Source organism: Streptomyces sp. NPDC040589 (assembly GCF_055594445.1).
This window is the reverse complement of record NZ_JBVIWP010000001.1, coordinates 1,292,415-1,406,538: the sequence shown is the minus strand read 5'-3', so window position 1 is coordinate 1,406,538 and position 114,124 is coordinate 1,292,415. Positions and strand designations below refer to the sequence as shown.

Genomic DNA, 114,124 nt, shown 5'->3' with positions numbered 1-114,124 from the left:
GACCGGCGCCTTGAACGCCGCGCGTACATGGCAGGAGTCCGGTGCGCCGTGGGCGGCGAGGCAGCGGGCGAGGGTCCACATGCCGTGGGCGATGGCGCGGGGGAAGCCGAAGAGGCGGGCGGTGAGGGGGTGGAGGTGGATCGGGTTGCGGTCGCCGGAGGCGGCGGCGTAGCGGCGCCCGACGTCCTCGGCGAGCCGCCACTCGGCGACGGCGGGCAGCGGCTTCCGCGCCTCCTCCACGGGAGCCCCGGCGGGCCGTGACGTGCGGTGCCGGGCGAGGTAGGTGCTGTTCGACTCCCAGACGACGTCCCCGCCTTCGCGCACCTCGGTGACGACCGTGGCCTCCGTGCCGCGCCGGTGCGGTGCCAGCCCGTCGACCCGCACCGCGAGTTCGTACGAGCCGGTGGCCGGCATTCCCCGGTGCCGGGTGACCGTGATCGACGTGTGGACCAGGCCCAGCAGCGGCAGCGGGAAGTCCCGGCCGCTCATCAGCCGCATGGCCAGGGGGAATCCGAGCACCTGCGGATACGTCAGCGGCAGCGCGTCCTCCCCGGTCGGGAACCCGCAGACCCGCTCGTACGTCGCCAGCCGCGCGAGGTCGACGCGCAGACCGGGCAGGACGAGCCGGGTGCGGGGGAACTCCGCGTGGGGGGCGGGCCGTTTGAAGGGGGACAGCAGGGCGCCGCGGGCCAGGAGCGGCGCGAGGGAGGGGGACCCGGTGAGGACGAGAGCGGCGTCGGCCATCACGCCCCCAGCAGGCTCTGGCCGCAGACGCGCACGACCTGGCCGTTGACCGCGCCCGAGCCCGGGTGCGCGAGCCAGGCGGTGGTCTCGGCGACGTCGACCGGAAGACCGCCCTGGGCGAGGGAGTTCATCCGGCGGCCCGCCTCGCGGATGAACAGCGGGACGGCGGCCGTCATCCTCGTCTCGATGAAGCCCGGCGCGACCGCGTTGACCGTCACCCCGTGCTCCGCGAGCGCGCGCGGCGCGAGGGAGCGGACCAGGCCGACGATGCCCGCCTTGCTCGCCCCGTAGTTGGTCTGCCCCGCGTTGCCGGCGAGGCCCGCGATCGAGGCCGTCGCCACGATCCGGCCGCCCCGCTTCAGCGCCCCGGCCTTCAGCAGCGCGTCCGTCGTGCGCAGCACGCTCGCCAGGTTCACCTCCAGCACCGGGATCCAGCGCTCGGCCGGCATGTTCACCAGCCGCCGGTCGCGGGTGATGCCCGCGTTGTGGACCAGCAGGTCGAGGCCGTCCGGCAGCGCTTCGACGATCCGCGCGCCCGCGTCGGCGGCCGTGATGTCGAGGAGCAGGGCACTGCCGCCGAGCCGGTCCGCGACCCGCCGGGCGTCCTGTTCGGCCCCCGGCACATCGAGGACGACGACCCGGGCGCCGTCCCGGGCGAGTGTCTCGGCGACCGCCTCACCGATACCGCGCGCGCCACCGGTGACCAGGGCGGTCCGGCCGGTCAGGGGGCGGTCCCCGTCCAGCGCCCCCTCCGGCTCGTGGGGCTCCTGGGGCGTGCCCACCTCGATCACCTGCCCGCTGACGTACGCCGACTTGGGCGACAGCAGGAATCGGAGCGTGGACTCCGCGGCGGACGCGTCCGTGAGCCGGACCAGGTTCACGGTCCTGCCCCGCCCGATCTCCTTGCCGAGGGAGCGCGTGAAGCCCTCCAGGGCCTGCTGGGCGGCGGCCTGGTGATGGTCGGCGGGGTCGAGCGGCGCGCCGAGCACGACCACGCGCCCGCTCGTGGTGAGTGACCGTATGCCGGGATGCAGAGCCGCGTGCACCTCGGCCAGCCCCTCGACGTCCCGCACCCCGCTCGCGTCCAGGACGACGGCGGCGGCCCGGTCGGAGCCGGCCGGGGCGATTCCCGTACGGGCGAGGACCGGCGCGAGGTCGAGGCCGGACCGGCAGGCGGTGAGGTGACGCAGGCCGCCGTCCAGGGCCGGGCGCTCGGCGGACCAGCGGGTCAGCGCCGCGGGCTGGGGCAGGCCGAGGCGGCGGGTGAGGAGACGGCCGGGCGCGGTACCGGTGAAGCGCAGATAGCGGTCGGCCATTCCAACTCCCAGCTGCCGGAGGATGCTCGCTGTTCCTTACTCTGGAGTAAGGTTACCGGAGGTAATGCTACGTCACAGGCGAGGAGCAGGTCGAGATGAGCCCTCAGCGGACGGCGCCGTCGGTACGGCGCGTGGCGGTCATCGGCGGAGCGCGCATCCCGTTCGCCCGCTCCGACGGCCCCTACGCCACCGCCTCCAACCAGCAGATGCTCACCGCCGCCCTCGACGGCCTCGTCGAGCGGTACGGACTCCAGGAGTCCGGCGCGGTGGGCGAGTTCGTCGCCGGCGCGGTCCTCAAGCACAGCCGCGACTTCAACCTCGCCCGCGAGACGGTCCTCGGCTCGACGCTGCACCCGCGCACCCCGGCCTACGACATCCAGCAGGCCTGCGGCACCGGACTCCAGGCCGTCATCGCCGCCGCCAACAAGATCGCCCTCGGCCAGACGGAGTCGGCGGTCGCGGGCGGCGCCGACACGGCCAGCGACGCGCCCCTCGGCGTCAACGACACCCTGCGCCGCATCCTGCTGGAGACCCGGCGCGCGAAGTCGGCGGGGGCCCGCCTGAAGGCCCTGGCGAAGGTGCGCCCGTCCCACCTCGTCCCCGACATCCCGCGCAACGCCGAGCCGCGCACCGGCCTGTCCATGGGCGAACACGCCGCCGTCACCGCCCGGTCCTGGGGCATCGGCCGCGAGGCCCAGGACGAACTGGCCGCGGCGAGCCACCGACGGCTGGCGGCGGCGTACGAACGCGGCTTCTTCCAAGACCTGGTGATCCCCTTCCGGGGGCTCGCCCGCGACCAGAACCTGCGCCCCGGCTCGACCGCGGAGAAACTCGCCTCCCTGAAGCCGGTGTTCGGCCTAGGTCACCCCGACCCGACCATGACCGCCGGGAACTCGACCCCGCTGACGGACGGGGCCGCCACCGTCCTGCTGGCGAGCGAGGAGTGGGCCCGGGAGCGGGGCCTGACACCGCTGGCGTACCTGACCGTGTACGAGACGGCCGCCGTGGACTTCGTGGACGGCGATGTGGCGGGCGGCGAGGACGGCCTGCTCATGGCACCGGCGTACGCGGTCCCGCGCATGCTGGAGCGGGCCGGGCTGAATCTGGCCGATTTCGAACTGATCGAGATCCACGAGGCGTTCGCCTCCCAGGTGCTGGCGACGCTCGCCGCCTGGGAGAAGCGGGGGCTCGGCACGGTCGACCGCGACCGGCTGAACGTCGCCGGCTCGTCCCTCGCGACCGGGCACCCCTTCGCCGCCACCGGCGCCCGGATCGTGGCCACGCTGGCCAAGCTCCTCGCCGAACGGGACGCGCCCGCACGCGGACTCATCTCGGTGTGCGCGGCGGGCGGGCAGGGGGTGACGGCGATTCTGGAGCGGGCGTGAAGGCGGAGAGAGCACCAAAACTGAAGGTCCCTCACGTAACCCCCGAGATTGCACAGGCCCGACTCCGGACCATCCCCGAACCCGCACAAACCCGCCACGTGAGGGCCGTACGATCCCGTTCCTACCGGCAGTAACCCCTTTCTGCGGGTTCAGCCGGTTGAGCGCCTCGGCGTGCGAGGCACGTACGTCATGCAGCAAGCAGTTTCCAGCTGCACGCCCCAGGAGCCGCCCGTGTCCACTGCGTATCCCTCCTCCGCCTACGGCGACGACGTGTACGGAGGGCCGGTCCTGGTCGAGCCCGAGACACGGCGGCTGGACGGGGTGGTGCGGGAGGCGGCCGTACCGCCGCTGGCGCCGCCGTGGACGCACGGGTCGCTCGCCGACCTGCCGTTCGACAACGCGAGCGCGGAGCCGGATGCCGTGGCGCTCAGCCGCAAGGACGCCGAGGGATGCTGGAGCGACGTCACGGCCGCCGAGTTCGCCGCCCAGGTACTCGCCGTGGCGAAGGGACTGATCGCCGAGGGCCTGATGCCGGGCGACCGGGTCGCCGTGATGGCCCGCACGATCTACGAGTGGACGGTCCTGGACTTCGCGGCCTGGTCGGCCGGCCTGGTCACCGTCCCCGTCTACCCCACGTCCTCCGTCTTCCAGGCGCGCTGGATCCTCCAGGACTCGGGCGCGGTCGCCCTGTTCACCGAGACCGCCGGACAGGCCGCCGCCCTCGGCCCGGAGCGCGAACGCCTGCCGGACCTCCAGCACATGTGGGTCGTCGAGAAGGGCCACGTGGACCGGCTCGCGGAAGCCGGGGCGCACCTCTCCGACCAGGAGGTGGAGGTGCGGCGCGGCATGTCGGGCCCCGACACGCTCGCCACCCTCATCTACACCTCGGGCACCACGGGCCGCCCCAAGGGCTGCGCCCTCACCCACGGCAACTTCTTCGCCGAGGTCGACAACGCGATCGAGCTCCTCTACCCCGTCTTCAGGACGAAGACCAGCGAAGAGGCCTCGGTCCTGCTGTTCCTGCCCATGTCCCACGCCTTCGGCCGCATGGTCGCGATCGCCTGCATCCGCGCCCGGGTACGGCTGGGCCACGCGCCGAGCATCAAGGCGGACCACCTGCTGCCGGACCTGGCGAGCTTCCGGCCGACCTGTCTGCTGGCCATCCCGTACATGCTGGAGAAGGTCTTCAACTCGGCCCGCGCCAAGGCCGAGGCAGGCGGCCGGGTGACCTCGTTCGACCGCGCGGTGTCCGTGGCACAGCGCTACGGCGAGGCGATGGAGGCCCAGCAGACCGGCACCGGCCCGGGCCCCTCCCGCGCCCTGAGGACCGCCCGGGCCTTCTACGACCCGCTGGTCTTCCGCCGTATCCGCAACGCCATGGGCGGCCGGGTCCGCTACGCGATCTGCGGCGGCTCACCGCTCGGCCGCCGCCTCGCCGCGTTCTACGCCGGAGCCGGCATCGAGATCTTCGAGGGCTACGGCCTGACGGAGACCACCGGCGCCTCGACCGTCACCCCGCCCCTCAAGCCCCGCCTGGGCACGGTCGGCTGGCCGCTGCCCGGCACCCGCGTCCGTATCGCCGCCGACGGCGAGATCCTCCTCGCCGGCGACCACGTGCTGCGCGGCTACTGGGACCCCCAGGCCGGCGGTGTCGTCCCCGCCGCCCCCGACGGCTGGCTCGCCACCGGCGACCTCGGCGAACTGGACGACGAGGGCTATCTGACGATCACCGGACGCAAGAAGGAACTGCTCATCACCGCGGGCGGCAAGAGCGTCGCCCCGGCCCCGCTGGAGAACTGGCTGCGGTCCCACCCGCTGATCTCCCAGTGCCTCGTCCTGGGCGACGGCCGCCCCTTCGTCTCGGCCCTGATCACCCTCGACCCGGACGGCATCACCCACTGGCGCCAGATGAACGGCAAACACCCCGTACCGGCCAAACTCCTCGTCGACGACGAGGATCTGCGCGCCGTCCTCCAACGCGCCATCGACGAGGCCAACAAGATGGTCTCCCGCCCGGAATCCATCCGCGCCTTCGCCATCCTCCCCGAGGACTTCACCGAGGAGGCAGGCCATCTGACCCCCTCGATGAAGCTCCGCCGCCAGGCGGTACTGCGCGCGTTCACCGAGGAGGTCGAGGGGCTGTACGCCCGGTGAGCCGGCCGGGTGTGAGGCGGCCTTTGCGATGTCTTCACACGATTTTCTTGACGCCGCACGCCGTCTCCCCTTTGGCTTTCGAGCAATCCCGTCGCGATGCTCCCCCCACGGAAGGCACCACCAGTGAAAGCGCGTAACACCCGTCGGACCGCTGTGCGCCCTGTCGTCATAGCCCTGACGGTCTCCGTATCGGCCCTGTCCCTCACCGCGTGCGGCGACGACGGGAGTGACGACACCGCCGTGCAGAAGGGCAACGACATCACCGTGGGCCTGCTGCTGCCCGACCGGGACACGGCTCGCTTCGAGAAGTTCGACTACCCCCTGATCAGGGACGAGGTCGCGTCCCTCACGGAGAACAAGGGCAAGGTCCGCTACGCCAACGCCGAGGCGAGCGTGTCCAGACAGAGTGCGCAGTTCCAGAAGATGATCGACGACAAGGTCGACGTCATCCTGGTGGACGCCCTGAACTCCAAGAAGATCGCCACGGACGTACAAAAGGCCAAGGACGCCGGCATCCCGGTCATCGCCTACGACCGGCTCGCCGAGGGCCCGATCGACGCCTACGTCTCCCACGACAACGAACTCGTCGGGCAGGTGCAGGGCCGCGCCATCATGGGCGAACTCGGCGAGAAGTCCGAGAAGAGCAAGGTCGTCATGATGAACGGCGACCCCGGCGACCCGAACACGGCCCGGTTCAAGGACGGCGCGCTGAGCGAGCTCCAGGGCCAGGTGGACATCGTCGAGCAGTACGACACCAAGGAGTGGAAGCCCTCCATCGCCAAGGCGAACATGGAGAAGGCGATCCGGACCGTCGGGCTGAACAACATCGCCGCCGTCTACTCGGCCAACGACGGCATGGCGGGCGCCGTCATCGAGGCGCTGAAGGAGGCCGGCGCCACCAAGATGCCGCCGGTGACGGGGCAGGACGCCAACCTGGACGCGGTGCAGCGGGTCGTGTCGGGGGAGCAGTACATGACCGTCTACAAGTCCTTCCTGCTGGAGGCGACCAACGCCGCGAAGATCGCGGTGGCCAAGGTCCAGGGCCGGGCGATCGAGTTCGCCGCGCTGACCCGGGAGACGGTCGACAGTCCGACGGCGAAGAACGTCCCGGCGATGCTGGTGCCGGTGGTCGCCCTCACCAAGGACAACATCAAGGAGACCGTGATCACGGACGGCGTCTACACGGTGAAGGACATCTGCACCTCGGAGTACAAGGCGGACTGCGCGGCGATCGGCCTCGAGTAGCCCTTGACTTCGCGGGGTGCCCGCGCGACATTCCCCACCCCCATCTGTCGCGCTGGAGCCGTCATGACCACTGACACGAACTCCGCACCACCCGCTGGTTCCCCCTCCCGGGCTCCTTCGCGGGCTCCTTCCCGAAGACGAGTGCTGGCCGGTGCCGCGGGCGCGGGGCTCGCGGTCGCCGCCGGAGTGCAACAGGGCGCCCAGGCAGCCGACTTACCCCCGCTCGGCACCTACGACGTCGTCGTCATCGGCTCCGGCGCGGCGGGCATGACCGCCGCGCTGACCGCCGCCGGGCAGGGGCTGAGCTGCGTCGTCCTGGAGAAGGCCCCGACCTTCGGCGGCTCGGCCGCCCGCTCCGGCGCCGGGATCTGGATCCCCAACAACCCGGTGCTCCTGGCGGCCGGCGTCCCGGACACCCCCGCGAAGGCCGCCGCCTACCTCGCCGCCGTCGTCGGACCGGACATCCCCGTCGACCGGCAGCGCGCCTTCCTCACCCACGGCCCGGCCACGATCTCCTACGTCATGGCCCACAGCCCCCTGCGCTTCCGCTGGATGGAGGGCTACAGCGACTACTACCCGGAGCTGCCCGGCGGCCTGCCGAACGGCCGCTCCATCGAGCCCGACCAGCTCGACGGCCGGATCCTGGGCCCCGAGCTGGCCCGGCTGAACCCGCCGTACATGGACGTGCCCGCCGGAATGGTCGTCTTCAGCGCCGACTACAAGTGGGTCACCCTGGCCGCGGTGAACGCCAAGGGCGCGGCCGTGGCGGCCCAGTGCCTGGCCCGGGGTACGGCGGCGGCGCTGCGGGGCGAGAAGCCGCTCACCATGGGCCAGTCGCTGGCGGCCGGGCTGCGTGCGGGACTGCGGTCGGCCGGGGTGCCGGTGTGGCTCGACACGCCGCTCACCGACCTGTACGTCGAGGGCGGCACCGTCAGGGGAGCGGTCGTCACCCGGAACGGCGGCCCCGGCCTGGTCCGCGCCCGCCGGGGCGTGATCGTCGGCTCCGGCGGCTTCGAGCACAACGCGGCGATGCGCGCACGCTTCCAGCGCCAGCCCATCGGCACGGACTGGACCGTCGGCGCCAAGGAGAACACCGGCGACGGCATCCTGGCGGGGGAGCGGCTCGGGGCGGCCCTCGACCTGATGGACGACGCCTGGTGGGGCCCGGCGATCCCCGTCCCGGGCCAGCCGTACTTCTGCCTCGCCGAACGCACCCTCCCCGGCGGCCTCCTGGTCGACGGGTCCGGCCGGCGCTTCGTCAACGAGGCCGCCCCCTACAGCGACGTCGTCCACACCATGTACGACGCACGCGAGGCCATCCCGGCCTGGCTGATCACCGACCAGAACTACCGCAACCGGTACCTCTTCAAGGACGTCCTGCCGGCCCTGCCCCTCCCCGACGCCTGGTACGACTCGGGCGCCGCCCACAAGGCCTGGTCCCTGGACGCCCTCGCGGCCTCGATCGGCGTCCCGGCGGCGGCCCTGCGCACGAGCGTCGACCGCTTCAACTCCCAGGCACGGCGGGGCGAGGACCCCGACTTCCACCGCGGCGACAGCGCCTACGACCACTACTACACGGACCCGTCCGTCCTCCCGAACTCCTGCCTGGCCCCCCTGTGGCTGCCCCCGTACCACGCCTTCCGCATCGTCCCCGGCGACCTCGGTACGAAGGGCGGCCTGCTGACGGACGCCCGGGCCCGCGTCCTGCGGGAGGACGGCTCGGTCATCCCGGGCCTCTACGCCGCCGGCAACGCGAGCGCGGCGGTCATGGGCCACAGCTACGCGGGCGCGGGCTCGACCATCGGCCCGGCGATGACGTTCGGGTACATCGCGGCGAGGGATGTCGCGGGGGTGCTCTGAGGACCTCTAAGAGGTGGGCCGCGGGGGCTTGCGGGCCACGAGGCACGCCTGGGCGGTCGGCTCCCCGAGCTCCTCGTCGGCCTCTCGTACGGTCCGTGAGCGCAGGGCGAATCCGGCGGCTTCGAGCAGGGGGATGATCTGCTCCGGCCGGCGCCGCCGGAAGTCCACGGCCACCTGGTGTCCGAAGGCCTCCTCGTAGCGGCGCGGCTCGTCCCCGGCCTGGAAGCCGAGCAGCAGGTGCCCGCCGGGCCGCAGCACGCGGTGGAAACCGGCGAAGACCCCGGGCAGGTGGTCCAGGGGGGTGTGGATGATCGAGTACCAGGACACGACCCCGTCGAGCGAGCTGTCGGGCAGGTCCAGCTCCAGGATCGAGCCCTGCTCGAACCGCAGGGCGGGGTTCTCGCGGCGGGCGATCGCGAGCATCGACTCCGACAGGTCGAGACCGAAGACCGAAAGCCCTCGCTCCGCCAGAAACGCCGTCACCCGCCCGGGCCCGCACCCCAGATCGGCGACCTCGCCCCCCTCCCCCACCAGCTCCGCGAAACCGGCCAGCAGCCCCCGGTCCAGGGGCGTGGTCCCGTGCATCCCAGGGAAGTGGACGGCGTAGTCCTCGGCCACGGTGTCGTAGAAGGTACGGGTCTCGATCACGAAGTCGGCGTCGGTCATGGCCCGAGACCCTACTGCGGGGGCCGGTCGGCCTGCCCGCTGTTTGTCTGTCGGTCCCGGTGGCTTTGGCGTGTCTGCGGGGGGTGGTGCGGCTCGCCTGCCGCCTGGTTCCCTGCGGCTCGTCCCACTACCGCTGGCCTGAGTGCTCGACCCTGTGGCCTTCGCCGTCTGCTCGGCCCCCTGCCCCTCGCTCGCTTGCTCGCCCCTGGCTTCGGGTGCCCTCGGGTACCCCGGCGCCCAGGCCGTCTGCCCGTGCCCTTGGCTTTCTCGTGCCTACGTCGCCCCCGTGGCCCTGGCCTGCCCGCTCACCACCCCCGGGCCCGGGCCGGCACTGGCCTGCCCACTCCCGGGCCGGGATGCCTAGCTGGTCGGCTCGCGGCCCTCGTCTTCGGCCGGCCGGCCGTCCCCGTGCCCCTCGGCTGCCCTCGTGGCTCCGGCCCCCGCCGCCGCTCCGATCGCCGTGCCCAGGCCCAGGCCCAGGGCCAGGCCCAGCCCGATGTTGTCGAAGACGGTCATGCCGAGGGCCAGCCCCAGGGCCGTGCCGAGTGACAGGCCGAGTGACACGCCGGTCGCCAGATGGTTGGGCCCGGGAGTTCCGCTTTCTTCCTGCTTGCCGTTCTCTTCATGTCCCTGCACCAGGACATCTTCTCCCGGCAGGTGCCCGAGCCGGCCGGACCCCCGGGTCGGCCCCACCTCAGCGGAGCGCCCCGCAGAATTCGCCGGAAATTCATCGGCCTCTCCGGGAACGGGAGAACCGGAAGAGGAGGGGAAAAGGCAGGAGCCCCGACGCCTGACGGCGCGGGGCTCCTTGGGTACTACTGATCAGACCGGCGTGACGTTCTCAGCCTGCGGACCCTTCGGGCCCTGCGTGACGTCGAAAGACACCTGCTGGTTCTCCTCGAGGGAGCGGAAGCCGCTCGCGTTGATCGCGGAGTAGTGGACGAAGACGTCGGGGCCGCCGCCCTCCTGGGCGATGAAACCAAAGCCCTTTTCGGCGTTGAACCACTTCACGGTTCCGGTAGCCATAAGCCCTCCTTGGGCCCAAAAGGGTTGCCCTGCTCCAGAACCAGCAAGTGTGAAGATGAATTCTGCACAACTGCATACGTCTGAGAATGACGAGAGCCCGCGGTCACATGCTCCGCAGGCTCTGTACTGCAAGGGAAACCAAACTGCAACTTGCGATGAGCCTAGCACGCAGGCCCCGGAATGCAATAGGGGTCAAGATCACGTCACCCGAATGTTTGAACATCCCGCCGCCGACTGGCGGAGAGGGCCTCTGCCGCCGATCACGAACCCACGGCGGGGCCGGACGCGGACCACTGGGCCGAGAGGGCTAGCCTCACGATGTGGACAATCCTCGCACCCGGCCGCGCGTCGGCCACATCCAGTTCCTGAACTGCCTGCCCCTGTACTGGGGGCTCGCCAGAACGGGCACGCTCCTCGACTTCGAGCTGACGAAGGACACCCCGGAGAAGCTCAGCGAGAAGCTGGTGCAGGGCGAACTCGACATCGCACCGATCACCCTGGTCGAGTTCCTCAAGCACGCGGACCAACTGGTCGCCTTCCCCGACATCGCCGTCGGCTGCGACGGCCCGGTGATGTCGTGCGTGATCGTCTCGCAGGTCCCCCTGGACCGGCTGGACGGCGCCCGCGTCGCCCTCGGCTCGACCTCCCGCACCTCCGTCCGCCTCGCCCAGCTGCTCCTCGGCGAGCGCTTCGGCGTACGGCCGGACTACTACACGTGCCCGCCCGACCTCAGCCTGATGATGCAGGAGGCCGACGCGGCCGTCCTCATCGGCGACGCGGCGCTGCGCGCGAACATGCTCGACGGGCCGCGCTTCGGCCTGGACGTGCACGACCTGGGCGCCCTGTGGAAGGAGTGGACGGGCCTGCCGTTCGTCTTCGCGGTCTGGGCGGCGCGCCGCGACTACCTGGAGCGTGAGCCGGTCCTCACGCGCAGGGTGCACGAGGCCTTCCTCGAATCCCGCAACCTCTCCCTGGAGGAGGTCGGCAAGGTCGCCGAGCAGGCCGCCCGCTGGGAGGACTTCGACGAGGAGACCCTCGCCCAGTACTTCACGACGCTCGACTTCCGCTTCGGCGGCCCGCAGCTGGAGGCGGTCGCCGAGTTCGCCCGGCGCGTCGGCCCGACGACCGGGTTCCCGGCGGACGTGAAGGTGGACCTGCTGCAGCCGTGAGCGGGCGCTCCTCGCGCACTACTCTGCTGGGAGTGCAGGCGGACGGGGGCCCACCCGGGCTTCCGGACGCCTACGGGGGAGGGGTGACGCCATGCGGCCGCTCGAAGTCGACGAACCCACGGTCGTGGGGCCCTACCGGCTGCTCGGCCGGCTGGGCTCCGGCGGGATGGGCCGGGTCTATCTGGGCCGCAGCGCCGGAGGCCGTACGGTCGCCGTGAAGATCGTGCACCCGCACTTCGCGCTGGACGAGGAGTTCCGGGCGCGCTTCCGGCGCGAGGTCGAGGCCGCGCGCCGGGTGGGCGGTGCGTGGACGGCGCCGGTCCTGGACGCGGACCCGCAGGCGCGGGTGCCGTGGGTGGCGACGGCGTACGCGGCGGGCCCGTCGCTGTCCGCCGCGGTGGCGGACTTCGGCCCCTTGCCGGCCCACACCGTACGCGTCCTGGGAGCGGGACTCGCCGAGGCGCTGGCGGCGGTGCACGAGCTGGGCCTGGTGCACCGGGACGTGAAGCCGTCGAACGTCCTGCTCACGCTCGACGGCCCCCTGCTGATCGACTTCGGGATCGCCCGGGCCACGGACGGCACGGCGTCCCTGACCTCCACGGGCGTCTCGATCGGCTCGCCCGGCTACATGTCGCCCGAGCAGATCCTGGGCAAGGGCGTCACCGGCGCGGCGGACGTCTTCTCCCTGGGCGCGGTCCTGGCATACGCCGCCACCGGCCAACCGCCCTTCCCCGGCGACTCCTCGGCGGCCCTGCTCTACAAGGTCGTCCACGAGGAGCCGGAACTCGGCCTGCTCGACGGGGAGCTGCGGTCCCTCACGGCCGCCTGCCTGACGAAGGACCCGGGCGCACGACCCGCCCCGGCGGAGCTGGCCCGACGGCTGGCTCCCGAGGGAGCGGCTCGGCTGGTGACGGGTGGGTGGCTGCCCGGGGCCCTGGTGGAGCAGGTGAGCCGGAGCGCCGTGCAGCTGCTGAACCTGGAGGCGGCGGGGCCGGGGGGAGGGCCTTCGGGGCCGGTGGGGTTCAGTAGTCCTTCTGTGGGGGCGAGGGAGACAGGGGAGCCGGCTGAGTCGGCTGAGTCGATTGGGGCGGTTGGGACTGCCGGGGCTGTGGAGGCTGCCGGGGCTGCGGGGGCTGCGGGGGCTGCCGAGCCCGGGGTGTTCGGGCCGCCGCCGGTCATGCCCACGCCTGCCGGGGCGCCGCCCTTCGCCGCCGTACCCGCACCCCGTGACGCCGGACCGCAGGACACGGCCCCGTCGTCCACCGGGCGCCGCCCCGGCAAGGTCACCGTCTCCGTGGCCGCGACGTCCACGCCGGAGGGCGGCGGGCGGGTGCGGAGGCTGAGCTGCTCGGTCGCCCTGGCCGTCGCCGGGGCGATGGCGGCCGTGACGATCGGGTCGGTGTTCGTGTTCGACCTGCTGCCGGGCGGCCACAAGGCCCAGGACGACAGGGACGGGTCCGCCCCGGGCGCCGACCACTCCGCACCGTCGGCGAGCAGCAGCGCCCCCGGCGCCGTGCCCGCCGCCTACCTCGGCACCTGGGAGGGCCAGGGCACCGCCCTGGACGGCAAGCTGCCCCTCGGCACGTTCCGGATCACGGTCGAACGGGCCGCCGTCGGCCAGGAGCTGGGCCGACTCCGCCAGACCGACCAGATCGGCGGCGTCTGTATCGACGTACTGACCCTGAAGCAGGTGACGAAGAAGGAGCTCGTCGCGACGTCCGTGGGCGCGAAGACCAACCACAGCGGCTGCAACCCGGCCGCCACGACCGTCCGTCTCAGCCCGGTGGGCGACGATCTCCAGTACCGGTCGGAGAGCGAGGAGTCGGGCCGGCCTCAGGCACGGATGTCGAAGGTGCGGTAGGGGCTGCCCCGCGGCCGAGCCTGACCAGCAAGGTGATCAGCAGCGCGGCCGCAGCGAGGGTGGCGACCAGGCCGACGGCCCACAGCCACGGGTAGTGCACATGCACCCAGCAGGGCCCGCCCTCGCCGTAGCAGTCGGAGTCCCAGTCGCGGCGCCGCTTGGGCCGTACGGTCGTGAAGATCACCCCGACGACCAGGTACCCCGCGGCCAGCCCGGGCAGGGACGCGGCCACCCAGGCCAGCGAGCGCGCCTTGCTCTTCTGCCAGCTCATCCGGGTCAGCGGCGCCGCCCAGGCCAGGAGAACCAGGGGCACCAGGGCCCCGACCGTGGCGGCGAAGGCGTACCCACCACCGGGCCATGCGGGAGCGACATCGCCCCAGAGCCCATGGCCCCAGTACATGTCGAAGAAGACCAGCGGCATCAGCAGGACGACGAAGCCGGGGAGCACCACGCAGGCCCAGAGACAGCCCCAGCCCCGCTTCTCCGGCTGGCCGGCGTTCGGCCGGCCGGGCCGATGCTGGTACCGCAGCGCCGACCCCGCCGCCTTTCTCCGCCTCGGCTTCGCCGACCCCCCGTTCAACGCCTTACCCCGGGATGACGACGGTCCGCAGCTCCCCGTCCCCGAGGTGCAGCATGCCCTTGCCCGGGGCGACCTGGCCGCCGACCATGCTGCGGTTCAGGCGTACGCCGACGAGGTCACCGCTGGAGGACTCCTGCGGGGAGAGCAGGATGCCGCGGCGGGCCTTCTTCGCGTCGACCTGCCAGCCGGAGAAGCCGCTGCACACGTCCTCCTCGTCACCGGCGATGACCATGGCGAGGCCGCGTTCGGCGCCGCGGGAGACCAGCTTCTTCATCTGGCTCTCGGCGTCGCAGTCCTCCAGGATCTCGCCGTCGTCGATGAGAACCGCGATCGGCTCCTCCAGCGACGCCTGGTCGATGAGCTCCTCGAACTCGTCCTCGTCGATGTCGTCGCCGGTGAAGACCTTCAGTACGCCTTCCGCGCCGTCGAGTTGGCGGAGAGGAGACTGGCGCGGGGCCGCGATCACCAGGCGCGTGCCCTGCGCCAGGAAGGACTGCGCGAAGTTCCACAGCACCGTCGAACGGCCCGACTTGGCCGGACCCGCGACGACGAACGCCGGCACCCCCTCCGCCAGGTCCGGGCCGAAGCCGACGATCTCGTCGCCGCCGATACCGACCAGGCCCCACAGGCGCGAGCGGGACGCGTCCGGGTCGCGCATCTCCCAGGCCTCCGGGAAGGAGATACGGCTGGGCAGGCTGTCCACACGGAACGGGCGGCGCGAGCGCGGCACGTCGGCGTCGCGGGCCGCGGCCGCCTCGCCGATCGCCGCCAGCGCGGCCGCCTGCCCCTGACCGGTCGTGTCCTCGGCGAGCAGCGCGAACTGCGTCTCCGTACCGAACTCGTTGCGGAAGGCACGCCCCGGCGGGATCTCCTCGGGCACCTTGCGGGCCGGAATGCCGAGCGAGGAGAAGTCGCTGCGGTCGGCCAGCCGCAGGCCGTACTTGTCCTCGGTGAGGGTCGCGATACGGCCGACCAGCAGGGTCCGGTCACCGGTCAGGACCAGGTGGATGCCGACGCTCGCGCCCTCGCGCATCATCGTCTGCAGCTCGTCCGTGAGCGAGCCGTGGTCGATCTCGCCGAGCGTGGGCACCCAGCCCTCCCAGCGGTCCAGCAGCACGACGATGTGCGGCAGCCGCTCGTCGTCGGCGACCGAGGACCGCTGCTCACCGATGTCCGCGAAGCCCTTGTCCGCCAGCAGATCCTGGCGGCGGCCCATCTCGCCCTTGAGCCGGTTGACGAGCCGTACGACCCGCTCGGTCTGGTTACGGCCGACGACCGCGCCGCAGTGCGGCAGCCGCGTCAGGGCGTTGAGCGCGCCGTTGCCGCAGTCGATGCCGTAGAGGTGCACGTCGGCGATCGAGTGCGTACGGGCGATCGAGCCCGCGAGGGTGCGCAGCACCTGGGAACGGCCGCTGCGCGGGGCACCGCCGATCATCAGATGGCCGAAGGAGGAGAAGTCCACGGCGACCGGGCGCCGGGCCTGGCTGGCGGGCAGGTCCTCGATGCCGTACGGGGCCGGCGGCAGCTTGCCCGGGCCGCCCGCGAACGCGGGGAGCTCGACGTCGTCCAGCAGCAGCGTCTCGTCGAGCGCGGGCAGCCACGGGCTGTGCTGCGGCGGGATGCCGAGCGAGCTGTTGGCTTCGCGGATCGTGTCGACGAGGACCTTCAGGTCGGTGATCTCCTCTTCCTCACGGGCCTCCGCCTTGGGCTTGACCAGCGCCGCCCGGCCCAGGTCCTCCCAGGTCAGCGGGCCCACCCAGGGCATGAGCACGGCCGGGTCGGCCGCACCGGGCCGACGGCCACCCACGCGCCCGGACTGGAAGGGGACCAGAGAGGCGTGACCGAGCCGGGCGTAGGCGCGGCCCGGGGTGTTCTTGGAGATGTGCCCGGCCTCGGGCGAGTCGATGACGTCCGACGACTCACCGCCGTCCGTCACGCGCAGCGCGATACGGAGGTTGGTGTTGGCGCGGATCTCGGGCGACACGACACCGCTCGGCCGCTGGGTGGCCAGCAGCAGATGGATACCGAGCGAACGGCCTCGCTGGGCGATGTTCACAAGCCCGGTCACGAAGTCGGGCAGGTCACGCACCATGGACGCGAACTCGTCGATGACGATGAGCAGCCGGGGCACCGGCTGGTGCGACGGATCCCGGCGCACCAGGTCCTGGTAGTCCTCGATGTCCTTGGTGTCGGCCGAAGCCAGGATGTGCTCGCGCCGGTGCAGCTCCGCACCCAGCGACTCCAGGGCCCGCTCCACCAGGTGGGCGTCGAGGTCGGTCACCATACCGACGGTGTGCGGCAGATGCACACAGTCCTTGAAGGCCGCGCCACCCTTGTAGTCGACCAGCACGAAGGTCATGTTCTCGGGTGTGTTCGCCACGGCCAGCGCCGCCACGATGGTCTGCAGCAACTCCGACTTACCGGAACCCGTCGTACCGGCGATGAGACCGTGCGGACCGTCCTTGCGGATGTCGATCCCGAACGCCCCGTCGTACGACTCACCGATGACGGCCAGCGTCGACTGCCCGCCCATCCGCCACCGCGCCGTGATCGCGTCACTCGTCGGCGGCTCCAACTGCAGCACGTCCAGCAGCCGGCTCGAACCCGGCAGCGCCGAGTCCTCGGTCTCACCGCTGATGTCCCGCAGCGCCGACAGCGACCGGGCCAGCCGCAGACACCAGGCCGCGGAGACGAAGTCGGGCCGTACGTCCTTCAGCCGCTCCGCACCGGCCTCCTCGACGCGCAGCCTCAACTGCTCGGTGCGGTTGGTCTGTTCGGGCTGCTGTGCGGTGTTGTGCCAGGCCTGGAAGGAGGGGAAACCACCGGCGGCCTGCTGCTGGGACTGCTGCTGGACCTGCTGGGCGGGCTCGTGCTCCCGCGCCTTCGGCTCGGCGACGACGTACGCCTGGCACTCACCCGGCAGGAACCGCTCCTCCGTGTCCAGGCAGATGGCGAACATGGACACGGCGGGCCCCTCGCGCAGCAACCGCACGACGCCGGGGAGCGAGCGCAGGCGCCGGGACCCGTCCCACACCACCACGATGTCGGGATCACTGAAGCTCGAACCGGCCTGCGACTTGTTCTGCTCGGCGGCCTTCTTGCGCGCGTCGAGGATCTGCGTCAACTCGCCGATCCGGGCACCGACGGTCTCGGCGTCGGTGCCGATGAGCGCGTTGACGTCCTGCCCGCCGGACGGCCGGGAGTGCGGCAGCCACCGCGTCCAGTCCCAGGACTCCTGCGCCGCGTTCTCGCTCAGCACGTAGAACTGCACGTCCATCGGGCTGTGCAGCGCAGCGGTCTGCGCGACCGCCCAACGCCCGAGAGCACGGGCTGAGTCCCCGGGCCCGGCCATGCCGATCACCCCGAGGGTGCGCAGGTGCAGCGCGACCGGGGCGTCCTCGATCTTCCAGGTCACCTGGCGGCGGTGGTCGTCCTGCTCGGGGTCGTCGAGCACGACGGCGGAGGGCAGCTGCCCGGTCCCGAAACGGACGAGAAGGTGATCGCGATCGGTCCGACGCCGCTCCCACAGGCGGGTCCGCGGCCCGGTTCCGAGGGCGAGGATCGTGGCGGGGTCGGGAATGGCATGTCGCCGATCGTTCCGTTCGGCGACCAGGGCGTCCTGCGCGTCCTTCTCGATCCGCTCCTTCTGCTCCTCGTACTCCTCGACCTGTTTGGCGTGGGACTTACGCCCGTGCTTCTTGTCGTTGTGGTAGTTCGCGAAGAGCAGGACCGGGCTCAGCAGCGCCATGATCAGGTAGTACCAGCGCTGGAAGATCATCACGGAGACGAGGGCGCCCACGAGCGGCGTGAACGCCATCAGCCAGGGCAGCGGCCGGGCCTCGTACTCACGGGGCGGCGACGGCAGCCGGAAGTTGGTCTGCCGCTCGGGCGGGCGCAGCCGCGGGGGCCGGTTGTAGTCGAGGCCGACGCCGTCGTCCGACCACTTGAGGGCGGCGTTCGGGGGTGTGTACCGGGTGAGTTCGAGCAGGGTGTTCCCGAGCGCGATCTGTCCCCCGAGGGGCCACTCGCCGGGCCCGCCCTTCTTCTTCTCGCCGCTGTCGCCCTTCTCCTTCTGCTTCTCTTTCTGCTTTTGCTTCTTTTTTTCGCTCTTCTTGTCGCTGGGCTCCTCCTTCTCGCTCTCGGCGAGGGAGGTGCCGTCGAGCGTGACGTGCTCCTTGTCCATGTGCACGGCGACCTGGCAGGTGCCGTCGGTGGAGACGGAGAGGGTGAGAGCCCGGGCGTCGACCTCGGGATCGTCGATACGGATGTACGAGGCGGCCCCGCTGCCGATGTCGTAGCGCCCGACCCCGAGCCGGTGCACGAACCCGGCGGCCGGCCCGCCGACGACGCGCAGCTCGACGAGCCCGGTGGGCTCACCCGGCAGACATCCGGACGGGTCCTGAAGGCTGACGACGGCACCCTCGCGCAGGGGCGACCCGACGACGGTGGCGCTGGGATCGACGGGGTATCCGTCCACATACACGAGGGGCGCGTTGTTGACCGGCGCATGCCGATGCTGCCCGAGCGGGATGACCTGAGCCCCGCTGAGCCCGACCTGCTTGGCCAGCTCCTGGGCGATGTCCCCCACGGTGGACTCAGGATCGGCATCGAGCACGACGTCGGCGGTACCACCGCCGTACGGGTCGACGACGGTCAGAGTCAGGCGCACGACTAGTCCTCCCCGTGCCACTGGGCCGGTGTGGCCGCGGTGGTCCATGTCGCTGCGTCCGCTGTCTGTTCGCTTCAGTCACGCGGGCCACAGTCGTAAGGGACGATATCCGTTCGGTACGACAGTGAGGCAACGGGGAGGCGCCGAGATGTTCCCTTTGGCAACGTCGTGCACGACTTCATGACGTCTCGTTCACAAGCCGGGGATGTGGCACCACTGGTCACACCCGTAAGCTGCAACCGCAAGAGCGGACGATCACACCGGTTGCCACGTGCGATCAGTAACTCGGCCTGTGGGCCGATGAGTCCGCAAACAGGGAGCCACGGGGGTTGGCCCTGCGGCGTTGTGAGAGGGAGCGGCTTCATGGCCAAGGACCTTGATGTCACTTATCAGGACATGCGGGATGCTGCCAAGCATGTCGTGAAGGAGAAGGAAAAGCTCCACGAGAAGCTCGAGGGCCTCAAGAAGTACATCAACAACCTCGTACAGGGCGGCTACGTCACGAAGAGCTCGTCCAAGGCGTTCGACGAGAACTTCGAGGAGTTCGTGAACGGCGCGAAGACCACGCTGGACGGTCTGGACGGCATGGGCGACTACCTGACCATGGCTGCGGACAAGTTCGAGCAGATCGATGACGAGCTGGCGAAGCAGGCTCGCAAGTAGGCATACGACGCCTGGCCCGGTGCGGCAGCGAAAGCTGAACGCACCGGGCATGCGCTCGGTCGGCGGAGGCCCGTCAGCTCTCGGGGAGCGGCTGCCGGAGTAGGTGCATGTGAAGGTCGCTGCGGAGTTCTTCTGTGTCGACGCGCAGCCAGGATCCGTCACGGAAACGTATGAGCAGCATCCTCGTCTCGAACTCGCCGGAGAACGGGTCGACGAGGGTTGCCTCGGAGGCGGGAACGCGGGCGACGATCTGCATGCGCTTTTCCCGCCCCACGCTGACGCGCCGCGGCGGAGCCGCCAGGACGATTTCCTCCCGGGTAGCCAGCAGCATGCGCTGGGGGTGGGTGGAGTGGCTGTACCAACGCAGCAGGAACTGCCCGGCGTTACCGTGCCAGTCTCCGTCGAAGACCTTGTCGAGACCTTGTCGGGCGATGGTGGTGTCTCGGCGCCTGCCCTCCTCCTTCTTGGCGCGCCGCTGCTCCTTTTCTTCCTTCGTGTCGAGGGCTCGCTTCACGGCTTCTTCCGCCTCGGCCAGAAGGCTCAACAGCATGATGAGGGGCACGAACGGCGCACCGAGCACCACGCCGATCATGCCCAGCGGGGGCATCACGGCAGGGCGGATCCGGGGGGTGCCCGCGGCCTGCAGTACGTCCGCGGGGGGTTGAGGGATCTTGTCGATGAAGCACCAGGCGCCGGCTTCGGGGTGGATGCCGAGGTGGCTCGCCTTCAGGTGCTGCGTGCTCCTACGTGGCATGTCTGCATCTTCCAGGTGACGAGGGCTGCGCGAGGAAGGACCGGAATGGGGAAACAGGCCGGAGAAAGAGAAAGAAACACCGGGAATCGATTCCGGGCGCGGGACGGCTTCGGCCTTGCCGGGGTGATTCTCTTCCTGGTCGCCGCCATGGCCGTGCTCCTCCTGGTCATGGGCCTCTGGAAGCGCTTCGCACGCGAGACCGTACCCGCATTGGTGAGTCTGCCAGGTGGCTCCTGGACAGTGGGGGGAGCCCTCGGGCTGATCTCTGTCCTGGGGGTGTTCGGCGCACTGAGGGGCTCGGCCGCATCGCCGTCTGGTACACGGCTGACCCGTGTACTGCGGGCCGCTGGCACGGCAGCATGCTGCGCGGTGGCATTCGGTCCGTTCTTCTACCTCCTCGGCGCGTTCCCCGGCAAGAACTGCCGCTCGTATGAAACGAGTTGTTCCTACCTGCCAGGAACGGGCAGCGCATTCCTGGCATACGTCGTCAGCGCCGGCGCGGTGGGATGGTTCCTCTACCGCTGGGGCGGCGCGAGGGGCGAGGCGCGAGCGGCGCGGGAGCGGGAACGGCTGCGGAAGCTTCGGAAGAAGGGCAAGGGGAAGAGCCGGGCGGCGCGTGGGCGTTAGGAGGGCGGGGCGGTCTGATTCGAACGGACTTCCTCCGAGTTGAGGTCGCGCGCACTGCCTCTGTGCTGCGCCCCACCTTGGTGGCGAGGCCTAGTTCACTCTGGCACCTCTACCGTGCGGCGCATCACCCACGTCCTCACCGTCGCAAGACCCTGTGTGCAGGCCATTCGCGCCCTCCAACACGCATCAAGACACCTGGATCACGAGGAAACCCAGGTATCCGCTTCCTCATCCGGGCTAATCCGGATGGTGCGGGCGAATTCGTCGATGTCGTCGAGAGCCCGGAGGATCCTGCCGGCGTCGGGATCGGCCAGGATGATCAGGACGTCCGCGGCTTCCGTGCCCTTCTCGTAGCGCCAGGCGTATCGGAGGCCGACGTGCACTTCGTTGCTGTCCAAGTCCTGGTAGTAGCGCAGAACCCGCAAGCCGGTTCCAAGATGCGGAGAGTCGAAGTCATCGACGATGGGGGGCTCGACGGCGTAGCTCGCATCGGCGTGGGTCAGCTCACGCAGTGCCGTTTTCCGGTCTTCGCCCTCCTCGATCTCTACCAGGTCGACATACGCAGGAAGCGGGATCTCTCGCGGGTGCGGGAGATGGAGGAAGACCTCGAAGTCCGGAAAGGCTGCCGGGGCCCTGATGGCGTACATCAACAGAATGTTGGCCAGCAGGTCGACTTCGCCTGGTTCTGGCTTCTCTGAAGCGAAATCCTCCCAGAGACCCTCGGCGAAGTAGTGTGCCCACGCCTCCGGTGTTTGTGCCTCCTTGACGTTCTCAAGGCCCGGTTCCGGCCACATGAGCGGAATGCGGATCCAAGCGGACAGATCCATGGCGTGCTTAACGTTGAGCCAGCTCACTCATAACTCCATCTGAACGTGCCGACCACCGCGTCGAACAACTCGACCAGCACGCCGGTGAACTCACTGTCGACATCGCCGTTACCCGGTGTGGAGAAGTTGATGCTGATCCAGCGACCGGGATCGTCCGCCACGGGGAGCACATACTCGACCCGCCGCGTCGGCAGGGCAGTTTGCTGTACGGCTTCAGGGGCGGAACTCAGCTTTTTCTCGTCGGGGGTGGAGCGGTAGGCGCGGCGGAGCGCGGGTGCCCCTGCCACGTCAACCTTTGTCGCCGTTCCGCCGCGGACGTCCTCGTTGGCCAATTGATCGATCACTGCTTGTGGAGGAACCGCATGGCCCTGTCCGATCGGCATCTCCGCAACGATGAACGAGGCCATGAGGAAGATTCCGCCGCGCGGGAGCGCTGGAAGATAGAGGTCAAGTCCGCCGTTTCTCTTGGCTGCACGGGCCTGCTTCTCCAACTGGCGACGCATGTCCAGCCGGAAGCGCATCGCCTCGTCCCGGGGAATGCCCTCCGGGACTTGCCCCATGTGTGAGAAGAGGATCTTCTCTAGTGCTTCCTTAGTGCCCTCGCGCAGGGGAATGCGGACCCAGCCGGGTGGCAGGATGAGCTCGTAGCCGCGGGGAGCGGTCACCTCGACGGGGGGCGGCTGTTGCTCTAGATCGGACATGCTCATGCGCGGGCCTGCTTCTTGAGCTGTCGGTCGGCCACCAGGATCGTCAGGGAGGAGAGCACCGAAATCACGGCCAGCCAGCTGTAGCCGATGGCCGCGAATACGTTCGGGATCAAGAACAGGCAGGAAACGATCTTGATTGTTTGGGAGAAATTGGCACCCCTCCGCGGGTCGCGGATCAGCTCTCGATTCTTGATGAACAGGAGCAGCATCAAAACAGGTGCAGTCATCATCGGCCAAGCTGCGTAACCTTTGGTGAGCCAGTCCATCCCCCCGTACTCGCTTCCGAGGTCTTGGAAGGCGAAACAGAGGATCGGTGCCAAAGTAAACGCGGCAAGGAATTTCATGGCCCGGGATTCTTCCGGGCTTTTCGCCGGGACTGTTGCCACTATCTCCCACTCCAGAAAAGTCAGCTTCGAATCTTGCTGTGCCTTATTATCGCAGGTCGAACCTTACGTGCAATTTTTCACCAGCGACTCCCGACTTCGCGCGTCAGAACATCCTTGGCGTCTCCGTACGCGTCCCCGCCAAGCTTTTCCCCGGCCTTGTCTCCGAGGTCTACGAAGGTGGCTGCTCCATAGTTCAAGCGGAAATTTCTCACGGCCTTGTCGGTTGCGTCGGCCGCCTCCCGCACGCCGGCATTACCACTGAATTCGGCCCGCATCGCCTTGGCGAACTTGGATGCGCTAGCGACCTCCCCTTCGCCGCTCAGCAGGCGGTCCAGTCGGTTCGTCCCGGGCCGTGTTTCCTTGGCCCCGATCTGCCGCAGCGCATCCTTCGCGCGCACTGCTTTCGCGCCGCGGGCCGAGTCGGTGCCGTATCGCATGATGTTCTTGTTTAGCAGCTTGCGCAGATTCGCGTACCGCTGGAACCGTCCCGCCCTACTGGCGTTTTTCAGCGTCGTCGCTGCGGCCTTCACGCCCTTCATCGCGATGCTGCCGAATCCCAGCGTCGCCAGCGCGAAGACGTCCATGGCGACGTCCGTCCAGCTCCCGTCGCCGGAGAGGGCCAAGAGCGTGTGCCCGACACCGACGAGCGCTGTAAGACTGAGGGTGGTCACCGTGATAAGGGTCGCCACCCATCCGACCGGCGTGAAAAGGAGGGCAATAACCCCGATAATGGTCGCTGCCCAACTCAGGATTTCAACGACAGTTTTGATCGTATCGGCATGCTCGTGCACCCAGTCCTTGAAGTCCTCCCATTCACTGTCTTTGATGATGTCCGAAATGTCTTTGTCAATGTTCTCGGCGTAGTGCTGGGCGCGGGAGTCGCGCTCTGAGATGACCTGGTTGAGCTGCTTGTGGTAAGGCGCCAAGTGGCTGTTGGGATCGGACTCCTCCGAAGCCTTTTTGTCGCCGTCCTTGCCGTCCTTCTTGGCCTCGGCTTCCTTCTTCTTCACCTCGGCGGCGTGTTCCTCGTCGGCCTTCTTCGCGGCTCGGAGGACGCCGTCCGCCCGCTCCTGGAAACCCTCCAGGTCGTTGGCCCATTTACCGAGGTCGCCGACCACGCGTTCGTAGCGGCCCGCTGTCTCGCGGAAGCGTTTTTCGAGGTCGCCGGACTTTTCGCGAATCTTGTCGGCGTACTTACCCTGCAGCGCGTCGCCATCGGCGGCCTTACGCAGGATGCTAGCCTGGTCGCGGAGGGTCGAGGCAAGATCCTTCATTCTGCGGACCTCGTCACGGATGTCCTCCGGATCACCGGGGATCGGGTCCTTCTCCACCAGCGGATGCCAGTCGACCGGTCGGCGTCTTCCCTTACCCGTACCCATCGGTCAATTTCCCCCTTTCTGGCCGCGCTTCTTCTCGTTCGCTTTCTTGAGGTCGATGTCCAGCTTCTCGAAGCTCGTGAGCGCGGTCTCTACTTGCTTGCTCAAGTCCTTGACGTTTTCGAGGAGTTCACGCCGATAGTTGTCCCAGTTGCTGACGAATTGGTCCATCTTATCGGCGATACTCCGATGGCCCCAAATGTCATGGATGTCGGCGCGGTGCTTATCAATGCCATTGAGGGCTTTGTTGATATCCCGCAGATTTGTCTTCGAAGACTCCAGAAGCTGGTAGTCGACTACTAGGCGGTCGTGCTCCCCCATGGATCCCTCCGTTTGCACATCGTGGACAACGCACTCCCGTTGGGCTCAGCCCACCGGCACAGTCACCGCAAACGCCTCCCTGCTCCTCAGGGGCAGCAGCCCTCTGGGCCTTCCCTCGTGAAAGTGGAACATCTTTTCGTATGGTTATGCGGCAGACGTGATGGTAGCTGATGCGTATTCGTAGCCGGGCGGCCCTGCGGGTCGCCCGGTCGCCGCATCCGGGGGACAGTCGGTCGTGTTCTGGGTTTCGCGACCGCAGCGGGGGAGAGCCCGAGAGTCATGCCGTTCCGGGCAGGTCCTCCGTGGGCTCCTCATCCAGTGCCTCCACAGGGTCGACGAAGGAAACCGTCTCCAGGACGGCCGACATCAGACGGTAGATCTCAGACCAGTGGTCCATCGAGGCTGTGTAGAGCGTGAAGACCGCTGTGCACGGCCCTGTAGGGAAGGGCACATGAACCTGGATCTGACCCGTGAGGAGCTTCGTCGCCTCGCCGCTGGCGGACACTTCGGGGCCGAGGTCGTACTCGCGCAGGGTGATGCAGGACACCGCAGGGCCGCACGGCAGGTCGAGCCAGATCGCGTTGTTGAACGGGTCGCTGGAGAGAGTAGCGAGGATGCCCTGGGCGACGACGTCCGTGTCGGTGCCGGCCTGGTCCGTGGGTGCGATGGCGACGGTGAGCGCGCATTGGGCGATGCCCTCGGCAGGCTCGTGCCTGATCACCTGCCCCTCTGGGGCGTCGCTCTCCTCCACTGTGGAGAACAATCCCATCGCCGCGTAGGAGACGCCGGTATCCCCCATGAGTTCGGCTATGGCCGCGTAGTAGGGGGCAGCAGGCTCCCATATGTCCTCGTCGCCGCGGGAGTACAGCTCTCGTACGAAGGAGAGGGCTCGCTCGCTGCGTTCCTCCGGGGTGGCGGCCAGGGGCAGGGCGAAGAAGCCCTCGGGGGCGAGGAACCAGAGGGGTGGAACGTTCCCGTCAGCAGCACTGACGTGCTGGGCGTTCGTGGAGTCAGCTGCGGGGATCATGTGGTGTAGTGCGCCGTTCCAGGTGAGTGCGGAGCCAGGCTCAGGTCAGGAAGTCTTCTTGGTGATATTCCGTCAGGGGAAGTTCGGTTCCGTTCGCATCCATCACCGTGTTCAGCCCGGAGTGACCGAAGGAAGCGTGAACGGTGCTTGGAGCCAGGACTTCGATACGAAAGCAGCCGCACGGGTTCCGCTTGACCAGCGGCGTTCGGGCATCTGACGCCTGGGCCGCGGCGAACTTCTCGGCTGTGGTTCGCTGTGCCGGTGTGAGGGATGTCAGGGGGATGAATTCGGGAGGTTCGATCAGGTACCGAGTGAGCCTCTCCCGTTTGATGCTGCTCACTCTGATCCATGAACCGTCAGTGAATGCGATCTTCGCATCATTGCCGATCTTGAAGTCCCGCAGTTCGACCCTTTCGATGCTGGACCGCGGGGTTTCCCAGAGAAGCTCATCAGTGATGCGCTTCTCGTCCCCCCTGACGTAGGGGAAGCCGACGATCACGAGACGTCGGTCGGTGATGACGGCGTGCGTGCGGTACTGGTCCTGGGAGGAGCGGGCGGGGTCCAACTGCCAGGGCAGGGTGCGGGCGACGGTGCCCGGGGCAGCCCACATGACGGGGAAATCCTCTACCTCGTCGGCCCTGTCGAGAGAAGTGTCCGCGCCCTTGCCCGAACGGCCAGGGCCCACGCTGCCCGCCTGGGACGACAGGAGGCCCATCACAGCGACACCTACGGCCATGGCCGCGCCTTTCACGGTGTTTCGGCCGACGGTACTGCCTGCGGAGCGGGGTGTATAAGCGGGGGCTTTGGGCCAGCCCTCGAGTTCGTTCTGGATGTCGCGGCGCTCGGTGTCGCGAAACCATCGCATTCCCTTGACTTGCGTGGCTGCGCCCGTGGCGAAAGTCAGCGGAGCACGGGCGATGAGGGTCTCACCCGGTTCAGGCCACCAAACGCTCATATCCTCACAATTCCTTTCCCGGTCACCTGGGATGCGATGAAGACATCTCAGGTCAGTCGCCCGCTACGTGGCCGTATACCTTAGGAGCGATCTTGAGGCCGGCGTCGAGGGCTATTCCGCCTGCGCCGAACGGGTTGATGTTCACCCCCGGAATCAGGTTGGCTCCCTTGGAGCCGATCAGCTGACCTTGATGGTAGCCCGCGTAGGAGAGGCCTCCCATGCGAGACATCAGGCCGCTGCCGCCATGTGCGACCTCGAAGACCTCGTCGGACATGCCGCCGATCTTCACCAAGCCGGCCTTGCCGAATCCTCCGACAATGTCCGCGGACTCCTTGCCGAAGGACATCAGAACTCGCGAACTGCCGATTTTGGTGGCACTGAAGCCCTTGCCGAGCCTCTCCGCCGTCAAGGCGGCCTTGCCCGCGCCGACCACCTTGATTCCCTTGCCGAACATTCCGATGCCGGGCAGCAGCCCTACTGCGTCGAGGCCGATCTGAGCCCAACTCACGTCTGCGCCGGCCGCTTTGGCCACACCATGGGTTGCCAGGGTGAGGCCTGCGCCGATGAGCGCGGCGGTGCCGAAGATGGCCGCGAGGGGCGGGAAGGGGAGCGTGACGATGGCCAGCATGCCCAGCACGGCGGTGATGTCGCCGAGCACGTCGCCGATCGCCTTGATCAGGTCGGCGTGCTCCTTGAGCCAGTCGCCGGTGGCGTCCCAGGCGTCCGCGATGCCCGTACCCAGCTTTTCCCAGAAGCCCGGCTCGTCGGGGGCGATGTCCGCGGCCTTGTCCAGCTCCTTGCTGATCTTCGCGGCGGCCTGCTTGTAGCGGTCCTCGAGCTCGTGGACCTTCTGGATGAGGCCGGTGACGTCGCCGGAGGCCTTGCCGTACTCGTCGGTGCCCTCCTTGGCCTCGGCCTTGGCGTCGAGCTTCTCCCCGGCCTTCTTTTCCAGGCGGTCCGTCTCGTCCTGGAAGTCCTGGAGCTCGTTGGACCAGCGGTGCAGTGCGCGCGATGCCTTGTCGAAGGACTCGTGGCTCTTGCGGATCAGCGGCGTGACGTCCTGGCCGATGTACTCGGTGAAGGCGATGGCGGTCTTGCCCTTCCAGGCGCCGCACTCGATGCGCTCCAACTCGCGTACCGCGGTTCCCAGTTCGCCTGCAAGCTTGCCCAGCCGTTTGGCGAGTTCCCGGGTGTCTTCCACGCTTCCGGGGGTGGGGTCCCAGCCGATGTTGGGCGGGACGGTGCGCTGACCAGCCACGCTACTTGCCCTTCTTCTTGGCCTTGAGTGACTGAGCCAGCTCCAGGTCAAGGCCGTCGAACGTCTCGCCGATCTTGTTGATCATCTTCACCGCGCCGTGGGTGTGCTTGCCGAGCTGCTTGATGCCATAGCCCCAGTCGTCGGCGAAGTCCTGCACGTCCTCGACGAGTTGGCTCTCGCCGACGGCTGAGGAGTCCGCGCCTCGCAGGTCGCGGCGGGCGTCTTCCATGCGGTCGCTGATGGAGGAGAAGGTCTTCTTCAAGTGCTCGAATATGGTGTCTTCGAGACGCAGATCGCTCATCTTGAATTTCAGTCTCTGTGAGTTTGTGGCGGCCTGCGGAGGGGCGGGCCGCGCCTGTGCCGGATCAGCGGCCGGCGGCCGTGACGTCCTGGGTGATGAGGCCGGCGTCGCGACCGTGGGTGCCGTGGGGGCCGGGGTGTGGGCCGTCACGGACTACGCGAGGTGGACACGGCAGCGTGCACAGCGGAAGGCGGCGCTTCAAGTGACTCCCCCGAGACGCGAGAATGGTCTGCCAGCTATGTCGACGGTATCTGCTGGGTTCCGCGATTCGCCAGCGCGAACTTCTCGGTGCGGGTGGGGGATTCCTGTGCGTGAGGGCGGTATTGCGGGGGTCCGTCTATCGGCGCGGTCTTCCCGATAGGCAGAGCCAGTGAAGGTTCGCCGCATCAGGTAGCCGCTATCGCGACCAGGTCTTCACCAAGTTTGCACGATCGCAATACGTTTGCTCGGTGTCTGGGGTGGTGAATGCCCCGCGCGGACGACCTGGACGGTCCGGCGTAGGCCGTAGGAGGGCGTGGCCGGTGACGATTGCGCCTGAGGTGGCCTCATGGAGGGGCAGGTGGCGAGCTTCGGTTCGGTACGCCCTCGGCAGGGTCGCCGGCCCGACCGCCGGCGAGGAGACCGGCCGGCTCGAAGGCCAGTCTCCAGGGATGCGCGGACTCCCGTCACCGGTTGACGGACTGGATCTCCTGGACGGTGATGTCCTGGTCGTTGCCGAAGGTGCCGTTCGGGAGGTCGTCGCCGGCGCCGCCGGTGCCGGTCCAGGTGATCTCCCAGGTGATGGTGGCCTGGAGCTTGTACGTGCCGTTGCCGGAGGAGCGGAGGTACTTGATTCCGCACGGCGGTGTCTCGTTGGCCTTGCCCTTGGCGTAGGGCTCGCCGATGGAGTCGTCGGCGTTGATGGTGCACTCGCCGGAGGTCGGGTAGGTCTCGGCGTCCTCGGTGCCGGGTTCCAGCTTGAGGGAGACCGGTTTGGCGGTGGTGGTGGCCTGGATGTTGAAGCCGGGGGCGTTGAGGGCCGCCGTGGCCTGGACCTCGTCGAAGACTGCCTTGTCGAGCCAGGCCCAGGTCGGCAGGTTCACCTTGGTGTTGGCCTGGGGGGCGAGGGTGACCTCGGTGTCGGGAAGCTCCATGTGCTGGTAGGCGAGGGCGGCGAGGATCTCCGGGGTGATGGCCTCTTCGTACTGGGGCGGCGGGGCATCGCCGTTCTCGACCCAGAACGGGAGGTCCGTGCACGAGGTCCGCTTGAGGTAGTCCGGCTCGTTGGGGTTCTCGACGCCGGCCCAGAACATTCCCTTGCCGTCGTTCTCGACGTTGTAGTCCTTGTAGCCGGGTTTCCCGGGGATGTCGAACCCGTCCTCGTAGTGGCGCTTGGTCTCGCCGAGCGCCGCGCCCGCGGTCCCGCCCATTCCAGGCGTGTTCAGCTGGCCCTCGATGTGCTTGGACATCTCCTTCTTGAAGTCCTTGGCGCCGAGGTAGGGGGCGTACCAGCAGGGAGGGGGTGTCCAGTTGACGTCCGTGGACGTCACGTTTCCGGTGCCGCCGCCCTTCGCGACGGATCCGGAGTACTGGATTCGGGCGGCGGCGTAGACGCCAGTTTCGTCCGTACCGCCCTCCTGCGCCTCGCGTCCCTTGTCGTAATCCACCGGTTCCGCCACGGCGTTCGGTGCGGTGATGACGAGCGTACTGACAGCAAGGGCCAGTGCGGCAGTGGTGGTGCCAAAGCCTGTAGGCCGTGACCTGTTCACTGGCACTTCTCCGCAGCTGTCTCGACGAACACCTTGGATGCCTGCCACAGGCCGTTGCCCGTAGGGAACTTGACCATGACGATCCTGTAGTAGCCGAAGTCCTTGGGGCTCGGGTCAGTCTTCAAGACCTTCCCCGTCTTGACCTCTTTGCCGTAGAACTTGCTGGTGTCGGCGCAGAACGCGACCTCTACGGATTTGCCGTTCGGGGCAGACCGTGTGGTGGCATCGAAGTGGCGGCGGGTTCCGTAAGCCGTCCAGCCACCCTTGATCCATTCGTTGATCTGCACCTGCGCGTAGTGCAAGCCGCCGCCGGTGCTGTAGGCCGTCACCGCCGCGTCCTTCGTGGTGCGCTTGTCGACGCCGCGATAGATGGCGCGGAGGAAGTTCGCGGCGTCATCCATCGCGGCCGCCTCGTTCTTGTCCTTCGGCTTGTCCCAGTCGAAGACCAGGTTCATGTCCTTAGGGACAGACACGTCCACGCCGTCCGGGTTGTTCCCCGTCGACGCTGAGGGCGATGCCGACTCTTTCGGCGTCTCCGCTGCCTGGTCGGCGCCGGCGATCTTGTCGTTGTCGCTGGGCTTGTCGTCCCCGCTACCGCAGGCTGTCAACAGCAGTGCTGCCGTTGCGGCCAGCGCGGCAGCAACGGGCAAAGGGCGGCGCTTCACAGTGACTCCCCGTGAGAAAGAAGTTCAGTCAAGGGCACCGACGGTATCGGTGAGGTTCCCGGTATCACCAGAGCGAACTTCCGCGAGAACAGGGGCAATCCGGGGTGTATGGGGACCAGGGGAGGCTGGTTGTGTCCTGATCGTGCCCAAACAGAAGGTGACCCCGGAGGGCGCTGCGTGCGACGTCCGGGGTCATCGTGCTCGGGCGTCTCGATTCGCTAGTGCGGTGTCTTGCACCTCAAGCAAGCGCATGGAGGGAACGCCGACATGACAGGAACCGGGTCGGTGTGTTCGCCAGCCAGGATCTCGACCTCGCCCCGATCGTCGGTCACTGTGCCCGCTACGTCGATCTTGTAGACGCGGAGGGTGAGACGAGAGCGGCGATGGGTCGGGGGCGGGATTTCGAGGGGGTCTGTTGGGGGTGGGTAGTGGGTGGCGCAGTCCGGGCAGGCGTACACGTTGAAGCCGGGGCCTGTCGGGGTGTGCACCTGATGGACAAGTACGGGTGCGTCCGTATCGCGATCACAGCGGGCGCACATGCGGAGGGCCGGGCGGGTCATCGGGTGACCGCAGGGACGCGCACGCCGTGGTTCGCCCCCACGTCGATGCCGACGGTGGCCAGGCGGAAGGCTCGGCGGCGTTCGCGTTGGCGGCGGTGTTCGGTGGGGTCCAGGACGTAGGGGCGTACGAGTCGGGAGGCGTTGCCGTCGAGGAGTTCGGTGAAGCGGGGAGGTGGCGGTGGGGTGGGGTTGAACCGAAGGGGTGGCATGGTGCCGAGGCGGTGACGACCTCGGGGGTGTGGGGTGCACAGGCTCAGTGCCCAGGTGAGGGTGTGGACGATAAGGTCCAGCATGTCGACGCTCCTTGTCAGCGTTGGCCACGCCCCGGGACGGTCACCATCCGTCGCCGGGGCTTGTCATGAGAAACCGTAGGGCTGCATGTATGTACCTGTCTACCCATATGGGCTCAGAGGAGCTTCTATGACTCCATGGAGGGTCGTACGTACAGTTCGCTGATGTTCGAATTTGACCCCACCAGGCCAAAGTGGCAGCAGATCGCCGAGGTGGTTCGGCAGCGCATCGCCAGTGGCGAGTACCCGGTACGAGGCTTGATCTCCGAGGTGAAACTGGAGCAGGAGTTCGGAGTTGCTCGCGAGACTGTTCGTAAGGCCACAGCGGCTTTGCGTGAAGAAGGGCTGATCGTCACCACTCGCGGCATGGGCTCTTTCGTTGCGGAGCGCTGAGCGAGTCAGCTGATGCCCTGGGGGTTGCAGCCGTGAGCCTCGCCTTGGCGCACATGCGTGCAACGAGTGCCCATGAAGAGTGGGCGGCAGATGGCGTGCGGACGCATCAGCCCCTAGGGGCGCTTGGAGTGCCGTCCGCCTCACATGGGATCATCCGGTGTCACGCCGACCATCTACCTCTGAGGGACGAGCGCCATGCTGACCACGCGTCGGAGGGTGGCTGCGGCCTGCCTCCTTGCTGCTGTCACCTTCTCTGCGGCTGGTTGCAGCAGCGATTCGGACGACGGATCGAGCAGCGACAAGATCGTGGGAGCCGGTGAGGGGGATTCGGGGTCGCCGACGCCGTCCGTCTCCGCGTCGGCTGAGAAGGACGCACCGAGCTTCGACTTTCCGTCGGACATCAAGGCGACTGTCGAGAACAACCCGACCGGGGATGCCACGAAGGACGCAATCCTGCGTGACGTGGCGTACTCGGCTCAGGCACGCCTTGAGGCTTTCGGCAAGGGGAACGGCCAGACGGCGAACATGAATCGCTACTTTTCGGCGTCCGCCCTCACCTATTGGGCTGACCGGGTCGCGACGGTCAAGAAGGACGGGCTCACAGTCAGCGGTGACTACCGGTACTTCGGCTTCGAGGTCACGGACGTGGCGAACGGCAAGACCGCAGCGGTCCGTTACTGCGAGGACCAGAGCAAGGGGTACAGCAAGGAGATCAGCACGGACAAGGTGCTCCGTACCCAACCGAGCGAAAAGGACTTCATCCTGTACACGCTCCAGGCCGCGCAGGACTCGCGTGGTGACTGGCAGGTGCAGAAGCAGAGCTGGAAGAAGGGCGACGCGTCGTGCGTCCAGAGGTGAAGGGTCGATCTGCTCTTCCGGGCCGTCGTTCGGCCGCCGCTGTTGCGGGTCTGCTCGTTGTTCTGAGCGTCGGCTGTCCGGCGTACGCAGGCGATATACAGGTTGGCAGTGACGAAAGCAGCACTGAGACCAACCAGCCGGATGCCGGTTCCGGCACGGAAGCGGGTGCCGAATCAGGCAGCGGCTCCATCGGAGCCCACATCCGCATCAATCAGAGCACCCCCGCCTCCGACAGCTCCACCGCATCTGCTACCTCCTCGGACGCCAACTGGAAACCCCCGGTGTGCTGGTACGAGCCCATGTACACGCCGGAGGAGTACGAGAAGTTCATCAAGGGCGCGTACGGCGGGGCTCCGAAAGGCAGCCCGGCGGAGGATTACGAGAAGAAGCGGGACAAGGAGAAGTACCACAAGGGTGACAAGGGCCTGTGGTGGCAGGTGCAGTTCCGGGATGACACGTACAGCGAGGCCTGTCCCGTCACCACGGACAACTGGGAGATCTGGGTTCCTCCTGCCGACCCGCAGCCGGACCCCAACAAGGTGACTCCCGAGGTTCTCTCCGAACTGGCCTTCAATGCGACCAAGTTGCCCGCACCGCCCGTGGAGCTGAAGCCCCGCGCGGACCGCCTGCTCGTGAACCTCGGTACCCGGGTCGCGTTCAAGGGCGATCTCGACCGCGTCTGGACGACCGCCAGCATCAACTACAAGGGAGTGCAGCTCGCCGCGACGACCGTCGCCACTCCTGTTGCGCTGAAGGTCGACGCCGGTACCGCTGATGCCGATCCGCAGAGCTGTACCTATGACCTGGTCAAGGGCAAGGGCGGATACACCGCCGACAGTGAGGAAGGTGCCGACTGCAATGTCACGTACCTCCGTTCGTCAGGCAGTGGCACCTACCCCTTCAAGGCGTCCATCACCTGGAAGGTGACGTGGACCGACTCGGCCGACCCGGATGGTCCGCCGCAGCAGCCGGGGCTGCCGGACGGGTTGTCGACGTTCGAGCAGGACGTGACCGTCAAGGAGGCCCAGGCCGTGAACCGCACGAGTGGCGGAGAATGACTGAGGCCGGGAGCGGCAGTCCAGAAGCCTGGTGGCGAACCGACCTGGCCCGGTGGTCGGCGTTCAGCCTCCTGTGTGCCGGCGGCTCGCTGGGGCTCGCCTGGCTCGGGCCTGTCGTGCCGTTGTGGAGGCCCGTTCGTGGGGTGGCCCTGCTCCTCTCCTGGATCGTGCTGCCGCTTGCAACGGTTCTCGTGCCGCTGCTGATGTTGCGGAGGGTTCCGCGCAAGCAGCGGAAAATGGCCTGGCAGCTCGTCGTTCCCGTCGTAGCGGGGGTGGCACTGGGTGTGTTCGGGAACGGGTCCGGTGATCAGGTTGCCCTGGCTGTGCGGGGCGAGTGGGCGGACGTCGTGGTCGTGAGTAAGGACAGCGCCAAGACCAACCACTGTGACCTGCGCACGGTCGGCGGCCGTGAGATCTCTCCCTCGCTCTCGGAAGGCGAAGGGTGCAGGGACTGGGTGGAAGCGGGCGGCAAACTGCGTGTCCGGTACGACCCCGCGGGCGTTGCCAGTCCGACCAGCGATGTGGAGCAGAGCTCGAACGCCGGGTTCCTCGCGGCGCTCTTCGTCCTGGCCGTCGTGATGGGCACCTGGGGTGGTGTGCGGCAGAGCCGGTGGGACAAGGAGTACGGCCCGGTGTGAGTGAACGCACGAACTCAGTACAGTGCGCCCTTCGGCACCTCGATCTGCCGGTACTCCACCCACCGCCCCAGCCGCTCGTCACGACCCGCCAGAACGAACAGGACGAACGGCGCCGGAAGGCCGACCAGCGCCACCGCCCACGCCGGTAGGAACCAGCCCAGCTGCGACAGGCACAGGCAGCACGCGAGCAGGCTCGCGGATGTACGGGCGAACGACCTCGCGTGGTCGGTCATCGTGCGGCGGCTCTCCGCGGGGCGCGGCAGCAGTGCGCCGAGCAGGTTGCCGACGGCGGCACCCGCCAGGAGGCCCCAGAGCGCGCCTCCCGGGAGGAAAACCGCCGGGAAGCCGTCGCGGGGGAAGTCGAAGGCGTAGCCGCTGGCCAGGCCTGCCACCAGGCCGATGAAGGTGCAGCAGAGGACGGTGACCGCTGTGAGCTGGTCTCGGACCTGGGTGGAAAGGGTGTCCTCGCCGTCGCCCCGTGTCTCGCGGCTGTCGCCCCGTGTCTCGCGGAACACCCCTCCCGCGCCGACGACGAACAGCGGCACGCCGATCACCATCAAAATCGCCGCGCCGAACAGGCCGCCGTTCTTGCCCGGGGCGTCCGAAGCCGGGAAGAGGCCCTGCACCTGCCACGCCAGCACCGCCATCAGCGCGACGTACAGCCAGTAGCCGGCGATCAGCGCCCAGCCAGTGCCGATCCGGGCGCGTCGGGCCAGTGCCGGGGGAGTGTGGAGCAGGCCTGCCACGGGGATTGCGATCAGGGACCAGGCGAAGATGAAAGCGTCCGAGGCGCGGTTCTCGGCCCGGATCGCCTCGAGGAGCTCCGGCGGTGTGGGCAGCAGCAGTGCCAGGACCAGGGAGGCGACCGCCGCTGTCGTGCCTGCCGTGATCCGTGTGAGCTTGGCTCGCTGCGTCCCTCGGGGTCTGCCCGTGCGCGTCGTCGAGTTCATCCTGGCCATCTCCTGTGAAGCTCGCCGTTCCGCCCATACGGCCACCTCTCCGAAACTACACTCGCGCCCCATGCGTAACTCCCGCAGCATGCAAGCGAAGTCGGTGCCCCATTCGTGCGGAAGGCTCCCCGGCGAGAGGTGCGGGAGAAGACGGTTCGCGGGGGGGTGGGGTGTGGTCCGCGGCCGGGGGCGGTGACGCCCCCTGAGCTCCGCCAAAGCCAAGGCCCCTTCCAAACCCCGCGCCCGCCACAAACAGTCCCGCGACCCCCGAGCCCACTGGCTCCTCCTCGCCCTCACCCTCCCCGTCGTCTTCGCCTTCCTGATCTTCGAAGGCTGGACCCAGCACGAGGTAGACGCCGCGAAGACGCGGACGCCTTGTGCCTCGCCCGTGCCCGATGCCGTGGCGAAGGGCGGGCCCGTGATCGGGATCAACCGGGACGGGATTCGGACCGGGGGGATGCCCGCCCGGACCGTGGCGCTCACCTTCGACGGTGGGCCGGACCCCGTGTGGACCCCGCGGCTGCTGGATCTGCTCCGCAGGAACAACGCGCGGGCCACGTTCTTCGTGCACGGGGCCCAGGCCGCCCGGCATCCCGAGCTGGTACGGCGGATCCGGGCCGAGGGGCATGAGATCGGGTCCAACACCTACACAGGGGCCGTGCTGGGGGAGTCCTCCGGGCCCCGTTTCGAGGCCGAACTCGAGTTGACCCAAAGTGCGTTGGCCGGGACCACCGGGCAGCGGACCAACCTGCTGCGGATGCCGCGGACCACCACCCCCGACACACTCTGCGGTCGGGAGTGGGACGCGGCGCGGCGGGCCACCGGGTACGGGTACGTGCTCGTCGCCGCCGACAAGGGCGCGCGGAAGCCGGCGCAGGGGATCGTCCGGCAGTTGAGCCAGACGGAGAGTGCCTATGCGGAGGCGCGCAGGCTGCTGAAGAACCGGACGGTCGACCGGTTCACCACCGTCTCCGACGGGCTCGGGCTCGTTCCGTACAAGTCCGCCTCCTTCGTCGAGCGGTGGTCGGGGGAGGCGCTGATCTGGACCACGCGGATCGGGCAGGTCTTCTCCACCGCCATGATCTGGATCCTCGGCGTCGCCGGTGGGCTGGGCGTACTGCGGCTGTTGCTGCTCGCCTTGTTCGCGCGGGCGCATGTGCGCCGGCTGGAGCGGTTCCGGACCGGGGCGCCCTGGATGGGGGAGGGGTCCGGGCCGGTGACCGTGCTGGTCCCGGCGTACAACGAGGAGGCCGGGATCGGGTCGACCCTGCGGTCGCTGCTCGACTCCAGCCATCGGGAGCTGCAGGTCGTGGTGATCGACGACGGGTCGAGCGACCGGACCGCCGACATCGCCGAGAACATGGGCGACCCGAGGGTGGAGGTGGTGCGGCAGGCCAACTCCGGCAAGGCCGCCGCCCTCAACACCGGGCTCGCGCACGCCCGGTACGACATCGTCGTGATGGTCGACGCCGACACCGTCTTCGAGCCCGACGCCATCGAGCGGATCGTCCAGCCGCTCGCGCATCCGGCCGTGGGGGCCGTCAGCGGCAACACCAAGGTCGGCAACCGGCGCACCCTGCTGGGCAGATGGCAGCACCTCGAGTACGTCTTCGGCTTCAACCTCGACCGGCGCATGTTCGAGGTGCTGGAGTGCATGCCGACCGTGCCGGGCGCCATCGGGGCGTTCCGCCGGGACGCGGTGATCGGCGTCGGCGGGGTCAGCGAGGACACCCTCGCCGAGGACACCGACCTGACGATGGCCCTGTGGCGGGCCGGCTGGCGGGTGCTGTACGAGGAGTCCGCCGTCGCCTGGACCGAAGTGCCCACCAGCGTCAGGCAGTTGTGGCGGCAGCGGTACCGGTGGTGCTACGGCACCCTCCAGGCGATGTGGAAGCACCGCGGGGCGCTCTTCGGCAGGGGCACTGCCGGGCGGTTCGGGCGGCGCGGGCTGACCTATCTCGCGCTCTTCCAGGTCGCCCTGCCGCTGCTCGCGCCCGTCATCGACGTCTACGCCCTGTACGGCGTGCTGTTCCGCGATCCGGTGGAGTCGGCCGGGGTGTGGTTCGCCTTCTTCGGCGTGCAGGTCGTCTGCTCGGGATACGCGCTCAGACTCGACGGGGAGCCGGTGCGGGCGCTGTGGTCGATGCCGTTCCAGATCGTCGTCTACCGGCAGTTGATGTATCTCGTCGTCATCCAGTCGCTGGTCGCGCTGCTGGTCGGGAGCCGGCTGCGGTGGCAGCGGATGCAGCGCTCCGGTACGGCCGCTGAACAGATCGGTGGGCCCGTTCCGTATAGGAGCGTGCCGATGCGCTGACACCCACAGCACCTTCGAGGGGCCGATGAGCGACTGGACCGATCATCCGGGAGACCACCGGGCGGGGCAGGACCCGAGAAGGGTCCCGCCCTCGTCCCCACTGGTGCCCCCGCCCTCGATCCGTACCGCCCCCCTGCCCGGCATGTCCTCGTCGGCCGCGCCCGGCCGTTACGACAGCAACGTCGAGGAGCGTGGCCGAAGGAGCGAGCGTGGCCGAAGAGACGGCAGCAGGAACCCGGGTGGCGGCAGCCGAGGCAGCAGGACCCCGCGCCGCCGGGCCGGACGCAGCCGCCGCTTCGTGCGTACGGCCGCCGTCCTGTCGACCGTCCTGACGCTCGCCGGCGCCGGTACCTACGTCTGGGCCGACACCCGGCTCAACCAGCAGGTCGACCTCGGCACGCTCAGCAGCAGGGTGCCGCCCGGCGAGGGCACCAACTACCTGGTCGTGGGCTCCGACAGCCGCGACGGCCTGTCGGAGAAGGACAGGAAGGACCTCAACACCGGCTCGACCGACGGCCGCCGTACCGACTCGGTGATCCTGCTGCACACCGGGGCGAACGGCACCACGATGCTCAGCCTGCCGCGCGACTCCTGGGTGACCCTCCCGCCCTACGTCGATCCCGACACCGGCAGGAGCTACCGGGCCACACCGAACAAACTGAACGCCGCGTTCTCGCTGGGCGGTCCCGACCTGCTCGTGCAGACCGTGGAACGCAACACCGGCGTGCACATCGACCACTACGCGGAGATCGGCTTCGCCGGTTTCGTGGGGGTGGTGGACGCGGTCGGCGGCGTCGACATGTGTCTGGACAAGGCCGTACGGGACAAGGACTCCGGCGCCGATCTGCAGGCCGGCTGCCAGACCCTGGACGGCTCCGAGGCGCTGGCCTTCGTACGCCAGCGCAAGCAGGAGGCCCAGGGCGACCTGGGGCGTACCCGCAACCAGCAGAAGTTCCTCGCCGCCCTCGCCGACAAGGCGGCCACCCCGTCCACCCTCGCCGACCCGTCCAAGTCCTTCCCGACCCTGAACGCCGGCCTCGAGACGCTCATCGTGGACGAGGGCACGGAACTGCCCGACCTCATGAAGCTGTTCGAGGCCATGAAGAAGGCCACGGCCGGCGGAGGCAGCCAGCTCAACGTGCCCGTGGCCGACCCGGACCTGCGGACCTCCAAGGGCAGCGCGGTGAAGTGGGACGACCGGCGGGCCCGCGCCCTGTTCGCTGCGATACGGGAGGACCGGCCGCCCGGCACCTGAGACAGGGCGGCTAGACGAAGGGCGTGCCCGGCTCCAGCCCCGCCAGCACCCTGCCGTACAGCTCCAGGTTGGTCGCCGGATGGACGAAGGCGTGCAGGTTCAGGGCCCGCAGATCGCGCACGGTCCGCTGGATCGGCACCTCCTCGTGGAGGGAGGAGGCGCCCGAGGCCGAGCCGAGCAGGTCGGCGGCCTCCAGGCAGAGCCGTGCCACATAGCCGCTGCGTGCCCGGACCCCGGCCCGTTCCTCGGTCGTGTACGGCTCCCCGCTCGCCGCCCGCTCCCCGAGCAGCGTGACGATCTCGTCGGTCAGATGCTCGGCGCAGGAGATCTTCAACGCCGCCTCGGCCGTCTGCAGATGCGTGACGGGAGCTTCGTTCTGCCGCTCGTAGAAGGTGTACGTGATGCCCCGCCGGTGGATCCGCTCGCGGAACTCCGCCAGTGCCGAGCGGGCGAGGCCGAGGGCGTTCGGGGTCGCCCAGACGCAGAACATCAGCAGTACCGGCACCCGGTAGAACGGGTCGTCGGCGTTGGCCTTCGACGCGAACTCGCCGCCGAGCAGCGGGGCGACCGGCAGCACGCGATGAGCCGGTACGACGACATCGCGCGCGACGACGCTGTTGCTGCCGCTGCCCGCGAGACCCGACACCCGCCAGTCGTCGAGGATCTCCAGGTCGGCCACGGGCATGGCCGTCCACACCGTCTCGGGCCGCCCCTCGATCCGGGCCGTCAGCAGATGCCAGTCGGCGTCCCGGCAGCCGGTGGCGAAGGGCGAGGTCCCGTTGACCACATAGCCGCCGTCGCCCGTCGGGACCGCCGTCGCGCTCGGGATCAGGCTGCCGCCGACGCGCACGTCGGGGCTGGTGAAGATCTCGTCCTGCGCCTCGTCCGGGAAGAGCGCGGCGACGTACGCGCAACCGGCCTGGATCAGCGTCATGAAACCGGCCGAACCGCACGCGGCGGACAGCTCCGCCAGCGCGTCGACCTGGGTCCGCAGGCCGCTCTGGTAACCGCCGTACCGCCGGGGCACGTTCATCCGCTGGATCCCGGTCCCGGTCAGCGCCTCCACGACCTCCCGCGTCACCCGCCGCTCCCGCTCGGTCCGCAGGGCGTGCCTGCGGATGAGAGGGGTGAGCTCGCGGACGCGCTCGACCAGGCCGGTGTCGGTGGGAGGTACAGGCAGAACGGTGTCTCGCGTGCCCGGAGTCATGGCTGCACCGTGACCTGCCCCGGGCCCGGTGTCAACGGGCCCTGATCCTCCGGGAGTTGATCCCGGCCAGCGGTTCCTTCAGCGAGCCGTACCCCGTCGCGGCCCACACGCTCCGCTCGGCCGGCAGCTCGAAGTAGGGGACGGTACGGCCGTCCTCGTCCGTGTCGGTGAGCACCTCCGGGGCGCGGCGGTCCCGCAGTGCGTCCGCGCACTCCTGGCACACCGCCACGTCCAGCCGGTCCCGGCGGCCGAGCGGACGCCAGCCGGTGCGGAGGGCGGCGCGGCCGTGCAGGGGGTGGAAGAAGCAGCGGGGGAGGGCCGCGTCCGTGCCGGTCAGGGCGTCCTGGCCTTCTTGGACCAGGGCGAGGACGCCCGCCAGGTCCGGCAGGCCCCGGGCCTCGTCGAGGACCGTGCCGGCGGCGGCGTAGGCGTCGAGGGCGTGCTGGAGACCCGGCGTCGTGGAGAGGTCGGCGGCCTGGGTGGCCTCGCCGAGCGCCAGGACCTCCGCCTCCGCCCGGCGCCGCAGCTCCGCCTCGTCGGCCGCGCGGGCCGTCGCGAACACCAGCTGCGGCACGGCCGGGGCGGCCGGAGCGGGCTTGCGGGAACGGATCGCGGCGCGGGTCGCGAGGGCGGTCAGGGTCAGCACCGGCACGCCGATGAGCAGCCACCAGACGGGGCCGCCCGAAGCGGACTCTGCCCGTTCCTCTGCCCGTTCCTCGGCCTGCTCATCCCGTCGTTGGGTGTCGTCGCCCAGGTCCTTCATCGCCTCCTCGTACCGCTGCGTGCCCTTCCCCTCCGCCACCAGCTCCACGGCCTTGGCGGTGAGGTCGGCGAGCCCCGCGTCCTTTGTCTCGTCCAGGAAGCCGACGGCGGACACGGCGTCCCGGGTCTGGTGGGTGTCGGCGGGCCACTCGTCGCCCGTCAGGGAGTCGGGGAAGTCGCCGTCCGTCGTGATGAGGATGAGCTCGCGCTGGTCCGGGAGCCGGTCGCGGACCGTCCCGGCCAGGACGTCGGAGTCGCCGTCGAAGTCGTCGCCCTTGGTGAGAGGCATGAGTACGACTTTGATCGGCAGGCCCGTCCGGCGGATCTGCTGCGCCAACTCCCGCTGCCGGGAGGGTGGTACGGCAGCCGCGTACGCCTCGTCGACGTAGACGGGAGAGGTGCGCAACGCGCTCGCGATGCGCTGCCCGGCGCTCGGGGCTTCGCCGTCCGCTGCCCGGGCGGCGGTGGCGGTGGTGAGCGCGGTCAGCAGCAGGACCGCGAGGACGGTGGTCAGGCGCTTGACGTCAGTGGACACCTGCGGTCTCCCTCACCTTCTCGATAAGCCGGGTGATTCCCTTGGGTACGGCGGTCAGCGGGCCGTCGGTCGCGTCGTAGTACGGCAGGCGGGTGTTGCCCGTGGACGGGTCGGGCAGCTTCAGCAAGCTGCCTGGAATGCCGCTCGGCTGGGCGATGGCGGTGTTGCGGCAGAAGTCGCAGACGGGGAGCAGGCGGCGGGCGGCACCCTCCGCGGAGACGCGGACGTGGTGGCGGCTGACGCCCGGGCCGTGCAGGGGATTCACGCCGCAGCACAGGTCCGTCGTGTCGCCGGTGAGCGCGGCGCGGCCGGCTCGGGCGAGAACGATGACGGCGACCAGGGTCGCGGGGTCGCTGCCCGCGTCCTTGACGCGGTTCAGGTCGCCGTCGACGAGGAGCAGCGCCGCATCGAGGCGGTCCCAGGCGCGGCCGCGCTCGTCATGGTTGGTGAACTCCCGTGTCAGTGTGGTGAGTTCCGCGTACGCGGTACGTCGGAGGTAGGACGCCGACGGCTCGGTCGGGGCTGTGAGGGGCAGGTGGTGGGTCGGCTCGGGCGCGGGAGAGCGCCACCGCAACAGGCCGCCGACACCCCACGTCAGTCCGGCCACCACACCGGACAGCAGGAGTGCCGCGAAAGCGCCCACGAACAGGCCGGGCCAGAAGTCGGTGGCGAACAGGGGCGGGAGGGTGTACTCGTCGGCCGCGCCGGGGGCGGCGGCCGGGGCGGGTTCGTGTTCCGGCCGGTCGGTGCGCGGGGTCTTGTCGAGGAAGGTCATCAGCGCGTCGAGGCGCTCGCCCAGGAGGTGGTCGCCCGCTTCGTCCGCCTTGCTGTCGCCGTACGTGATGGAGTCCGGCAGGTCGAGGAACAGGTGGTTGGTGTCCAGGCGCAGCCCGTGGTTGAAGACGTCGATCGTGCCGCCGTCCGGATCGGCTACGACGTACACCCCGTCCACGCCCACCTTGGCGTGCACCGCGGCGGCGAACAGGTCCGAGTCGCCCGCCGACTCGCTCTCGGGTGTCTGCGGCACGAGGGAGACGTACACCGGGCCGCCGCCGTCGGAGCGCCGGAAGTCCCGGATCCGCTCGTGCAGCCGGTCCAGTCGGCGGGAGTCGAGTACGCGAGGACTCTCCGGGTCGGCGTAGATGGCGTCCTGCTTCAGGCCTGCCGCGACGCGTTCGACACGGGCGGACAGTTCGGCGGGGGTGGGTGGCCGGGCCGCGCTCGACCTGGTCTGGTCGAAGACGACGGGAGCGGCGAGGGCGATCGTCGCGGCGGTGAGGGCGGCCGCGCCGGGCACGACCCACCGAGGGACGCGCCGCTCGGCTCCGGAACGCCGGCGGTGGCGCCGCGCGTACCAGCCCGTCAGCACGATCATCAGCGGTACGCCGGTCAGCAGGATGCCCGTGAGGAACGACTGGTTGTTGCGGTCGGAGGGGCCGATGTACATGTCGGCGGGCTCGTCGTCCTGGTACGTCTCGCGAGCCGCTTCGGCACGGGCGCCGGCCTTGTCGCCGCCCAGGGCGATGACATCGGCGAACCGCTCGAAGCTACGCAACGGGCCCGCGTCGTAGGGGAGTTCGTACCGTGTGACAGTGATGGCGGCATCGGCGGGCACGCGGACGCCGTAGGCCGTGGCCTCCGCGAGGTCCGCCCCCTCGAACAGGACGTACAGCCCGTCGCGTCCGAGCCGGTCGTGCACCGCGCCGAGCAGCTGCTTGCCGTCCGTGCTGGTCTGCATGGGCAGGACCAGGACGTACGTCGGCACGCCGGTCTTCTTCGCGAGCCTGGCGAAGCCGGGGGCGGTGGAGCGCGGGACCTCGCGGGGGAGTTGGTCGGTGACGTGGACCGGGTTCTCGCGGAGGCGGTCGGCGAGGTAGGCGGCCTGGGTGACGGGCGCGGCCTCCGCCGCTCGGGCCGGGGTGGCGGTTGCGAAGAAAGCCGTTACGGCGCAGAGCGCGAGCAGCACCCGGAGGAGACCGAGCCGGTCACTGCTCCACACCGGCATATGCACTGCGTATGCCCTGTTTGTCGCGACTGCTCTCACCGGTATGCCCCCCGCGTTCCGATCGCTGTCCGGGCGGCACTCTACTCGGGGCTTCGCGAGTGCTACAGGTCGCAGGTTCCCCGGCGGGGGAGATCGGGATGGGTGAACACCCGTCGGTGGAAGGATGGGGGCGTGTGCCGGGGCTTGGCGCGGAGGGAGTGAGGTCCGGGATGTGGCGCGACTCGCTCGAAGACCTGGAGACGGGCCCTTGGCGTCCTCCCGTGTCCCCCGCCGCCCTCCACGTCATCGAGACGACCCTGGGCCGACCCCTGCCACCCGCCCTCCGCTCTCTCCTCCTGGAGACCGACGGGATCGAGGGCCCCTACGGCGAGGACATCGTCTGGCCCGCCGACCGCATCCTGAACGACAACCTCGCCTTCCGCGCCCGACCCGAATTCCGTCCCCTCTACCGCCCCTTCGACCCGTTGCTGTTCTTCGGTGACAACGGCGGGGGAGACCAGTTCGCCTTCGTAGGGGCCCCCGACACCGACGCCGGCGGCGTTCATGTCTGGGACCACGAGACGGATGAACGCGGCCTCGTGGCGGCCGACCTGGCCGGCTATGTGCGCGCGGCGCTGGAAAGCGGGGGAGAGGACTGGTACCGGTAGCGGAGCCCGGCCCTTCAGCCCAGCTTCGCGTTCTGCGCCTTCACCACCGCCGCCGGGAGCTTCGCGTCGCCCGGCCTCTCCTGGACCATGGCCATGCCGTCGACGGAGAAGTAGACGGCGAGGACGTCACCCTTGCGGACGGCCTGGGCGTGCATGGTGTGGGTGATCCCCTTGAGGGTCGTCGTGGAGCGGAAGGCCAGTGACTCGTCACCACCCTCGGCCACCGGCTTCTCGGTGGTGACGGAGTCGTACGGGGCCGTGCCCTTCGCCTTCGCCGTGAAGCCACCGCCGCACGAGTCGACGCCCTTGGCCAGCCCGGCGAAGGCGGACTCGGCCTTGCCGGGCGCGTACGTCGTGAGCGTGATGTACGTGAACTCGCTCCCCTCCAGGACGGAGTGGGTCAGGTCGCCCTGAGACTCGCCGAGGGGAAGCTGGTTCATCGCGTAGACCAGCGGGGCGCAGGCCGGCTTGTCGACCGTGACGTCGTCCGGGGACTGGGCGAAGGCGTACTCGTTGTCCTCCCCGGAGGCGGGCTTCACGGCGAGCCCCGGCACATCCGCCTTCGTGATCATGAGCTTCGCCAGCCGCTCGGCCGGAGTCACCTGCTTCGCCCGGGACGCGGTGGGCCTGGGCTCACCGGTCGCCGAATCCGATTCGGCGTCCCCGCCGCACGCCGTGAGCGTGGCGAGGGAGAGCAGGGACAGGGTGGAGGCGGCGAGCGCGGCCCGCTTCATAGAGGACTCCTCGTGGGGGACAGGTCGACGATCATGGCACGGCGAAATCCCGGCTCACGTGAGTGAATCGTGTGGGCCTCATGGTCGGGGCGTGACGAAAGGGCCGGCTGTCGTGCGTCCGTCGGTCCGGGGCGGATTCGCTGCCGCACAGGGAGCCGCGCGGTGAACGGCTTGTCGGCGTGCCGCCATCAACGGGTTTGTCCAGGCTGGAAGTTGCAGATGGATAACGGTGCGCGCCGTGAGGTTCAGGGCGTAGGACGCGCCTTGAGGGGCTTATGTGCGGCTGATACGGTGCGATGGCTTGACACTCACCCCCAGTGCTGGCTATTCGCCCAGGTCGGGCGGGTACGTCCGGCCCGTCCCGCAGTTTCCGTGCAGGGTAGGCGCGGGTGAAGTGTCCAATTTTGAAGGCAAATTGACAGACATCATCTTGGGTGTACGGGGAGCGGTTGCGTGAAGATCCAAGAGCGTACGGGGGCGGGCGCAGGCCGTTCCGCCTCTCCGGCTCAGCCGTCGGTCGGCGACCGCCTTCCCGCACCACCTCGCGAGCGCAAACCGGCACTGGCCGCGCTCGCGGTGCTGCTCATCCTGGTGGGTGCGCTGGGCGCGACGATGCTGGTACTGCAGGCCGGTGACCGGATCGAGGTCGTCAAGGTGACCAGCCAGGTCCAGGCCGGCGAGTCGCTCAAGAAGAGCGACGTGACCTCCGTCATGGTCGCCAAGGACGAGAGCATCCACTACGTCGAGTGGTCGCAGCTGACGACCATCCAGACCTACAAGGCCAAGTCCACGATCTACCCGGGGACTCTCGCGGTCGGTGAGATGTTCGCCAAGAAGGCCAGCCTCCCCGCGGGCAAGGCCTCCGTCGGCCTCGCCCTCAAGGAGGGTCAGTACCCCTCCGACATCAAGTCCGGTGACATCGTCGCCGCCTACCGGGTCAGCACCAGCGGAACCCCCTCGAACAACACCGACGACAACACCGGCTCGAGCGGCACCTCGTCCTCCGGCGCCATCGTCGACAACGCGCGCGTGAACAATGTCGCCGAAGACGATGACGCGACCGTGAGCACCGGCAACCTCTCGCTCACCGTCCTCGTCGACGAGGCCGACGCGGCCGCGCTCGCCTCCGCGGCGGCCGCGAACCAGGTCGCCATCGTGCACGTCCCCGGCAACTAGAAGGCGGCACCCACCCCATGGCGCTCATCGCTCTCGCCGCCGACAAGGGTTCCCCCGGCGTCACCACCGCGGCCGTCGCTCTCTCGGCGGTCTGGCCGCGCCGTGTCCTGCTCGCCGAGGCGGACCCGGCGGGCGGTGACCTCGTCTACCGCAGTGCCGCCGCACACGGCGGACCGCTGAACCCCAACACCGGCATGCTGTCCATCGCCGCCACCGCGCGCCGCGGACTCGTGCCGGACCAGCTCTGGGATCACGTACAGCCGTTGAGCGGCGGTCTCGAGGTGCTCGTCGGGCTCGGTATCGCCGAGCAGGCGACCGGCCTCGCGGGACTGTGGCCGACCCTCGGGCACGCCTTCGCCTCCCTCGCCGACTCCCCGCACGCCGCGGCCGACGTCATCGCCGACTGCGGACGCGTCAGCGGGGACACCCCTGCCGTCGAACTGTTCCCGCACGCCGCGCTCGTGCTGCTCATCTCGCGCACCGAGCCGGAGGCCATCGCCCGGGTCCGCGACCGCGCCGCCGCCCTCGCCGGCAAGCTGCACGGCGGATCGCGCGGCGCCGCGAGCCTCGGCACCCCCATGATCGGCGTCGTCCTGATCGCCGACACGGGCACGGCGGGCAAGCTCGCCTCGCAGGTCAACGACATGCTCGTGCACGCCCAGACCGGCGCCCGCGTGGTCGGCACCATCGCCGACGACCCGGCCGGCGCCGACCAGCTGGCAGGCCGCAGGCGCGGCCGGCTCGACAAGTCGCTGCTGATCCGCTCGGCCCGCAAGGTCGCGGCCGACATCTACCAGCAGTACGGCGCCGCCTGGGCCGCCTCCGCCCAGGCGAACCAGGCCCACCAGGCCCAGCACCACCACCCGGGCCAGATGCAGGGCCACGCGGGGGCCGGCGCATGACCGCTGTCGACCACCAGTTGGTCAAGCGGTTCCGCCAGGACGCCGGCGACCGTATCGCCGAGCAGCGCCGACAGGACCAGGTCAACAACGTCACTCCGATGTCCACGGAGGACGAGCGGCAGTACGCGCGTGCCGTCATAGCCCAGATCCTGGAGGAGTACGCCCGCGCCGAGATCAACGCGGGCCGTACGCCGCTGGACGCCGAGACCGAGGAGCAGTACGCGGCCGCCGTGCACGCCGCGCTGTTCGGCGTCGGCCGGCTCCAGCCGCTGCTGGACAACCCCGACGTCGAGAACATCGACATCAACGGCTACGACCAGGTGTTCGTCGGCTACGCCGACGGCCGTGAGGTGACGGGCGACCCCGTCGCCGAGACCGACGAGGAGCTCATCGAGCTCATCCAGGTGCTCGGCGCTTACTCGGGTCTGTCCTCCCGCCCCTTCGACTCGGCCAACCCCCAGCTCGACCTCAGGCTCCCCGACGGTTCGCGTCTGTCGGCCGTCATGGACGTCACCCGGCGCCCCGCCCTGTCCATCCGCCGCGCGCGCATGGGCAAGGTGTTCATCTCCGACCTCGTCGGCAACGGCACCGTGACGCCCGAGGTCGCCCACTTCATGGCCTGCGCGGTCCGCGCCCGCAAGAACATCATGATCGCGGGCGCCACCAACGCCGGCAAGACCACGCTCCTTCGGGCCCTCGCCAACGAGATCCCCCCGAACGAGCGCCTCATCACCGTCGAGCGGGCCCTGGAGCTCGGCCTCGACACCTTCGCCGACCTGCACCCCAACGTCGTCGCCTTCGAGGAACGCCTGCCCAACTCCGAGGGCCAGGGCATGATCTCGATGGCGGAGCTGGTGCGACGCTCGCTGCGTATGAACCCCTCGCGCGTCATCGTCGGTGAGGTCCTCGGCGACGAGATCGTCACCATGCTCAACGCGATGTCGCAGGGCAACGACGGCTCGCTGTCCACGATCCACGCCAACAGCTCCCACGAGGTCTTCAACCGTATCTCCACCTACGCGTTGCAGGCCTCCGAGCGGCTGCCCATAGAGGCCAGCCAGATGCTGATCGCGGGCGCGGTGAACTTCGTCGTCTTCATCCAGCGGCGCAACAACTACGGCAACGGCGGCCGCCTCCAGCGCATGGTCACCTCCGTCCGCGAGGTCAACGGTGTCGACGGACGCGTCCTGTCCAGCGAAGTGTTCGCGGAGGCTCCCGACGGCCGGGTCGTGCCGCACGCCCCCATCGCCTGCCTGGAGGAACTGATGGCACACGGCTACCGGCCGACCGGGACCTGGGGGTGACGGGCGTGAACACGACTCTCGCGGCACTCGGCTCGCTCGGCTCCATGGGCGGCCTGTTCTCCACCACCGTCCTGTACTCGATAGGCAGCGGCGTCGCCGTCGGCGGCGGCATCGCGCTCCTCCTCGTCGCCGTACGCGGCCTGCCCGTCAAGCCCGACCACGAGAAGCAGAAGGCCGCCGAGCGGGCGAGCGAGCTGATCCGCTTCGCCGGCCGGCGCGGCTCGCTCGCGGCGATCATCGCCCTCGTCGTCCTCCTCCTCACCCGCTGGGCGGTCGCGGGCATCGCGGCCGGCGTCCTCGTCTTCTTCTGGGACCGCCTGTTCGGCGGCGCCGGCGAGGAACGGGCCGCCATGCGCCGCGTGGAGGCCCTCGCCTCCTGGACGGAGTCCCTGCGCGACACCATCGCCGGCGCGGTGGGCCTCGAACAGGCCATCCCGGCCTCCGCCCGCGCCGCGGCCCCCGTCCTGCGCCCCCACCTCGACGCCCTCGTCGACCGGCTGCGCGCCCGCACCCCGCTGCCCGAGGCGCTCCAGCAGCTCGCCGACGAGATCGACGACGCCTCCGCCGACATCATCGTCGCGGCCCTGATCCTCAACGCCCGCCTGCGCGGCCCCGGTCTGCGCCAGGTGCTCGGCGCCCTCGCCAAGTCGGCCCGCGAGGAGGTCGACATGCGCCAGCGCGTGATGGCCCAGCGGTCGTCCACGCGGCGGTCGGTGCAGATCGTCGTAGCGGTCTCGATCTCCTTCGTCCTCGGCCTGTCGATCTTCAACCGTGAATTCGTGGAGCCGTACGGGACGCCCGCCGGCCAGCTCGTCCTGGCCTGTGTCTGCGGTCTGTTCGCGCTCGGCTTCTGGTGGCTGCGCAAGCTGTCCACCATCGAGACGCCCGAGCGCTTCCTGGTGCGGGACGAGGCAGCCGTCCAGTTCGTCCGTCCCAGGACGCCGTCGCAGCAGTCGCAGCAGTCCCAGCAACTGCCGCAGGAAGAGGGGGCACGCCGATGAACCTCACGATGCCGCTGGTCGTCGGCGCCGTCATCGGTCTGGGCATCTACGCCCTCGTCCGCGCCCTCATGCCCAGCAAGCGGAGCGCGATCTCACAGGTCGCGCGGATCGACGCGATGCGGGCGCGCGGCTCGGCGTACGAATCGGCGCGCCGCGAACGGGAGAAAGGCCGCCTCGGCGCACTGCGGGCCGAAGTCGGCCTGCGGGTCTCCGAGTTCTACCTCCAGCAGGGCTGGGAGCAGCGCTCGCTGCGCGCGGACCTGGCGGTGCTGGAGCGCAGCTGGGAGAAGTTCCTGGCGACGAAGGTGCTGCTGGGTGTGGCGGGCCTGTTCTTCGGCCCGTTCCTGTTCGCCATCGTCTGGACCCTGGGCGTCGGCAAGAGCCCGATCATCCCGGTGTGGCTGGCGCTGCTGTTCGCGGTGGTCTTCTTCTTCCTGCCCGACCTCGAAGTACGGCGGGACGCCGCCGACAAGCGGCGCGACCTGCGGCGTGTGATCGGCGCGTACCTCGACCTGGTGTCGATGAGCCTGGCCGGCGGACGCGGTCTGCCGGAGGCCCTGATGGCGGCGGCGGAGGTGTCGGACGGCTGGGCCAACCAGCGCATCCGCAACGCCCTGTCCGACGCCCGCATCACCGGCCTCAGCCAGTGGCAGGCGCTCGGCCAGCTCGGCGAGGAGATCGGCGTCGAGGAGCTCAAGGACCTCTCCGCCTCCCTGGCCCTGGTCGCGGACGACGGAGCGAAGGTCCGCGAGTCCCTCGCCTCCCGCGCCGAGACCATGCGGCACCGCGAACTCGCCGAGATCGAGGGCAGCGCGGGTGAGAAGTCCCAGTCGATGCTCGTGGCGCAGCTGCTGCTGTGCGCCGGGTTCCTGGTGTTCCTGATCTTTCCGGCGGCGATGCGGGTGTTCCAGGTGCAGTGAGCCGTGCATGAGCCTTGCAGCGACCTTCACAACTCCAGAACCTCCGTGAACCGATTTCGAAAGGACAAGACGTCATGAACGGACGCAACTTCCACACCGGCATCCCTGCCGTGGACTTCCTGGTCACCTTCCTGCGGGCCCGCACCGAGCGTGCCCGCTCCGGCGAGCTGGACCGCGGTGCCTCGGCGGTCGAGTGGGTCATCATCTCCGCGGTCGTCGTGGCGATCGTCGGTGTCGTGGCCGCCATCATCAACGCCGCGCTGAGCGAGGGCGCCAACAAGGTCGGCGACTGCATCAAGGGCGCGGACGCGGGCAAGACCTGCTGATCGCCGATCGCCTGATCGTCGTAGAGACAGTCGCAGGGACAGACGTAAGGACAACGGGGTCACGGGGATGCCGGCAGACGTGAGCAGACGGGTACGCCGCAGGGTGGAGGCCGCACGGAAGAGGGCGGCCGCCCGCGGTGACTCAGGTATGACCGCGATCGAGTTCGTGCTGCTCACTCCGGTGCTGTTCTTCATGATCTTCGCGACGGTGCAGTTCGCCCTGTACTTCTTCGCGGACCACGTGGCCCAGGCGGCGGCCCAGGCGGGAGCGCGCAAGGCGCGTGCCACGGCCGACGAACGCCCGGGTGCCTGGCGGGGCGAGGCACAGGACGTGGTGGACGCCTACATCCGTCAACTGGGCCCGCAACTGGTGCTGGGGCCGGACGTGACGATGCTCCAGCCGGACCAGAACACGGTGGGCGTGGAGATCGCTGCGCGGGTGCCGACGGTGTTCCCGGGCCTGGATCTGACGGTGCACGCGCAGTCGGCGGGCCCGGTGGAACGGTTCGTCCAGGAGGAGAACTGATGACTCTCTTCCCTCCCGCCGCTCTTTCGAAGGACGGCCGGTCCATGGACGACGACCGGGGCCTCTCCACGGTCGAGGTCGTGATCCTCGCCCCGGTGATGATCCTGTTCATCCTCGTCCTGGTGGCCTTCGGCCAGCTCGTGGACGGCCGCGGGGCACTCGACGGAGCGGCCCGGGACGCGGCCCGCGCGGGCTCGATCCAGAAGAACCACGCCACCGCCATGGCCGAGGCGAAGAAGGCCGCGGAGGCGAACCTGACGGACGTCTGCGCGGGTCCCGTGTCGGTCGTCCAGACGAGCGACGGCTTCGAGCCCGACACCATCTTCACGGTCGAGGTGAGCTGCGAGGTGCGAGGCCTCGCCATGCTCGGCCTCGACGTCCCGACGACGCTGACGGCGAGCTTCAGCTCTCCGCTGGACCCGTTCCGGAGGTCGGCGTGAGCCACAACCGCTCGTACCGGCCGTCGTTGCGCTCCTGGTGGGCGGCCCGTCGCAGCCACCTGGACGACCGCGGCTCGGGCGCCGGCGCGGTCATCATCTTCACGCTGGTCTTCCTCTCCCTCTCCGCGTTCGTGATCGACGGCGGCCTGTCCATCTCCAAGCGGGAACGGGCGGCCGACATCGCGGAACAGGCGGCCCGTTTCGCCGCCCAGGACATCGACCGCGAGGCTCTCTACGACGATGTGGGCGGCCCCGCTCCGATCAATTTCGAGAACTGCAACGCCCGTGTGAAGGCCTTCGCCCGCGAGATGGACATGACGGGCGCGGACATCGCGGCGACCCACTGCGTTGCGGCGACCGCCGAGCAGGTGGAGGTCGACGTGCAGCTCACCTACTCCCCGGTCTTCACGGGGATGTTCTACGGCGGCGACGTGGTCGTCCACGGGCAGGCGGTGGCAGAGAACGAGGTCCAGTGAGGCCCTGTCACCCTCGCTGAGCACCGATCCCCCCACTGGAGGTACACCCCCATGCGCACACGCACGACCACGGCGGCCGCGACCGCCCTGACCGCGGCGGTGGCGCTGCTGCTGACGGGCTGCGGTGGCTCGGAGACGGCGGGCAAGAAGGACGACGACAAGATCGCGGGCGCGGACACGGGCGCGGGGTCGGGCTCGGCGAACCCGTCGGCGTCGGCATCTGCCGACGGCATCGACCGGCCGGAGATCAAGCTGCCGGCGGATGTGAGGAACGTCTTCGAGGAGACGCAGACCGGCGACGCGAAGAAGGACGCGATCCTGGCCGACAACGAGCGCCGTATCAACTCCATCGACGAGGCGATCACCGCCGACGCCAAGAAGTACCCCGCGCTGAAGTTCTACTCCAAGGACGACGCGCTGGCTTCGGCGGCCTCCTACATCATGTCCTTCCGCAACGAGAACCGGAGCTTCACCGGCGAGACCCGGTACTACGACCGCGAGGTCACCTTCCACAAGGACGGCGCCGCCTCCGTCACGTACTGCATGGACGCGACACGGACGTACCCGAAGGACGGTACGACCGACAAGGTCGACAGGTCGGTCAAGGCGTCCCCCAGCGACTATGTCTTCTACAGCACCCGTCTGGAGAAGGACGCGAAGGGCGTGTGGCAGACCGCCACCGTCTCGTCCACGGAGGCAGCCAAGAGGTGCATGTGATGAGCCGTACGACTGTGCTGCGCGCCGTCGCGGCGTCGACTCTGGCTGTCGCCGTGGCTGCCGTGCCGTCCACGGCCACTGCCGGTGGCGGAAAAGGCGGCGGCGAGAAGGGCAGCTACGAAGGCAGCGCCGAGGGCTCGTCGAAGGAAGGTGTCATCAGGGCCAGGACCAGGGTCACGGTCACCACCGACGGCGGTTCCCGATCCTCCACGGGAACCCTGACCCCCTCGAACAGCAACTGGACACCGCCGGCCTGCTGGTACGAGCCCTCGTTCTCGCCCAAGGAGATCGAGACCGCGGTGAACGCGTGGCGGAGCATCGACGGGTTCGTGCTCCGCGGGGTCGGAGACGTCGTCGGCGACATGATGGACCACCGCTACAAAGACGGGCATCCCTACAAGGACTACAACCTCGACAAGCAGGGCGAGGGAATGTTCTGGGCGGCGGTGAAGAACCCGAAGCGCAAGGACGATCCCGAAGCCAACTCCTGCGACAAGCAACCCTTCTGGGTCGACGAGGGCGAACCCCCCAAGGAACCCCTGGCCGTCTCCCCCCAGGTCCTCGCCGAATACGCCTACGACGAACTCCCCGTCCCCGACACTGAGATCCAGATGGCCCCGACGGGCAAGTCGACCGTCAACCTGCCCACCTGGATCTGGCTCGACAAGGCCAAGTTCAAGAAGCTCTCGGTGACGGCGAGCCTCCCCGGCACGGGCCTGTCGGCGACCACCACCGCCGAACCCGTCTCCCTGCACATCGAACCGGGCACGGCCGACGCCGAGACCTACCCCGCCTCTGGCGAATGCGCGATCAACGAAGACGGCAGCATCGGCGAACCGTATGCGAAGGGCAAGGCCGGCAAGACCCCGCCCTGCGGCGTGAGCTACCTGCGCTCCACGGGCGACGGCGAGTCCTACCCGCTGAGCGCCACGGTCACCTGGAAGATCAACTGGACGAGCACGAACGGCGACGGCGGCGACCTCCCCGACGGCACATTCGGTACGACCCAGGACGTGACGGTGCAGGAGATCCAGTCGGTGAACCGCTGATCCGGAACCTTCGACGGATCTGCACACCGTTCACTGTGAGGCCGTAAGGATCCCGGGCAGGAACCGCCCTCGGCTCATTTCCCGCGCCGCGCAATACATTCCCGTATCGCGAAGTGGCGGAAGATGTGAAGAGGGTGGGGTGCCCGGTGACCGAATGGTCACACCCATGAATTCGGCCCCCGAAATCCAGCGCACCCCCATAACGCTGACTGGCCGCGGCTTCTCCCGACGTGCTTTGATCGGTCACGCTCGAGCACTTCGAATTATTGAACGAAGGGAACCGCCCCCCATGGCCTTCACCCCGCAGATCGCGACCGCCCAGATGTCCGACGCCGAGCTGGACACCATCGCCGGCGGCCAGGCGGGTGCCGCCGCGGGTGCCGGCGCCGCAGCCGGTCTCTACGTCGAGACCTCGGCCGCCGGCCTCAACGCCGGCATCGGCGGCGGCGCGGGCCTCGCCGTCTCGCCGCAGGGCCTCGCGGCGGACCTGCACCTCAACGCTGCCGTCGCTTCCTGACGAAGGCACGCGAAAGGCCCCGGATCTACGGATCCGGGGCCTTTTCATGTCTCTCGCACAGCGGGCTACTTACCCCCGCCGTCCCCCTTACCGCCCTTACCGCCCTTACCGCCCCGCTTGTCCTCGGTCTTCATGGCGTCGTTGGCCTTCTTGGCAAGCTCGTCATCAAGCTTCTTGAACTCGCGAACAACGGCATCGGACATACTCGCCAACGCATCGAGCTGCTGCGTGATGTCCTCGCGCCCGTCTTCCCAGTTGGACTCGAAATCCCCGAGCGCGTCATTGACACTGCCGTCGCCGATGTCGTCCTTGTAGGACTCGAAGAGCTTCTTGGTGTGATTCAGACGCGTCTTGATGGAACGAAGCCGGCGCCCATAGCCCTCCAGCTCGGTCAGCGGGAGCGCGAGGTCGCTCTTGCCCTTGCCCATGTGGATTCCCCCAGCAGGTCAGACGACTCAGATGAAACGGAACGTGCTCGTCACAGCGTCGAAGATGTCATGGAAAGCCTCGGCCAGGTCCAGCACGGGGCTGGCCCCGGAGATGAGTACGACCTGGTCGGCGGTTCCCGGGACGGGTACGTACGTCTGGGTCAGCACCATACGCAGCGTACGGCTGTCCCCTTCGGCGACGGGCACGTCCTCGACGCCGTACGTGCGCGCGGCCGGACCCACTTCCGGAATCTCGACGGTCGTGACCTTGCGCCAGGCGTCTCCCTCACGCCGGGGTGTGATGGCACGCAGACTGTCGGCGATGGCACGAGGATCGGTGGACAGGGCGACGCCCTGCTTGTTCTTGGCGCCGAGGACGGAGAGGGTGACGGTGGCGGAGAGCGGGATGCCCTCGAAGTTCTCCGCCATGCAGCCCATGTACAGGGCACCGGAGTCGTGCGCGTCCTTGGCCATCTTCCGCAGCATGCCGGTCACATCGGCGCGGTAGGGCGCCAACTCGGGCGTTTCCCGCACCCGCTCGTCGACGAGGGCGCGGATGGTCGCCTCGCGACCTTCGGGGCGGATGTCGAACTCCCACCATGAGTCCGGGACGGAGAGGGACAGGCCGGCCGGCACCACACTCTGTGTCGTCATACGTCTTCCTCGTCCTCGAAGCTGACGGGGATGTAGCTCTCGATGTAGTCGGCGAGGAACGCGTGCGCTTCCCGCGGGATGGAGAGGGGCGCTCGGACGGCGTACTCGAGGAGCAGCTTCGGGGGGTAGTAGTCGACGTACTCGTATTCGATGCCCTCCAGCTCGCTTTCTGGAGCGTAACGATCGGCGACGCCGAGCGCGTCCAGCATCTCGTGAAGGCCGTACTCGCCGATCTCGTTCCCCAGATCGACAGGTAGCCGATACGGAATGACCTCGGCAGGGGACCGGGGGACCTGGCCTCGCCCGATATTCAAGAGGTCTTCGTGGCTCAGCCGGAACCAGGGCCCTGTCCGCTTCACCACCATCCACCGGTCGGACACACCGCTCTGGAAGACAGTGCATTCCGCCCCGGAGAAGATCTGGGTCATGGCGAGGCCCATTCTCGTAAGGGGAGGCGGCGAGCCGTCAAGGCTCTCGATTTCCTCGTGTCCTGCTTGCGTCATCCGCGTGAACTCGGCATAGAAGTCAGAGCTCTTGCCCGACTCCTCCAGACAGGAGAAGTGCAGGTTGCCGTCAAGGAACGAAGGAGTCGCGGACCACGGGTCCCGAATCAGGCGATACCCGGCGACTCCGTCGCTCTGTCCAGGAATCGGAGGGGCCGGTGCTCCGCAGATCTGGCATTCGTTGATGTCCGGCATGTTCGTGCGCCCGTCGGGTCGGTTCGGATGGATGGAGGCGTTCATCGTAGGCCTGCAACAGGAATGATTCCGCCGCGATCACCGATCGGGCCCCCCGGAGGGTAGGTACCCTGGGGCAGGTCGAGCACTCCGTTGTTGTCGAAAAAGCGCACGTTCCCGTCCCGGCTGATGACAGCTTCCATGTGTGGTGTCCGCTTGTTATCCAGGTCCCGGCTCATGCTGTTCTTCATTCCTCGCGCCGCTTCCATCTCATCGGGTGGACCGGGAATCCGGTCTTCGGGATGAGTGTGCACGGTGAATTTGTAACCCTCGTCCCTCAGCTCCTTGGGGATGATCGTGGTCACTTCATCACCCTGGAAGAGGCGCATCTCTCCGGCGGCGTTCTGCACTACTGCGTGCTCGACGCCATGGAACTTCTGAAGTTCGGCCATATGTGAGACGTTCACCTCGTTGGGGGTGATGTTCACGGGACCTTTCGTGAGGTCCCTGGCCAATTGGCGAGACTTGGGAGAGAGGGCGCGGTAGGGGATCGTCCCGCCAAACAAACGACTGGAGCCCTTGAAGGGGCGGTAGATTGAGCGAAGGCCTTCTCCTGAACGGAGTTGCTGAACCTTCTTGAGGAGCCCGCCACCGATCCCTTTCATAGCGCCGGTGCCAAGTGCCTTGAGGCCTCCGGCCTTCCACAGTTTCCCGAGCTTCGCGAGACTGGTGAAGCCCTTTGTGGCTGGTATGCAATCCAGAGCCGCCCATAGCAGGTCACCCCACCCGGCTTGCCCCTTGATGACTTTTCTCAGCGTGTCGGCGAGCACCACGAGGGCCGCTGCGAAGACGAGCCAGCCGAGCGGGCCGCCGATGATCATTACGATGATGCCGACGACGGTCACGACCCATTTGCAGATGGTGACGATCTCGTCCCAGTGGTCGGTGACCCAGTCGCCGATCTCCTCCCACCAATGGCGGTTGGGTATCCCGGCGTCGGAGGCCTCCTGCAGTTTCGTGACCGTGCGCCGGGCCGCGTCCTCCCGCATCCGCTGCGCCTGACCGGCGAGCTTCTTGGCCGCGTCGAGGGCGCTTTGGGCGGTCTGGACGTTCTGCTCGGCCGCCGTCTGGCGGGCCTTGGCGTGCTGCGCGTTGCGGGTGGCGCGGCGGACCTCGTCCTCGTCCGGCTTGGGGACGTCCTTGCCGCCGTTCTTCGAAGGGTCGTAGGAGTCGGCCTTCTCGGTCGCCGTCCGTACCCAGTCGTCGGCGCCGGACAGTGCCGTCTGGGCGGTGGTGAGTTCGGCGCGCGCCTTCCGCCCGTCGCGAAGCGCCTTGTCGGCCTTGTCCTGAGCGGTCTCGAGGTCGGGCCAGAAGGAGGCGAGGGCGTCGCCGGCCAGGTCGTACGACTTCTTCAGCTTCCGCAGCTTCTTGGGTGCGTCCGCGAACTCCTCCGCGAACACGTCCGCCGTCTTCCCCGCCCAGGAGAGGATCTCGTCCTCCTTGGCGATGCCCTTCAGATCGCGCAGAGCGTCGGCGACATCGTCGGCGAACTCGTGCAGGGTTCCGGCGAGTTTCCGGATGCGTTGGGGGTCGCCTGGCGTGGGGTCCTGGTCCAGGTCGAGTATGTGCCAGTCGGTCGGCCTGTGTGACACGAGTGTTCCCCCATAACACCTGCAACGTCTGTATCAGAACGCGTGTCGAACCTATCGCACGTCAAGGCCGGGAGACGTGTGACGCCTCACTGTGCGCAACCACCCCTCTCCGAGTGGGCGGACACTGCCTGCCACACACCCTGGGCGTTCTTGCCCATGGAGATCACGTAGAGGACCTCGGGGTCCGTGCCCGCCGGGTTCCCCTTGACCTCACCGGTCTTGCGGTTCCTCGTGGAGCCCTTGCTCTCGTCGGTGCAGTAGGAGAGGGATGCCGCTGCCTTGTCCTTGGCGAGGGTGACCTTGGGGTCGAACACGGGCAACTTGCCGATGACGGTGAGGTTCTTGTCCGTGTAGGTCCTGATCCACTGCTGGCTCTGCAAGAAGCCGTTTTTCGTGTCGTAGAAGGCCCGGTTCCTGCTGTCGGGATCGTTCTCGATGATCGCCTCGTACCCCGCCCGGAGCTGTTCCTTGCCGTCGTTGAGTACCGCTTGCTCCACAGGGTCGCTGCTCGTCCAGTTCTCGAAAGTCAGCTGGAAGCTGCTGGGGAGCTCGATCACCGGGCGCTTGACGCCGGGTGCTGCGGAGGATGCGGATGCGGACGGGCTGCTTGAGCCGTTACCCGCCCCCTTGATGTCGTCCGACGGCGAATCGTCGCCCCCGCCGCAGGCGGTCAGAAGCAGCGCCGCCGTCGTGAACGCTGCAGCAGTGGTGGTCAGTGCGCGGCGGGCCACAGTTGGTCTCCCCCGTAGTTTCGGTGTACGCGACAGGGAACGAAGCTATCAGGGGAGGGGATTGGGCCCTTGAGGTGCAGGGGTGGACTGTGTGGGGAAGGTGAGCAGTGTGGCGTGGCAGTTGCGAACGGTGCGGTCGGCCCCGGTAGTCAGCGATTGACCGACTGGATCTCCTGGACGTTCATGTCCTGGGTGGTCTCGAAGGTGCCGTCGGGGAGGTCTCCGTCGGAGCCGTCGGAACCCTGCCAGGTGATCTGCCAGGTGACGCTGGCGGAGAGTTCGTAGGGTGTGCCGTTGGTGGCGCGGAGGTAGCGGATGCCGCACGGCGGGGTCTTCTTGGCGTCGCCCTTGGTGTACGGGGTGCCGATGCTGCCGTCGTCGTTGATCTGGCAGTCGCCCGAGGCGGGGAAGGTTTCGGCGTCGTCCGTGCCCGGCTCCAGGTGGAGGGCGATCGGCTTGGCCGTCGTCTCCGCCCACAGGCCCGTGTTCGGGAGTTCGGCGCGGACCTTGACGTCCTTGAAGGTGCCCTTGTCCAGCCACACCCAAGTGGGAAGGTTGACCGTGGACTTCGCCTCCGGCTTCAGGTCGACCTTCGTCTCGGGGACCTTGACCTTGTTGTAGGCGTACTCGGCGAGCGTCTTCGGGGTGGGCGCGTTCGGGTCGTCCGGCATTTCGCCGGCGTCGACCCAGAACATGATCCGGCCGCAGTCCCAGGAGTCGGAGGCATTGGGGTCCGGTGCCACACCGCGCCAGAAGTAGCCGTCCTTGCCGAGGTTGTAGTCCTTGTATCCCTCGGCTGTGCTGTTCTTCGACGCGCGCAGGTCGAAGTTCTCCGCAGGCTTGCCGTCGCGGTAGTGGTCGGTCCAGAGTCCCTTGCCCCACCAGGACTCGTGGATACCGACATCACCGCCACTGTCCGTGTCCACGAACTTCTTCAACTGCGCCGGAGAGAAGGCGGGCTCGTACCAGCAGGCAGGCGGCTTCCAGTTGGGGTCGACCGTGCCGAGGTTCCCCTCTTTGCCGTCGCCACCCCCGCCGCTGGGATACGAGAGCTTGATGTTGGAGACGGAGGCCGACAGCCCTCCCTTTCCGTCGGAGCCGCCCTGCGGAGGGGGTGTGGCCTGGCCGGGGACCGGCTTGTCGGCGTGAGCCGGGCCGGCGGTCCAGACGAGGGATCCCGCCGCCAGGGCCACGATCAGCTGCCTCCGCCTGGATGCGGTCAGCCTCGGCATTCCTCCGCCTTCCCCTCGACGGTGACCTGCTGGGCGCGCCACACCGGCTTGCCCTGCACGAACGTCATGAGGATGGTGAACTTCTGGTAGCTGGCGAGGCTTTCCTTCGTGCGGTGGACCTTCTCGGACTTGACTTCCTTGCCGTAGACCTTGGACTGGTCCTCACAGAAGGTGACGTTGACCGTCTTGACCTTCTCCGACTCGTCGACGGGGTCGATTTCGGCCTGGTAGTAGCGGTCCTTGCCCGTGAGTGTCCAACCGCCGTCCGCGTACTCCTTGATCTGCGAGTGCGCGTACTGGGCGGCCTGGCCCGACGCATAGAACTGGAAGGCGGGGTCTTCCGGATCCTGCTTCGTGATGCCGTGGTTCAGCGCGCGGATGTAGTTCACGGCGTCGTCAAGGGCTGCCGCGCTGTCCTGGTCCGACGGCTTCTCGAAGTCGAAGACCAGGTCCAGGTCGTCCGGCACACTCACGTCAGGCCGGTCGACGTCGGCCGACGCCGAGGCGGAGGCCGACGGACTGCTCGATGCGCTGTCCGCCCCCTTGATGTCGTCCGACGACGAATCGTCACCCCCGCCACAGGCGGTCAGAAGCAGCGCCGCCGCCGTGACGAACGCGGCGGCGGTGGTGGTCAGTGCGCGGCGGGCCACAGTTGATCTCCCCCGTAGTTTCGGTGTACGCGACAGAGAACGAAGCTACCAGCGGAGGAGATTTGGCCCTTGAGAGGCAGGGGTGGATTGTGTGGGGAAGGTGAGGAGTGTGGCGTGGCAGTTGCGAACGACGTGGGGTCCGGTAGTCAGCGGTTGATCGACTGGATCTCCTGGACGTTCATGTCCTGGGTCGTTTCGAACGTGCCGTCCGGGAGGTCGCCGTTCGCGCCGCCCGAGCCCTCCCAGCTGATCTGCCAGGTGACGCTGGCGGAGAGTTGGTAGGGCGTGCCGTTGGTGGCGCGGAGGTAGCGGAGGCCGCAGGGTGGGGTCTTGTCGGCGTTGCCCTTGGTGTACGGGGTGCCAATGCTGCCGTCGTCGTTGATCTGGCAGTCGCCGGAGGCGGGGAAGGTTTCGGCGTCGTCCGTGCCCGGCTCCAGGTGGAGGGCGACGGGCTTGGCGGTCGTCTCCGCCCACAGGCCCGTGTTCGGGAGTTCGGCGCGGACCTTGACGTCCTGGAAGGTGCCCTTGTCCAGCCACACCCAAGTGGGCAGATTGACCGTGGACTTGGCCTGCGGCTTCAGCTCGACCTTCGTGTCCGGGACCTTGACCTTGTCGTAGGCGTAGTCGGCGAGTGTCTCGGCCGTGGGGGCGTTCGGTACGTCGGGGATCTCGCCGGCGTCCTGCCAGAACATGACGCGCTCACAGTCGTAGGAGTCCGGGTCGCGGGCCACGCCGCGCCAGAAGTAGCCGTCCTTGCCGAGGTTGTAGTTGTCGTAACCCTTGCGGGTGATGAGGGACTCGTCCTCGTAATTGTAGGCGTCCTTGCCGTCCCGGTAATGGTCCTGCCACAGGCTCTGGCCGCCCCACGACGCGTGGGGGCTCACATACCCGAGAGCGACACCCGTCTCCGAGAACTTCTTGAGCTGCTCCGGCGTGTAGACGGGCTCGTACCAGCAGGGCGGGGGCTCCCACGTCGCGTCCGTCGACGAGATGGCGCCGCTGTTGCCACCGGTGGGGCCGCTCTTCTGCGTGACCTTGATCCGGGAGGACGTGACGGAAGCGGAGACTTCCTGGTCGTTCGCGTTGCCCGAAGGAGGGGGAGTCGAGGGGGTGGTGGTGTCTTCCGTGGGTGCGTCGGCATGGGCGACACCGCCGGTCCACAGCATCGCGGCCGCGCCCACGGCGGCACCCCACCCCACTGTCCGCCGTGAAGGTGTCGTCATCGGCACTGCTTCGCCTTGCCGATGACCTCGACGTTGCCGGTCTTCCAGACCTTCGAGGAGCCGGACGGGGGGATCATGAGCAGCTTCCACGACTGGTAACTGTCCAGGCTTTCCTCGGTGTAGAGGACTTTCTTGGACTTGATCTCCCTGCCGTAGAACTTGGCCTGGTTCCTGCAGAACGAGACGAGGAGACTCTTGCTGTCGTTCAGGGGGGTGATGTCTTCGTCGTAGTACTTGTCCGTCCCGGTGACGGTCCAGCCGCCCTTGACCCAGGACGCGATCTGCGACTTGGCGTACTGCGAGGCCTGTGCGCCGGAGTAGAACCGATACGCCGGATCGTTCACATCCTGCTCGGCGATGCCGTGCTTCAGCGCGCGGATGTAGTTCTCGGCGTCGGCAAGCGCTGCCGCGTGCTTCGTGTCGGACGGCTGGTCGAAGTCGAAGACCAGCTTCAGGTCCTTCGGCACGCTGACGTCCGGGCGGTCGGCCTCGGCAGGGCCGGACGCGGAGGCCGACGGGCTCTTCGAACCCCCGTCCGCCCCCTTGATGTCACCCGACGACTTGTCATCGCCGCCCCCGCCGCATGCGGTGAGCAGAAGTGCTGCCGTCGTGGCGAACACGGCAGCTGTGGTGGTCAGAGCGCGGCGGGCCACGGTTCTCCCCCGAGGTTGGCGTGTGCGACAGGGAACGAAGCTATCAGGGGCCGTGTGTGGCCCCTTGAGTGGCCGTGGTGGATTGTGTGGAGTGCGTGAGGGGTGTGCGTGGCAGTTGCGAAGGGGGTGATCCGGGCGGCCCGGCCGCCCGCGCTGGCCCGAGCGGCTACGGGGGCAAACCGGACGTCAACGCGCTTCCTCCCCTCCACCCTTCGACGACCTCAATAAGAGTCCATAAGATCTCTGTAGGCTCAGCACACCCCTTACTTCACGCTCGGCCTCACCGCACTCCACACACGACCCCAGGACACCCGCCATGCCGCGACGCCGCACCTCAAGCTCGTCAAGCTCGACGGGAAGTACGACGGGAGCGACGGGCCCTGCGACCGGCCCGACGACGGCCCCGAGGAATCGGACGCCGCAACCGGTGAGGATCCGGCGACGGTCGTTCGGGGACTTCGTCAAGGCGTTCTTCGCCTTCCTCGCTCTGGCCGTTCTGCTTGTCGGCGTGCCGGGCGCGCTGGCCACGCAGATCGGGTGGCCGTTGCCGAACGGGGTGCCGAGCCTCGACTGGCTGCAGCAAGAGATCACCGTCCAGACGTTCCTGAACATCCTCACCGTCGTGGTGTGGCTGGCGTGGGCGCAGTTCACCGCCTGTGTGCTCGTCGAGATGAAGGCCGCGCTGTCCGGTGTCGGCGTGCCGGGGCGCGTACCGGGCGCCGGGCCCAGCCAGTTGCTCGCGCGGCAGCTCGTCGCCGCGCTGCTGCTCGTCGGCGCCACGGCCGCCAGCTTCGCGCCCGGTCTTTCGCAGCTCGGGCAGAGCTACGACGCCAACCAGAAGCCCACCGTCGCCTCGGCCCAGCAGACCCCGGGCGGTCTCTTCGCCCAGCAGCAGGAGCAGGCCGCCGACACCGCGTCCGCCCTCGCCGAGCAGGCCTCGCACGCCGCCTCCCACGCGGAGGCCGGCGGCAGCACCGCCAAGCAGGGCGACACGAAGTACTACCGGATCCAGCCGCCCGAGGGGCGTCACCACGACTCCCTGTGGGAGATAGCGGACCGGCACCTCGGTGACGGGCGTCGCTACAAGGAGATCTTCGAGCTCAACAAGGACCGCGTCCAGCCGGACGGGTCCAAGCTCTCCGAAGCCAGTCTCATCCGGCCCGGCTGGATCATGGAGATGCCGGGCGACGCGCGCGGCGGCGACCTCGTCGAGATGCCCGACGAGGCTCCCAACGTGTCGCCCGATGTGCAGCAGCAGATCAGCGACTACGCCCAGAGCGGCGATCACGCCCAAGGCGGAGGGGGGTCCGGCGCCCAGGGCGGTGGGCACGAACACGCCGGTGGTGGCGCCTCCCAGGTGTCCCTTCCCGAGCAGCGGCCCGCCCCGGACACCGGTCACCAGCAGGCCACCAGCGTCGACGCCGAGTCCGACAGCTCCTTCGGCCTTCCTGAAGCCCTTCTCACCGCTCCCCTTCTCGCCGCCGGTCTCCTCGGCGCCCTGGGGCGGCGGCGCCGGCAGGCGCTGTGGCAGTCGGCGTTCGGGGCCGTCGGCGGGCGGCGCGGCATGGAGCCGCCCACGCCGACCGGGGACGCCCAGGACGTCCAGGACGCGCTGCTCGTCGGCGCCGACCCCGAGGGCGTACGGCTGCTCGACCGGAGCCTGCGGGGGCTCGCCGCCTCCCTCGCCGAGGAGTCGCGGGCGCTGCCGGTCGTGTACGCGGCCTGGCTGAGCAACGGCGACCTCCACCTCCAGCTCGCCCAGCCCGCCGGGAAGCCGCCCGCCCCCTGGCAGCAGGGGCAGGACCAGACCTTCTGGATGCTGGCCAGGACCGACGCCGAGCGCTACGAGGACGTCGACACGGCCGCTCCGTACCCGGGGCTCGTCAGCCTCGGCACCATGGACGACTCGCGGCTGCTGCTCAACCTGGAGGCGGTGCCCGGCATCGTCTCGCTGAGCGGCCGGGAGGCCGACCGGGCCGCCGTCTTCGCTTCCGTCGCCGCCGAGTTGGCGACCAACGGGTGGTCCGACCGCATGACCATCACGCTCGTCGGCTTCGGGGAGGACCTGACGCCGCTCGCCCCGAACCGGATCCGGCACCTCGAGGACATCGAGGCGCTCGTCGAGACCATGGAGGCCGAGACGCGGCAGCGCCGGGGCGCGCTGGGCGCGGCCGGGCACGACTCCGTGCTCACCGGCCGCACCGGGCCCGCCCAGCACACCCGCTGGGCCCCGCACCTCGTCCTGCTCGCCGCCCAGCCGTCCGCCGAGGACGCCGTCAAGCTCGCCGAACTCGCCGCCGACGCCGGCCGGCTCGGCATCGGCTACCTGGTCGGCACCGAGACCGGCGATCTGCCGGGCGCCGCCTGGGAGATGGAGATCACCGGCCAGGGCAAGCTGCTCGCGCCCCTCCTCGGGCTCGAACTCGACGCCCAGCTGCTGCCCGCCGCCCAACAGCGTGCCGTGGTCGAGCTGTTCACCGACGCCGACCCCGAGCGTGAGACGAACGGACCCGTGACCACCCCGCCGTTCCTCGTCGACATCAGCGAGCACGGGCGGCCCGCGGTCTACGCCCGTCTCGTCGGGCCGTACGAGATCATCGGCCTGGACACCCCGGACGGGGAGCGCAGCGCGCTGCTGCACGAGGCGCTCGCCCTGCTGCTCCTGCACCGCGAGGGCGTGCACCCGCGCGTGCTGGCCTCCGCGCTGTGGCCGCGCGGCGTCACCGACGACGTACGGGACGCGCTCCTGGACCGGCTGCGGGTGTGGCTCGGCGCCGACCCGGACGGCACGCCCCGCCTCGGCCGGGACGGGACGGGGCGGCTCACGCTGGCCAAGTCCGTCGTCTCCGACCTGGACGTGCTGCGCTCGCTCTACCACGAGGCCACGCAGGGCAAGGGCGTCGACAGCCGGGCCGTGCGCGGGCGGCTGCTCACCGACGCGCTCGTGCTGGTGCGCGGGCCGCTGCTCGCCGACCGGCCCGAGGGCCGTTACCGGTGGCTCACCCACGAGATCGTCGACGCCCAGCTGCCGCTGCTGGTCGCGGACACCGGGCTCGCGCTGTGCGAGTTCCACATGGAGAGGGACCGCGCGGAGAAGGCCATCGAGGCCCTGAACGCGGCCCTGCGCACCGCCCCGGCCGACGAGCGCCTGTGGCACGAGCTGCTGCGCGCCACCCACGCCACGGGCGACACGTCCCAGCTCACCGCGCTCGCCACCGATCTCATCGGCCGCAGCGGGGCCCGGGGCCTGCCGCCGCGCACCGAGGCACTGCTCGACGAGCTGCTGCCGACGTGGCGCGACGCGATCGCCGCGGTGGGATGAACACCGGGCTGCTGATCATCGCCGCCGCGCTCTGGGGCGCGGCGGCGGGGTCGTTCCTGCCCCGCGCGGCCTATCGCTTCTCGGCCCCGGCGGGCGAGCCGTGGCGCGACAGCTGTCCCGGCGGGCATGCCCTCAAGGGCTGGCTGGGACGCGCCGCCTGCCCGGAGTGTGACGAGGCCGGATACGGTCCGCGCACGACACCTCTGGTGATCGCCACCGCCCTCGTCTGCGCCGCCCTCGCCGCCGCCACCGGCACCCGCCCCGAGCTCGGCGTCTGGCTGCTGCTCGCCCCCGTCGGGGTCCTGCTGACGGCCGTCGACTTCCGGGTGCGGCGGTTGCCCGACCCGCTCACGCTCCCGTTCGCCGGGGCCGCGCTCGCCCTGCTCGGCCTCACCGCGCTCGTGCCCGAGCACGCGGGGGAGTGGACGACCGCCCTGCTCGGCTCGCTCGCGCTGGGCGGCGGCTACTTCGTGCTGTTCCTCATCAACCCCGCCGGCATGGGCTTCGGCGACGTCAAGCTCGCCCTGGGCACGGGAGCGGTCCTCGGCTGGTACGGATGGCCGACCGTGATGCTCGGCACCTTCGCCGGGTTCCTGCTGGGCGCGCTGTACGGCGGCGCCCTGGTCGTCGCGCGGCGGGCCTCGCGCAAGACGGCGATCGCGTTCGGGCCGTTCCTGATCACGGGCGCCTTGCTGGGACTGCTCGTGGGCGCGTACACGGCCTGACGTCCGGTTCCCGCAATCCCTGGCGACGGCTTGACGTCCGGTTCCCGCAATCCCTGGCGACGGCCTGACGTCCGGTTCCCGCAATCCCCGGCGACGGCCTGACGTCCGGTTCCCGCAACCCCTGGCGTACGCTGGCCTGGTCCGTCCACAACCCTTACGAAAGGGACGCCCGGTGACCGAGAAGGCCGACCTTCAGCCCATCCTCGACCGTGCAGCCGCCGGTGGGCGGATCACCCCGGACGAGGCGCTCGTGCTGTACCGGGACGCCCCGCTGCACGCGCTGGGCGCCGCCGCCGACGCCGTACGCCGCCGCCGGTACGCGGGGACCGAGCACATCGCGACGTACATCATCGAGCGCAACATCAACTACACGAACGTGTGCGTCACGGCGTGCAAGTTCTGCGCGTTCTACGCCCCGCCGAAGGCCAAGGACAAGGGCTGGACGCGCGACCTCGACGACATCCTGCGCCGGTGCGCCGAGACGGTCGAGCTGGGCGGCACCCAGATCATGTTCCAGGGCGGCCACCACCCGGACTACGGCGTCGAGTACTACGAGAAGCACTTCGCCGCCATCAAGCAGGCCTTCCCGCAGCTGGTCATCCACAGCCTGGGGGCGTCCGAGGTCGAGCACATGGCCAGGATTTCGAAGGTGTCGGTCGAGGAGGCGATCCAGCGCATCCACGCCGCCGGGCTCGACTCCTTCGCCGGTGCCGGTGCCGAGCTGCTGCCCGAGCGGCCCCGCAAGGCCATCGCCCCGCTGAAGGAGTCCGGCGAGCGCTGGCTGGAGATCATGGAGATCGCGCACGGACTGGGCGTGGAGTCGACGTCCACCATGCTGATGGGCACCGGCGAGACCAACGCCGAGCGCATCGAGCACCTGCGGATGATCCGGGACGTACAGGACCGCACGGGCGGCTTCCGCGCCTTCATCCCGTACACCTACCAGCCCGAGAACAACCACCTGAAGGGCCGTACGCAGGCCACGCTCTTCGAGTACCTGCGGATGATCGCCATCGCGCGGCTCTTCATGGACAACATCGCCCACATCCAGGGCTCCTGGCTGACCACGGGCAAGGAGGTCGGCCAGCTCTCCCTGCACTACGGCGCCGACGACCTCGGCTCGATCATGCTGGAGGAGAACGTGGTGTCGTCGGCCGGGGCGAAGCACCGCTCCAACCGGATGGAGATCATCGACCTGATCCGCAAGGCCGGGCGGGTGCCGGCCCAGCGGGCGACCACGTACGAGCACCTCGTCGTGCACGACGACCCGGCGAACGACCCCGCCGACGACCGTGTGGTCTCGCACTTCTCGTCCACGGCCATCGAGGGCGGCACGGCTCACCCCGAGCTCAAGCTGCTCGCCCCCAACTAGTCGGCGGCGGGGAAGAGTTGGAGACGATCCACACGGCGGACGCGGTCCGTGTCACCTGGGACTCCGATCCCGTCAAGAACGGCGCCGTGGTCGTCGGACGGGACCGGATCGGTGCCGTCGGGAAACTCGACGACGTGCGCGAGGCGTTCCCGAAGGCCCGGGTGCGCAGCTGGCCCGGGACCCTGGGCCCCGCCCGCGTCCACGAGGGCCCGCTCCCGGACGCCCCGAGCCCGCGCGAACGCGTTCACGCGGTGCTGAAGCTGGGTGCCGTGGCTGTCCTGGAGGAGTACGTCGACTCGGCGGAACTCCGGGCCGCCGCCGAGCGCAACGACGTCGTCGTCCTGCCGAGTGGGCGCCGCACCGCCCTCGTCCCGACCGGCCGGGCCGACCTCGCCGTCTTCGACGAGGCGGGGGAGTGCGTCGCGACGGTGTGCGCGGGGCGGCTGGTGCACCGGCGGCGCTGAGCCGACGGCCCTTGACGCCACGTCAGCCCGTGAACTCCTCCGCGAACGCCCCCGAACTCTGCTTCACCCCACTGCAGTCGGTCGCCGGCTGATCGGTCTTCGCCCCGTCCGCGCACTGCCGGTCCCGGGCCGCCGACCACATCGACACCCACCCGATGCCCTTGCCCTCGGCGAAGGCACGGACCTCGGCGGCGTCGGCGAGCGTGAAGGTCTCGCCCTCGACGTCGTTGACACCGATCATCGAGGTGAGCGCCATGCCCCGCCAGGCGGCCGCGTCCGACGTGCCGAAGACCTTCTTCAACTGGGTGTGCGAGGCCTTGGCGGCCGCGAGGGCGTAGCCGCCCATGTCGCCGTCGAACGAGGAGCCGTAGTTCATCGTCATCAGATTGACCGTGGCGACCTGGACGCCTTTGTCGTTGGCGGAGGCGAGGAGCGCCAGGCTGTCCTTGCCCAGTCCGGTGGGCATGACGGGCAGTGTGAAGGAGACCTCCAGATCCGCACGCTCCTTCTGGAGCAGCGCGATCGCCTTCGAACGCACCTCTATGGAGGCGGAGTCGGCCAGTTCGTCGCCCTCGATGTCGAAGTCGGCCCGGGTGGCACCGGCCGCGTCGAGGGCCTTGCCGTACGCCGCCGCCAGCTCCGACGCGCTGTCGCAGGCCGCCGCGAGTTCCTTGCCGGAGGCGCCGCCGAAGGAGACCCGGACTTGAGCGCCGTCCTCCTTGAGCCCCGCGATACGGGACTTCACCGCCGAGTCGCCGAGAGCGTCGGTGCCGTTCCAGCGCGGGGTGCAGCCGCTGCCGCCGGCCAGCACGAAGGCCAGGTTGTACGTCGTGGGGGAGCCCGCGGAGTCGGTGGCGGCGGCGTCCTTGGCGTCGACGTACGGGGCGTACGCGGTGCCGGTGCCGGTGCCGGTGCCGGTGCCGGTATCGGACTCGGAGTCGGACTCGGACCCGGCAGAGGACGAGGCACTGGGCGCGGCCGACGCCGGGGGCGCCGGGCGGGCCGCCTCGCCCTGCTCGGAGCAGGCCGCGGTGGCCAGGGCGAGCAGACAGCCCAGTCCGACCGCCGCCCGCTTCCGGTGACTCCTCATAGCGCACGCTCCCGTTCTCGTGAGGTCATAAAGCTCCAAACCCCTAGTACGTTTCCCGGCAGCAAACGTCTCACGATGATGGGCGCTCAGATCGAGTTCCGCAGGCGTTCCCGAAAACTCTCAGAGAAAGGACAGCTTCGGTCGTTTCTCATGGGTCTCTCACATCAGAACCCAAGTTTATGGCACATAAAGGCCGCCTAATGTCCGGGGAATGCATTCCGAGCCTGCCATCGAAAGCCGCGTCACCCGCGGTCGCCGCCGCAAACGCGGCAACGAGTCCGCCGAAGGGCCCGTGTTCGTTGACAACTCCGGACGCCGGGCCCGGCTGCTGCGCCGGATCGGTCTCCTCCTGGGGATCGTCTGCCTCGGGTACGCGGCCGTGCTCGGCGCGGCCTTCATGGGCTGGGGCACCTCGCTCACACCGTCGCAGCTGCTGCCGTTCGCGGGCGGCGGGCCCGGCGGTGGCCGGCCGCAGGACGGAGGGCCGCAGGGCGACGGGCCGGGGGGCCCGGGCGCCGCCCCGCCGAGCGGTGTCCCGTCGGCTTTGCCCCAGGTCACCGAAGACGGCACCGCCGGTTCCGCCACGTCCCCGTCCGTCACGTCCCCGTCGGCCTCCGCCGCCGCGGGCGCCAACTGACCGGGGGCCGCCGTATGACCACGACCACCCCTTCCCGCGGCCGCCGCCGCGCCCCCTCCCGGATGGAGCGGGCCGCCGGAAAGGCCGCCGCGCTGCAGAGGCCGCGCGTCATCCTCGCCCTGCTGCTCCTGCTCGCGCTGATCTGCGTGATGCTCCTCGACGGCTATCTGCGCGCCGAGGTCGGCGGCGACCAGCGCGTGCGCACCGGGGCCGGCTCCAGCGACGTACCGGACGACGTCCTGGACGGCGGGCCGATCGTCACCTTCCGCGGCGGACAGGCCACGACCGTCTCCGTCCCGGACAAGACGATCGCGCTCACCTTCGACGACGGACCCAACCCGACCTGGACGCCCCAGGTGCTGGCGATCCTCGAGAAGTACGACGTGCCCGCCACGTTCTTCCTGGTCGGCTCGATGGTGTCGCGCTACCCGGGCATCGTGTCGGACATGGTCGAGCAGGGCCACGAGGTGGGGATCCACACCTTCACGCACGTCGACCTGTCGTACCAGAGCGACGCCCGGGTCCGGCGCGAGATGGAGCAGACCCAGCTCGCGCTGGCGGGCGCGGCCGGCATCACGACCACCCTGTTCCGGGCGCCCTACTCCTCGGAGACGGACGCCATCGACAACTACAGCTGGCCCGTCTACAAGAAGCTCGGCCAGGACGGCTACACCAGCGTCTTCGTCGACACCGACAGCGACGACTGGAAGCGGCCGGGCGTCTCGAAGATCGTCCAGTGGGCCACGCCGGAGAAGAACAAGGGCGCGTCGGTCCTCTTCCACGACGCGGGCGGCGAGCGCTCGCAGACGATCAAGGCGCTGCCGCAGTACATCGAGAAGATGCGCGCCAAGGGGTACACCTTCACCACCATCAGCGGCGTCATGGAGCAGCAACAGCAGCGACAGGCCGGCGGGGGACAGGCGCCGGCCGGTGCCCCCGGTGCCGCCGAGGGAGGGGCCCGTCTCCAGGCCGCCCACCGCGAGGCCACCGGCGCGATCCTCTACGAGGGCAAGGCCCTGGTCGCGGCCGTGGCGGTCGCCGAGTGGGCCGTGCCGACCCTGTCCGTCGGACTGATGGTGGTCGGCGTGGCCGTCATGGGCCGCTTCGGGATGATGCTCGTCCTCGCCCGCCGCCACTACCGCCGGCGCAACAGGCGCCGCTTCAGCTGGGGGCCGACGGTCACCCGGCCGGTGAGCGTGATCGTCCCGGCGTACAACGAGAAGGAGTGCATCGCCAACACCCTCGACTCGCTGGCGCGGAGCACGCATCCGATCGAGATCATCGTCGTGGACGACGGCTCCACGGACGGCACGGCCGAGATCGCCGAGTCCCTCGGCATGCCCGACGTCCGGGTGATCCGCCAGGCCAACGCGGGCAAGCCGGCCGCCCTCAACAACGGGGTGCGCGGCGCCTCCCACGACATCGTGGTGATGATGGACGGCGACACCGTCTTCGAGCCGGACACCGTACGGCAGCTCGTCCAGCCCTTCGCCGACCCGGAGGTCGGCGCGGTCGCGGGCAACGCCAAGGTCGGCAACCGCACCACCCTCATCGGCGCCTGGCAGCACATCGAGTACGTGATGGGCTTCAACCTCGACCGGCGCATGTACGACCTGCTGCGCTGCATGCCGACCATCCCCGGCGCGATCGGCGCCTTCCGCCGCGAGGCGGTGCTCCAGGTCGGCGGCATGAGCGAGGACACCCTCGCCGAGGACACCGACATCACCATCGCGATGCACCGCGCGGGCTGGCGGGTCGTCTACCAGGAGCACGCGCGCGCCTGGACCGAGGCGCCGGGCTCCCTCAAGCAGCTCTGGTCCCAGCGCTACCGCTGGTCGTACGGCACGATGCAGGCGCTGTGGAAGCACCGCAAGTCGCTCACGGACAAGGGGCCTTCGGGGCGTTTCGGGCGGGTCGGCATGCCGCTGGTGGTGCTGTTCCAGATCGTCACGCCGGTCTTCGCCCCGCTCATCGACGTGTTCACGGCCTACTCGATGATCTTCATCGACTTCAAGGCGGCGCTGCTGGCCTGGCTCGCGGTGCTCGGGGTCCAGCTGGTGTGCGCGGCGTACGCCTTCCGCCTGGACCGCGAGAAGTACCGCTACCTGCTGATGATGCCGCTCCAGCAACTGGCCTACCGCCAGATGATGTACCTCGTCCTCATCCACTCCTGCGTCACCGCCCTCACCGGCGGCCGGCTGCGCTGGCAGAAGCTGAAACGGACCGGCGAGGTCGGCACCCCGGCGGGGGCGGGCTGATGGGGGCGCACAGCAGGACGGCCGAGCGGGTGCTCCCGGAGGCCGTCGCCCGCCCGGTGCGGGACCGCTACTTCGACACCCTGCGGGCCGTCGCCCTCGTCCGCGTCGTCACGTACCACACCTTCGGCTGGGCCTGGGCCGGGCTGGTCTTCCCCTCCATGGGGGTCATGTTCGCCCTGGCCGGCACCCTCATGGCGAGGTCCCTCCAGCGCCCCGCGCTCACGGTGATCAGAAGCCGCGTCCGCAGGCTGCTGCCGCCCTTCTGGTTCTGGGGCGTGTTCGTGGTCGGCGGGATGCTGGTGCACGGCTGGATGCCGGGGTGGCAGATCGTCTACTGGGTGGTGCCACTCGGCGACCCGCCGGGCAACGCCTGGGGCGAGCAGGCCTGGGAGATCCTCTGGTACCTGCGGACGTACCTGTGGTTCGTGCTGCTCTCCCCGCTCCTGCTGCGGCTCTTCCGGCTCGCTCCGGTCCCCGTGCTGCTGCTGTCCCTGGGACCGGTCCTGGCCTTCCAGTTCGTGTGGCAGCCGCCGGACGACCGGCTCGGCGCCGCACTGTGGGACCTGGCGACGTTCCTGTTCTGCTGGCTCCTCGGCTTCGCGCACCACGACGGCGTCCTGGCCCGGCTGAAGCCCGCCGCGCTGCTCCCGCTCGCGTCGGCCGCTCTCGCGTTCGGCGGCTGGTACGCCCTCGCGCACCAGGCCGAGTACGGCACGTACGACCTCGACGAGAACCCGCTCGCGCAGGCCTTCTGGTCGGCCGGCTTCGTGACGCTGCTGATGTACGCCAAGGCCCGCTTCCGGACCGACTTCGCGGGACTCGCCCGGTTCCGGCGGCTGGACCGGCTCGTGACCGTCTTCAACGCCCGGGCCGTGACCCTCTACCTCTGGCACGAGATCGCCCTGATCCTCGCCGTACCGCTGATCGACCAGCTCTGGAACGTACCCGCCTTCGAGGCGTACCTGCCGCTGGACAGCCAGTGGTTCATGTTCGGTGTGGGCTGGGTGCTGATCGCGGTGTTCGTGTTGCTGTGCGGGTGGGTGGAGGACGTGGCGGCACGGAAGAGGCCCAGGCTCCTGCCGTGAGGTCGCTCGGAGGTCCCTTGAGGACCCTCGGAGGCCCTTTGAGGGCGTACTGCAAGAATGGGCGCGTGACCCGCGCATCCCTGGACAAGCAGCCGCACGAAGTCGCCTCGATGTTCGACGACGTGGCGGAACGGTACGACCTGACCAACGACGTGCTGTCCCTCGGCCAGGACCGGCGATGGCGCAAGGAGGTCGCCAAGGCGGTCGACGCGCGCCCGGCGCAGAAGGTCCTGGACCTGGCGGCGGGCACGGGCACCTCCTCGCTGCCCTTCGCGCAGACCGGTGCCTACGTCGTCCCGTGCGACTTCTCCCAGGGCATGCTCCAGGTCGGCAAGGAGCGCCGACCCTGGCTGCCCTACACCGCCGGCGACGCGACGCGGCTCCCCTTCAAGGACGACACCTTCGACGCCGTCACCATCTCCTTCGGGCTGCGCAACGTGCAGGACACGGACGCGGCCCTGCGGGAGATGCAGCGTGTGACCCGGCCCGGCGGGCGGATCGTGATCTGCGAGTTCTCGCACCCGACGTGGGCGCCGTTCCGCACCGTCTACACCGAGTACCTGATGCGCGCCCTGCCGCCGGTCGCCCGGGCCGTGTCCTCCAACCCCGACGCCTACGTCTACCTCGCCGAGTCCATCCGCGCCTGGCCCGACCAGCCGGCGCTGGCGGAGCGGCTGGGCAAGGCCGGCTGGTCGCGGGTGGCCTGGCGCAACCTGAGCGGCGGGATCGTGGCCCTGCACCGGGGCTTCAAGGAGAGCTGAACCCTCCGGGCCCTGCGTCCTACGGAGAGCTGAGCACCATGTACGGGTCGCCCGGCTCGTCCAGCTCCCGTTGCAGGCCGCCCCTGGGCGGTCTCGGGATCCGCGGCTCGTGCACGCCTCCGCCGCCCTCACCGGGGCCGAAGTCGAACCACACGTAGACCATCGAGTCCCGCGGCACCTCGGCCTCGGGCTGCGGGTACTGGCGTACGACGTAGTCGACGACGGCGAGATGGAAGTCGGGCCGGTCCGGCGCGTTGAGGAACAGGCCCCGCGCCCGGGCCGTCTCGCGCGCGTCCACGGCCATCAGACCGACCAGACGCGGTACGCGCACTTCGGGTGCTTTGCGGGATATCTGCACAGATGTCACCCCCAGCGGTACAGGAAGGGTAACTCCCGCCCCGTACCGGCCGGAAGCGACGGATGTCTTTCTGTGACAGTCGACTACGCAGTGTGATGCCGTCGTCTCGGAGGTCGCCTCAGAGGTCGAGCCGGTAGCAGTGCCCCGCGCGCTCCGAGGCCGACGTCGTGAACGTCTCGGCGAGGCGCATTCCCAGCCGCCGTGTGACCGCGATGGACCGGCTGTTGCGGGCGTCGACCATCGCCACCACGCCCGGTACACCGGCAGCCCGCATCCGCTCCAGCGTCTGCCGCGCGGCCGCGGTGACGTACCCCTTGCCCCAGTGCTCCCGGCCCAGGCGCCAGCCGATCTCGATCTCCCCCTTCGGCCCCCAGTCCCGCTCCCAGGGCTGGGCGCCGGTGAATCCGATGACCCTCCCGGACTCGTCGAGCATGGTCCACAGGCAGTAGCCGCGCTCGGCGTCGTGCCGGCGCTGGCGGGCGGTGAGCTCCTCGTAGACCGACAGTTCGGCGGCCTTTCCGCCGTGGAACTCCATGACGTCCGGGTCGTCGAAGATCCGGTGCCAGGCGAACGCGTCCTCGTGGGTGGGCACGCGCAGTCGCACAGCGGGGAGGACTGGGTTCACGGAGGCATCCCTTCGGCAGGTGATCGATACCGCTGCATAGACTGCCCATGTCCTGTGCCGGCCGGCACACAGATTCCGAAGCTTGGGGAGATCCCGCCGTGACCGTCGTGACCGAGCCTCTCTCCGAGAACACCGCCGATGTGATCGTCGTGGGCGCGGGGCCGGCCGGCTCCACGACCGCCTACCACCTCGCCAAGGCGGGACTCGACGTCCTCCTGCTGGAGAAGACCGCGTTCCCGCGCGAGAAGGTCTGCGGTGACGGCCTCACCCCGCGCGCCGTGAAACAGCTCGTGGCGATGGGCATCGACATCTCGGAGGAGGCCGGCTGGCTGCGCAACAAGGGCCTGCGGATCATCGGCGGCGGAGTGCGCCTCCAGCTCGACTGGCCTGATCTCGCCTCCTTCCCCGACTACGGCCTCGTCCGCAAGCGCGACGACTTCGACGATCAGCTCGCCCGGCAGGCCCAGAAGGCGGGCGCCCGGCTGTTCGAGCGCTGCAACGTCGGCGCCCCGGTCATCGACGACCGCACCGGCCGGATCACCGGCGTGCACGCCAAGCTCGGCGAGGAGAAGCGCGAAGTCACCTTCCACGCGCCGCTGGTCGTGGCCGCCGACGGCAACTCCACGCGCCTTTCCCTGGCGATGGGCCTGCACCGCCGCGAGGACCGCCCGATGGGCGTGGCCGTACGGACGTACTTCGAGAGCCCCCGCCACGAGGACGACTACCTGGAGTCCTGGCTGGAGCTCTGGGACCGCCGGGGCCCGGGGGAGGACCGGCTCCTGCCCGGCTACGGCTGGATCTTCGGCATGGGCGACGGCACCTCCAACGTCGGCCTGGGCGTGCTCAACACCTCCGACTCCTTCAAGGAGCTGGACTGGCGCGAGGTCCTGAAGGCCTGGTGCGCGTCCATGCCGGAGGACTGGGGCTACACCCCCGACAACATGACCGGCCCGATCCGCGGCGCCGCCCTGCCCATGGCGTTCAACCGCCAGCCGCACTACACCAAGGGCCTGCTGCTCGTCGGTGACGCCGGCGGCCTGGTGAACCCCTTCAACGGCGAGGGCATCGCCTACGCCATGGAGTCCGGCCAGATCGCCGCCGACGTCATCGTCCAGGCCCACGCCCGCTCCACCCCGGGCCGACGCGAAATGGCGCTCCAGCACTACCCGCGCGTGCTCAAGGACACCTACGGCGGCTACTACACGCTCGGCCGGGCCTTCGTGAAGCTCATCGGCAACCCGAAGGTCATGCAGATCGCCACGCAGCGCGGTCTCACGCACCCGATGCTGATGAAGTTCACGCTGAAGCTCCTCGCGAACCTCACGGACCCGACCGGGGGCGACGCGATGGACCGCATCATCAACGGGCTGAGCAAGGTGGCCCCGAAGGCCTGATCACGCCCGCGGCAAGAGTGCCCGCTCAGGCACTCAGCGCCTCGACGTTGGCGGCCCGGCGCGCGAGCACCTCGTCCCGCCGGTCCGCCACCTGCCGCAGCGCGTCCTTCCGCTCCCGCTTGGAGAGCCGGTCCAGATAGAGCCGCCCGGCGCAGTGGTCGGCCTCGTGGGCGAGGCAGCGGGCGAAGTACCCCGTGCCCTCGATGACGACCGGCTCGCCGTCCCTGTCGAATCCGCGCACGACGGCCCGGTCCGGCCGCGGTACGTCCATCGTGGCGCCCGGCACCGACAGGCACCCCTCGCCCTCGTCGAGCAGCCTCCGGTGGGCGGCGTCGAGCGGCTCCAGGACCGGGTTGACGATGTGCCCGACGTGCCGCACCCCGTCGTCGTCCGGGCAGTCGTACACGAACAGCCGCAGGTCGACACCGACCTGGTTCGCCGCGAGTCCGGCTCCGTCCGCGACGTACATCGTCAGGAACATGTCGTCGATGAGGGCGGCGAGGTCCGGCCCGAACTCGGTGACGTCCCGGCACGGCTTGTGCAGGACCTCCTCGCCGACCTCGGTGATCCGCCGGACCTTCCCCTGCCGGGCCTCGGGCGCGAGCCGCGGGTAGGAGTCGACGGGCCGTCCTTGCACGAAGACGCTGGGCACTTGGCTCTCCTCGGGTGTCGGTTGTGGTGACCGGCACTCATCACAGCAGAGCCCTGCTGCCCGTCCCAGGAAGAGTCCGGCCACACCGGACCGCCGGGCGTGGGGACGGCCGGAGGGGCCAGAGGGCCGTCTGAGCACTGCGCCGCGGCTCGCCCCACTCCCGGGCACGCCGCGCCCCCGAAAGGCCGGGAGACGGCCCGTGAGGGCGGCAGGAGGGGGTGCGGACACACCGCAGGAGGGGTGGGGACATGCCGGGAGGGCCGCTGCCATCAGTGGCAGCGGCCCTCAAACCCGTGTGCGTGACGTCAGAGGACGCGCACCGCGCCCGACGCCGGGTAACCCGACAGGTCCTGGATGACGACGCCCTTGGACGGGTTGGCCGCGTCCAGGTACTGGCCGTCTCCGATGTAGACACCCACGTGGTACGCCGAGCCCTTGCCACCCCAGTAGAGGATGTCGCCGACCTGGACGCTGGACAGCGGCACGTCCGTGCCGGCCATCGACTGGTCCTGCGAGACGCGCGGCAGGTCCACACCAACCTGCTTGTACGCGGCCTGCACGAGGGAGGAGCAGTCCCAGGCGCTGGGACCGGTGGCGCCCATGACGTAGGCGTCGCCGACCTGTGCCTTGAGGAAGGCGATGACGGTCGCGACGCTGCCGCTGGCAGGCGCGGTCGTCGAGGTCGACGTCGACGCGGAGGCGGAGGCGGAGAGGGTGGCGCGCTCGGCGCTGCGCGTGGCGCGCTCGGCGGCGGCCTTGCGGGCTTCCTCGGCGGCCTTCTTCTTGGCCTCCGCCTTCTTCTTCGCCTCGGCGAGGTCCTGCTTGGCCTCCGTGGCGGCCTTGGCGGCGGCGGCGTCACGCTCGGCGCGCAGCTCGTAGTTCGCGGCCGCCTGCTGGGTGGCGGCCGCGGACTGGGCGACCTGAGTGGCCATGTCGGCCGTCAGGGTGGGCAGTTCGATGGTCTGCGTCACCGGCTCGGCGGCGCTCGCCGAGGCCGACGCACCCGCCGCTGCCAGGCTGAGGACGCCACCGGCGACTCCGGCACGCATGGCGATCGTCGAGGTCGCACTGCGGCGGGGTTTCCGGTGGCTGCGTATGTGAGCGGTGTGGGACATGGGAATAACCGGTACCAGGGGCTCCTTCATATCTTCAAGAAACGTGTGCTGCGCCACAGTTACTCAATCGGGCCCCCAAAACCCCCTCACGAGGCCCTTTATTGACGCCGTAACGGACATTGCGGGCGCACTGTGACCAGGCTGTGATCACGGTCTTTGATCAATACGCCCGAATTGCCCCGCACCTACCACCGGTTGCGTTGATTGGCCAAGCCCCGTTCTCATGACTCTCTCATCAGTGTGACGGAGGTCACGGAACGGTCGCCCCGGCGGTCGCGTCGGGCGCCGTAGATCACGACCCGGTTACGCCCTCGCGAAGATCGTGAACGCGTGCACACGTCCACACCCCGCTCCACATGCCCTCTGATGTGTGAACGCGGCCTCTATCAAGAGATCGAGTCCATCGCCAATTTGCATGCAAGGGAACCCTCTTGATATTGAGACGGCCCCTCTGGCCTGCGCTGACTAGGCAAAATGTCACGTCTAGTGATCACCCGGACGCTTCGCGTGCGAAGATCACCGCTCATCCGACTTCATGATCCTTCGTCAGGTGGTGGAGATCACAAAGGTTGAGCAATACCCCGTGTCGCAGATCACAGAGAGACAGGCATAAGATGCACGCGGTTGGGCTTGTGACCTGCTTCACATGTTCCCGATCTTCGCCGGGGCGGGCGGGGTTCGAGGGACGGACGGGGCGGAAGTGAGCCTGATGCAAACCGCCAGCAGTCAGTGCCGACTGAGAGGAGCGAGGAGCGGTGAACGCGTATGCGCCCATCCTCGTACTGGGAGCCCTCGGGGCAGGCTTTGCGATCTTCTCCGTGGTCATGGCCACGTTGATCGGGCCGAAGCGGTACAACCGGGCCAAGCTCGAAGCCTACGAGTGCGGAATCGAGCCGACCCCCACGCCGGCCGGCGGCGGGCGCTTCCCCATCAAGTACTACCTGACGGCGATGCTCTTCATCATTTTCGATATCGAGATCGTCTTCCTCTACCCCTGGGCAGTCACCTTCGATGCCCTGGGGATCTTCGGGCTCGTGGAGATGCTGCTCTTCGTGCTCACCGTCTTCGTCGCGTACGCGTACGTATGGCGGCGCGGCGGCCTGGAATGGGACTGAGGGGCCACAAGTCATGGGACTCGAAGAAAAGCTGCCGAGCGGCTTCCTGCTGACCACCGTCGAGCAGGCCGCGGGCTGGGTGCGCAAGTCGTCCGTCTTCCCCGCCACGTTCGGCCTCGCCTGCTGTGCCATCGAGATGATGACCACCGGCGCCGGCCGCTACGACCTGGCGCGCTTCGGCATGGAGGTCTTCCGGGGCTCGCCCCGGCAGGCGGACCTGATGATCGTCGCCGGCCGGGTCAGCCAGAAGATGGCGCCGGTACTGCGGCAGGTCTACGACCAGATGCCGAACCCCAAGTGGGTGATCTCCATGGGGGTCTGCGCCTCCTCGGGCGGCATGTTCAACAACTACGCCATCGTCCAGGGCGTCGACCACATCGTGCCGGTCGACATCTATCTCCCCGGCTGCCCGCCACGGCCGGAGATGCTGATGGACGCCATCCTCAAGCTCCACCAGAAGATCCAGACCTCCAAGCTCGGCGTGAACGCCGAGGAGGCGGCCCGCGAGGCGGAGGAGGCGGCGCTCAAGGCCCTGCCGACCATCGAGATGAAGGGGCTGCTGCGATGAGCGACGCGAACGGCACGGGCGGCGCCAACCCCGAGAAGGACCTGTCGGCCTCCAACCTCCCCGGCCGGCGCGGCGAGGGCGGTGAGGAGATCCGCGTCCAGCGCGGCATGTTCGGCGCGAACAACGGCGGCGACACCTCCGGCTACGGCGGCCTGGTCCGCTCGGTCCGGCTCCCGGGCCAGGCGACCCGCCCCTACGGCGGCTGGTTCGACGAGGTCGCCGACGAGCTGGAGGGAGCCCTGGAGGAACAGGGACTGCTCCCCGAGAACGCCATCGAGAAGACGGTCGTCGACCGCGACGAGCTGACCTTCCACATCGAGCGCGAGCACCTGGTCCGCGTCGCCCGCACCCTGCGCGACGACCCGGCCCTGCGCTTCGAGCTGTGCACCGGCGTCAGCGGCGTCCACTACCCGAACGACAAGGGCCGCGAGCTGCACGCCGTCTACCACCTGCGCTCGATCACCCACAACCGGCTGATCCGCCTGGAGGTCAGCGCCCCCGACAGCGACCCGCACATCCCGTCGCTGTTCTCCGTCTATCCGACGAACGACTGGCACGAGCGCGAGACGTACGACTTCTTCGGCATCGTCTTCGACGGTCACCCGGCCCTGACGCGGATCATGATGCCGGACGACTGGCAGGGCTTCCCGCAGCGCAAGGACTACTCCCTCGGCGGCATCCCCGTCGAGTACAAGGGCGCCCAGATCCCGGCTCCGGACCAGCGGAGGTCGTACTCATGAGCACTTCGCACGCCTCCCCTCGCGAGACCACCGAGGGCACCGTCTACACCGTCACCGGCGGCGACTGGGACGAGGTCGTCGAGTCGGCGGCCCGCGCCGACGACGAGCGCATCGTCGTCAACATGGGCCCCCAGCACCCGTCCACCCATGGAGTGCTCCGCCTGATCCTGGAGATCGAGGGCGAGACCGTCACCGAGGCCCGCTGCGGCATCGGCTACCTGCACACCGGCATCGAGAAGAACCTCGAGTACCGGACGTGGACGCAGGGCACGACGTTCGTGACGCGCATGGACTACCTGACGCCGTTCTTCAACGAGACGGCGTACTGCCTCGGCGTCGAGAAGCTCCTCGGCATCGAGGACCAGATCCCGGACCGGGCCTCGATCATCCGGGTGCTCCTGATGGAGCTGAACCGGCTGTCGTCGCACCTGGTGTGCATCGCCACCGGCGGCATGGAGCTCGGCGCCACCACGGTCATGATCTACGGATTCCGTGATCGTGAACTCATTCTCGATATCTACGAGCTGATCACCGGCCTGCGGATGAACCACGCGTACATCCGCCCCGGCGGACTCGCCCAGGACCTGCCGCCCGGCGCGGTGGACCACATCCGCGAGTTCGTGAAGAAGATGAAGAAGAACCTCCCGGAGTACGACAAGCTCGCCACCGGGAACCCCATCTTCAAGGCCCGCATGCAGGACGTCGGCTATCTGGACCTGGCCGGCTGCATGGCCCTCGGCGCGACGGGCCCGATCCTGCGCTCCACCGGCCTGCCGCACGACCTGCGCAAGACGCAGCCGTACTGCGGCTACGAGACGTACGACTTCGACGTCCCGACCGCCGACACCTGCGACTCCTACGGCCGCTTCCTCATCCGGCTGGAGGAGATGCGCCAGTCCCTCAGGATCGTCGAGCAGTGCCTGGACCGGCTCCAGCCCGGCCCGGTCATGGTCGCCGACAAGAAGATCGCCTGGCCGGCCCAGCTCGCCCTGGGACCCGACGGCCTCGGCAACTCCCTCGACCACATCAAGAAGATCATGGGCACCTCCATGGAGGCCCTGATCCACCACTTCAAGCTGGTCACCGAGGGTTTCCGCGTCCCGCCGGGACAGGCGTACGCGGCGGTCGAGTCACCCAAGGGCGAACTCGGGGTGCACGTCGTGTCCGACGGCGGCACCCGCCCCTACCGGGTCCACTTCCGCGACCCGTCCTTCACCAACCTGCAGGCCATGGCGGCGATGTGCGAGGGCGGCCAGGTCGCCGACGTCATCGTCGCCGTCGCGTCCATCGACCCCGTGATGGGAGGCGTCGACCGGTGACCACCTCTTCTTCCGAGCGGGGCGTCAGCCTGGGCATGCCCGAACTGCCCGCGCCCGCCTACCCGGACGACGTCCGGGCCCGTCTGGAGACGGACGCGCGCGAGGTCATCGCCCGCTACCCGGACTCCCGGTCCGCCCTCCTGCCGCTGCTGCACCTCGTGCAGTCGGAGGAGGGACACGTCACGCGCACGGGAATGCGGTTCTGCGCGGACATGCTCGGCCTGACCACGGCCGAGGTCACCGCGGTCGCCACCTTCTACACCATGTACCGGCGCCGGCCGAGCGGTGACTACCAGGTGGGGGTGTGCACCAACACCCTGTGCGCCGTGATGGGCGGGGACGCGATCTTCGAGGAGCTCCAGGAGCACCTCGGCGTCGGCAACGGCGAGACCACCGACGACGGCAAGATCACCCTGGAGCACATCGAGTGCAACGCGGCCTGCGACTTCGCGCCGGTCGTGATGGTCAACTGGGAGTTCTTCGACAACCAGACCCCGGGCAGCGCCAAGGGCCTCGTCGACGACCTGCGCGCGGGACGGCCGGTCACGCCCACGCGCGGGGCGCCGCTGTGCACCTTCAAGGAGACCGCCCGGGTCCTGGCCGGTTTCCCCGACGAGCGGGACGGGGCCGTCGAGTCCGGCGGCAGTGCGGGACCCGCTTCCCTGGTCGGCCTGAAGCTCGCCAAGGGGGAGGCCGCACCCGCGCGTGTGGTGCATCCGCGCGGTGAGGCGGCCCGGACCGAGACACCTCACGACCCGTCACCGACGGAGCACTTGAGCTCGCACGACGCGCCGCAGGACACGTCGGCCTCCGACCCGGCCCACCCGGCCGGGCCCGCCGCCGAGGAGGGGGAGTGATGACCTTGGCACCCGAGCTGAAAGACATGAGCCCCGAGAAGCTGCTCGCGCCGGTGCTGTCGGCCTTCTGGGACGAGGACAAGTCCTGGACGCTGGACGTGTACCGAAGGCACGAGGGGTACGAAGGGCTTCGCAAGGCGCTCGCCATGTCGCCGGACGACGTGATCGCGTACGTCAAGGAGTCCGGTCTGCGCGGGCGCGGCGGCGCTGGATTCCCGACGGGGATGAAGTGGCAGTTCATTCCCCAGGGGGATGGAAAGCCGCACTATCTGGTTGTCAACGCCGACGAGTCGGAGCCCGGGACGTGCAAGGACATCCCGCTCCTCTTCGCGAACCCGCACAGCCTCATCGAGGGCATGATCATCGCGTGTTACGCCATCAGGTCTTCGCATGCCTTCATCTATCTGCGTGGTGAAGTCGTCCCAGTGCTGCGGCGGTTGCACTCTGCCGTGCGCGAGGCGTACGAGGCGGGCTTCCTGGGCGAGAACATCCAGGGCAGCGGACTCGACCTCGACATCACCGTGCACGCGGGCGCGGGCGCGTACATCTGCGGTGAGGAGACCGCACTGCTGGACTCGCTCGAAGGCCGCCGGGGTCAACCGCGGCTTCGTCCCCCCTTCCCTGCTGTCGCGGGCCTCTACGCGTGCCCGACTGTGGTGAACAACGTCGAGTCGATCGCGTCGGTTCCCGCGATCATGAGCCGGGGCAAGGACTGGTTCCGGTCGATGGGGAGTGAGAAGTCGCCAGGCTTCACGCTCTACTCCCTGTCCGGCCATGTCGCGGGCCCCGGTCAGTACGAGGCGCCGCTCGGGATCACGCTCCGCCAGCTCCTCGACATGAGCGGCGGCATGCGCCCCGGGCACCGCCTCAAGTTCTGGACGCCGGGGGGCTCCTCGACCCCGATGTTCACCGACGAGCATCTCGACGTCCCTCTTGACTACGAAGGAGTGGGCGCCGCGGGTTCCATGCTCGGCACAAAAGCTCTCCAGTGCTTCGACGAGACGACCTGCGTGGTCCGTGCCGTCACCCGCTGGACCGAGTTCTACGCCCACGAGTCCTGCGGCAAGTGCACGCCCTGCCGCGAAGGCACGTACTGGCTCGTGCAGCTGCTGCGCGACATCGAGGCCGGCAAGGGACGGATGTCCGACCTCGACAAGCTGAACGACATCGCCGACAACATCAACGGCAAGTCCTTCTGCGCCCTCGGCGACGGCGCCGCCTCGCCGATCTTCTCCTCGCTCAAGTACTTCCGCGAGGAGTACGAGCAGCACATCACGGGCCGGGGCTGCCCCTTCGACCCGGCCAGGTCGACGGCCTGGGCCGACCGCACGGAGGTGAACGCATGACCGTGACCACCAGCTCTCCCTCCGGCGGGGGAGATGCGGCGGTCCCGCCGGAGGACCTCGTGTCGCTGACGATCGACGGCGCCGAGATCAGCGTGCCCAAGGGCACCCTGGTCATCCGGGCCGCCGAACAGCTCGGCATCGAGATCCCCCGGTTCTGCGACCACCCGCTCCTCGATCCGGCCGGCGCCTGCCGCCAGTGCATCGTCGAGGTCGAGGGCCAGCGCAAGCCCATGGCGTCCTGCACCATCACCTGCACCGACGGGATGGTGGTGAAGACCCACCTCACCTCGCCGGTCGCGGAGAAGGCCCAGAAGGGTGTGATGGAGCTCCTGCTCATCAACCACCCGCTGGACTGCCCGGTCTGCGACAAGGGCGGCGAGTGCCCGCTGCAGAACCAGGCCATGTCGCACGGTGACGCCGACTCCCGCTTCGAGGGCCGCAAGCGCACCTACGAGAAGCCCGTGCCGATCTCCACGCAGGTGCTGCTCGACCGTGAGCGCTGCGTGCTGTGCGCCCGCTGCACCCGGTTCTCCAACCAGATCGCGGGCGACCCGATGATCGAGCTGGTCGAGCGGGGCGCGCTCCAGCAGGTCGGCATCGGCGAGGGCGACCCGTTCGAGTCGTACTTCTCCGGCAACACCATCCAGATCTGCCCGGTCGGCGCGCTGACCTCGGCGGCGTACCGATTCCGCTCCCGTCCCTTCGACCTGGTCTCCTCCCCGTCGGTCTGCGAGCACTGCTCCGGCGGCTGCGCGACGCGCACCGACCACCGGCGCGGCAAGGTCATGCGGCGGCTCGCCGCCAACGACCCCGCGGTCAACGAGGAGTGGATCTGCGACAAGGGGCGGTTCGGCTTCCGGTACGCGCAGCAGCGGGACCGGCTCGAGACGCCGCTCGTGCGCAACGCCGAGGGCGAGCTGGAACCGGCCTCCTGGCCCGAGGCGCTGCAGATCGCGGCCCAGGGGCTGCTGGCCTCCCGGGGCCGCACCGGTGTCCTGACCGGCGGCCGGCTCACCATCGAGGACGCCTACGCCTACAGCAAGTTCGCGCGCGTGGCGCTCGACACCAACGACATCGACTTCCGCGCGCGCGTGCACAGCGGTGAGGAGGCCGACTTCCTCGCCGCCCAGGTCGCCGGGCGCGGCCGGGACCTCGACGGTACGGGCGTCACGTACACCGCGCTGGAGAAGGCGCCCGCCGTCCTGCTGGTCGGGTTCGAGGCGGAGGAGGAGGCGCCCGGCGTCTTCCTGCGGCTGCGCAAGGCCTGGCGGGGGCACGGGCAGCGGGTCTTCTCGCTGGCCACGCACGCCACCCGCGGTCTGGAGAAGGCCGGGGGCACGCTGCTGCCCGCGGCTCCCGGCACCGAGACCGAGTGGCTGGACGCGCTCGGGAGCGGCGTCGGCCTGGAGGACGACGGCGCCACGGCCGCCGAGGCGCTGCGCGCCGAGGGCGCTGTGATCGTCGTCGGCGAGCGGCTGGCCGCGGTGGCCGGCGGACTCACCGCCGCCATGCGCACCGCGACCGCCACCGGGGCCCGGCTGGCCTGGATCCCGCGCCGGGCCGGGGAGCGCGGCGCGATCGAGGCGGGCGCGCTGCCGTCGCTGCTGCCGGGCGGACGCCCGGCCACCGACCCACGCGCGCGGGACGAGGTCGCCGGTGTCTGGGGCGTGGCCGGCCTCCCGCACCGCTACGGCCGCGACACCGGCCAGATCGTCGAGGCCGCCGCGACCGGCGAGCTGCAGGCGCTGCTGGTGGCGGGCGTGGAGATCGCCGACCTGCCCGACCCGGCACGCGCGCGTGAGGCGCTCGACGAGGTCGGCTTCCTGGTCTCCCTCGAACTGCGGCCCAGCGAGATCAGCCGCGAGGCCGATGTCGTCCTGCCCGTCGGCGCGGTCGCCGAGAAGGCCGGCACCTTCCTCAACTGGGAAGGCCGGGTCCGCTCCTTCGAGGCCGCGCTCAAGCCCGACCAGATGACCCGCAGCCTCGCGCCCACCGACGCGCGCGTGCTGCAGATGCTGGCCGACGCCATGGACGTCCACCTCGGACTTCCCGATCTGCGCACCGTGCGCGCGGAGATCGACCGGCTCGGCTCCTGGGACGGCCCGCGGGCCGGCGAACCCCTGGAGACCGCGGCCGCGCTGCCCCGCCCGGCCGTCGGCGAGGCCGTCCTCGCCGGGCACCGGCTGCTGCTCGACCAGGGCCTCCTCCAGCAGGGCGACGAGGCACTCGCCGGAACCCGGCACGCCGCACGCGCGCGTGTGTCGGCCGCGACGGCCGCCGAGGCGGGCGTCAAGGACGGCGACCTCCTCGCCGTGACCGGCCCCCAGGGCGCCGTGGAACTCCCGCTCCAGATCAGTGAGATGCCCGACCGGGTGGTGTGGCTGCCGCTGAACTCCAGCGGTGGCGGCGTCGCCTCCGACACCGGGGCGCGGCCCGGCTCCCTCGTCCGCATCGGCCCGGCGACGCTCGCCGGCGAGGCCCCCAAGGAGGTGGAGGCATGAGCTTGTACCTCGCCGCTGAAGACCTCTCGATGTTCGGCCGCGACCCGTGGTGGCTGGTCGTCATCAAGGCGGTGTTCTGCTTCGCCTTCCTGATGGTGACCGTGCTGGTCTCCATCGTCATGGAGCGCAAGGTCGTCGCCTGGATGCAGCTGCGCATCGGCCCCAACCGGCACGGCCCCTGGGGCATGCTCCAGTCGCTCGCCGACGGCATCAAACTGATGCTCAAGGAGGACGTCGTCGTCAAGCGCGCGGACAAGGCGGTCTACGTCCTCGCGCCGATCATCGCGGCCATCCCGGCTTTCATGGCGATCGCGGTGATCCCCTTCGGCCCGGCCGGCAACGAGATCTCGATCTTCGGCCAGCGCACCACGATGCAGCTCACCGACCTGCCGATCGCGATGCTCTACATCCTCGCGGTCGCCTCGGTCGGCATCTACGGCATCGTCCTCGCGGGCTGGAGCTCCGGCTCGACGTACCCGCTGCTGGGCGGCCTGCGCTCCTGCGCGCAGATGATCTCCTACGAGATCGCCATGGGCGCCGCCTTCGCCTCCGTCTTCCTCTACTCGGGGTCGATGTCGACGTCGACGATCGTCGAGCAGCAGGCCGACCGCTGGTACATCCTGCTGCTGCCGCTCTCCTTCATCCTCTACATCGTCACGATGGTCGGCGAGACCAACCGCGCCCCCTTCGACATGCCGGAGTCCGAAGGTGACCTGGTCGGCGGCTTCAACACCGAGTACTCGTCGATCAAGTTCGCGATGTTCATGCTCGCCGAGTACGTCAACATGGTGACCGTCTCGGCCGTCGCCACCACGCTGTTCCTCGGCGGCTGGCGGGCCCCGTGGCCGATCAGCACCTTCTGGGAGGGCGCGAACCACGGCTGGTGGCCGATGCTCTGGTTCACCGTCAAGGTCCAGCTGCTGCTGTTCATGTTCATCTGGATCCGCGGCACGCTCCCGCGCGTCCGCTACGACCAGCTGATGAAGCTCGGCTGGAAGGTCCTCATCCCGGTCTCGCTGGTGTGGCTGATGCTCGTCGCCACCGTGCGGGCCCTGCGGAACGAGAACTACGACTTCGCCGACATCGTGCTCTACGTCGGCGGCGGGGTGCTGGCCCTGCTGGTGCTCTCCTTCGTCGTCGACATGTTCCGCGAGAAGTCCAAGCAGGCCGAGCGGCCGGCCGAGACCCCGGCGGCCTTCGACCCCATGGCGGGCGGATACCCCGTACCGCCGCTGCCCGGACAGGAGCTTCCGCCGGCTCCCAGGCGCCGTTCGCGCCGTGAGCGGGAGCTGATTGTCAGTGGTGGACCCGATACTCAGAGTGACGGATCTCTGGGCGGATCTACGGATGGAAAGGAGGCGTCCGATGACTGAGGAACCGAAGGACACCAAGCCCGGTTTCCAGAACCCCGTGGCCGGCTTCGGCGTGACCTTCAAGGCCATGTTCAAGAAGCGGCTGACCGAGCAGTACCCGGAGCAGCAGAAGACCACGGCTCCGCGCTTCCACGGACGGCACCAGCTCAACCGCCATCCGGACGGCCTGGAGAAGTGCGTCGGCTGTGAGCTGTGCGCGTGGGCCTGTCCCGCGGACGCGATCTATGTGGAGGGCGCGGACAACACCGACGAGGAGCGCTACTCGCCGGGCGAGCGGTACGGCCGGGTCTACCAGATCAACTACGCCCGCTGCATCCTGTGCGGCCTGTGCATCGAGGCGTGCCCCACGCGCGCGCTCACGATGACGAACGAGTTCGAGCTGGCCGACTCCAGCCGGGCCAACCTCATCTACACCAAGGAGCAGTTGCTCGCCGGTCTCGAGGACGGCATGGTCGACTCGCCCCACGCCATCTACCCGGGGACGGACGAACAGGACTACTACCGGGGCCTGGTCACCGAGGCCGCGCCCGGCACGGAGCAGCAGGTCGCCCACTCCAAGGGCGAGGTCGTGCAGGAGTCCGACTCGACCTTCGGCGGGACCGAACCGGCGTCGGAGAAGGTGATCGGCGGATGACCACGCAGCTCGCCGCCTACTCCACCTCCACCGGAGAGGCCGTCCAGTTCTGGATCCTCGGCACGATCGCGGTGATCGGCGCCCTGGGCACCATCCTCATGAAGAGGGCCGTGCACAGTGCGCTCTGCCTCGCCGGGACCATGATCATCCTGGCGGTGTTCTACCTCGCCAACGGCGCCTACTTCCTGGGCGTCGTGCAGATCGTCGTCTACACCGGCGCGATCATGATGCTGTTCCTGTTCGTGGTGATGCTCGTCGGCGTGACCGCGGCGGACTCCCTGAAGGAGACCATCAAGGGCCAGCGCTGGCTGGCCCTGCTGTGCGGTCTCGGCTTCGGCGTCCTGCTGATCGGCGGCATCGGCAACGCCTCCCTCACGGAGTTCAACGGCCTCGGCCAGGCGAACGCCGGGGGCAACGTGGAGGGCATCGCCGCCCTCATCTTCACCAAGTACGTCTTCGCGTTCGAGATCACCGGTGCCCTGCTCATCACGGCCGCCGTCGGCGCCATGGTGCTCACCCACCGCGAGCGCACCGAGCGGGCCAAGACGCAGCGGGAGCTCTCCGAGGAGCGGGTCCGCGAAGGCCGGCAACTGCCGCCCCTGCCGGCGCCCGGTGTGTATGCCCGGCACAACGCGGTCGACATCGCGGGCCTGCTGCCCGACGGCACACCGTCCGACCTCACCGTCAGCAAGACGCTGCGCGAGCGCGGCCAGATCCGCGACGTGTCGCAGGAGGCGCTCAACGACCTCAAGGCTCTGGAGCAGCGGTCCGAGGACCGCCTGGAGCGCAGGGCGATCGGGCCGGCGAATCTCAAGCGGTCCGAGGAGGCGTCGAAGTGAACCCCGTCAACTACCTCTACCTCGCGGCCCTGTTGTTCACGATCGGCGCCACCGGCGTGCTGATCAGGCGCAACGCGATCGTCGTGTTCATGTGCATCGAGCTCATGCTCAACGCCTGCAACCTCGCGTTCGTCGCCTTCTCCCGGATGCACGGCAACCTCGACGGCCAGATCATCGCGTTCTTCACGATGGTCGTCGCCGCCGCCGAGGTCGTGGTCGGGCTCGCGATCATCGTGTCCCTGTTCCGTGCCCGTCACTCGGCCTCGGTCGACGACGCCAGCCTGATGAAGCTGTAAGGGGTCGGAAGAATCGTGGAGAACCTGATTGCGCTGCTGGTGGCGGCGCCCCTGCTCGGAGCGGTGGTCCTGCTGTGCGGCGGACGCCGGCTGGACGCCGTCGGCCACTGGATCGGCACTGCCCTGGCCGCCTCCTCCTTCGTGCTCGGCATGGTCCTGTTCACCGACATGCTGGGCAAGGGCGCCGACCACCGCGAGATGAGCCAGTTCCTGTTCAGCTGGATCCCGGTCGAGGGTTTCCAGGCGGACGTCGCCTTCCAGCTCGACCAGTTGTCGATGACGTTCGTCCTGCTGATCTCGGGCGTCGGCTCACTGATCCACCTCTACTCCGTCGGGTACATGGAGCACGACGAGCGGCGCCGCCGCTTCTTCGGCTATCTGAACCTGTTCCTCGCGGCGATGCTGCTGCTCGTCCTCGCCGACAACTACCTGCTGCTGTACGTCGGCTGGGAGGGCGTCGGTCTCGCCTCCTACCTGCTGATCGGCTTCTGGCAGCACAAGCCCAGCGCCGCGACGGCCGCGAAGAAGGCCTTCCTGGTCAACCGCGTCGGCGACATGGGCCTGTCCATCGCGATCATGCTGATGTTCCTGTGGTTCGGCACCTTCGCCTTCGGGCCGGTGCTCGGCACCCACGAGGAGGCCGGGCTCGCCGGTGCCGCCGGTGAGGACAAGCTGACCGCCATCGCCCTGATGCTGCTGCTCGCGGCCTGCGGCAAGTCCGCCCAGGTGCCGCTGCAGTCCTGGCTCGGGGACGCGATGGAGGGCCCGACCCCGGTCTCGGCCCTCATCCACGCCGCGACGATGGTGACGGCGGGCGTGTACCTGATCGTCCGCTCCGCGGCCGTCTTCAACGGCGCCCCGGACGCCCAGCTGGTCGTCACCGTCGTCGGTGCGGTCACGCTCCTCTTCGGTGCGATCGTCGGTTGCGCGAAGGACGACATCAAGAAGGCACTGGCCGGCTCGACCATGTCGCAGATCGGCTACATGGTGCTCGCCGCGGGCCTCGGCCCCATCGGCTACGTCTTCGCGATCATGCACCTGGTGACGCACGGCTTCTTCAAGGCGGGGCTGTTCCTCGGCGCCGGTTCGGTCATGCACGGCATGAACGACGAGGTGGACATGAGGAAGTACGGCGGTCTCAGGACGTACATGCCGGTCACCTTCGTCACCTTCGGCCTCGGCTACCTGGCGATCATCGGCTTCCCGGGCCTGTCCGGCTTCTTCTCCAAGGACATGATCATCGAGTCGGCGTTCGCCAAGGGCGGCACCGAGGGCTGGATCCTCGGCGGCGTGGCCCTGCTGGGCGCGGCCATCACGGCGTTCTACATGACGCGCGTGATGCTGATGACGTTCTTCGGCGAGAAGCGCTGGCAGCCCGACGAGAAGGGCAATGAACCGCATCCGCACGAGTCGCCCAAGATCATGACGATCCCGATGATCGTGCTGGCCGTCGGGTCGGTGGCCGCCGGTGGATTCTTCAGCATCGGCGACCGCTTCGTGCACTGGCTGGAGCCGATCACCGGGCACAGCCACGGCGACTCGCCGATCAGCGCGGGCGCGGTCACCGGCGCGACCGTCACCTGCATGGTCATCGGCGTCGCCCTCGCCTGGGCGCAGTACGGACGGCGCCCGGTCCCGGCCGTCGCCCCGCGCGGATCGCTGCTCACCCGGGCCGCCCGGCGTGACCTGCTCCAGGACGACTTCAACCACGTCGTCCTGGTCCGCGGCGGCGAACACCTCACGCGGTCCCTGGTCTACGTCGACCACACCCTGGTCGACGGCGTCGTCAACGGCACGGCGGCCTCGGTCGGCGGCCTCTCCGGGCGGATGCGCAGGCTGCAGAACGGCTTCGCCCGCTCCTACGCGGTCTCGATGTTCGGCGGCGCGGCGGTCCTGGTCGCCGTGACCCTGCTGATGAGGGCGGTCTGATACCGATGTCCTTTCCTCTGCTGACAGTGACAGCGGCGCTCCCGGCCGTCGGGGCGATCGCCACGGCCGCCGTACCGGCCGCGCGGCGCACAGTCGCCAAATGGCTGGCGCTGCTCTTCTCGCTCGCCACGCTCGTCCTGGCGATCGTCGTCCTGGTGCGCTTCGACCCGGGCGGCGACCGCTACCAGCTCACCGAGTCCCACTCCTGGATCGCGGACTTCGGCGTCCGCTACGAACTGGGCGTGGACGGCATCGCGGTGGCGCTCATCGCGCTCACGGCCCTGCTGATCCCGTTCATCGTCCTCGCGGGCTGGAACGACGCCGACCCGCTGGAGACCGGCAGCACTCGCTGGCGGCCGACGCAGGGCTTCTTCGCCCTGATCCTGGCCGTCGAGGCGATGGTGATCATCTCCTTCGAGGCCACCGACGTCTTCCTCTTCTACATCTTCTTCGAAGCCATGCTGATCCCGATGTACTTCCTCATCGGCGGCTTCGGGGACCGTGCCCACGAGCACGGCGAGAAGGCGGCGGCGACGCAACGGTCGTACGCGGCGGTGAAGTTCCTGCTCTACAACCTGGTCGGCGGTCTGATCATGCTGGCCGCGGTGATCGGCCTGTACGTGGTCGCCGGGAACTTTTCGCTCACGGAGATCGCCGAGGCCCGGGCCAACGGCTCGCTCGACATGGCGACCAACACCGAACGGTGGCTGTTCCTGGGCTTCTTCTTCGCCTTCGCGGTGAAGGCGCCGCTGTGGCCGCTGCACACCTGGCTGCCCAACGCGATGCAGGAGTCCACCGCCCCGGTCGCCGTCCTCATCACGGCGGTCGTCGACAAGGTCGGCACCTTCGCGATGCTCCGCTTCTGCCTCCAGCTCTTCCCGGAGGCGAGCAAGTGGGCGACGCCCGCGATCCTCGTCCTCGCCCTGATCAGCATCATCTACGGGGCGCTGCTCGCGGTCGGCCAGCGCGACATCAAGCGGCTGGTGGCCTACGCGTCGATCTCCCACTTCGGCTTCATCATCATGGGCATCTTCGCGATGACCAGCCAGGGCCAGTCCGGGGCGACGCTCTACATGGTCAACCACGGCATCTCGACCGCCGCGCTGATGCTGGTGGCGGGCTTCCTGATCTCCCGGCGCGGCTCGCGGCTCATCGCCGACTACGGCGGAGTGCAGAAGGTCGCGCCGGTGCTCGCCGGCACGTTCCTGATCGGCGGCCTGGCGACCCTGTCGCTGCCGGGCCTCGCCCCGTTCATCAGCGAGTTCCTGGTCCTGGTCGGCACGTTCACGCGGTACCCGGTGGTCGGCATCATCGCCACCTTCGGCATCGTCCTGGCCGCGCTCTACACCCTCGTCCTCTACCAGCGGACGATGACGGGCCCGGTGAAACCCGAGCTCGCGAAGATGCCGGACCTCAGGGTGCGTGAACTCGTGGTCGTCGCCCCGCTGGTCGTCCTGCTGATCTTCCTGGGCGTCTACCCGAAGCCCCTCACCCAGATCATCGACCCGGCGGTCAAACAGACCATGTCCGACGTACAGCAGAAGGACCCCAAGCCCGAGGTGGAGGCGGCCAAGTGAGCGCAACAGCCGTCCACAGCCTGTGGACAACGGCGGCCGACCCGATCTCGAAGATCGACGCGCCGAAGATCGAATACGGGCAGCTCGCTCCCACCCTGATCATCGTCGGTGCGGCGATCGTCGGGATCCTGGTCGAGGCGTTCGTACCGCGCAAGTCCCGTTATTACGTCCAGATGTTCGTGTCCGTCGTCGCGATCGCGGCCGCCTTCGCGGCGGTCGTGGCGCTCGCGGCCGACGGGTACGGCACGACCAAGGCGCACATCGCGGCGATGGGCGCCATCGCCGTCGACGGACCGGCCCTCTTCCTGCAGGGCACGATCCTGCTGGCGGCCCTGGTCGGCCTGTTCACCTTCGCCGAGCGGCGCCTCGACCCGGAGGCGCACGGCAACCGCGTCGACTCCTTCGCCGCGCAGGCCGCGTCCGTGCCGGGCAGTGAGAGCGAGAAGGCCGCGGTCAGGGCCGGGTTCACCACCACCGAGGTGTTCCCGCTGCTGCTGTTCGCCGTCGCCGGCATGCTGATCTTCCCGGCGGCCAACGACCTGCTGACGCTGTTCGTGGCGCTGGAGGTCTTCTCCCTGCCGCTGTACCTGCTGTGCGCGCTGGCCCGCCGCAAGCGGATGATGTCGCAGGAGGCGGCGGTCAAGTACTTCCTGCTCGGCGCCTTCGCCTCGGCGTTCACCCTGTTCGGCATCGCGCTGCTGTACGGCTACGCGGGCTCGATGTCGTACGCGACGATCGCACAGGTCGTCGACGGCACCGTGCAGGACGTCAACCCGGCACTCGCCGGCACCATGGGCAACGACGCGCTGCTGCTGGTCGGCGCCGCTCTGCTGGTGATGGGCCTGCTGTTCAAGGTGGGCGCGGTGCCGTTCCACATGTGGACGCCGGACGTGTACCAGGGCGCGCCGACGCCGGTGACCGGCTTCATGGCCGCGGCGACGAAGGTGGCGGCGTTCGGCGCGCTGCTGCGCGTGCTGTACGTCGTCCTGCCCGGCCTGCGCTGGGACTGGCGGCCGGTGATGTGGGCCGTGGCGATCATCACCATGCTGGGCGGTGCGATCGTCGCGATCACGCAGACCGACATCAAGCGGCTGCTGGCGTACTCGTCGATCGCGCACGCCGGGTTCATCCTCGCGGGTGTCATCGCGACCACGCCGGACGGTGTCTCCTCCGTCCTCTTCTACCTGGCGGCGTACTCGTTCGTGACGATCGGCGCCTTCGCGGTGGTCACGCTCGTGAGGGACGCGGGCGGCGAGGCGACGCACCTGTCCAAGTGGGCGGGGCTCGGCCGGCGCTCGCCGCTGGTGGCGGCCGTGTTCGCGGTGTTCCTGCTGGCCTTCGCCGGCATCCCTCTGACCTCCGGCTTCGCCGGGAAGTTCGCCGTGTTCAAGGCGGCGGCGGAGGGCGGGGCGGCCCCGCTGGTCGTGGTCGGTGTGATCTCGTCGGCGATCGCGGCGTTCTTCTACATCCGGGTCATCGTGCTGATGTTCTTCAGCGAGCCGCGGCCGGAGGGCCCGACGGTGGCCGTACCGTCGCCGCTGACGATGACGGCGATCGGGGTGGGCGTGGCGGTCACGCTGGTGCTCGGTGTGGCTCCGCAGTACTTCCTGGATCTGGCGGGGCAGGCGGGGGTGTTCGTGCGCTGACCGCGCTTGCTTGATGAGGCTGCGGCCCGGCGTCCCTTCTCGGGGTGCCGGGCCGTCGGCCTTGAAGTCGGCCTTGAAGGGGGTGGTCGCCCAGCCTGTGGATAACTTCGGGGCTGTCGGTGGCGACCCCTATCGTGGGGGCAGTGGTCGAAGGACGACGTACGGGGGACAGGACGATGGGTGGGACGGGCGGTATCGCTGAGATGTCAGTGACGCAGAGCGAGGCGCTGGCCACGCTGCACCGGGTCTTCGGATACGAGACCTTCCGGGGCGAGCAGGAAGCGGTCATCGAGCACGTGGTCGCGGGTGGCGACTCGGTCGTGCTCATGCCGACCGGCGCCGGAAAGTCCCTGTGCTACCAGGTGCCGGCTCTGGTCAGGCCTGGCACGGGGATCGTCGTCTCCCCGCTCATCGCCCTGATGCAGGACCAGGTGGACGCACTGCGGGCTCTGGGGGTGCGGGCCGGGTTCGTCAACTCCACGCAGGACTTCGACGAGCGGCGGGTGGTGGAGGCCGAGTTCCTCGCGGGTGAGCTGGACCTGCTGTACCTGGCGCCGGAGCGGCTGCGGCTGGAGAACACGCTCGATCTGCTCTCGCGCGGGAAGATCTCCGTGTTCGCGATCGACGAGGCGCACTGCGTCTCCCAGTGGGGCCACGACTTCCGGCCCGACTACCTGACGCTGTCGCTGCTCGGCGAGCGCTGGCCGGACGTGCCGCGGATCGCCCTCACCGCGACGGCCACCCGCGCCACACACCAGGAGATCACCGAGCGGCTGAACATGCCGGCGGCCCGCCATTTCGTGGCGAGCTTCGACCGGCCCAACATCCAGTACCGGGTCGTGCCGAAGGCGGATCCGAAGAAGCAGCTGCTGAGCTTCCTGCGCGAGGAGCACGCGGGCGACGCGGGCATCGTCTACTGCCTGTCGCGCAACTCCGTCGAGAAGACCGCCGAGTTCCTGAGCCGCAACGGCGTCGAGGCGGTGCCGTACCACGCGGGCCTGGACGCGGGCACGCGCGCGGCCCACCAGTCCCGCTTCCTGCGGGAGGACGGCCTGGTCGTGGTGGCGACCATCGCCTTCGGCATGGGCATCGACAAGCCGGACGTCCGCTTCGTCGCCCACCTCGATCTGCCCAAGTCGGTCGAGGGCTACTACCAGGAGACGGGCCGGGCCGGCCGTGACGGGCTGCCGTCGACGGCCTGGATGGCCTACGGGCTCAACGACGTCATACAGCAGCGCAAGCTGATCCAGTCCGGCGAGGGCGACGAGGCCTTCCGGCGGCGGGCCCAGGCCCACCTGGACTCGATGCTGGCGCTGTGCGAGACCGTCCAGTGCCGCCGGGGCCAGCTCCTCGCCTACTTCGGCCAGGACCCGGACCCGGCCGGCTGCGGCAACTGCGACACCTGCCTCACCCCGCCGGAGACCTGGGACGGCACGGTCGCGGCGCAGAAGGTGCTGTCGACGGTGGTGCGGCTGCAGCGCGAGCGCGGGCAGAAGTTCGGCGCGGTGCAGATCGTCGACATCCTGCTGGGCAAGCGGACCGGCAAGGTGATCCAGTTCGACCACGACCAGCTGTCGGTGTTCGGCATCGGCGAGGAGCTGACCGAGGCCGAATGGCGCGGCGTCATCCGGCAGCTGCTGGCCCAGGGGCTCCTCGCCGTGGAGGGCGAGTACGGCACGCTGGTGCTGACCGACGGCAGCGGGACGGTGCTGCGGCGGGAGCGGGACGTGCCGCTGCGCAAGGAGCCGAAGAAGCCGGTGACCTCCCGGTCGGGGTCCTCGGGCTCCGGACGGGGCGAGCGCAAGGGCAAGGCGGTCGCCGCCGAGCTGCCCGAGGCGCTGGTGCCGGCTTTCGAGGCACTGCGCGCCTGGCGGGCCGAGCAGGCACGCGAACAGGGCGTACCGGCCTACGTCATCTTCCACGACGCCACGCTGCGGGAGATCGCCACGGTGTGGCCGGAGTCGGTGGCCGAGCTCGGTGGGATCGGCGGAGTGGGCGAGAAGAAGCTCGTGACGTACGGGGAGGGCGTGCTGGAGGTGCTCGCGTCACTGGGCGGGCAGCCTGGTTCGACCCCGGCCCAGGGGCCCGACCGGGCTCCGGCCCAGGCGCCCGGCCGGCAGGTGGGTGGGCCGGACGACTGGCCCGAGATGACGGAGCCGGAACCCGACTGGATATGAGGCCGGGCTCCGGCCGGGTCGCGTAGCTCCGGGGGTACGGACCGGTCAGAGCGCCCGTGCCGCGTACGCCCTGACGTCCGCGTCGGAGTCCGTCGTCGCCGTGGCGAGGGCGGCGCGGGCCTCCTCGGCGCTGCGGTGCCGGGTCAGTGCCAGGACGGCGGCCTTGCGGACATCGGCGTTGGCGTCGGCGAGGGCCTTGGCGAGGGCGGGGACCGCCACCTCCGGGTCGGCGACTGACAGGGCCGTGGCGGCCCCGGCCCGTACCTGCCAGGCCGACTCGGACAGGGCGGCCACGGCACGCGTGGTGAGGGGCGCCGGGCAGCCGGTGGTGCCCAGTGCTCCGTAGGCCGCCGCACGCACCAGGGCGTCGGGGTCGTCGAGGAGACCGGTGAGGGCCGCTTCGATCGAGCCGGCGGCGGAATCGGAGCCGGCCGGAAGGCCACCGGACAGTCGCTCGGCCCCCACCGTGGCCAGCCCCTTGGCGATCGCCACCCGCACCTCGCGGGACGGGTCGTCGACCGCCGCTCGGGCCAGTTCCTCGGCGGCGTCGACCGACACCAGCGCGCGTACGGCCTCGATACGGACGGCGATGTCGGCGTCGGCCACGGCGTCCGAGAACAGGACGGCGTCTCCGAGGCGCAGGGCGCGCAGGACGTCCAGCGCGGCGGCGCGGACCACCGGGTCGGGCTCGGCCAGGGCGGCGGCGAGGCCGTCGCGCAGGTCGGGCTCGGGCGGGAGCGTCTCGACGAGCTCCCGCAGTGACGCGGCCGCGGCCGCCCGTACCTCGGCGGCGGTGTCGCGCAGGGCGGCGGCTAGGGCGCGGCCGGTTCCGGGCGGCAACGTCTCGGTGAGTACGGCGACCGCCTCGCGCCGGACGGCGGGCGTGGGATCGGTCAGGTAGGGCTGAAGGGCGTCGAGTTCGGGCTCCTCATCGGCCAGGGCGACCAGTTCGAGGAGGCGCGCGGAGGACTGCTCGGGGGCGGGAGCGGGGGACGAGGACGGCGCTGGCTGCTGCGGTTGCGCAGCCCCGGCCGCCTCCACCTGGGCAGCCACCGGGGCCACATCCCGCGGCCCCGCCATCGCCACGTCCTCGGCGTGGACCTCGCCGATCAGCCTGGAGGGTCCGCCGACGGGGGTGAAGCCGTCGACAGGAACGAGATAGGGAGCCACGGGACGGGCCGTGAACTCCATCGCACCAGAGGGGGACTTGTGCAGATCGAGGTGGTGGAACCAGGACGCGTCGTCGCGCTGGGGGTGGTCGAGACGGTCGTGGTAGAGGCCCCAGCGGGACTCCGTGCGGGCCAGGGAGGACCGGGCGGCCATCTCCGCGCAGTCGCGGATGAAGGTGACCTCCGCGCAGCGCATCAGTTCGTGCGCGGTGTGGGCGCCCATCTCGGCGATGTCGGCGTGCATCCGCTCGAACGATTCCAGGGCCAGCGACAGCCGGGCGCCGGACTTCGGCGGGGCCACGTAGTCGTTCACGAAGCGGCGCAGCTTGTACTCGACCTGGGGCTGCGGCGGGCCGTCGGGGTTGCGCAGCGGGCGGTAGATCAGCTCGTGCGCCTCCCGGAGCTGCTCGGAAGGCAACTCCCCTTCGTATGCCGCGTACTGGGACGCGTCCGCACCCGCGAGATCGCCGTAGACGAACGCGCCGATCATGTAGTTGTGCGGCACGCAGGCCAGGTCGCCGGCCGCGTACAGCCGGGGCACGGTCGTACGGGCGTGGTCGTCCACCCGGACGCCGGAGGCGGAGTGGCCGCCGCACAGGCCGATCTCGGAGATGTGCATCTCGATGTCGTGGGTGCGGTAGTCGTGGCCGCGGCCGGAGTGGAAGGTGCCGCGGGTCGGGCGTTCGGTCGAGTGGAGGATCGTCTCCAGGGCCGAGACCGACTCCTCGGGGAGGTGGCTCAGCTTCAGGTAGACCGGGCCCCGGTCGGAGGCGACCTCCGCCGCGAACTCGGCCATCATCTGGCCCGACCAGTAGTCGGAGTCGACGAAGCGCTCGCCGTGCCGGTTGACCTGGTAGCCGCCGAAGGGGTTGGCGACGTAGGCGCAGGCCGGGCCGTTGTAGTCCTTGATCAGCGGGTTGATCTGGAAGCACTCGATGCCGGTGAGCTCGGCGCCCGCGTGGTAGGCCATGGCGTAGCCGTCGCCCGCGTTGGTGGGGTTCTCGTAGGTGCCGTAGAGGTAGCCGGAGGCGGGCAGGCCGAGGCGGCCGCAGGCGCCGGTCGCGAGGATCACCGCGCCCGCGCGGACCTGGACGAACTGCCCGGTGCGGGTGTTGAAGCCCGCCGCGCCGACGGCGCGCCCCTCGGCGGTGAGGACACGCACCGGCATCACCCGGTTCTCGATGCGGATCCTCTCCCGCATCTCGCGCCGCCGCAGCTGCCGGTACAGGACCTTCTTGACGTCCTTGCCCTCCGGCATCGGCAGCACGTAGGAGCCGGAGCGGTGGACCTGGCGGACCGCGTAGTCGCCGTGCTCGTCCTTCTCGAACTTCACGCCGTACGACTCCAGCCGCTGCACCATGCCGAAGCCGCGGGTGGCGGTCTGGCGGACGGTGGACTGGTCGACGATGCCGTCGTTGGCGCGGGTGATCTCGGCGACGTAGTCGTCGGGTTCGGCGCGGCCCGGGATGACCGCGTTGTTGACGCCGTCCATGCCCATGGCGAGCGCGCCGGAGTGGCGGACGTGGGCCTTCTCCAGCAGCAGCACGTTCGCGCCGTGCTCGGCGGCGGTCAGTGCCGCCATGGTGCCGGCGGTGCCGCCGCCGATGACGAGGACGTCGCAGGTCAGTTCCTCGGCGTCGGCGAGGGACGGGACGGCCAGGGAGGTGTCCGCAGGGGGGTTCACGGAGGTGGTCACCGGGGTGCCTTTCAGGTACCGAGCGAGGTGAGGACGTCGCGCCGCAGGGCCACGCGCGCCGGGTCGTCGTGCGCGCCCCGGTCGCGCGGGCGGGGCACGTCCCGTACGGCGACGAGGCCGCCCGCGCCGAGCAGGGCGACACGGTCGCCGAGGAAGAGGGCCTCGTCCACGTCGTGGGTGACGAAGACGACGGTCGCGCCCGTGCCGTGCAGCACCTCCACCAGCAGGTCCTGCATGCCCGCCCGGGTCTGGGCGTCGAGCGCGCCGAACGGCTCGTCCATCAGGACGGCGCGCGGGCGTGCGGCCAGGGCGCGGGCCAGCTGCACGCGCTGGCGCTGCCCGCCGGAGACCCGGTGCGGCAACTGCCGTGCCTGCGTGCCGAGTCCGACCCGCTCCAGCCACGACTGGGCCTGTTCCCGGCGCTCGGCGCGGGACACGCCGCGGATGGCGAGGGGCAGTTCGACGTTGGCGCGCAGGGTGCGCCAGGGGAGCAGTGCGTCCTCCTGGAAGACCAGGGCGCGGTCGGCCGCGGGGCCGGTCAGCGGGTGCCCGTCCTGGGTGATCTCCCCGGCGAGCGGGGACAGCAGGCCGGCCAGGGTGCGCAGGAGGGTCGACTTGCCGCAGCCGGACGGGCCGACGACGGTGAGGATCTCGCCGGGGGCGATGTCCAGGTCGACGTCGTCCAGCGCGGGTGCACCGGGGCGGCCGAGGGAGGCGCCGGCCAGGGTGAGCCGCGTGCCGCGCACCGGCGGGCCGGTGACGGTCTCGGGCGAGGCGCCTGGGGTGGTCTCCTTCGAGGCGCTCACACCGGTCTCGGGCGAGGTGCCGACGGTCTCAGACGAGGTGCTCATCGCGTGCCTCCTCGGATGCGGGGCCCCCGGACACGGGGCCGCCGGATACGGCGGCGGGGGCGGCCGGCGCGGGCTTCACGGACCGGGCGGGGCGGGGCGGCCGGGCGCCGGGGACGTAGGCGGTGCGGGGCAGCCAGCGGGTGAGGCGGCGGCCCAGCAGTTCCACGGCCGTGGAGGTGAGCCAGCCGAGCACGCCGATGGTGACCATGCCGACGAACACGCCCGGGTAGTCGACGACGGTGTAGTCCTGCCAGGTGCGGTAGCCGACCCCGTACTGGCCGGAGATCATCTCGGCGGAGATCACGCAGATCCAGGACACGCCGATGCCGACGGACAGGCCGCCGAACACGCCGGGCAGCGCGCCCGGAAGGACGACGGAGCCGAGGATCCGCCACCGGCCGCCGCCCATGGTGCGCACCGCCTCCTCCCACATGGGGGTCAGGGCGCGCACCGCGTGCCGGGTGGAGACCAGGACCGGGAAGAACGCGGCGGTGCAGGTGATGAAGACGATGCCCTGCTCGTTGGAGGGGAAGAGCAGGATCGCCACGGGGACGAGCGCGATGGCCGGGATCGGGCGGATCACCTCCAGCACCGGGCCGAGCAGGTCCTCGGCGAGCCGCGAGCGCGCCACCAGCACGCCCGTGGCGACGCCCAGGACGGCGGCCAGCAGGAAGCCCGTGAGGATCCGGGTCAGGCTGTCGGTCAGGTCCGTCCAGTAGTCCGGCCCGGACAGCCGGGCGGCGAAGGCCCGGGCCACGTCGGTGACCGTCGGGAACTGCGAGAAGCGCAGCCACAGATCGACGTTCAGGCTGGTCAGCGCCTGCCACAGGCCGAGGGCGACCGCCAGCGAGGCCACGCGGAGCACATAACGCCTCACGACGCCTGCTCCAGAGCGTCGGCGTAGGAGACGACCCGCGCTCCGCCGTGCCCGGCGATGTACGCCTGCGCGGTCTCGGGCGCGACGAAGGGCAGCAGCTTGTCGCCGTCGGCCACCCACACGGCCTTGTCGGCGAACCACAGGGTGCCGGTGGTGGTGTCGGGGACGTAGGCGGCGCGGACGGCGTCGCGGTGCCCGGCCACGTACTTCAGCAGCTGAGAGGGGGAGGTGAAGGTGACGGTCTTCGAGGCGCCCTTGGGCCAGGCCTCGCTCGCGGCCGGCGCGGGCTTCGCGGCGAGCTGCCTGGCGTACGCCGTCGGCCCGAGGGCCTTCTTCACGTACCGGTCGTCGACGAAGGAGTCGACGTCCACGTCGCCGGTGAGTTTCGCCGACTTGAGGATCGAGACGTCCTTCTTCAAGGCGGAGACGAGCTGGGGCTTGATGGCCGGGTCGAAGGTGGCGATGCCGTGAGCGCCGTTGTAGAGGTAGACGACCTCGGCGGGCAGGGCGGTCGCCTTCGCGACCTTCTCGGCGGCGTCCACCGGGTGGTCGTTCAGATAGTCCGTCGCCTGCGCCTGCGCCTTCAGGAACGCGTCCAGCACGGCGGGCCGCTCCTTGGCGAAATGCTCGCGGGCGGTGACGCCGTGGAAGGTGGGCAGGTTCAGCCGGGCCCCGTCGTACAGGGCCTTCGCCTTGCCCTGGTAGGCGAGCAGGCCCGGCCAGGCGACGAACTGCGACAGCGCGTCCGCGCTGCCCGCGGTGAGAGCCGAGGCGCCGACGGAGGGCTGCTGGTTGAGCTTCTCGATGCCGCTGTTCGGGTCGATGCCGGCGCGCTGCAGGGCCCGTACGAGGGTGCCGTCGGCGGCCGAGCCGACGCTCGTGGAGACCTTCTTGCCCTTCAGGTCCTTCAGGGAGGCGAGCTTGGAACCGGGCGCGGTGACGATGGTGTTGAGGCCGCCGCGGAGGTTGTAGCCGGTGACCGAGACCAGGCGGGTGGGGCTGTTCAGCTGCTTGCCGCGGGCCGCGTTGATGAGCAGCGGGAAGTCGCCCATCGAGCCGATGTCGATCTTCCCGGCGGTCATCTGGGCGGTGATCGGCGCGCCGGTGGCGTAGTCCTGCCAGTTCACCTTGTAGGTGATGCCGTCGTGGCGGGCGTTGAGCTGTTTCTCGAAGTAGCCGAGGGAGCGGAGCAGGGTGCCCGCCGTGACGGTGTTGATCGTCCTGGACTGGTAGCCGACGGTGACGGTGACCGTGGAGCCGCTGCCGGCCTCGGCGTCACCGCCGCAGGCGCTGAGCGGGAGCAGGAGGACGACGGCGGACATCGCGACCGCGGTGCGTTTCAGGGTGGTTCGGGATGTGATGGTTCGGGACATGGCGGTTCGGGCCTCTCACCGGAGCAGATAGGGCATGTTGACCGTGACGGCTCCGGTGGGGCATCGGGCCGCGCACGGGCCGCAGTACCAGCACTCGTCGACATGCATGTACGCCTTGCCGTTGCTCTCGTCGATGGCGAGGGAGTCCAGCGGGCACATGTCCACACAGAGCGTGCAGCCGTCGATGCACTTCGACTCGTCGATGGTCACGGGCACGTCGGCCCGCTGGGGCGCCAAGGGCATGGCTGTCTCCAGGGATCTGCGCGAGCGGGGTGGTTACCGGTACCGGTGCAGCAGGCCGCTCATGGTGATGCGGTCGCCGCGGAAGCGGATGAACTCCAGGTCGACCGGGCGGCCGTCCGCGAGGTGGGTGAGGCGTTCCAGCATGAGGACGGCGGTGCCGCGCGGGGCCTCGAGCACGGCGGCCGAGTGGGTGTCCGCGCTGACCGCTTCCAGGGTGATCTCGGCGTGGCCGAGGGGCTGGCCGGTGACGGCTTCCAGGAGGCGGAAGACGTCGGTGTTCTCCAGGTCGGCGCCGAGCAGTTCGGTGCCGATGTCGAGAGGGATGTAGGTGAGGTCGAGGGACAGGGGGAGGCCGTTCAGACGGCGCAGGCGTTCGATGTAGAGGACGTCGGTGCCGGGCGCGAGGTGGAGGCGTTCGGCGACCGGCGCGGGTGCCGGGGCGGGGCCCATGGTGCGGACCTCGTTGGTGACCCGGCCGTGTTCGCGGAGGGTTTCCGCGAGACCCATCAGGCGGTCGAGACCGTGGGGGTACTTGTGGGCCACGACCACGGTGCCGACGCCGGGCCGGCGCTCCACGAGGCCCTCGGCCCGCAGCAGGTCGAGCGCCTCGCGGACCGTGTTGCGGCCGGCGCCGTAGTCGGCGGCGAGGGTCGACTCGTGGGGGAGGGTGCCGCCGGGGAAGGCGCCGGTGAGCGTCTGCTGGCGGAGCAGGTCCGCCAGTTGCCTGGCCCGGTCGGCGCGCAGCCGTCGCCGCGCGCGGTGGGCGGCGACGGTGGTCGCGGCTCCCGGTCCGGCGTGGTCTCGGCTGCGGTCGATGGGCATGGATCGGACCATACCTATCCGATAGGAAAAGGAGTGTTGCGGGAGTGTTGCGCCACCGGGAATGTGACCGGTTCGACTGTTGAGCTGCGGTTTCGGCGGGCCCGTGGGGAGATCTGCCACCACGGCCGCGGCCGTTCGACGGCCGGATCCGCCCCACTGGCTCCGGCGCCCGGCCGGTACGGCTACGACAGCGCCGTCAGGCCCGGGGCGAACGCGATCAGCAGGGGCAGCAGCGGTACGAGCGCGGCCGTGGTGGTCGTCAGGGCCCGGTGCCTGCGCCCGAGCCGGGGCGGCGGTTCCAGGAGCCGGTCGACCCGTTCGCCCAGCAGCCGGTGGCTGGAGGCGCAGGACAGGACGCCGCGGTGCTGGTTGAGCTCGATCAGGGCCAGTGCGGTGGTCAGGTGGCCGCAGCGGCGGGAGGCGGTGTCGTCGGCGGCCAGTTCGACCAGGCGGTGGGTCTGGTCGCAGAAGTGGGCGAACAGCGGGATGCGGGGGAAGCCGGTGGCCAGGGCCGTGGACAGGTGCAGCAGCCAGTCGTGGCGGGCGCGGGCGTGGCCGCGCTCGTGGGTGAGGACGGCGTCGAGCTGGTGGCCGGTGAGGCGGTGCAGGGCGCCCGTGGTGACGATCAGCTGGGACGGACTGCCGGGCATCCACCAGGCGTCGGGGTACTCGTCCTCCAGGACCAGCAGGGGACCGCGGGCGGCGGGCAGGCCGGCCGGCAAGTCGGGGGCGCGTTCGCGCAGGTGGGCGCGGGCCTGGGCGCGGCGTCGGCGGGCCTCGACGAGTTCGCGCGCGAGCATCGCGGTCGTCCAGGCCGCGCCGCAGGCCAGCAGCAGGGTGAGGGTGGCGGCCCACGGCGGGGCGGTGGAGAGGTCGTACGCCGCGGTCACGGCGGGCGGCGCCGGGGCGAAGAGCTGGGCGCGGACCGTGCCGAAGACGGCGGCGGCACCCAGGGCGAGAGCCGTCACGCAGCACAGCAGGACGGTGGCGACCAGGCACTGCCACACCCACAGCGCGACCACCGGTTCCCGCTCGGGCCACGCGGACCGGGTCAGCGCCCGGGGCACGGGCACGGCGGCCGTCACGGCGACAACGCTCAGCAGGAGCAGGCAGACGGTCATTGCCACGGGCTCCGGTTCCTGGTCGGAAGAGGGGCGGCTACGGGTGGTGCGGGGGAGAGCGGCTGCTGTGCGCCCGGGTGCCACGGTCGAGGTGTTCGCCGAACGGGCCGTGTACCGCGCGCGGGCGGACACACCGCCCGACGCCCAGTATGACGGGCCGGGCGGTGTGAGTCAGGGGTCGAACGCCATCGGAAGAGCCGGGAGGGGCGACTGTCGGCCAGACTCGCCCCTGCCGCGAGGGTTCACTCCGCTCCCGGTGTCACCCGCCCCGTCACCTCGCCGAGCCCCACCCGCACACCGTCCGGCCCCGGGGCCCAGGCCGAGAGGGTCACCACGTCGCCGTCCTCCAGGAACGTCCTCTTGCCGTCCGGGAGTTCGAGGTGGTCGCGGCCGTTCCAGGTCAGCTCCAGCAGGGAGCCCCGCTCCCGGTCCGACGGGCCGCTCACCGTGCCCGAGCCGTACAGGTCGCCGGTGCGCAGGGAGGCGCCGTTCACGGTCATGTGGGCCAGCTGCTGGGCGGCCGTCCAGTACATGGTGGAGAAGGGCGGCTCGGAGACGACGTGGCCGTTGACGGCGACGCTGATCCGCAGGTCGTAGCCGCCGGGTTCCTCGTCGCTGTCGTCCAGGTACGGCAGCAGCTCGTGCGTCCGGGCCGGCGGGGCCACCCGGGCCTCCTCCAGGGCGTCCAGCGGGGTGATCCACGCCGACACCGACGTGGCGAAGGACTTGCCGAGGAACGGGCCGAGGGGGACGTACTCCCAGGCCTGGATGTCGCGCGCGGACCAGTCGTTGAGGAGGCAGAGGCCGAAGACGTGCTCGCGGAAGCCGTCGAGGGACACCGGCTCGCCCATCCGGGACGGCGCGCCGACCACGAAGCCGACCTCCGCCTCGATGTCCAGTCGGACGGACGGTCCGAACACGGGAGCGGCGTCGGCGGGCGCCTTGCGCTGGCCGGAGGGGCGTACGACGTCCGTGCCGGAGACGACGACCGTGCCGGAGCGGCCGTGGTAGCCGATCGGCAGATGCTTCCAGTTGGGGGTCAGGGAGTCGGCGGCGTCGGGGCGGAAGATCTGGCCGACGTTCCGGGCGTGGTTCTCGGAGGCGTAGAAGTCGACGTAGTCCGCGACCTCGAAGGGCAGGTGCAGGGTCACCGAGGACAGGGGATGGAACAGCGGTTCGACGGTCTCGCGGTGGGACGGCACGGTCACCCAGGCGGTCAGTGCCCGGCGCACGTCCGACCAGGCCGTGCGGCCCGCCGCCAGCAGCGGGTTGAGGGTCGGCCGGGCGAGCAGGGCGGCGTACGGGGAGCCGAGCGCGTGGGCCGCGGCACCGGCGTCCAGCACATGGTCGCCGAGCCGGACACCCACGGACCGGTGGGACGAGCCGGGGAGGGAGAACACGCCGTACGGCAGATTGTGCGGGCCGAAGGGGTCGCCCTCGGGGACATCGAAGGGGGGCATCGGGTGCTGCCTCGCTTTCGGGTGTGCCATGTCGTCGCCACGTATTCGTGGTCGTGCCACACGTTACGGGTGGCACGCCGGTCGTGGGCAGAGTCCGAGGAGGCGGACCCGGGCGAACGGGGCAGGTGGGTGTGGGGGTGGCCGGTCGGCGCGACTCGGACGGGGCGGACGAGACGACACTTTCGTACGTGCCGGAAGTTATCCACAGGACGCGACGCAATCTTGACGGAGCGGTGCGAACGGGGCGACTCTGGGCGGGTGCCGGAAGGCCTCGGGGAGGGGGCGTTCCCATGGCACACCAGGGGGGCGGATGGCCATAGGGGAGGCCGGTCCGGGCTCGGTACGGCGTGGTCCACAGCCGAAGCGGCTGGAAGAGACCATGCGCGTCCGGCTCGGCCGGGAATGTGTGTATGTACCGTCGTGCCGTTTCGGGCTGTACGTGGCGCTGCGCCACTGGTGCCCGCCCGGCGGACGGGTGTTGATGTCGCCGGTCAACGACGACGTCATCTTCTTCGTCGTGCTCGCGGCCGGACTGCGCCCGGTGCAGGCGCCGCTGAACCCGCTCGACGCGTCCATCGACCTCGACGCCGTGCCCGAGGAGACGTGGCGCTCGGTGTCGGCCGTGCTCACGACGAACCTGTACGGGAACCCGGACCCGGCGCCGCGCCTCAGGCGGAAGTGCGACGCGCTCGGCATCCCGCTGTTCGAGGACGCGGCGCACGCCATCGGCAGCAGGGTGGGGGACCGGCCGGTCGGGGCGTGGGGGGAGGCGTCCGCGTTCAGCCTGTCCAAGCATGTGGGCGCCAAGGCCGGAGGCATGCTCTCGCTCGCCGATCCGGGGCTGCGGGACGCGGTGGAGAAGACCTGCGCGGGGCTGCTCGTGCCGCGCCGGGCGAGCTCCGAACTTGCTTACGCCGTCCGGCCGTTCGCCGAGGCGACGGTACGCGGGCTGCGGCTGCGGCGCGCCGCCTGGGCCGCGATCCGGCTGCTGGGCCTCGCGGACCGCGAGGAGATCCGGATGCCGCTGCGCCCGGACGAACTCGCCCAGGCCGAGCGCCGGGCGCCCGGGCTCGAGGCGCACCACCCTTGGGTGCGGGTCGACATGCACGACTACCGCCAGGAGTCCGGCCTGCTGCGGCTGCGGCGCATCGGGCGCAAGCTCGACGGGCTCGACGACGTGCTCGACGCCTGCCGGGCGGGCACGGAGCTGCTGCTGTCCACACCCTGGGCCAAGCCGCGCGACGAGTCCGGCACCCAGCCGCTGTTCCGCGTCCCGCTGTTCGTGGCGGACCGGGACGCGGCGATCGCGGCACTGGCGCGACGGGGCATCATCGTCGGCTACCTCTACGACCCGCCCCTGGACGACTACGCCGGAGCGGAGTTCACCGACCCCTCACCGGCCCCCGAGGCGGCCCGCTGGTTCGCGCGGCACGCGCTGCCCGTGGACCCGCTCAGGGCGCGGACGGTCGTCGAGGTGCTGCAGCGGTCCGGGGCACAACCGGTCGAAGCACCGGGAGAGCTGTCCAGGAGCAGTCCGACACCGGGAGGGCTGGGTTAGTCCCGTGGCTGAGATCCAGGTGCACGAGCCCGCCCCCACGCGTGCCGACGGGGGCGGGCCGCGGCCTGCCGGCAGCGAACACACGCACGACTCGCTGTTCAAGAACGCCTACTTCCTCATGCTCAGCACCGGCGTGTCCGCCGTGCTGGGCCTGGGCTTCTGGCTGGTGGCCGCCCGCTACTACTCCGAGGAGGCCGTCGGCCAGGGCTCCGCCGCGATCGCCGCGATGCGGCTGCTCGCCAGCATCACCGCGACGACGATGATCGGGGCCGTCGTGCGCTTCGTCCCGCGCGCGGGACGGGAGACCGGGCGCCTGGTGTGGGGCACGTACGCGGCCAGTTCGCTGGTCGTGGCGCTGGCCGCCGCCGTCTTCCTGCTCACACTCGACGCCTGGGGCGCCTCGTACGCCCCCCTGGGCACCCCCATGGCGGGGGCGGTGTTCGTCGCGGCGTGCGTGGCCTGGGCGTTGCTCACCCTCCAGGACGGTGTGCTCACCGGACTGCGCAAGGCGGAGTGGGTGCCGGCCGGGAACGCGGTGTTCTCGGTCGGGAAACTGGCCCTGCTGGCCGTCTTCGCCGGCACGCTGCCCGTCCTCGGCATCTTCGTGTCCTGGGCGGTGGCGATCGCCTTCTCCACCCTGCCGCTGGGCTGGCTGATCTTCCGCAAGCTCATCCCGGGCCAAGCGGCACACGACCGCGAGAAGGAGCCTCCGAGACTCCGCGACATGGGCCGCTTCCTGGCCGGGGACTCGCTGGGCGCGCTGTTCAGCCTGGCCATGATCAACCTGTTGCCGGTGATGGTCGCGGTCCGCTTCAGCGCCGCGGAGAACGGCTACTTCTACGTGGCGTACACCGTCGGCGGCACGATGGAGTTCATGGCCATCAACATGGCCTCGTCCCTCACCGCGCACGCCTCGCACGACCCGCGCCAGCTCGCGGACGGCGTCCGGGGAGCACTGCGGCGCATGACGCTGCTGCTGGTCCCGGTCGTGCTGGTACTGGTCCTCTTCGCCCCGTACATCCTCACGCCCTTCAGCCCGGACTACGCCGAGCACGGCTCGACCGTGCTGCGGCTGCTCGCCCTCGGCGCGCTGCCGCGGGTCGTGGTGGAGCTGTACATCGGCGTGCTGCGCGTCCAGGGGCGTACGGGTGTGTTGGCCGCGCTCCAAGGCGCCATGTGCGTCCTGGTGCTGGGCAGTGCGGCCGTGCTGTTCACCCCGGCGGGGATCGCGGGCGCCGGCTGGGCGGTGCTGCTGAGCATGACGCTGATCGCCGTCGTCTCCTCGGTCGGGCTGCGCGCGGCACTGCGCCACGACGACGGCGCGCCCGTTGTCCGCCCGCCCGCCGACCCCTCCTACGGCACCCGCTGGGCCAAGCTCAACGCCACCGCCGGGTACGGCACGACCTGGGCGCGCCGGGCCGCGTACCAGCCCAAGGACGGTGACGAGGACACGGTCACCCTGTTCATCGGCAGGCCGGGGTACGAACGCGAGGCGCTGCAGGCGGACACGCTGGCGCTGATCGTGCGGCCGGAGGGGCCACCCCGGGAGCCGTCGCAAGAGTCCGGAGCACCACCACCCGATCCCGGAGCACCACCACCCGATCCCGGAGAACCGGTCACGGACCAGGAGCCACAGGAGCGGCGGCTGAGAGGCGCCCTCTGGAGCCTGCTCGGTGTCGCCACCGTCTTCTTCCTGGCACCGCTGCGCGACCTGCCCTGGCTCGGCGACGCCTCCGAAGCGGCGCTGACCGGACGTCAGTTGCTGGAGGGGCTGCCGTTGCCCTCGCTCACGGCGGGGGGCCTGCTGCTCGTGGTGTTCGTCGCCGCCCTCACGCTGTGCACCCGGCACGACCCGTGGCTGCCCGGCACGGCGCTGTACGCCGCCCTGCTCGCCCTGTACACCGCACCGGTCGCCCTCGGACGGGAACCGCGGCCGGTGGACGGGGCGTTGTATGAGAAGACGGCCGGCTTCCTCGCGGACACGCTGGGGCTCGACGGGCCCGAGCCGCTGCTGCGCTGGGCGCCGCCGGTCTGCCAGATGCTGTGCCTCGTGCCGTTGTGGCTGCTGCTCGCGAGCGCGAGCGGGCGGCTGTCGTGGCCGGGGCGCTGGGGGGTTCTGTATCTCGTCGCGGTCGGCGGCTGGGTGTGGCGCGACGCGCTCGCACCCGTCGCGCCGCCCCTGCTCGCCGTCCTCTTCCTGCTCCTGCTGCTCCGCCGCGCCGCGTCGGCGTGGACGCTCTCCCGCTCCAGATCCAACCGAACGGCCGACGGTTCACCGCGCGGCCGGCCCAGCGACTGATCACCATCCAGCGCCGAACAGACACGATCCAGCGCCGAACAGAGTCGAACAGAGCCGAATCGCCAGGGGGGAACCACCGTGCGTCCGCCAGCAACTCCACGGGAGAGATCCACGCCAGAACCCACACCTGCCCGGGACCAAGCGGACTCGTCGGCTCCCCACCCCGAGACCTCCAGCCAGTCCTCCAGCCCCTCTTCCTCGGAGTCGTCGAGCCCCGCCCATGAGCCCGTGACGGACCTGTCCGATCTGCCTCCCGTCTGGCCCGGGCGCCGCGCCCTCGCCTGGCCCGGCGTGCCGCTGTTCGCCGCGCTCGCCCTCTGGGTGTACGCCGTGCGGCACACCGACGTCTCGCGGCTCGACGACTACGGCCTGGTCACCGCGCTGCACCCCACCTTCTGGGCCGGCCTCGCGGTGCTCACCACCGGCTTCTGGTTCACCGTCCGCGATCCGCGCCGGCGGGGCGGCTGGGCGGCGGCGTACGTCCTCGGGCTGCTGGTGATGGAGCGGGCCACCCAGGCCGTGGTCTACCCGACCCCGCTGTACGCCTGGGCGTGGAAGCACGAGGCGGTCATCGACCATCTGCTGACGGCCGGCGGTCTGCAAACGGCCGACCAGGTCGGCGACATGGCGGTGTACGACCAGTGGCCCGGCTTCTTCGCCGCCCAGGCCGCCCTGGTGCGGCTGCTGGGCGTGGACTCGGCCGCGATGTTCATGGCCTGGTGGCCCCTGGCCTCCAGCCTGATGCTGCTGCTCCCGCTGCTGCTGATCTACCGCACCTTCACCGAGGACCGGCGGCTGATCTGGACGGCGGTCTGGCTCTTCTACGTCGCCAACTGGGTCGGGCAGGACTACTTCTCGCCCCAGTCCGTGGCCTACGCGCTGCATGTCGGCGTCCTGGCCGTCGTCCTGCGCCGCTTCGGCCGGTCCGCCGTGCGGCGCGGGCAGCCCCGGCAGGCCGTGTGGACGGTGGTGATCACCGTCATGCTCGTGGCGATCGTCATCTCCCACCAGCTCACCCCGGGCATGCTGGTCGTCTGCCTGCTCGCCCTGTGCCTCAGCCGCCGTTACCGCGACTGGGTCCCGGTGGTCACGACCGTCGTGATCTTCCTGGCCTGGTGTCTCACGGCGGCGCTGCCCTTCCTGTCCGCCGCGATGCCGGACATGATCCGCTCGGTCGGCGACGTCGGCGCCAACGTCGAGACGGGGTACGGCGCCACCCCGACCGGTACCGGAGCGATCGCGACCTCCTGGGCGGCCCGGCTGCTGTCCGGCTCCGTCCTGCTGCTCGCGGCTCTCGGCGTGCTGCGCCAACGGGTGCTGCGGCACCGGGCCCGGCCGCTGCTGCTGATCGCGGCGGCCCCGCTGCCGATGTTCGCGGCCAGCAGCTACGGCAGCGAGATGATCTTCCGGGTGCTGCTCTTCATGCTGCCCGGCGCCGCGTTCTTCGCCGCGGCGGCGCTGCTGCCCAAGGTCCGCACACTGGCCGCCGACGCCGCCGCGCGGGAAGCCGGCAGCCGGCAGGCCGCCCCCGCCGAGGGCGGGCGACGGTGGCTCGGCGTCTGGCTGCCGCTGGCCGCGCTGCTCGGCGGAACCCTGGCGTTCGTCCCGGCCTACTCCGGCAAGGACCGGATCAACTACTTCCCGCCGCAGGAAGTGGCCCTCGTACGGCAGCTGTTCGACCAGGCCCCCGACGGCTCGCTCGTCGTGGCCGCCAACCGCAACTACCCGCTCGCGTACGACTCCTACTGGAGTGTCGACCACTACTGGTTCCTCGACGACGCCCGCAGTCACGTCGACCGGATCGTCCAGAAGCCGGCCGCCACCCTCGCCAGTGACATGGCCGGGGTGGAGCGACCGGCCCGGGCCTACTTCCTGCTCACGCAGGGGCAGTTGGCCAACTCCGAGATGAACGGCCAGCTCACCGAGGCGCAGCTGGACCGCGTCCGGAAGTCCGTCGCCGCCTCACCGCGGTTCCGGCTCGTGGCGCAGAACAGCGCCGGATGGCTCTACGTACTGAAGCAGGCTGGGGGAGCGGAGCGATGACACCGCAGGAACTCGTGGTCCGGATGCTGCCGCCGTTCGGCGGCTGGCTCGCGCTCGCCGCGCTCGCCCTGCCCGGCGGATCGCCGCTGCGGGGCGCCGCGGTCGTCCTCTTCCTGGCCGCGGGCCCCGGCGCGGCGATGGTCAGAGTCTGCGCCCCCGCACTGGGGGCGCGGCCCGCCGAAGGGCCCGTCGAGCGCCGGGACCCGGACTTCGCACGCCACTCCGACCTGCTGGAGCGGCTGATGCTGGTGCTGTTCATGAGCATCGGTGCCGTGATGCTCGTCGCGACCGTCCTGATCGCCACGCACACCTTCAGTGCGCAGCGGGTGCTGCTGACGCTGACTCTGCTGACCACGCTCGCCGCGTTCTGTCCGCCGCTGCGCGCCTCCCCGCAGCCGAGGACGACGCCGAGTACACCGAAGGGTTCCGCTCAGTGAGGTTCAACCGTCCCCACCGATCCGACCGTCCCCACCGATCCGACCGTCCCCATCGGTCCCACCGTCCCTTTCGCCGTGACTCGAGCACGACCGAGGAGCAGCCGGCCGCCGGCCCGTTCGCATCGAGCCGGCGCCGTCTGCTGATCACGTCCGCCACGGTCGTCAGCGCGGTCCTGGTCGGCGCACTCGCCCTCAGGGACGCCTCCGGACCGGACCCCCAAGGCTCCGGTTCCAGGGCGGACTGCCGCCCCACCGCACTCCTGGAACCCCCCTGCGGCGCCTGGTTCGGCGCGTTCGTGCCGCACGAGCGTGGCGACCTGCCCGAGAAGGTGCGCGCCTACGAGAAACGCGTGGGCCGCGAGCTGGACATCGTGTACACGTACCACGACATGTCGCTGCCCCAGGGCACCCGCCGCGAAGGCCAGCTGCTCACCCCGGAGGAACGGCGCGTCGGCGAGGACCACCTGCTGCTGCTGTCCTGGGAGAGCAAGTGGTGGGGCGGCACGAAGAAGCAGCAGCCGACCTGGAAGCAGATCGCGTCCGGTGAGCTGGACGACAAGGTCATCGACGTCCAGGCCCGGCGCATCAAGGACTACGGCAAGAAGGTCTTCCTCTCCTTCGACCTGGAGATGGACACCCGCACCCCGGACAACGGCACCCCCGCCGAGTACGTGAAGGCGTACCGGCACATCCACGACCGGTTCCGCGAGCTGGGCGTCGACAACGTGGTCTGGACGTGGATCACCACCGGCTATCTCGACCACGCCGACGAGATGAAGCGGATGTATCCCGGCGACCGGTACGTCGACTGGATCGGCTACAACCAGTACAACTACTACCGCTGCCACAACACGGGCTGGATGAGCTTCGAGCAGACCCAGAACACCGCGCACGACTGGATCCGCGAGAACATCTCCGACGACAAGCCGCTGATGCTCTCCGAGTTCGGCACCGCCGAGGACTCGGCCCGCCCGCAGCGGCAGGCCGAGTGGTACGCCCAGGTACCCGGGGTGCTGAAGGGCCTGGAGGGCGTCAAGGCCGCCCTCCAGTGGAACTACCGCGACCCCGGACCGCACTGCAACCTGGCGCTGGCCAACGACGCGGCCTGGGACAGCCTGCGCAAGGCCGCCGCCGACCCGTACCTCAACCAGCCGCTCAAGTGACGACCGAACGCGGCGGTCAGCCCGCGAACTCGGGCCCGTGCACCACCGCACGGGCCCGCCGGTACCACCGCCAGGCGATCGTCTTCGGCCCGTCGCGGTACGGCGCGACCCGCGCGCCCGTCCCCGCCAGCCAGCCCTCGACGTCGGTGACGGTGTGGGTACGCCGCACGATGAGCCGGGCGATGCGGTACCGCTCGTCGTGGTCGGAGCTGAGCGCGTGCCGTACGGCGGTCGCCGTCTCGTAGCCGGCCCGGGCCGACATGGTCCGCACCCGCGGGCTGTTGTAGCCGTGCGGATAGGCGAGGTGGCGGACCTCGTGCCCGAGGGCGTCCTCCAGCACGGCTTTCGACGTGCGCAGTTCGTACGCCAGGTCCTTGCCGGACAGGGTGTCGAGCTGCGCGTGGGTCACGGTGTGGCTGCCGATCTCCATGCCGGAACGTTCCAGCTCCGCCGTCCGGTCCAGGGTCATCATCGGGGCGGGCGGCAG

General features: G+C 69.8%; 104 protein-coding genes (2 of these 104 only partly in view). 56 read left to right on the top strand and 48 right to left on the bottom strand.

What is annotated here, in order from left to right:
* Window positions 1–744, bottom strand: the 5' portion of a protein-coding gene (locus ACZ58V_RS06480; RefSeq protein ID WP_471288626.1) for a MaoC family dehydratase. It extends 102 nt beyond the left edge of the window; only the first 744 of its 846 coding nucleotides appear in the window; the start codon lies at window positions 742–744; its stop codon lies beyond the left edge, outside the window.
* Window positions 744–2,060, bottom strand: coding sequence for a 3-oxoacyl-ACP reductase (locus ACZ58V_RS06475; protein WP_471288624.1), 1,317 nt, complete (start codon window positions 2,058–2,060; stop codon window positions 744–746). The genes ACZ58V_RS06480 and ACZ58V_RS06475 overlap by 1 nt, the downstream gene beginning before the upstream one ends.
* A gap of 95 nt (window positions 2,061–2,155) precedes the next feature.
* Here ACZ58V_RS06475 and ACZ58V_RS06470 point away from each other — a divergent pair, with 95 nt between their 5' ends.
* From ACZ58V_RS06470 to kstD, 4 genes are all read left to right on the top strand, one after another.
* Complete coding sequence (locus ACZ58V_RS06470) at window positions 2,156–3,445, top strand: acetyl-CoA C-acetyltransferase (RefSeq protein WP_468186492.1); 1,290 nt, start codon at window positions 2,156–2,158, stop codon at window positions 3,443–3,445.
* 231 nt (window positions 3,446–3,676) lie between these two features.
* Window positions 3,677–5,599 carry an AMP-dependent synthetase/ligase gene (locus ACZ58V_RS06465; protein ID WP_471288622.1) on the top strand — a complete coding sequence of 641 codons (1,923 nt, stop codon included), beginning with the start codon at window positions 3,677–3,679 and terminating at the stop codon, window positions 5,597–5,599.
* 153 nt (window positions 5,600–5,752) lie between these two features.
* Window positions 5,753–6,844, top strand: coding sequence for a sugar ABC transporter substrate-binding protein (locus ACZ58V_RS06460; protein ID WP_468186498.1), 1,092 nt, complete (start codon window positions 5,753–5,755; stop codon window positions 6,842–6,844).
* A gap of 63 nt (window positions 6,845–6,907) precedes the next feature.
* On the top strand, window positions 6,908–8,704 hold the full coding sequence (gene kstD / locus ACZ58V_RS06455; protein WP_471288620.1) for a 3-oxosteroid 1-dehydrogenase: 1,797 nt from the start codon (window positions 6,908–6,910) through the stop codon (window positions 8,702–8,704).
* Window positions 8,705–8,710: 6 nt separating this feature from the next.
* On the opposite strand, the gene ACZ58V_RS06450 is transcribed toward kstD, so the two are convergent.
* The 3 genes from ACZ58V_RS06450 to ACZ58V_RS06440 all read right to left on the bottom strand — a co-directional run bounded on the left by ACZ58V_RS06450 (window position 8,711) and on the right by ACZ58V_RS06440 (window position 10,396).
* Window positions 8,711–9,370, bottom strand: coding sequence for a class I SAM-dependent methyltransferase (locus tag ACZ58V_RS06450; RefSeq protein ID WP_468186505.1), 660 nt, complete (start codon window positions 9,368–9,370; stop codon window positions 8,711–8,713).
* Between the two features lie 360 nt (window positions 9,371–9,730).
* Entirely contained in the window at window positions 9,731–10,006 is a 276-nt protein-coding gene (locus tag ACZ58V_RS06445; RefSeq protein ID WP_471288619.1) for a hypothetical protein, read from the bottom strand.
* Window positions 10,007–10,192: 186 nt separating this feature from the next.
* Window positions 10,193–10,396: a cold-shock protein gene (locus ACZ58V_RS06440; protein WP_003992177.1), complete on the bottom strand. Its 204-nt coding sequence runs from the start codon at window positions 10,394–10,396 to the stop codon at window positions 10,193–10,195.
* 320 nt (window positions 10,397–10,716) lie between these two features.
* On the opposite strand from ACZ58V_RS06440, the gene ACZ58V_RS06435 reads away from it, so the two are divergent.
* Both ACZ58V_RS06435 and ACZ58V_RS06430 read left to right on the top strand, forming a co-directional pair.
* Entirely contained in the window at window positions 10,717–11,565 is an 849-nt protein-coding gene (locus tag ACZ58V_RS06435) for a menaquinone biosynthetic enzyme MqnA/MqnD family protein (protein WP_471288618.1), read from the top strand.
* A gap of 91 nt (window positions 11,566–11,656) precedes the next feature.
* Window positions 11,657–13,426, top strand: a complete 1,770-nt coding sequence (locus ACZ58V_RS06430) for a serine/threonine-protein kinase (protein ID WP_471288617.1) — start codon at window positions 11,657–11,659, stop codon at window positions 13,424–13,426.
* Here ACZ58V_RS06430 and ACZ58V_RS06425 read toward each other — a convergent pair.
* Window positions 13,341–13,877, bottom strand: a complete 537-nt coding sequence (locus tag ACZ58V_RS06425; RefSeq protein WP_471288616.1) for a hypothetical protein — start codon at window positions 13,875–13,877, stop codon at window positions 13,341–13,343. The genes ACZ58V_RS06430 and ACZ58V_RS06425 overlap by 86 nt on opposite strands.
* Before the next feature lie 133 nt (window positions 13,878–14,010).
* Window positions 14,011–18,675 carry an FtsK/SpoIIIE domain-containing protein gene (locus ACZ58V_RS06420; RefSeq protein WP_471288614.1) on the bottom strand — a complete coding sequence of 1,555 codons (4,665 nt, stop codon included), beginning with the start codon at window positions 18,673–18,675 and terminating at the stop codon, window positions 14,011–14,013.
* Window positions 18,676–19,038: 363 nt separating this feature from the next.
* Here ACZ58V_RS06420 and ACZ58V_RS06415 point away from each other — a divergent pair, with 363 nt between their 5' ends.
* The gene (locus ACZ58V_RS06415) at window positions 19,039–19,338 is read left to right on the top strand and encodes a WXG100 family type VII secretion target (protein ID WP_471288613.1); all 300 of its coding nucleotides are present in this window, start codon (window positions 19,039–19,041) and stop codon (window positions 19,336–19,338) included.
* A 73-nt stretch (window positions 19,339–19,411) separates the two neighbouring features.
* Here the strand turns inward: ACZ58V_RS06415 and ACZ58V_RS06410 are convergent, their stop codons facing one another.
* The gene (locus ACZ58V_RS06410) at window positions 19,412–20,092 is read right to left on the bottom strand and encodes a hypothetical protein (RefSeq protein ID WP_471288612.1); all 681 of its coding nucleotides are present in this window, start codon (window positions 20,090–20,092) and stop codon (window positions 19,412–19,414) included.
* 45 nt (window positions 20,093–20,137) lie between these two features.
* On the opposite strand from ACZ58V_RS06410, the gene ACZ58V_RS06405 reads away from it, so the two are divergent.
* Window positions 20,138–20,719 carry a hypothetical protein gene (locus ACZ58V_RS06405; RefSeq protein WP_471288610.1) on the top strand — a complete coding sequence of 194 codons (582 nt, stop codon included), beginning with the start codon at window positions 20,138–20,140 and terminating at the stop codon, window positions 20,717–20,719.
* A gap of 200 nt (window positions 20,720–20,919) precedes the next feature.
* Here the strand turns inward: ACZ58V_RS06405 and ACZ58V_RS06400 are convergent, their stop codons facing one another.
* The 12 genes from ACZ58V_RS06400 to ACZ58V_RS06345 all read right to left on the bottom strand — a co-directional run bounded on the left by ACZ58V_RS06400 (window position 20,920) and on the right by ACZ58V_RS06345 (window position 31,143).
* Window positions 20,920–21,573 carry a hypothetical protein gene (locus tag ACZ58V_RS06400; protein WP_471288609.1) on the bottom strand — a complete coding sequence of 218 codons (654 nt, stop codon included), beginning with the start codon at window positions 21,571–21,573 and terminating at the stop codon, window positions 20,920–20,922.
* Window positions 21,570–22,253 carry a hypothetical protein gene (locus ACZ58V_RS06395; protein ID WP_471288608.1) on the bottom strand — a complete coding sequence of 228 codons (684 nt, stop codon included), beginning with the start codon at window positions 22,251–22,253 and terminating at the stop codon, window positions 21,570–21,572. Before ACZ58V_RS06395 ends, ACZ58V_RS06400 begins: the two co-directional genes overlap by 4 nt.
* The gene (locus ACZ58V_RS06390; protein ID WP_471288607.1) at window positions 22,250–22,597 is read right to left on the bottom strand and encodes a hypothetical protein; all 348 of its coding nucleotides are present in this window, start codon (window positions 22,595–22,597) and stop codon (window positions 22,250–22,252) included. Before ACZ58V_RS06390 ends, ACZ58V_RS06395 begins: the two co-directional genes overlap by 4 nt.
* A 119-nt stretch (window positions 22,598–22,716) precedes the next feature.
* On the bottom strand, window positions 22,717–23,970 hold the full coding sequence (locus ACZ58V_RS06385; protein WP_471288606.1) for a putative T7SS-secreted protein: 1,254 nt from the start codon (window positions 23,968–23,970) through the stop codon (window positions 22,717–22,719).
* A gap of 51 nt (window positions 23,971–24,021) precedes the next feature.
* A complete protein-coding gene (locus ACZ58V_RS06380) occupies window positions 24,022–24,336 on the bottom strand; it encodes a hypothetical protein (protein ID WP_471288604.1) in 315 nt (104 codons plus the stop codon).
* Window positions 24,337–24,613: 277 nt separating this feature from the next.
* Window positions 24,614–25,363 carry a hypothetical protein gene (locus ACZ58V_RS06375; protein WP_471288603.1) on the bottom strand — a complete coding sequence of 250 codons (750 nt, stop codon included), beginning with the start codon at window positions 25,361–25,363 and terminating at the stop codon, window positions 24,614–24,616.
* A gap of 40 nt (window positions 25,364–25,403) precedes the next feature.
* Entirely contained in the window at window positions 25,404–26,318 is a 915-nt protein-coding gene (locus ACZ58V_RS06370) for a hypothetical protein (RefSeq protein ID WP_471288601.1), read from the bottom strand.
* Between the two features lie 52 nt (window positions 26,319–26,370).
* On the bottom strand, window positions 26,371–27,576 hold the full coding sequence (locus ACZ58V_RS06365) for an enoyl-CoA hydratase/isomerase family protein (protein ID WP_471288599.1): 1,206 nt from the start codon (window positions 27,574–27,576) through the stop codon (window positions 26,371–26,373).
* Window position 27,577: 1 nt separating this feature from the next.
* Entirely contained in the window at window positions 27,578–27,877 is a 300-nt protein-coding gene (locus ACZ58V_RS06360; protein WP_471288597.1) for a hypothetical protein, read from the bottom strand.
* 665 nt (window positions 27,878–28,542) lie between these two features.
* Window positions 28,543–29,631, bottom strand: a complete 1,089-nt coding sequence (locus ACZ58V_RS06355) for a hypothetical protein (RefSeq protein WP_471288596.1) — start codon at window positions 29,629–29,631, stop codon at window positions 28,543–28,545.
* Window positions 29,622–30,290: a hypothetical protein gene (locus ACZ58V_RS06350; RefSeq protein ID WP_471288593.1), complete on the bottom strand. Its 669-nt coding sequence runs from the start codon at window positions 30,288–30,290 to the stop codon at window positions 29,622–29,624. The genes ACZ58V_RS06355 and ACZ58V_RS06350 overlap by 10 nt, the downstream gene beginning before the upstream one ends.
* Window positions 30,291–30,846: 556 nt before the next feature.
* Window positions 30,847–31,143 carry a hypothetical protein gene (locus tag ACZ58V_RS06345; RefSeq protein WP_471288591.1) on the bottom strand — a complete coding sequence of 99 codons (297 nt, stop codon included), beginning with the start codon at window positions 31,141–31,143 and terminating at the stop codon, window positions 30,847–30,849.
* 162 nt (window positions 31,144–31,305) lie between these two features.
* On the opposite strand from ACZ58V_RS06345, the gene ACZ58V_RS06340 reads away from it, so the two are divergent.
* From ACZ58V_RS06340 to ACZ58V_RS06325, 4 genes are all read left to right on the top strand, one after another.
* Window positions 31,306–31,533 (top strand): GntR family transcriptional regulator, encoded by a 228-nt coding sequence (locus tag ACZ58V_RS06340; protein WP_033309133.1) that lies wholly within the window; start codon window positions 31,306–31,308, stop codon window positions 31,531–31,533.
* A gap of 195 nt (window positions 31,534–31,728) precedes the next feature.
* Window positions 31,729–32,391, top strand: coding sequence for a hypothetical protein (locus ACZ58V_RS06335; protein ID WP_471288589.1), 663 nt, complete (start codon window positions 31,729–31,731; stop codon window positions 32,389–32,391).
* Window positions 32,376–33,449 carry a hypothetical protein gene (locus ACZ58V_RS06330; protein ID WP_471288587.1) on the top strand — a complete coding sequence of 358 codons (1,074 nt, stop codon included), beginning with the start codon at window positions 32,376–32,378 and terminating at the stop codon, window positions 33,447–33,449. Before ACZ58V_RS06335 ends, ACZ58V_RS06330 begins: the two co-directional genes overlap by 16 nt.
* A gap of 143 nt (window positions 33,450–33,592) precedes the next feature.
* Entirely contained in the window at window positions 33,593–34,087 is a 495-nt protein-coding gene (locus ACZ58V_RS06325; protein WP_468186566.1) for a hypothetical protein, read from the top strand.
* Window positions 34,088–34,101: 14 nt separating this feature from the next.
* On the opposite strand, the gene ACZ58V_RS06320 is transcribed toward ACZ58V_RS06325, so the two are convergent.
* Window positions 34,102–35,037 carry a hypothetical protein gene (locus ACZ58V_RS06320; RefSeq protein ID WP_471288585.1) on the bottom strand — a complete coding sequence of 312 codons (936 nt, stop codon included), beginning with the start codon at window positions 35,035–35,037 and terminating at the stop codon, window positions 34,102–34,104.
* A 388-nt stretch (window positions 35,038–35,425) separates the two neighbouring features.
* Here ACZ58V_RS06320 and ACZ58V_RS06315 point away from each other — a divergent pair, with 388 nt between their 5' ends.
* Window positions 35,426–37,351, top strand: a complete 1,926-nt coding sequence (locus ACZ58V_RS06315) for a glycosyltransferase (RefSeq protein ID WP_471288583.1) — start codon at window positions 35,426–35,428, stop codon at window positions 37,349–37,351.
* Between the two features lie 25 nt (window positions 37,352–37,376).
* Window positions 37,377–38,606 carry an LCP family protein gene (locus ACZ58V_RS06310; protein ID WP_471288581.1) on the top strand — a complete coding sequence of 410 codons (1,230 nt, stop codon included), beginning with the start codon at window positions 37,377–37,379 and terminating at the stop codon, window positions 38,604–38,606.
* A gap of 10 nt (window positions 38,607–38,616) precedes the next feature.
* Here ACZ58V_RS06310 and ACZ58V_RS06305 read toward each other — a convergent pair whose 3' ends face one another.
* Genes ACZ58V_RS06305 through ACZ58V_RS06295 form a run of 3 tightly spaced genes read right to left on the bottom strand, consistent with a single transcriptional unit; the run spans window position 38,617 to window position 43,115 of the window.
* Complete coding sequence (locus ACZ58V_RS06305; RefSeq protein ID WP_471288579.1) at window positions 38,617–39,813, bottom strand: acyl-CoA dehydrogenase family protein; 1,197 nt, start codon at window positions 39,811–39,813, stop codon at window positions 38,617–38,619.
* A 31-nt stretch (window positions 39,814–39,844) separates the two neighbouring features.
* Window positions 39,845–41,110 carry a PIN domain-containing protein gene (locus tag ACZ58V_RS06300; RefSeq protein WP_471288577.1) on the bottom strand — a complete coding sequence of 422 codons (1,266 nt, stop codon included), beginning with the start codon at window positions 41,108–41,110 and terminating at the stop codon, window positions 39,845–39,847.
* Complete coding sequence (locus ACZ58V_RS06295; protein WP_471288575.1) at window positions 41,100–43,115, bottom strand: hypothetical protein; 2,016 nt, start codon at window positions 43,113–43,115, stop codon at window positions 41,100–41,102. Before ACZ58V_RS06295 ends, ACZ58V_RS06300 begins: the two co-directional genes overlap by 11 nt.
* A gap of 260 nt (window positions 43,116–43,375) precedes the next feature.
* On the opposite strand from ACZ58V_RS06295, the gene ACZ58V_RS06290 reads away from it, so the two are divergent.
* Window positions 43,376–43,762: an SMI1/KNR4 family protein gene (locus ACZ58V_RS06290; RefSeq protein ID WP_471288574.1), complete on the top strand. Its 387-nt coding sequence runs from the start codon at window positions 43,376–43,378 to the stop codon at window positions 43,760–43,762.
* 14 nt (window positions 43,763–43,776) lie between these two features.
* Here the strand turns inward: ACZ58V_RS06290 and ACZ58V_RS06285 are convergent, their stop codons facing one another.
* The gene (locus ACZ58V_RS06285) at window positions 43,777–44,496 is read right to left on the bottom strand and encodes a hypothetical protein (protein WP_471288572.1); all 720 of its coding nucleotides are present in this window, start codon (window positions 44,494–44,496) and stop codon (window positions 43,777–43,779) included.
* A gap of 453 nt (window positions 44,497–44,949) precedes the next feature.
* Here ACZ58V_RS06285 and ACZ58V_RS06280 point away from each other — a divergent pair, with 453 nt between their 5' ends.
* The 12 genes from ACZ58V_RS06280 (at window position 44,950) to ACZ58V_RS06225 (ending at window position 53,850) form a co-directional block, all read left to right on the top strand.
* Complete coding sequence (locus tag ACZ58V_RS06280) at window positions 44,950–45,672, top strand: hypothetical protein (protein WP_468186592.1); 723 nt, start codon at window positions 44,950–44,952, stop codon at window positions 45,670–45,672.
* 17 nt (window positions 45,673–45,689) lie between these two features.
* Window positions 45,690–46,574 (top strand): hypothetical protein, encoded by an 885-nt coding sequence (locus ACZ58V_RS06275; protein WP_468186595.1) that lies wholly within the window; start codon window positions 45,690–45,692, stop codon window positions 46,572–46,574.
* Window positions 46,571–47,878, top strand: a complete 1,308-nt coding sequence (locus tag ACZ58V_RS06270) for a CpaF family protein (protein ID WP_468186598.1) — start codon at window positions 46,571–46,573, stop codon at window positions 47,876–47,878. The genes ACZ58V_RS06275 and ACZ58V_RS06270 overlap by 4 nt, the downstream gene beginning before the upstream one ends.
* 44 nt (window positions 47,879–47,922) lie before the next feature.
* Window positions 47,923–48,879, top strand: a complete 957-nt coding sequence (locus tag ACZ58V_RS06265; protein ID WP_471288754.1) for a type II secretion system F family protein — start codon at window positions 47,923–47,925, stop codon at window positions 48,877–48,879.
* Window positions 48,876–49,799 (top strand): type II secretion system F family protein, encoded by a 924-nt coding sequence (locus ACZ58V_RS06260; protein WP_359887480.1) that lies wholly within the window; start codon window positions 48,876–48,878, stop codon window positions 49,797–49,799. The genes ACZ58V_RS06265 and ACZ58V_RS06260 overlap by 4 nt, the downstream gene beginning before the upstream one ends.
* 74 nt (window positions 49,800–49,873) lie before the next feature.
* On the top strand, window positions 49,874–50,125 hold the full coding sequence (locus ACZ58V_RS06255) for a hypothetical protein (RefSeq protein ID WP_184986935.1): 252 nt from the start codon (window positions 49,874–49,876) through the stop codon (window positions 50,123–50,125).
* Between the two features lie 67 nt (window positions 50,126–50,192).
* On the top strand, window positions 50,193–50,651 hold the full coding sequence (locus ACZ58V_RS06250; RefSeq protein ID WP_468186603.1) for a TadE family protein: 459 nt from the start codon (window positions 50,193–50,195) through the stop codon (window positions 50,649–50,651).
* Window positions 50,651–51,091: a TadE/TadG family type IV pilus assembly protein gene (locus ACZ58V_RS06245; protein WP_468186606.1), complete on the top strand. Its 441-nt coding sequence runs from the start codon at window positions 50,651–50,653 to the stop codon at window positions 51,089–51,091. Before ACZ58V_RS06250 ends, ACZ58V_RS06245 begins: the two co-directional genes overlap by 1 nt.
* Window positions 51,088–51,567, top strand: coding sequence for a pilus assembly protein TadG-related protein (locus ACZ58V_RS06240; RefSeq protein ID WP_468186609.1), 480 nt, complete (start codon window positions 51,088–51,090; stop codon window positions 51,565–51,567). Before ACZ58V_RS06245 ends, ACZ58V_RS06240 begins: the two co-directional genes overlap by 4 nt.
* Window positions 51,568–51,618: 51 nt before the next feature.
* Entirely contained in the window at window positions 51,619–52,284 is a 666-nt protein-coding gene (locus ACZ58V_RS06235; RefSeq protein ID WP_471288569.1) for a hypothetical protein, read from the top strand.
* A complete protein-coding gene (locus tag ACZ58V_RS06230; RefSeq protein ID WP_468186615.1) occupies window positions 52,284–53,333 on the top strand; it encodes a hypothetical protein in 1,050 nt (349 codons plus the stop codon). Before ACZ58V_RS06235 ends, ACZ58V_RS06230 begins: the two co-directional genes overlap by 1 nt.
* A 289-nt stretch (window positions 53,334–53,622) precedes the next feature.
* Complete coding sequence (locus ACZ58V_RS06225; protein WP_471288567.1) at window positions 53,623–53,850, top strand: hypothetical protein; 228 nt, start codon at window positions 53,623–53,625, stop codon at window positions 53,848–53,850.
* A gap of 65 nt (window positions 53,851–53,915) precedes the next feature.
* Here ACZ58V_RS06225 and ACZ58V_RS06220 read toward each other — a convergent pair whose 3' ends face one another.
* The 9 genes from ACZ58V_RS06220 to ACZ58V_RS06180 all read right to left on the bottom strand — a co-directional run bounded on the left by ACZ58V_RS06220 (window position 53,916) and on the right by ACZ58V_RS06180 (window position 61,750).
* Complete coding sequence (locus ACZ58V_RS06220) at window positions 53,916–54,278, bottom strand: hypothetical protein (protein WP_193482447.1); 363 nt, start codon at window positions 54,276–54,278, stop codon at window positions 53,916–53,918.
* A gap of 27 nt (window positions 54,279–54,305) precedes the next feature.
* Window positions 54,306–54,932, bottom strand: coding sequence for a hypothetical protein (locus ACZ58V_RS06215; RefSeq protein WP_405506976.1), 627 nt, complete (start codon window positions 54,930–54,932; stop codon window positions 54,306–54,308).
* On the bottom strand, window positions 54,929–55,675 hold the full coding sequence (locus ACZ58V_RS06210) for a hypothetical protein (protein ID WP_468186622.1): 747 nt from the start codon (window positions 55,673–55,675) through the stop codon (window positions 54,929–54,931). Before ACZ58V_RS06210 ends, ACZ58V_RS06215 begins: the two co-directional genes overlap by 4 nt.
* Entirely contained in the window at window positions 55,672–57,261 is a 1,590-nt protein-coding gene (locus ACZ58V_RS06205) for a putative T7SS-secreted protein (RefSeq protein WP_471288566.1), read from the bottom strand. The genes ACZ58V_RS06210 and ACZ58V_RS06205 overlap by 4 nt, the downstream gene beginning before the upstream one ends.
* Before the next feature lie 86 nt (window positions 57,262–57,347).
* Window positions 57,348–57,992, bottom strand: a complete 645-nt coding sequence (locus ACZ58V_RS06200; protein ID WP_468186628.1) for a hypothetical protein — start codon at window positions 57,990–57,992, stop codon at window positions 57,348–57,350.
* Between the two features lie 149 nt (window positions 57,993–58,141).
* A complete protein-coding gene (locus tag ACZ58V_RS06195) occupies window positions 58,142–59,224 on the bottom strand; it encodes a hypothetical protein (RefSeq protein WP_471288565.1) in 1,083 nt (360 codons plus the stop codon).
* The gene (locus ACZ58V_RS06190) at window positions 59,212–59,874 is read right to left on the bottom strand and encodes a hypothetical protein (RefSeq protein WP_468186634.1); all 663 of its coding nucleotides are present in this window, start codon (window positions 59,872–59,874) and stop codon (window positions 59,212–59,214) included. Before ACZ58V_RS06190 ends, ACZ58V_RS06195 begins: the two co-directional genes overlap by 13 nt.
* Window positions 59,875–60,020: 146 nt before the next feature.
* Window positions 60,021–61,097, bottom strand: coding sequence for a hypothetical protein (locus ACZ58V_RS06185; protein ID WP_471288563.1), 1,077 nt, complete (start codon window positions 61,095–61,097; stop codon window positions 60,021–60,023).
* Complete coding sequence (locus tag ACZ58V_RS06180; protein ID WP_468186640.1) at window positions 61,094–61,750, bottom strand: hypothetical protein; 657 nt, start codon at window positions 61,748–61,750, stop codon at window positions 61,094–61,096. The genes ACZ58V_RS06185 and ACZ58V_RS06180 overlap by 4 nt, the downstream gene beginning before the upstream one ends.
* A 427-nt stretch (window positions 61,751–62,177) precedes the next feature.
* Here ACZ58V_RS06180 and ACZ58V_RS06175 point away from each other — a divergent pair, with 427 nt between their 5' ends.
* The 4 genes from ACZ58V_RS06175 (at window position 62,178) to ACZ58V_RS06160 (ending at window position 67,633) form a co-directional block, all read left to right on the top strand.
* On the top strand, window positions 62,178–65,072 hold the full coding sequence (locus tag ACZ58V_RS06175) for a BTAD domain-containing putative transcriptional regulator (RefSeq protein ID WP_471288562.1): 2,895 nt from the start codon (window positions 62,178–62,180) through the stop codon (window positions 65,070–65,072).
* Complete coding sequence (locus tag ACZ58V_RS06170) at window positions 65,069–65,797, top strand: prepilin peptidase (protein WP_471288560.1); 729 nt, start codon at window positions 65,069–65,071, stop codon at window positions 65,795–65,797. The genes ACZ58V_RS06175 and ACZ58V_RS06170 overlap by 4 nt, the downstream gene beginning before the upstream one ends.
* A gap of 172 nt (window positions 65,798–65,969) precedes the next feature.
* Entirely contained in the window at window positions 65,970–67,169 is a 1,200-nt protein-coding gene (mqnC, locus tag ACZ58V_RS06165; RefSeq protein WP_468186648.1) for a cyclic dehypoxanthinyl futalosine synthase, read from the top strand.
* A gap of 17 nt (window positions 67,170–67,186) precedes the next feature.
* Window positions 67,187–67,633, top strand: a complete 447-nt coding sequence (locus ACZ58V_RS06160; protein WP_468186651.1) for a hypothetical protein — start codon at window positions 67,187–67,189, stop codon at window positions 67,631–67,633.
* A 22-nt stretch (window positions 67,634–67,655) separates the two neighbouring features.
* Here the strand turns inward: ACZ58V_RS06160 and ACZ58V_RS06155 are convergent, their stop codons facing one another.
* Entirely contained in the window at window positions 67,656–68,723 is a 1,068-nt protein-coding gene (locus ACZ58V_RS06155; protein ID WP_471288558.1) for a chitinase, read from the bottom strand.
* 211 nt (window positions 68,724–68,934) lie between these two features.
* Here ACZ58V_RS06155 and ACZ58V_RS06150 point away from each other — a divergent pair, with 211 nt between their 5' ends.
* From ACZ58V_RS06150 to ACZ58V_RS06135, 4 genes are all read left to right on the top strand, one after another.
* Window positions 68,935–69,360: a hypothetical protein gene (locus ACZ58V_RS06150; RefSeq protein WP_471288557.1), complete on the top strand. Its 426-nt coding sequence runs from the start codon at window positions 68,935–68,937 to the stop codon at window positions 69,358–69,360.
* A gap of 14 nt (window positions 69,361–69,374) precedes the next feature.
* The gene (locus tag ACZ58V_RS06145; RefSeq protein ID WP_471288554.1) at window positions 69,375–71,618 is read left to right on the top strand and encodes a bifunctional polysaccharide deacetylase/glycosyltransferase family 2 protein; all 2,244 of its coding nucleotides are present in this window, start codon (window positions 69,375–69,377) and stop codon (window positions 71,616–71,618) included.
* Window positions 71,618–72,703, top strand: a complete 1,086-nt coding sequence (locus ACZ58V_RS06140; RefSeq protein WP_471288553.1) for an acyltransferase family protein — start codon at window positions 71,618–71,620, stop codon at window positions 72,701–72,703. Before ACZ58V_RS06145 ends, ACZ58V_RS06140 begins: the two co-directional genes overlap by 1 nt.
* 65 nt (window positions 72,704–72,768) lie before the next feature.
* Window positions 72,769–73,464, top strand: coding sequence for a demethylmenaquinone methyltransferase (locus ACZ58V_RS06135; RefSeq protein ID WP_468186664.1), 696 nt, complete (start codon window positions 72,769–72,771; stop codon window positions 73,462–73,464).
* A gap of 19 nt (window positions 73,465–73,483) precedes the next feature.
* Here ACZ58V_RS06135 and ACZ58V_RS06130 read toward each other — a convergent pair whose 3' ends face one another.
* Together ACZ58V_RS06130 and ACZ58V_RS06125 are read right to left on the bottom strand one after the other, a co-directional pair.
* A complete protein-coding gene (locus tag ACZ58V_RS06130; protein ID WP_189728562.1) occupies window positions 73,484–73,795 on the bottom strand; it encodes a PASTA domain-containing protein in 312 nt (103 codons plus the stop codon).
* Window positions 73,796–73,940: 145 nt separating this feature from the next.
* The gene (locus ACZ58V_RS06125; protein ID WP_468186668.1) at window positions 73,941–74,447 is read right to left on the bottom strand and encodes a GNAT family N-acetyltransferase; all 507 of its coding nucleotides are present in this window, start codon (window positions 74,445–74,447) and stop codon (window positions 73,941–73,943) included.
* A gap of 98 nt (window positions 74,448–74,545) precedes the next feature.
* On the opposite strand from ACZ58V_RS06125, the gene ACZ58V_RS06120 reads away from it, so the two are divergent.
* A complete protein-coding gene (locus ACZ58V_RS06120) occupies window positions 74,546–75,841 on the top strand; it encodes a geranylgeranyl reductase family protein (RefSeq protein WP_471288551.1) in 1,296 nt (431 codons plus the stop codon).
* A 25-nt stretch (window positions 75,842–75,866) separates the two neighbouring features.
* Here the strand turns inward: ACZ58V_RS06120 and def are convergent, their stop codons facing one another.
* Window positions 75,867–76,493, bottom strand: a complete 627-nt coding sequence (gene def, locus ACZ58V_RS06115) for a peptide deformylase (RefSeq protein ID WP_468186674.1) — start codon at window positions 76,491–76,493, stop codon at window positions 75,867–75,869.
* Window positions 76,494–76,798: 305 nt separating this feature from the next.
* Window positions 76,799–77,638 carry a C40 family peptidase gene (locus ACZ58V_RS06110; RefSeq protein WP_471288751.1) on the bottom strand — a complete coding sequence of 280 codons (840 nt, stop codon included), beginning with the start codon at window positions 77,636–77,638 and terminating at the stop codon, window positions 76,799–76,801.
* A gap of 725 nt (window positions 77,639–78,363) precedes the next feature.
* On the opposite strand from ACZ58V_RS06110, the gene ACZ58V_RS06105 reads away from it, so the two are divergent.
* The 15 genes from ACZ58V_RS06105 to recQ all read left to right on the top strand — a co-directional run bounded on the left by ACZ58V_RS06105 (window position 78,364) and on the right by recQ (window position 96,525).
* Window positions 78,364–78,723 carry an NADH-quinone oxidoreductase subunit A gene (locus ACZ58V_RS06105; RefSeq protein WP_003974383.1) on the top strand — a complete coding sequence of 120 codons (360 nt, stop codon included), beginning with the start codon at window positions 78,364–78,366 and terminating at the stop codon, window positions 78,721–78,723.
* A gap of 13 nt (window positions 78,724–78,736) precedes the next feature.
* Window positions 78,737–79,291: a NuoB/complex I 20 kDa subunit family protein gene (locus tag ACZ58V_RS06100; protein ID WP_010041554.1), complete on the top strand. Its 555-nt coding sequence runs from the start codon at window positions 78,737–78,739 to the stop codon at window positions 79,289–79,291.
* A complete protein-coding gene (locus ACZ58V_RS06095) occupies window positions 79,288–80,031 on the top strand; it encodes an NADH-quinone oxidoreductase subunit C (protein WP_468186681.1) in 744 nt (247 codons plus the stop codon). Before ACZ58V_RS06100 ends, ACZ58V_RS06095 begins: the two co-directional genes overlap by 4 nt.
* A complete protein-coding gene (locus tag ACZ58V_RS06090) occupies window positions 80,028–81,350 on the top strand; it encodes an NADH-quinone oxidoreductase subunit D (protein ID WP_391103352.1) in 1,323 nt (440 codons plus the stop codon). The genes ACZ58V_RS06095 and ACZ58V_RS06090 overlap by 4 nt, the downstream gene beginning before the upstream one ends.
* Entirely contained in the window at window positions 81,347–82,207 is an 861-nt protein-coding gene (gene nuoE, locus ACZ58V_RS06085) for an NADH-quinone oxidoreductase subunit NuoE (protein WP_471288548.1), read from the top strand. Before ACZ58V_RS06090 ends, nuoE begins: the two co-directional genes overlap by 4 nt.
* Window positions 82,207–83,553, top strand: a complete 1,347-nt coding sequence (gene nuoF, locus ACZ58V_RS06080; protein WP_267944395.1) for an NADH-quinone oxidoreductase subunit NuoF — start codon at window positions 82,207–82,209, stop codon at window positions 83,551–83,553. The genes nuoE and nuoF overlap by 1 nt, the downstream gene beginning before the upstream one ends.
* Window positions 83,550–86,054, top strand: a complete 2,505-nt coding sequence (locus ACZ58V_RS06075; protein ID WP_471288547.1) for an NADH-quinone oxidoreductase subunit G — start codon at window positions 83,550–83,552, stop codon at window positions 86,052–86,054. Before nuoF ends, ACZ58V_RS06075 begins: the two co-directional genes overlap by 4 nt.
* A complete protein-coding gene (gene nuoH, locus ACZ58V_RS06070; RefSeq protein ID WP_468186691.1) occupies window positions 86,051–87,427 on the top strand; it encodes an NADH-quinone oxidoreductase subunit NuoH in 1,377 nt (458 codons plus the stop codon). The genes ACZ58V_RS06075 and nuoH overlap by 4 nt, the downstream gene beginning before the upstream one ends.
* Window positions 87,420–88,061, top strand: coding sequence for an NADH-quinone oxidoreductase subunit NuoI (gene nuoI, locus ACZ58V_RS06065; RefSeq protein ID WP_189728581.1), 642 nt, complete (start codon window positions 87,420–87,422; stop codon window positions 88,059–88,061). Before nuoH ends, nuoI begins: the two co-directional genes overlap by 8 nt.
* Window positions 88,058–88,900: an NADH-quinone oxidoreductase subunit J gene (locus ACZ58V_RS06060; RefSeq protein ID WP_471288546.1), complete on the top strand. Its 843-nt coding sequence runs from the start codon at window positions 88,058–88,060 to the stop codon at window positions 88,898–88,900. The genes nuoI and ACZ58V_RS06060 overlap by 4 nt, the downstream gene beginning before the upstream one ends.
* A complete protein-coding gene (gene nuoK / locus ACZ58V_RS06055; protein WP_003992252.1) occupies window positions 88,897–89,196 on the top strand; it encodes an NADH-quinone oxidoreductase subunit NuoK in 300 nt (99 codons plus the stop codon). Before ACZ58V_RS06060 ends, nuoK begins: the two co-directional genes overlap by 4 nt.
* A gap of 15 nt (window positions 89,197–89,211) precedes the next feature.
* Entirely contained in the window at window positions 89,212–91,125 is a 1,914-nt protein-coding gene (nuoL, locus tag ACZ58V_RS06050; protein WP_471288545.1) for an NADH-quinone oxidoreductase subunit L, read from the top strand.
* Window positions 91,126–91,130: 5 nt separating this feature from the next.
* On the top strand, window positions 91,131–92,702 hold the full coding sequence (locus ACZ58V_RS06045) for an NADH-quinone oxidoreductase subunit M (protein WP_471288544.1): 1,572 nt from the start codon (window positions 91,131–91,133) through the stop codon (window positions 92,700–92,702).
* The gene (nuoN, locus tag ACZ58V_RS06040) at window positions 92,699–94,348 is read left to right on the top strand and encodes an NADH-quinone oxidoreductase subunit NuoN (RefSeq protein ID WP_468186703.1); all 1,650 of its coding nucleotides are present in this window, start codon (window positions 92,699–92,701) and stop codon (window positions 94,346–94,348) included. The genes ACZ58V_RS06045 and nuoN overlap by 4 nt, the downstream gene beginning before the upstream one ends.
* A 176-nt stretch (window positions 94,349–94,524) precedes the next feature.
* Window positions 94,525–96,525, top strand: a complete 2,001-nt coding sequence (gene recQ / locus ACZ58V_RS06035; RefSeq protein ID WP_468188244.1) for a DNA helicase RecQ — start codon at window positions 94,525–94,527, stop codon at window positions 96,523–96,525.
* 45 nt (window positions 96,526–96,570) lie between these two features.
* Here the strand turns inward: recQ and ACZ58V_RS06030 are convergent, their stop codons facing one another.
* The 8 genes from ACZ58V_RS06030 to fahA all read right to left on the bottom strand — a co-directional run bounded on the left by ACZ58V_RS06030 (window position 96,571) and on the right by fahA (window position 106,137).
* Complete coding sequence (locus tag ACZ58V_RS06030; protein ID WP_471288543.1) at window positions 96,571–99,390, bottom strand: fumarate reductase/succinate dehydrogenase flavoprotein subunit; 2,820 nt, start codon at window positions 99,388–99,390, stop codon at window positions 96,571–96,573.
* A gap of 11 nt (window positions 99,391–99,401) precedes the next feature.
* Complete coding sequence (locus tag ACZ58V_RS06025; RefSeq protein WP_468186709.1) at window positions 99,402–100,241, bottom strand: ABC transporter ATP-binding protein; 840 nt, start codon at window positions 100,239–100,241, stop codon at window positions 99,402–99,404.
* The gene (locus ACZ58V_RS06020) at window positions 100,225–101,118 is read right to left on the bottom strand and encodes an ABC transporter permease (protein ID WP_471288542.1); all 894 of its coding nucleotides are present in this window, start codon (window positions 101,116–101,118) and stop codon (window positions 100,225–100,227) included. Before ACZ58V_RS06020 ends, ACZ58V_RS06025 begins: the two co-directional genes overlap by 17 nt.
* A complete protein-coding gene (locus tag ACZ58V_RS06015; protein WP_471288749.1) occupies window positions 101,115–102,461 on the bottom strand; it encodes an ABC transporter substrate-binding protein in 1,347 nt (448 codons plus the stop codon). The genes ACZ58V_RS06020 and ACZ58V_RS06015 overlap by 4 nt, the downstream gene beginning before the upstream one ends.
* Before the next feature lie 45 nt (window positions 102,462–102,506).
* Window positions 102,507–102,734 (bottom strand): 4Fe-4S dicluster domain-containing protein, encoded by a 228-nt coding sequence (locus ACZ58V_RS06010; RefSeq protein ID WP_010986276.1) that lies wholly within the window; start codon window positions 102,732–102,734, stop codon window positions 102,507–102,509.
* Between the two features lie 33 nt (window positions 102,735–102,767).
* The gene (locus ACZ58V_RS06005) at window positions 102,768–103,568 is read right to left on the bottom strand and encodes a GntR family transcriptional regulator (protein WP_468186717.1); all 801 of its coding nucleotides are present in this window, start codon (window positions 103,566–103,568) and stop codon (window positions 102,768–102,770) included.
* A 170-nt stretch (window positions 103,569–103,738) separates the two neighbouring features.
* On the bottom strand, window positions 103,739–104,677 hold the full coding sequence (locus ACZ58V_RS06000) for a M56 family metallopeptidase (RefSeq protein ID WP_184591929.1): 939 nt from the start codon (window positions 104,675–104,677) through the stop codon (window positions 103,739–103,741).
* Window positions 104,678–104,919: 242 nt separating this feature from the next.
* Window positions 104,920–106,137 (bottom strand): fumarylacetoacetase, encoded by a 1,218-nt coding sequence (fahA, locus tag ACZ58V_RS05995; protein WP_468186719.1) that lies wholly within the window; start codon window positions 106,135–106,137, stop codon window positions 104,920–104,922.
* A 310-nt stretch (window positions 106,138–106,447) separates the two neighbouring features.
* Between fahA and ACZ58V_RS05990 the strand changes: the two genes are divergently transcribed.
* The 5 genes from ACZ58V_RS05990 (at window position 106,448) to ACZ58V_RS05970 (ending at window position 113,637) form a co-directional block, all read left to right on the top strand.
* Window positions 106,448–107,695 carry a DegT/DnrJ/EryC1/StrS family aminotransferase gene (locus ACZ58V_RS05990; protein ID WP_468186722.1) on the top strand — a complete coding sequence of 416 codons (1,248 nt, stop codon included), beginning with the start codon at window positions 106,448–106,450 and terminating at the stop codon, window positions 107,693–107,695.
* A 4-nt stretch (window positions 107,696–107,699) separates the two neighbouring features.
* Window positions 107,700–109,994, top strand: a complete 2,295-nt coding sequence (locus ACZ58V_RS05985; RefSeq protein WP_471288539.1) for a lipopolysaccharide biosynthesis protein — start codon at window positions 107,700–107,702, stop codon at window positions 109,992–109,994.
* 228 nt (window positions 109,995–110,222) lie between these two features.
* Window positions 110,223–112,037 carry a glycosyltransferase gene (locus ACZ58V_RS05980; protein WP_468186728.1) on the top strand — a complete coding sequence of 605 codons (1,815 nt, stop codon included), beginning with the start codon at window positions 110,223–110,225 and terminating at the stop codon, window positions 112,035–112,037.
* Window positions 112,034–112,474, top strand: a complete 441-nt coding sequence (locus ACZ58V_RS05975) for a hypothetical protein (protein ID WP_189728609.1) — start codon at window positions 112,034–112,036, stop codon at window positions 112,472–112,474. The genes ACZ58V_RS05980 and ACZ58V_RS05975 overlap by 4 nt, the downstream gene beginning before the upstream one ends.
* A gap of 296 nt (window positions 112,475–112,770) precedes the next feature.
* On the top strand, window positions 112,771–113,637 hold the full coding sequence (locus ACZ58V_RS05970) for a glycosyl hydrolase (RefSeq protein ID WP_468186730.1): 867 nt from the start codon (window positions 112,771–112,773) through the stop codon (window positions 113,635–113,637).
* A gap of 16 nt (window positions 113,638–113,653) precedes the next feature.
* Here ACZ58V_RS05970 and ACZ58V_RS05965 read toward each other — a convergent pair whose 3' ends face one another.
* Window positions 113,654–114,124, bottom strand: partial view of a polysaccharide deacetylase family protein gene (locus ACZ58V_RS05965; RefSeq protein WP_471288538.1) — the 3' portion only. Its footprint extends 285 nt past the window's final position; 471 of the gene's 756 nt are visible here — the last part of the coding sequence; its start codon lies off the right edge, out of view; it ends in the stop codon at window positions 113,654–113,656.

Excerpts from the sequence above, each read along its gene's own strand:
- ACZ58V_RS06405 (WP_471288610.1), top strand. The coding sequence starts at position 20,138 with ATGGGGAAACAGGCCGGAGAAAGAGAAAGAAACACCGGGAATCGATTC.
- ACZ58V_RS06005 (WP_468186717.1), bottom strand. The coding sequence starts at position 103,568 with ATGGTCCGATCCATGCCCATCGACCGCAGCCGAGACCACGCCGGACCG.
- ACZ58V_RS06000 (WP_184591929.1), bottom strand. The coding sequence starts at position 104,677 with ATGACCGTCTGCCTGCTCCTGCTGAGCGTTGTCGCCGTGACGGCCGCC.
- ACZ58V_RS06450 (WP_468186505.1), bottom strand. The coding sequence starts at position 9,370 with ATGACCGACGCCGACTTCGTGATCGAGACCCGTACCTTCTACGACACC.
- ACZ58V_RS06430 (WP_471288617.1), top strand. The coding sequence starts at position 11,657 with ATGCGGCCGCTCGAAGTCGACGAACCCACGGTCGTGGGGCCCTACCGG.
- ACZ58V_RS05990 (WP_468186722.1), top strand. The coding sequence starts at position 106,448 with ATGGCCATAGGGGAGGCCGGTCCGGGCTCGGTACGGCGTGGTCCACAG.
- ACZ58V_RS06275 (WP_468186595.1), top strand. The coding sequence starts at position 45,690 with ATGGCGCTCATCGCTCTCGCCGCCGACAAGGGTTCCCCCGGCGTCACC.
- ACZ58V_RS06140 (WP_471288553.1), top strand. The coding sequence starts at position 71,618 with ATGGGGGCGCACAGCAGGACGGCCGAGCGGGTGCTCCCGGAGGCCGTC.
- ACZ58V_RS06155 (WP_471288558.1), bottom strand. The coding sequence starts at position 68,723 with ATGAGGAGTCACCGGAAGCGGGCGGCGGTCGGACTGGGCTGTCTGCTC.
- recQ (WP_468188244.1), top strand. The coding sequence starts at position 94,525 with ATGGGTGGGACGGGCGGTATCGCTGAGATGTCAGTGACGCAGAGCGAG.
- ACZ58V_RS06090 (WP_391103352.1), top strand. The coding sequence starts at position 80,028 with ATGAGCACTTCGCACGCCTCCCCTCGCGAGACCACCGAGGGCACCGTC.
- ACZ58V_RS06285 (WP_471288572.1), bottom strand. The coding sequence starts at position 44,496 with ATGAAGCGGGCCGCGCTCGCCGCCTCCACCCTGTCCCTGCTCTCCCTC.
- ACZ58V_RS06335 (WP_471288589.1), top strand. The coding sequence starts at position 31,729 with ATGCTGACCACGCGTCGGAGGGTGGCTGCGGCCTGCCTCCTTGCTGCT.
- ACZ58V_RS06305 (WP_471288579.1), bottom strand. The coding sequence starts at position 39,813 with ATGACTCCGGGCACGCGAGACACCGTTCTGCCTGTACCTCCCACCGAC.
- ACZ58V_RS06415 (WP_471288613.1), top strand. The coding sequence starts at position 19,039 with ATGGCCAAGGACCTTGATGTCACTTATCAGGACATGCGGGATGCTGCC.
- ACZ58V_RS06380 (WP_471288604.1), bottom strand. The coding sequence starts at position 24,336 with ATGGGGGAGCACGACCGCCTAGTAGTCGACTACCAGCTTCTGGAGTCT.
- ACZ58V_RS06235 (WP_471288569.1), top strand. The coding sequence starts at position 51,619 with ATGCGCACACGCACGACCACGGCGGCCGCGACCGCCCTGACCGCGGCG.
- ACZ58V_RS06340 (WP_033309133.1), top strand. The coding sequence starts at position 31,306 with ATGTTCGAATTTGACCCCACCAGGCCAAAGTGGCAGCAGATCGCCGAG.
- ACZ58V_RS06255 (WP_184986935.1), top strand. The coding sequence starts at position 49,874 with ATGAACGGACGCAACTTCCACACCGGCATCCCTGCCGTGGACTTCCTG.
- ACZ58V_RS06260 (WP_359887480.1), top strand. The coding sequence starts at position 48,876 with ATGAACCTCACGATGCCGCTGGTCGTCGGCGCCGTCATCGGTCTGGGC.
- ACZ58V_RS06060 (WP_471288546.1), top strand. The coding sequence starts at position 88,058 with ATGACCACGCAGCTCGCCGCCTACTCCACCTCCACCGGAGAGGCCGTC.
- ACZ58V_RS06215 (WP_405506976.1), bottom strand. The coding sequence starts at position 54,932 with ATGACGACACAGAGTGTGGTGCCGGCCGGCCTGTCCCTCTCCGTCCCG.
- nuoH (WP_468186691.1), top strand. The coding sequence starts at position 86,051 with ATGAGCTTGTACCTCGCCGCTGAAGACCTCTCGATGTTCGGCCGCGAC.
- ACZ58V_RS06110 (WP_471288751.1), bottom strand. The coding sequence starts at position 77,638 with ATGAAGGAGCCCCTGGTACCGGTTATTCCCATGTCCCACACCGCTCAC.
- ACZ58V_RS06170 (WP_471288560.1), top strand. The coding sequence starts at position 65,069 with ATGAACACCGGGCTGCTGATCATCGCCGCCGCGCTCTGGGGCGCGGCG.
- ACZ58V_RS06045 (WP_471288544.1), top strand. The coding sequence starts at position 91,131 with ATGTCCTTTCCTCTGCTGACAGTGACAGCGGCGCTCCCGGCCGTCGGG.
- ACZ58V_RS06150 (WP_471288557.1), top strand. The coding sequence starts at position 68,935 with ATGCATTCCGAGCCTGCCATCGAAAGCCGCGTCACCCGCGGTCGCCGC.
- ACZ58V_RS06075 (WP_471288547.1), top strand. The coding sequence starts at position 83,550 with ATGACCGTGACCACCAGCTCTCCCTCCGGCGGGGGAGATGCGGCGGTC.
- ACZ58V_RS06195 (WP_471288565.1), bottom strand. The coding sequence starts at position 59,224 with ATGCCGAGGCTGACCGCATCCAGGCGGAGGCAGCTGATCGTGGCCCTG.
- ACZ58V_RS06370 (WP_471288601.1), bottom strand. The coding sequence starts at position 26,318 with ATGAGCGTTTGGTGGCCTGAACCGGGTGAGACCCTCATCGCCCGTGCT.
- ACZ58V_RS05975 (WP_189728609.1), top strand. The coding sequence starts at position 112,034 with ATGACACCGCAGGAACTCGTGGTCCGGATGCTGCCGCCGTTCGGCGGC.
- ACZ58V_RS06375 (WP_471288603.1), bottom strand. The coding sequence starts at position 25,363 with ATGATCCCCGCAGCTGACTCCACGAACGCCCAGCACGTCAGTGCTGCT.
- ACZ58V_RS06230 (WP_468186615.1), top strand. The coding sequence starts at position 52,284 with ATGAGCCGTACGACTGTGCTGCGCGCCGTCGCGGCGTCGACTCTGGCT.
- kstD (WP_471288620.1), top strand. The coding sequence starts at position 6,908 with ATGACCACTGACACGAACTCCGCACCACCCGCTGGTTCCCCCTCCCGG.
- fahA (WP_468186719.1), bottom strand. The coding sequence starts at position 106,137 with ATGCCCCCCTTCGATGTCCCCGAGGGCGACCCCTTCGGCCCGCACAAT.
- ACZ58V_RS06210 (WP_468186622.1), bottom strand. The coding sequence starts at position 55,675 with ATGAACGCCTCCATCCATCCGAACCGACCCGACGGGCGCACGAACATG.
- ACZ58V_RS06095 (WP_468186681.1), top strand. The coding sequence starts at position 79,288 with ATGAGCGACGCGAACGGCACGGGCGGCGCCAACCCCGAGAAGGACCTG.
- ACZ58V_RS06220 (WP_193482447.1), bottom strand. The coding sequence starts at position 54,278 with ATGGGCAAGGGCAAGAGCGACCTCGCGCTCCCGCTGACCGAGCTGGAG.
- ACZ58V_RS06250 (WP_468186603.1), top strand. The coding sequence starts at position 50,193 with ATGCCGGCAGACGTGAGCAGACGGGTACGCCGCAGGGTGGAGGCCGCA.
- ACZ58V_RS06145 (WP_471288554.1), top strand. The coding sequence starts at position 69,375 with ATGACCACGACCACCCCTTCCCGCGGCCGCCGCCGCGCCCCCTCCCGG.
- nuoI (WP_189728581.1), top strand. The coding sequence starts at position 87,420 with ATGACTGAGGAACCGAAGGACACCAAGCCCGGTTTCCAGAACCCCGTG.
- ACZ58V_RS06270 (WP_468186598.1), top strand. The coding sequence starts at position 46,571 with ATGACCGCTGTCGACCACCAGTTGGTCAAGCGGTTCCGCCAGGACGCC.
- ACZ58V_RS06390 (WP_471288607.1), bottom strand. The coding sequence starts at position 22,597 with ATGAAATTCCTTGCCGCGTTTACTTTGGCACCGATCCTCTGTTTCGCC.
- ACZ58V_RS06225 (WP_471288567.1), top strand. The coding sequence starts at position 53,623 with ATGGCCTTCACCCCGCAGATCGCGACCGCCCAGATGTCCGACGCCGAG.
- ACZ58V_RS06410 (WP_471288612.1), bottom strand. The coding sequence starts at position 20,092 with ATGCCACGTAGGAGCACGCAGCACCTGAAGGCGAGCCACCTCGGCATC.
- nuoF (WP_267944395.1), top strand. The coding sequence starts at position 82,207 with ATGACCTTGGCACCCGAGCTGAAAGACATGAGCCCCGAGAAGCTGCTC.
- ACZ58V_RS06345 (WP_471288591.1), bottom strand. The coding sequence starts at position 31,143 with ATGCTGGACCTTATCGTCCACACCCTCACCTGGGCACTGAGCCTGTGC.
- ACZ58V_RS06440 (WP_003992177.1), bottom strand. The coding sequence starts at position 10,396 with ATGGCTACCGGAACCGTGAAGTGGTTCAACGCCGAAAAGGGCTTTGGT.
- ACZ58V_RS06395 (WP_471288608.1), bottom strand. The coding sequence starts at position 22,253 with ATGAGCATGTCCGATCTAGAGCAACAGCCGCCCCCCGTCGAGGTGACC.
- ACZ58V_RS06265 (WP_471288754.1), top strand. The coding sequence starts at position 47,923 with ATGGGCGGCCTGTTCTCCACCACCGTCCTGTACTCGATAGGCAGCGGC.
- ACZ58V_RS06320 (WP_471288585.1), bottom strand. The coding sequence starts at position 35,037 with ATGAACTCGACGACGCGCACGGGCAGACCCCGAGGGACGCAGCGAGCC.
- ACZ58V_RS06360 (WP_471288597.1), bottom strand. The coding sequence starts at position 27,877 with ATGAGCGATCTGCGTCTCGAAGACACCATATTCGAGCACTTGAAGAAG.
- ACZ58V_RS06185 (WP_471288563.1), bottom strand. The coding sequence starts at position 61,097 with ATGACGACACCTTCACGGCGGACAGTGGGGTGGGGTGCCGCCGTGGGC.
- ACZ58V_RS06470 (WP_468186492.1), top strand. The coding sequence starts at position 2,156 with ATGAGCCCTCAGCGGACGGCGCCGTCGGTACGGCGCGTGGCGGTCATC.
- ACZ58V_RS06310 (WP_471288581.1), top strand. The coding sequence starts at position 37,377 with ATGAGCGACTGGACCGATCATCCGGGAGACCACCGGGCGGGGCAGGAC.
- ACZ58V_RS06010 (WP_010986276.1), bottom strand. The coding sequence starts at position 102,734 with ATGCCCTTGGCGCCCCAGCGGGCCGACGTGCCCGTGACCATCGACGAG.
- ACZ58V_RS06025 (WP_468186709.1), bottom strand. The coding sequence starts at position 100,241 with ATGAGCACCTCGTCTGAGACCGTCGGCACCTCGCCCGAGACCGGTGTG.
- ACZ58V_RS06245 (WP_468186606.1), top strand. The coding sequence starts at position 50,651 with ATGACTCTCTTCCCTCCCGCCGCTCTTTCGAAGGACGGCCGGTCCATG.
- ACZ58V_RS06295 (WP_471288575.1), bottom strand. The coding sequence starts at position 43,115 with ATGCCGGTGTGGAGCAGTGACCGGCTCGGTCTCCTCCGGGTGCTGCTC.
- ACZ58V_RS06100 (WP_010041554.1), top strand. The coding sequence starts at position 78,737 with ATGGGACTCGAAGAAAAGCTGCCGAGCGGCTTCCTGCTGACCACCGTC.
- ACZ58V_RS06475 (WP_471288624.1), bottom strand. The coding sequence starts at position 2,060 with ATGGCCGACCGCTATCTGCGCTTCACCGGTACCGCGCCCGGCCGTCTC.